The organism is Halorubrum sp. BV1 (assembly GCF_000746205.1).
In the GTDB taxonomy this organism is placed as follows: Archaea; Halobacteriota; Halobacteria; order Halobacteriales; family Haloferacaceae; genus Halorubrum.
Window position 1 is genome coordinate 165,663 of the sequence record NZ_JQKV01000002.1, and the last position, 111,202, is coordinate 276,864.

Genomic DNA, 111,202 nt, shown 5'->3' on the forward strand with positions numbered 1-111,202 from the left:
AACGGCCTGTGCGAACCGCGGATCCTTCTCGTCGCCGGAGATCTCGGCGAGGCGGTCGGCCACCTCGGTCGCCCGCGGGGACGGCGGGAAGTCGTCGAGGTCGAAGACGCGACCCTCGGCCTTGGAGACGACGGTGCTCGCGACGACGACCACGTCGTCTTCTCGGAGTTCGGCGCGCTCGCCGATCATGGCCGCGAGATCGTCTCCCTCCCGGATCTCCGGGAGGTCGGGCACCGCGAACAGCTCCATACACGACACTGCGCCTCGGCGACGAAAAACCCCGCCGGTACCGGGACGGTTTGACGGTAGTCGGGAGCCGTCACAGCGGCGCGGCGGCAGCGGTCGGGCGCGCGGCGCTCACGACCGCGCATCGGCCGCCGGGCGGACCGATGCCAGCGCCGCGTCGAAGTCGGCTCGGGTGATCGCGACGTCGTCGGCGTGGTCGTTCGCGGCCGCGCCGTGTTCGTCGGCGACGCGCTCGATGGCGACGAGCGCCGCCTCGCGGCACAGCGCCGCGATCTCCGCGCCGGAGTACCCCTCGGTCTCGTCGGCGAGCGCGTCGAGGTCGACGTCGTCGACGAGCGGCTTCGCGTCGGTGTGAACTGACAGGATCTTCCGCCTCGCGTCCCGGTCCGGGGCGGGAACCTCGACGTGCGTCTCCAGCCGTCCCGGCCGGAGAAGCGCCGGGTCGAGCGCGTTCCGCCGATTCGTCGCCGCGAGCACGACGAGGTTCGGGTTGTCGCTCGCGCGATCCAGTTCCGTGAGAAGCTGTGAGACCACGCGCTCGCCGACGCCGGAGCCGTCGCCGCCCGCGCCGTCTCGGTCGGCCGCGATCGCGTCGATTTCGTCGAAGAAGACGATCGCCGGAGCCGCCTGTCGCGCGCGGTCGAACAGCTCGCGGACCGCCTTCTCGGACTCGCCGACGTACCGGTCGAGCAGTTCGGGCCCGGCGACCTGAATGAAGTTGACGCCGCTCTCGCCCGCGATAGCACGCGCGAGAAGCGTCTTCCCGGTGCCCGGCGGGCCGTGTAACAGGACGCCCGTCGGGGGGGCGGCGTCGGCCGCCTCGAACAGCGGACCGTACGAGAGCGGCCACGTCACCGCGCGCTCCAGCTTCTCTTTGGCCTCGTCGAGCCCGCCCACGTCGGCGAAGTCGGTGGTCGGCTGTTCGGCGACGTACTCGCGCATCGCGCTCGGCTCGACTGCGGAGTGGGCCGCCTCGAAATCCGCCTTCGTCACGGTCACGTCGTCGAGCGCGGCCGAGTCGGTCGTCCGGGCGCGCCGAAGCGCGGTCATCGCCGCCTCCTGGGCGAGCCCCTCGATGTCGGCGCCCACGAAGCCGTGCGTCCGGCTCGCGATCCGGTCTAAGTCCACGTCGTCCGCGAGCGGCATCCGGCGAGTGTGGACGTCGAGTATCTGTCGGCGTCCGCTCTCGCCGGGGACGCCGACCTCGATCTCGCGGTCGAATCGCCCGCCGCGACGGAGGGCGGGATCGAGCGTGTCGACGCGGTTCGTCGCGCCGATGACGATCACGTCGCCGCGGGCGTCGAGCCCGTCCATGAGCGAGAGCAACTGGCCGACGACCCGATTCTCCACGTCGCCGCCGTCGTCGCGTTTCCCCGCGATCGAATCGATCTCGTCGAAGAACACGATGGCCGGCGCGTCCTCGCTCGCGCGCTCGAACACCTCGCGAAGGCGCTCCTCCGACTCGCCTTTGTACTTCGACATGATCTCCGGGCCGTCGACCGTGATGAACGTCGCGTCGACCTCGTTGGCGACGGCGCGCGCGATAAGCGTCTTTCCAGTGCCCGGCGGGCCGTGTAGCAGGACGCCCTTCGGCGGGTCGACGCCGAGCCGAGTGAACACCTCCGGTTCCGAGAGCGGTAGCTCGATCGTCTCGCGGACCAACTCAAGCTCCTCGTCTAAGCCGCCGATGTCCTCGTAGGTCGCGCCGGCGGCGTGCCTCTCGGGAGGCGCAGTTCCGTCTCCTCTCGGTCGGCCGTCGCTCCCGGGTGGGACGGTCCGATCACGGGATTCGCCGGACCGGTCGGCTCCGGCGGACGCGTCTCTGGTCCGCCGGTCGGCCCCGCCCGCGTCCGACTCGACGTCCGCGGCTCCCTCGTCCCCGCCCTCGTCGTACGACACCGACACGGTGGTCCGCTCCGTGACGCGAACCGTGCCCGCGGGCTCCGTCTCGGCGACGACGAACCGTACCCCGCCGAGCCGCTCGACGTGGACGGCCTCGCCTTCGGTGACGGGTCGGTCGCGGAGGTCGCGGGCCAGCGCGCGCTCGACGACCTCGCGGCGCACGTCGACCTCGGCGAGTTCGGCGGGTGCGGCGAGCACGACGCGGCGGGCGTCCTCGACGTCGACCGCCCCGACCGTGACGGTGTCACCGACCTTCACGCCCGCGTTCGCTCGGGTGTCGGCGTCGATGAGGACGGAGCCGTCGGCGGCGTCCGGGCCGCCGGGCCACACCTTCGCGACGGCGGTGCGGTCGCCGCGTATCTCGACGGTGTCGCCGCTGAGGAGGCCGAGCCGCTGCCGGGCGGACTCGGGGAGCCGAGCGATCCCCCGGCCCGCGTCGCGCTTCTCGGCCGCGCGGACCGTGAGCCGGAGGCCGGCTGTCTCGTTCATACCAGTCGGTGCGGCCGCCGCACCCTTATCTCTGTCCGGTGGGGCCGGTCGCAGACCGCCGATTGCAGACCGCCGATTGCAGACCGCCGACCGACGACTGGAGACCGCCGGCCACAGACCACCGGCTACAGACCACCGGCCGCCGGCCGCAACCTGCCGACCACCGGCCGCCGGCCGCAACCTGCCGACCACCGACCGCCGACCACCGACCGCCGACCGCAACCCCCTTCCCTCAGCCGCGCCCGCTGTCGAGCATGCAACCCACAGGGCATCTCCGCGGCGATTCCGTGCGCGTCGGGGGTGACGCCCGGCAGCGATTCTACGACTCTCGGGGGTACGGCCGCCCGCTCTCGGGCGACGAGATCGCGCTCTCGCGCGTCGAGGCCGCCCACCTGCTCTTTCGCGGCGACTTATCCGGAGTCTCGCTCACCGAAGACGGAGACTCCGTCGGCTTCGAGCGCTTCTTCGTCGAAAGCGCGGCCGCCGCGGACCGGTTCGCGGTGCGGTACCTCGTGTACGCCGACCTCCGCGACCGCGGCTTCTACCTCTCGCCCGCCCGCGAGCCGTGGCCCGGCGGAGACGCCGCCGTCGCCGACGCGGTGGACTTCGTCGCCTACGAGCGCGGCTCGACGCCGGACACCGGGAACGTGAAGTACCCCGTCCAAGTCGTCGGCGAGCGCGAGTCGCTCCCGGCGGCGGGGCTCGCGGGACGCACCCTCGCCGTCGTCGACGAGGAGTCGGACATCACGTACTTCGCGGCGGACGACGGAGCGATCACGGGCGAGACGGCGTACGAGCCGCCGGAGCGGGTGACCGGCGTGCTCCTCGCCGACCGCGTCGTCGTCTGGGACGCGCCCGCGGACCTCTACGAGCGCGGCTTCTACGGCCAGCCGCTCACGGGCCGCGCGGCCGCGGTAGATGACGCGCTGCAGTTGTCGCTCGTCGAGGCCGCGGCGCTCGCGAGCGACGGACGGCTGGTGCTGTCTGCGTCCGTCGACGACGACGGCAGCGACACGCCCGAACCGGTCCCAGCCGACCCGGCGGCCGCGATCGTCGCGCGCGGCCGCGACGTGGAGGGCGCGCGGTTCGACCGCCGGCTCGCGGCCTACCGGTCGCTGCGCGAGGCCGACGCGGTTCCGAAGACCGGCTTCAAGTTCGGCGCGGACTTCCGGACGTACCTCGACGTCGAGACCGTCGAGGACCTCCCGCACTCCGAACACCTCGTGCGCGTCGTCGACCCGGATCATCGGTTCTCGCCCCGGGAACTCTCGCTCGACGTGCGGCTCGCGGGCGGCGTCCGGAAGGAGATGGTGTTCGCGCTGACGGCGGCGGCCGGCGACGAAAACGGAGACATCGGCAGCGGAGAGTCCGGAGGCGACGAGATCAGCGACGCCGATGTGGAGTGGCTCTCGATCAGCCGACTGACGCCGTGACGCGGTCCGGAATCGGCGTCAGTCGGCCGACACGGACCGGAACGCGGCGTCGGCCGCGGAAATAGGCAGAAGCCTTTTTTAATCGCTCGCCGTCGTCGCGCCCATGCCACTGCCCTCCGCGTCCGAAGCAGAACCGACCGAGTACACCATCTCGACGGTCGACCTCACCGACGACCGATACGAGGTAAAACAGTCCGTGATCCGAAACAAGTACGCCGTCCGCGACAGCGCTGGCGACGTCGTCTTGCGCGGGAAACAGAAGCTGTTCAAGCTGAAAGAGGAGTTCCCGTTCGTCACCGGCGACGGCGCGGACGCGTTTACCGTGAAGGCGGGCGGGATCATGGACGTCGCCGGCAGCTACGCGATCAGAGACGCGGGCACCGGCGAAGAGGTCGTTGTCTTGGACGAGGAGTTCTCGCTTTTCGTCGAGAACTGGACGATCCGGGACCCCGAGACGGGAGCGCCGCTAGCGACCATCCGATCGAAGAACAAGCTGCTCTCGGCGCTCCGGCACCTCGTCAGCCTGGCAAACCTCGTCCCGAACAAGTACGAGATATTCGACGCTGACGGCGGGCACGTCGGCGATATCGAGGGGAAGTTCTCGTTTCGAGACGCCTACACGGTCACCATCGACGACGCGAGCGACGTGCCGAAGGAGGCGGTCGTCGCCGCCGCGTGCATCCTCGACGCCCTCGAGAACAAGTAGATCGCCCGCCGCGTCAACCTCGGGACTACGTTGACGTCGGGACTGCGTTGACGTCGGGACTGCGTCGACAGTGGAGTCACGTCGGGCGGCCCGACCGCAGGGAGAGGAAAGAGCTATACAGAGACGGATCAAGCTTCGCGCATGGTGGTGCCCGAGACATTCGACCGGTCGCTGGCGGCCCGCCAGTCGGCCGTGTACCTCGTGGCGTTCTGTGCGGTGTTCGCAACCGTCTCGTACGCCACAGGCGGGAGCATCCTCCTCGGCGTCGGTACCGGCTTCGTCATGGCGTCGGTCGTGATCGCCTTTTATACGTGGAAAGGAGAACTCGGCGTGCCTGCAGACGCGGACTGATCGGCCGTCGCGGCCGAGACGTCGGCGGTCGTCGCGTTCGAATTACGCGCTGTCGCCCAGTTTCGTTTCGCCGACGGAGTCGTGTCCCTCGATGCGTTCTGTCCCACCCATGTACGGCCGCAGCGCTTCGGGTACCGTGACGGTCCCGTCGTCGTTCTGATAGTACTCCATGATCGCGACGACGATCCGCGGGACCGCGAGCCCCGAGCCGTTGAGCGTGTGGAGGAACTCCGCGGACTCGTGGTGCTCCTCGCGGTACCGAATCTGCGCGCGGCGCGCCTGGAAGTCTTCGAAGTTCGAGACGGACGAGACTTCGAGCCAGCGGCCGCCAGCCTCCGGTCCCTCGTCCATGTCGTCGGCCGGAGCCCACACCTCGATGTCGTATTTTTTCGCCTGCGTGAACCCCAGATCGCCGGTGCACATCTCCAGGATGCGATACGGAAGCTCTAAGCGGCGGAGCACCTCCTCGGCCTCGTCGACGAGTCCGTGGAAGCGCTCGTCGCTCTCCTCGGGGCGGACGAAGTTCACCATCTCCACCTTGTTGAACTGGTGGACGCGGACGATCCCGCGGGTCTCCGTGCCGTGTTCGCCGGCCTCCTGTCTGAAGTTCGGCGTGTACGCCTGATACTTGAGCGGGAGATCCTCGCCGAGCAGGATCTCGTCGCGGTGGAGGTTCGTGACGGGGACCTCCGCAGTCGGGAGCAGCCAGAGGTCGTCGTCGTCGTACGCCTCCTCGTTCGTCCCCTCGACGCGGTAGGCGTCCTCGGTGAACTTCGGGAGCTGTCCGGTGCCCCGCATCGACGCGGAGTTAACCGGAATCGGGGGGAACACGTCCTCGTACCCCTGCTCGCGGTGTACGTCGAGCATGAACTGGATAAGCGCGTGTTCGAGGCGCGCACCGTCGCCCTTCGCGACGTAGAAGCCGCCGCCGGCGACCTTCGCGCCCCGCTCGAAGTCGAGGATCTCCAACTCCTCGCCGAGGTCGTAGTGCGGTTCGACCGCGTCCGGGAGGCGCCGCAGATCGTCGAACCCCTCGCGACGCACCTCGACGTTCTCGGACTCGTCGGCACCGACCGGCACGTCCTCTTGTGGAACCTGTGGGAGTTCGAGCAGGGCCTCTTCCAGTTCGTCCTCCAGTTCGTCGGCGCGCTCTTCTATCGCCTGTAGCTCCGCTTTGAGGTCCTGTGAGCGCTCGATCGCCTCTTGGGCCGCCTCCTCGTCGCCGGCCTGTTTCAGTTCGCCGATCGTCGAAGAGACCTCGTTGCGCTCGTGGCGCAGGTCGTCGCCGCGCCCTTTCAGCTCTCGCCACTCCTCGTCGACGTCGAGTATTCGGTCCAACTCCACGTCGACGCCCTTGTTGTCGAGCGCCTCGCGGACGACCTCGGGGTTCTCCCGGACGAACTGTCGAGACAGCATTTACCGTGAGTTCCGTCGGCCGCCCCAAAACCGTATCGGAGCGCCGGCAGCAGTCGCCGTGACACGTCGACCGGTCACCCCGGCGGTCGTGCGAAGGCGAACGGATAGATCGGGATTCGCTTCCCCACCGGGTCAAGAGATGATCGAGACGGTGACGAACACCGTGCTGAGCGCTTTCGCGGCGACGACGGTCCCGGCCGGTTTCGAACCGCCACGGTTTATGTACCCCGACGCGACCGCGTACGCATGCTCATCACGGGCGCGGAGCTGGCGGACGGGCGGGTGCGAGACGTCCGGATACGAGACGGAACGATCGAGTCGGTCGCGACCGGGCTCGACGCCGCGGCCGGCGAGCGGATCGTCGAGGCCCGCGGTCGCCACCTCCTCCCCGGCGCGATCGACGTCCACGTCCACTTCCGCGAACCGGGCGGAAGCCACAAGGAGACCTGGCGGTCGGGCTCGGAGAGTGCGGCCGCGGGCGGGGTCACCTGCGTCGTCGACCAGCCGAACACCTCGCCCCCGACCGTCGACGGCGACGCCTTCGACGAGAAGGCCGACCTCGCCGCGGCGTCGCTCGTCGACTACGGTATCAACGGCGGCGTCACCGGCGACTGGGACCCCGAGAGCCTCTTTCAGTGCCCGCTGTTCGCACTCGGCGAGGTGTTCCTCGCGGACTCGACCGGCGACATGGGTATCGCGCCGGACCTGTTCGAGGACGCGCTCGCGGAGGCCGCCGACCGCGACGTTCCCGTTACGGTCCACGCCGAAGACGAGACGCTGTTCGACGCGGCGGCTCTCGACGGCGACCTCGGCGGCGCGGGGACCGCCGCGACCGTCGACGCGTGGTCGGCCTACCGGACCGCCGACGCGGAGGTCGCGGCCGTCGAGCGCGCGCTCGATGCGGCGGCCGGAACGGGCTCGCAGATTCACGTCGCGCACACGTCGACTCCGGAGGCGATCGACGCGGTCGCAGACGCCCGCGAGTCCGGCGCGTCGGCGACCTGTGAGGTCACCCCGCACCACCTCTTTTTGTCCCGAGAGAACGCCGGCCGCCTCGGCACATTCGGGCGGATGAATCCCCCGCTCCGCTCCGAGCGGCGGCGCACAGCGGCCTTCGAGCGGCTCCGCGACGGCGACGTGGACGTGGTCGCGACCGACCACGCGCCCCACACCGTCGCGGAGAAACGGCAGGGGCTCGCGGACGCGCCGAGCGGCGTTCCCGGCGTCGAGACGCTGTACCCGCTGCTCCTCGAATCGGTCCGCAACGGCGAGCTGTCGATGGAGCGGGTCCGCGACGTCGTCGCCGCCAACCCCGCGTCGATATTCGGTCTGCCCTCGAAGGGGCGGGTCGCCGAGGGGGCCGATGCCGACCTCGTGCTGGTCGACATGACCGACCCGCGGGATATCGAGGCCGGCGCGCTCCACAGCGCCTGCGGTTGGACGCCGTTCGAGGGGCTTCGTGGCGTGTTCCCGGAACTCACCGTCGTCCGGGGATCGGTCGTCTACGAGCGCGATCCCGTCACCGGCGCGGAGTCGTTCGGCGACTCGGTCGGTCGCAACGTCCGAAACGTGTCCGGCAGATGAACTGCGAGCCGGGGGCGCGCTCGCCTCCGACTCGCAGCGATGGGCCGTCCGCCCCCGGCACTCCCGACACTATTTAATACGGGCACCATGTACCTTCGGCCGTAATGTCGGAAGTCTGCTCGACGTGCGGACTGCCCCAGGAACTCTGCGTCTGCGAGGACGTCGCGAAAGAGTCCCAGCAGATCAGCATCCGCATCGACGAGCGCAGGTACGGTAAGGAGGTAACGGTCATCGAAGGATTCGACCCGAAAGACGTCGACCTGAGTTCGCTCTCGTCGGACCTCAAGTCGAAGTTCGCTTGCGGCGGTACCGTCGAGGACGGTGCCATCGAGCTGCAGGGGAACCACTCGGGTCGCGTGGAGGACTTCCTCCGCGATAAGGGCTTCAACGTCGCGTGACCGTCACCTAACCGTCCGCCGTCGAGCGTTTTCTCGTACTCTTCACAGAGCGGCTGCGCTACCAGCGTCGGCGCTGCCAGCCGCCTCAACGCAGACCGACGGCCCGATCAGACGAGAACGACGCCGCGGCCGGCGATGAACGCGACGGTCGCGAGGAGGGTTCCGTACTTGAATCGCCGCTGTGCCGCCGCGGGGTCGGCGAAGCTCTCGTAACAGGCGAACAGCATGACCGCGTCCGCGACGGCGACGCCGACGAGGTAGACGCCGCCGAACGTACCCGTGAGGTACGGAACAGGGCTGACGGCGACCGCGACGACGAGCGCGCCCGTCGCGATCCACAGGGCTCGTCGCTCGCCGACCGCTATCGGGAGCGTCGAGAGCCCCTCTTCGCGGTCGCCCGCCACGTCCTCGACGTCTTTTATCACTTCGCGGGCGAACGTCGAGAGGCCGGCCAAGAGCGCGAGCACGACGACCGACGTCGGCCTGCCGACCGCCGCGCCGCCGAACAGGAACGTCGAGCCGACGAGGTACGAGACCAAGACGTTTCCGAGCCCCGGCGTTCCCTTGAACACGGTCGTGTACGTGACGAGAGCGACGAGGTTGACGGCGGCGATCGCGACGGACAGCGGCGGGAGAAGTGTCGCGAGCGCGACGGCGAGCGCGAACCACCCCGTCGCGACGCCGAGCGCGCCCCGCGGAGACACCGCACCGCGCGGAATCGGACGGTCGGGTCGGTTGATCGCGTCGATCTCGCGGTCGAAGTAGTCGTTTATCGCGTTGCCCGCGGCGACGGCGACCGCGGTGACGACCATCGCGACCGCGGCCAGACCCGCCGCCGCGTCGATCCCGGCGACGAATGCGCCGGTCCCCGTGAGAACCGCGGCCGCGACGCAGTTGCCCGGGCGTGCAAGCTCGACGATCCCGCGCGCTGTGTCGTGCACGTCGTCTCCGACCACCGCCGGCCGGCACATAAACGACGCGGGATCCGGCCGTCTCGAAACCGCGTGGCCCGCGTGTCTCAGTCCGCCGCCGACCCTCCGCCGAGTCTGCTCGCGGCCGCCGCGCCCTCGCGCTCGCGTTCCGTCAGGTAGCACTTCGGGTCCGGCGCGAACGGGTCGTCGTGTGCGGCGAGCGCTCGCAGGCGCGACCCGCCGCGACAGATGGACTGGTACGCGCAGTCGGCACAGCGCCCGGAGAGGTGTTCCTCGCGCTCGCGGAGCGCCGCGAGAAGCGGGTTCGACTCGTCGGACCAGATCGCGCCGAACGAGCGGTCCCTGACGTTCCCGAGCGAGTAGCCCTGCCAGAACTGCGTGAGGTGGACGTTGCCGACGGGGTCGACGTCGGCGACGCGCTCGCCGGTCGGGTCCCCGCCGTTGCGTTGGAGGTAGCGGTAGATCAGGCGAGCGCGGTCGGCCCCCAGCTCGCGGTCGGCGTACTCGACGAGATACCCCGCGTCGGCGTAGTTTCCGACGAGGAGCGTCTCGATCTCCTCGCCCGCGTCGTGGTACTCGCGCGTGAGGTCACACAGGTCGGAGACCGCCCGGCGGGTCGCCTCCGGGGAGAGGTCGACGTCGGAGATGTCCGCGCCCCGCCCGCCGTAATCGAGGTGGTAGAAACAGAACCGGTCGACGCCCACGTCGACGAGGAGGTCGACCACGCCGGCCAGATCCGCGACATTGTGTTCGGTGATCGTGTACCGGAGCCCCGTCTTCAGACCCACGTCGAGACACGCCTCGATCCCGCGGACCGCGGCGTCGAACGCGCCGTCCTCGCCGCGGATACGGTCGTTGCGATCGGGGAGTCCGTCGACGGAGACGCCGGCGTACTGCAGTCCCGCCCGCTTGAGTTCTCGGGCGCGCTCGCGGGTGAGAAGCGTCCCGTTCGTCGAGAGCACCGGGCGAATGCCGCGGTCGGCCGCGTACGCAACGAGTTCCGGGAGGTCCTCGCGGACGAGCGGCTCGCCGCCCGAAAACAGGAGGACGGGAGCGCCGAACTCGGCGAGGTCGTCGATGAGCGCCTTCCCCTCGGCGGTCGACAGTTCGTTCGACGCGCCTTCGCAGTCGGCCGCGGCGTAACAGTGTTCACAGTAGAGGTTACACCGCTTCGTCGTGTTCCACACAACAACCGGCCGGCGCTGTTTGTCCGCCGTGATCTGCGGCTTCGAGGAATCTTCGGCGGCGTCGTACCGTAGCCCGTCGCTCTCGGCGTCGAGCCCGCAGAGCAGTTTACTGACGGAGATCATCGCAGTCCCTCCGCGCCGGCGGCCGCCGTGGCGTCGCCGGTGTCTCCGCGACCGTCGGCGAGTGGCTCTGCGACGTACCGATGCGTCTCGTCTGCGGGACACACCCAGATGTCGCGGGCGGACCGCGCGAACAGCGCGCTCGCCTCCTCGTGGGCGGCGTCCGGCGTCGGTGCCTCGACGGTGCCGACGTGCCGAAGCGGGTCGGCCTCCGCTTCGCGAACGAAGACCTCGAACCGCCGGCCGTCCGTCGAACGCGATCCCTCCTCAAGCGTCCGGTCCGTCTGCGTTCCCATACACCTACCTATAATCGACTACCCGAACGCGTTTCGCAGGTTCCCACAGCTATGCAACGCGGCCGAACAGGTTTGTGGGGATGTCAATCGGTTGATTCTCTGTCTCCGCTGTCCACTCGACGGCGCGGTAGCTCTTTCCATCGCAGGGCGTGGGTCACCGAGCGATGTACCGCTCTGCGTAAACGCCCGATGAATCGTTTCATCGAGGCAGTTCCGAACTTCACATAAAGAGAGCAGTTCGTTTCACGTCTCGAATAGGTTGCTCAGTGTACTACTGCCAACAGTGAGCGGGATGGATCAACTCGTATCGAATTTCCTCACGGCTCAGCAAGAAGTAGTGGTACGATGGACTCCAGTCAGAGGTCGTCCTCGGTGAAAATCAGCCGCACGCTGTTCTCGTTCAGCCACTCGGCGTGTGCGTCATACTCAGGGTCGTACTCCGCGACGAGCGACCAAAACTCATCGTCGTGGTTCTTTTCTCGGAGGTGGGCGAGTTCGTGAACGACGACGTAGTCCACTACCTCTGGTGGAGCCATCATCAACCGCCAGTTGAGACTAATCGTTCCGGTCGTTGAACAGCTCCCCCACTTCGTCCGTTGGTTCCGAATCTCTATCTTCTCGTACGCAACGCCCATCTGCTCGGCGTAGTGGTCAGCTCGTTCAGCGAAGTGGTCGCGAGCCTCTCGTCGGTAGACGTTTTCCAGTACCCGCTTGACCGTGGACTGTTCGACCGTACTCTTTCTGAGACGAATCGATGCGTCGGTAATCGTGTGGCTTCGCGCCGGTTCGATGACCAGCTCCCGGTCGGTTCCGAGAAGTGGGAAGGTTTCGCCCGCCTCGAACGTCCGGTCGGGAATCTCTTTCCGGTACTTCTCGAAGCCGCGCTGTTTCTCGATGACCCACGCGGCGTTCTCTCGGAGAACCTCCGTCGGTCGAACATCGGCGGAGGCCGGCACGGTGACAGTCACACCGTGAATATCCACATCGATGCGTGGTTTCGTCGCGTCCGAACTCTGGCGTACCCCAAACTCGATGCGGTTCCCCAACAGGTCGATTGTCCGACGGTCTGACGATTGGGACTTAGCCATCGTTCTGAATGAGGTAGTTCCTGACGGCGTCCACGAAGTCGTCGTCATCCTGAATCAGGTGGCCGAGGTCGTACTCGACGACGAGAACGTCGAGCAGGATTCGTTCAATCTCCGAGATAGTCTGCTGGTTCGTTTTCCAGCCCGCGTACCCTCGGTCAACCCGCTCTTGGAACTGTGAGACTATCTCCGCTGCGACCTCCTCCGCCTGTTCATCGGATGCTATCGCGTCTGGCGTCTCCTCGGTCAGATGGGTGTAGATCGCGAACTCGGCGGCGTCCATCCCCTCGTCTTCGGCCTCTTTCTCGACCGCAAGCACCTCCGTTTCGACCGATTTCAGCGCCTCGACCGCCTCGGGGTCGCTGATGTTGTCTCCCTGCCAGCGTTCCACGATGTCCGTGACGCGCTCGCTCAGTCGTTTGTATCGGGGGTTCCGGTTCTCCCGCGGGTGAAGGTGTTCCCGTGTCGCGTGGGCAATCTGTGACGCTTTCACGCCGGGGTTGTCGAGTCCCTCCACTTCTTCGAGGTACTCTTCACCAAGCGTGTACGTGGGGAAGTCGCGCTTAATCTCCGTGATTTCCACGTTGTCTCCGATGATGTCGCGCGTCTTCTCGCGCATATCCTCCTCGGGGTCGTCCTCACCCGCCGTCGTGCGCTTGAACGCGACGTGGATACGGCTCAGCCACTTGTAGTCGTCCTCGATACCCTCACTCACGATCCGTCCATCGGGCGCGACGGCCTCGTAGAGGTTCTGAAGGCGACGAAAGCCCTGTTTGAACTGCCGACGTTCGGGATGCGTGGAGACGCGCTCGACCGCCTCGTAGGTGGCCTCTTGGGAGTCAGTCTGCGGGATGCCGTCGAAGATACTCAGGACGGTCTCCAGCTGGTCGGTGAGGTCGTCGAACAGCTCGTCTTTGTCGCGGGCGGCGTACGCCTTCGTCTCGGCGTCGTAGTCGAGCGCCTCGTCGATGTTCTCGAACACGCCCTGGAAGTCCACAATCTCACCGTTTTCTTTCCCCTCCGCGGGACGGTTCGTCCGGGCGATTGCCTGCATGAGGTTGTGGTTCTTCAGGTTCCGGTCGAGGTACATCGTCTTCAGAACCGGAGCGTCGAAGCCCGTCAACAGCATATTGTGAACGACCAGCAGTTTCGGGTTCTCCTCGTCTTTGAACTCCGAGATGATGCTGTCGCGCTCCTCTGAGTCCGTGTGGAACTGCTTGATGAGGTCGGGGTCGTCCTTGTTCGACGTGTAGAGAACCTCGATTTCGTCCTCGCTCCGGCGCTCGACGAGACGCTCGCCGTACATCGCGGCTGACCGGCGACTCGGAGTGACGACCATCCCCTTCCAGCCGTTCGGGGCAACGTGTTCGTCGTAGTGGGCGTCGATTTCGGCGACTGCGCGGTCTACCCGCGGTTCCAGTTCGGCCATAGTCCGACTGGTCACGGTTTCCTGTATGAACTCTCGCTTCTCGTCGGTCGTCATCCCGCGGAACTCGTGTTCGAACTCCTCGTCGAGTCCGGCTTCGTCAATATCCCACTCCATCTCGTGTCGGAGCGTGAAGTAGACGGGGAGAATCAGGCCGTCGTCGATGCCCTGCTTGACCGAGTAGCGGTGGAGGTAGTCCTCGCCTTCGGGAGAGAACTCGCGGAAGGTGTTCTTGTCCGTCTCGCGTTCCCCCTCGCGGACGGGTGTGCCGGTAAACCCGAAGTGGGTACTGTCGGGTACCGCCGCATCGAGTCGGCTTCCTAAGTCGGCTTCCATGAAGCGGTGGGCTTCGTCGGACATGACCACGACTTCGTCGTTGCCCTGTACGTCGGGGTCAACGTCCTCGAACTTCTGGATGGTCGTGAGAACCAGCTGGCTCTGCCCCTCCTCGATGAGTTGTTGCAGGTGGTCGATGCTCTCGGCTTCTTCCCACTGTTCGAGCGAGAGGTTCGCCAGCTGGTCGCGCATCTGGCTGTTGAGCTTGTCCGTATCGACGATGATGAAGACCTGCGGGTTCCGGACGACGTCGCTCCGTGAGAGGAGGTTCTCGGCGGCGTACAGCATCGTGAACGACTTGCCCGACCCTTGGGTGTGCCAGATGAGGCCGCGGTCGTGTTCACCCTCCCGAACGCGGTCGAGGATGCGGTTCACCGCGTAGTACTGCATGTATCGCGGGACGATTTTCGCGTCGCCGCCGGCTCGCTTCTCGTAGAAGACGAAGTGTTTCAGCAAGTCGAGAATCGTCTGCGGGTTGCACAGCGCCCGCACCGCCTGCCGCATCTCGTTGTCGTCCGCGAACACCTCCGGGGCGTCGTTCCACGGCTCGTAGAACTCCCTTGGAGCGCCGACTGAACCGTAGCGCAGTTCCATCGTGTCGGCGGCGACGTTGAACAGACCGGGAACGAACAGCCGGGGGACGTCCTCCTCGTAGTTCTTGAGGTCGCGGACGGCGTCGTGCCAGTCGTTGTCCTGTGCGCGGCTCTTGAGTTCCATCGTCACGAGCGGAATCCCGTTGACGAACAGATTCACGTCCGGTCGGATGGTCGTCTCGCGGGAGACGGAGAACTGGTTCACCGCGTGGAAGCGATTGTTCTCGGGATTCTCGTGGTCGATGAGGTCGACGTAGACCGTCTCGCTCGTCCCGTCGTCGCGCTGGACGGAGAAGCTCTTGCCCTTATCGAGGAGGCGGTAGAACCCGCGATTGCCGTCCATGAGGTTCTCCGAATCGAGGTCGCGACGAAGCGAGGAAACGAACTTATCCACGTTGTCCTCGGTCACGTTCTCGTTCAACGCGACGATCTGCTCGGCAAGGAGGTTCCAGTAGATTACTTCGTGGCTGTCTCGCTCGTAGGCCTGATCGAGAACGTTCGCACCTCGCCCGCCGTCCTGTCCGTGCGTCTCCCATCCGACGCCGTCGAGCCACGAGAGGAGCGAGCGTTCGACGCCGCCCTCGGACGGGATTCTACCCATGTTGTGCGATTTCGTCTGGCACCTCTATGGTAGTGTCGGTCGTGCGGACTGTTCCCGAAAGGAGGTCTTGCATTAGACCGCGTTTGAGGGATTGGTATTGTTTCTTCGTAGTTTTGTTTTCATCAATAGACTCGTCTACAGTATTCATTATACGAACGATCGAGACCTGTTCCTCAATTGGCGGAACGAGCACATCAAATTTCTCGATTATCCCTTTACTGATGTTCTGCTGACCCGAACCGGCACTTAGTGATTCGAGACGAGTTGAGAGGAAGTTTAGTTGGTGGAAAAGGAACTCACCCCTAATCTCGTCTGTGGTAACAACACCACAGCAGGCCTGATTCGTGGTAGCCTCAATATCGAGCAAGGACACTTCTCCCGTCGTCGCTCCATACATAGCGATTAGAATAGTTCCGGGAGAGAACAGCCGTGCTGTCGATTCTTCGAATCCCTTCTCAGTGATTGTTTGTTCTGTTTCTGTCACCCGATACTGAGACAGTTCTCCTGTCTTCACCCAAGGAATATCACCGCCATAGTACTCCGGAACATCTGTATCTGGGGTTCCACCCGCTTGAATTTGGGATGTAACTTCAGAGAGTTTTGAAACCTCCCAACTCTCCGGTATTTCACCATATTTACTCGATTTAAATTGGTCGTGTTGATTGTATCCTTCGAAGAACAGGGTTTGATATAGTCCCTGTTTCAGTCGATTCAATTGGAATATTATCTCCTCCGTCTTCTCAATCGCCCGGTCAACCGTATAGAGTACGGTGGCAATTTTGCGCTGTTCGGGGAGTGGGGGAAGGTCAAAACTGAACTTACTGAACAGGTTCCACGAGGTTCGTGGCATCCGCGTACCTGCTGAGGTACGTCGAGCGTAGTCGTATGCGGGCTTAGAACTCAGGCGGTACAATAGCCACTTGGAGTTCACACCGGACTCCGCGACTATCGGAAAAATGTCTGTTGAGGCTACTCCCTCAAACTCGGGTTGTGCCGACTTTTCCAGATTTGGACGAAGTTTCGCAAAGAGAATATCCCCTGCCTCAAATCGCCGCTTTGTACTTGAGAGGTCGTCAAGAGGCTCCCAATCAGGAACCGGATTGTTAGGGTCAATATGCTCCAATCCAACGTGTTTCTCTAACGCTATCTTCTGTGGGTCAACGTTGTCTGACCGTTTGTACGCTACATCGTGGAGTTGGATTTTCTCCCAATCCTGTCCCTGTTCACCACCCTTCTCTTGTTGAGCGAACTCATCCAGCGTCAACTCCTCACTCATAGTTTAACGCCTCCATATGATCGCTCATCGTCGCCTCGATCTCATCACGCTCGGCCTGCAATTCGCGCAGTTTCGCCAGTTCCTCCCCGACGTCAATATCCTCCTCCGGCTCAGTCGTATCCACGTACAGCGCGATGTTGAGGTTGTAGTCGTTCTCTCGAATCTCATCGAGCGACACCGTGCGGCTCACGCGCTCCTCGGTCGTCCACTCGCGGAAGTTCCCAACGATGTGGTCGAGGCCGTCCTCCGTGAGTTCGTTCTGGTTCGATAGCTCCTCGTAGAAGTCCTCGTCTGCGGCGTGAATGAACTGCACAGCGTCCTCGCGCTCGGCGGGCTTGTCCGTGTTCAACACCAGAACCGCGGAGGGAATCGAGTTGTTCTGGAACAGATTCCCGGGAAGCCCGACGATGGCCTCCACCATATCGTTCTCCAGCATCGGCTTCCGATACCGCGACTCGTGCTTGCGGAACAGCACACCGTGCGGAATAACGATGGCGGCCTTCCCCCCGGCCTCGTCGCGCTCGGGACGCTTGAGTTGGTTCGCCATGTGCATGATGAACGCGTAATCGCCCCGATCGGCACGCGGGAGTTTCTCGTGCCAGTCGAAGCGCCCATACGGGTCGTCTTGGAGGTCGTCTTTCGCCCAATCTGCCGAGAACGGGAAGTTCGCGAGGACGCGGTCGAAACGCGTGAGTTCGTTCTCCTCGTCGTTCATGAAGGCGGGATTTGAGAGCGAGTCCTCACGCTGAATCTCTCCATCGAGGCCGTGGATAGAGAGGTTCATCTTCGCAATCGCGGCAATATCGGGATTCACCTCCTGTCCGGTGAAGGTCAGCTTCGTCGGGTCACCGCCCTGCTCCTCGCGATAGTACCGAGCCGCCTCGATGAGCATCCCCCCCGATCCGACCGTCGGGTCGTGGAACGTCATTCCGTCCTCGAACGCGTCCACGAGCCGGACGCAGAGGTTGACGATGTGCGGGGGCGTGAAGAACTGTCCACCGGACTTGCCCTCCTCCTCCGCGAAGTGACGCACTAAGTCCATGTACGCCTCGCCGAGCATATCCGGTGGGATACTGTCCCGGTCAAGGTCGTACTTCGAGAGGTGTTCGACCAGCCGACCGAGCCGGTCGTCGTCCAAGGCGTCGGCGTCGATGTAGTCGGCGCGAAACACGCCGGTCAGCTCCGGGTTCGCTTCGGTGAGCGCGTCGAATGCCTCGTTCAGCGCTTGGTCGATGTTGTCGTTGACTGCGCGAATGTCCTCCCACAGGTAGCCTTCAGGGACGACAGGAATGTTGTACAGTTTCTCTCGGCGTGCGAAATCCTCGCCGTACTCATCGAGGTTCTCGGCGTACTGCTTCTCGAACTCGTCGGAGATCGACTTGTAGTAGACGAGCGGGAGGATGAACTCCTTGTAGTCGGTGGGGTCGACGGCGTCTCGAATAATGTCGGCACATTTGAAGAGATGGGATTCGAGGTCGTCCAAGGAGAGTGGCATACTACTTTCGTCCGGGGGAAGTGTGATATGTTCTGCGGTAGCGCCGACTATCCCGCCACCAGACTCACCGATCCGCGAGTCTACCGCATCGTAATCGCTGTACGTGACGGATCCGAACGCGCCGACCGAATGTCAGTGAACGTAGATTCACCCCGCAAATCGCATGACTGCCTAGAGATTGTCCGCTTCAGAAGATGTCGGTGAGCGTATGGGTGGGGCGGATTCGAACCTCGGTCGCTCCGCTCGCTGTCGCTCACGTCGCTCCCTGCTTCGAACCCGCAACACCAGTTCGTCCACGCGGACCGCTCGCTGTCGCTCGCGGTTGCGAGGAATCAGAAGTGGGTTGGGGCGGATTCGAACCGCCGACCTGCTCCGTGTGAAGGAGCCGTCATAACCTGGCTAGACCACCAACCCGCTCGTGTCGAGGTATCCGACCTCGCGACTTAAGGGTTACTTTACACCGACAACGTGGCCCGCCAGCGGCCCGCGCGGACGGGAAACAGAAAGCCGCCTTACTCGTCCGTCGCCGCGTCGTGGCCACGGTACTCTTTCACGCGGGTGCGCGCCGACGCGACCGCGTCGCGGGCTTCGCCCTCCGCACGCTCCTCTAACTCCTTGAGATCTGCCTGTATCCGATCGAGTCGCGACGGCTCGGGCTCCGGCTCGTCTTCCTCTCGACCCACCAGCTCTTTCACTCGCGCTTCGACCGGCTCCAGTTCCTCTTTGACCCCCTCTTTCGCGTGCTCGGCAGCGCGGCCGAGGTAGTATCGCGCGTCTTCGAAGTGCTTGCTCATATCTGCCCTTTAGCGAAGGACAAATAAAGCCCTTGTGGCGCGTGGCTCCGGAGATCGCACCGCGGCTCACGGCGATCACGATTGCGGCGACGGCGGGGACGGCGCGGTCGCTCAGTACGAAGGTGACTCCTCGGGTTCCCCGTCGCGCGCGTTGGCGACCCGTCCGAGCGTGAACAAGAGGTCGGAGAGTCGGTTGAGGTAGGTGACGACCGTCTCGTTTATCGGCTCCGAGCGAGCGAGTTCGACCGTCCGGCGCTCGGCGCGGCGGGTCACGGTTCGCGCGTGGTGGAGCCGCGCTCCGACCTCACCTCCGCCGGGGAGGATGAACGACCGCAGCGGCTCCAGTTCCTCGTCGAGCGCGTCGATCCGGTCTTCGAGTATCTCGACGATGTCACTCGTCACTTCCGGGTCGTCGGGGTCCGGGTCGGGATTCGCGAGGTCGGCTTGCACTACGTGGAGGTGGTTCTGGACCGTCTCTAACAGCTCGTCGAGGTCGTCGTGGCCGGTCGGACGCACCGTGCCGATCAGCGCGTTCGCCTCGTCGACGGTCCCGTACGCCTCGATTCGTGGGCTCGCCTTCGAGACGCGGCTCAGGTCTCTGAGGTCGGTTTCGCCCTCGTCGCCGCGGCCGGTGTAGATCGTCATGCGAGGCTCGTTTCGACGTACTCGACGATGTTCGCGCTCTCTGACATGGTCACGCCGCGCTCCTCGTCGACGAGGACAGGAACACCGCGCTGACCGCTGACTCGCTTGACTTCGTTCCGGTCGGAGTGAAGCGCGTCGACCCACTCAGTTTCGTACTCGACGCCCGCGTCGTCGAGCGCGTCGGTCGCCTTCTCACACCACGGACACCCGTCGAGTGCGTACAGTCGGATGGACATACGAGTAGATCGGTGTCGGGAGTCAAGAAGGTGGGTGACACGCGGGTCGGGCGGAACGCCCGTCTGTTCGACGTGTTCGGCACCTGGCGACGGAAACGCGCTCACGCTGTGTGCGAGTTAGAGCCCGTGATACGACCGCAGCTTCGAGCGCATCGGCTCGGGAACTGGCGTCGGCTCCCCGGTCTCCGGATCGAGGCTGACGATCGTCGCCTCCGCTTCGGCGGCGAGGTCGCCGTCGTCGCCCCCGACGCGGATCTCGTAGCGCATCGAGACGCTGGATCGCCCGATATCGTCGACATCGGTCAGCACGGTCACCGTCTCGTCGGTGAGTTCGACCGACCGTCGGAAGTCGAACGACGTCGACGCGAGCACGGTCGACGCCTGCGAGAGGTCTGCGTCGAGCACGTCCCGGAAGTATGCCGTTCGGGCCTGCTCGGTGTACGTCGCGTACACGGCGTTGTTGACGTGGCCGAGCGCGTCGATATCGCGGAACCGAACCTCGATCTCCGTGGAGTGAACGGGCATACCCGATCCTACGCGGGGCGGAATATGTAGCCGTCGAGATTGGGAGGCCGCGGTAGCGGGGGAAGCGAGCCGATGGGAGAGCGGGACGCTCGACTGTATCGTCAGTACAGCAGTTCGTCGTCGTTCTCGATCATGTACAGCGATCGCGCGGCGATGTTGACCGCGTGGTCGCCGACGCGTTCGAGGTCGCGGATCGTCAACAGGAGCCGAGAGACGTTCTGCATCGTGGCTTCGGTGTCGTCCTCACCGTCCCCCTCGCCGGCCGCTCGGAGGTCGTCGCGCTCGATCAGGTCGCGAACGACCAAGTCGCTCGCGGCTTCGCAGGCGGCGTCGAGTTCGTCGTCCGCCTCGGCGACCGCGTAACAGCGATCGGGGTCGGACTCCGCGTACGCGGCCATCGCCTCCTGGAGCATGTCGAGCGTCTCGTCGCCGATCCGCTGAACGTCGACGTCGGGGAACACCTCGCGGTCGGCGGCTTTCGCGTACTCACCGAGGTTCGTCGCCAGATCGGCGATGCGTTCGAGGTCGGTGATGATCTTGAACGAGGCCGCGATGAATCGCAGATCGCCCGCCACCGGCTGTTGGAGCGCGATCAGGTCCGTACACTGCCCCTCTAATTCGAGATAGAGGTCGTTGATCTCGGCGTCGCCGGTGATGACCGTCTCGCCAAGCTCGGCGTCCTGCTGTTCGAGCGCGTCGAGGCCCATCCGGAGCCGCTCGGCGACGACCTCGCTCATGTAGAGCACGTCGTCGCGGAGTTCCTCCAACTTCGTCTGGTACTGTTCGCGTGGCATCGTGTTAGCGTAGTTCGCACGCCCGACGTACAAAAACACGTCGCCGCTGATCGGACCACTCAGCACCGAGAAATCGGGAGACGCGGGCATGAGATCGTATCTCACTGTAACGGTCGGGACGGCCGAAACACGTCGAGCGGACACGCACACGGACAGGGGCCGTCGACTCCGGCGGCCTCCGAGCGGCTCGCGGCTACCGGCGAAGGCGGACAAGCGTCTCCTCGCCCGCTTCTTCGACGTCGAGCAGCCCGTCTTCGGCCAGATCAGAGAGCACCCCTCGAAGCCACTCTCGCCCGTGTTCGCCGTTCGGTGCGTAGTCCACGCGGATGCGGTGGCCGAGCGCGTCCAGTTTCATCTCGTCGTGCTCGCCGAGCAGCCTGACGATCCGCCCGCGGAACTGCCGACGGCTCCCGTCGAAGCTCGGTTGGGTGGGAACGTCCGGCGCGGTGAAATCGCCCGTCTGGTAGGCGTGACACCACTCGCGCCATGGGCAGCCAGCCTCGTCACATCGTGGACGCTTCCCGCAGGCGACGCCGCCGAGTTCCATGATCGCGTTGTTCCACACGCGGGACTCGTCTGTCGGCATCGCGTGCGAGGCGACCCGTTCGAACGCCGAATCGTCGTCCGGAACGTCGAAGGCGCGGTGAAGCACCCGCTTCACGTTGGTGTCGACGACCGCGTCGCCGTTGTTGAACGCGAACGAGGCGACCGCGTTGGCGGTGTACGGGCCGACCCCCATCAGCTCCTGTAGCTCACCCGGTGTCTCGGGGAACGAGCCGTCGTACTCGGCTTCGATCTGTCCGGCAGCCTCGTGGAGGTACGTCGCGCGGTTGTTGTAGCCGAGCGAGTGAGACGACCAGAATGCGACCACGTCGGCGCGGTCGGCGTCGGCGAGGGCGGCCGTGGTCGGCCACCGGTCGAGAAAGTCCTCCCACGCCGGGACGACGCGATCGAGTTGCGTCTGCTGGCTCATCACCTCGCTGACGAGGATCGCGTACGGGTCCTCGGTGCGCCGCCACGGAAAGGCGCGGTGGTCCGTCCGGTACCACTCCACGAGGGTCTCGCGGACCGCGTCGAGGTCTGCGGGCAGGCGGGGAGCGTCGCCCTCGCGGAGCGGCGACGAGGACCCGTCCGTCGCCGACGAGGGGGCGTCCGTATCGCTCATGGCCACGCTCGGGCGGGGAGTCGTTTCACCCTACCGGTTCGAGCGATCGCGGGTCGCGGTCGGGGCCGGGATACTCCCCGCCGACGACCTCGGGATAGAGCCGACCGGGCGAGAAGACGGTCGCGAACGCCCGCGGCTCCCTGACGCTCACCGGTATCCGGTCGCGCAGGCTCGCGGCGGCCCGCGGCCCCGTGAGCGACGGATCGAGGCTCACGACGTGCATCGCACCGCCGCGGTAGGCCGACGCCAGCGCCGGGTGGTCGCCGGCGGGATGTGCGACCGGCTCGCGCCACGACTCGATCGCGTTCCGCCAGTCGCTCGCGAGATCCGCGTTCGCACAATCACCGATCGCCGCCGTCGCGTCGTCGAGAAGCGGGTCGCTCGCGACGAGCGTCGTCCACGAGTGCGCCCGCAGCCCATCGAGTGACTCCCGCGAGTCGCCGCCGGCGAGGAGGTCGGCCGCCAACACGTCGGCGTCGGCGACCACGCGGGCGGGGCTGGGCTCGCGATCGACGTGCTCGTGGTCGACCGCAGTGGTATCGCCGTCTGCGTCGGTGTCGTCGCGCTTCGGGTCCGCGGTCGCGCGGCGCTCGGCGACCGCCACGCGTATCGCGTCCTCCGCCACGTCGTAGTCGGCGGCTCGCTCGAAACAGTCGGCGAAGCTCATATCGGGTCGTGGTCGGCCAGCGGTATCGACGTTGCGGCTCTGGGTCCCGTCTGCGAGGAGGCCTCACCGTCGACGAGCGGAACACAACGCTTAGCGCCTCCCCGCCCGCACCACCGCACATGAGCTTCTTCGAGACGCTCGCGGACCGGATCGTGGCCGTCGACAGCGTCGTCTCGGTCGGGCTAGACCCCGACCCAAACCGGCTCCCCGAGTTCGTCGCCGACGCCGACCTCCCGCGGTGGGCGTTCAACCGCCGGATCATCGACGCGACCCACGAGCACGCCGCCTGTTACAAGCCGAACGCGGCCTTCTACGAGGACCCCGACGGGTGGCGCGCGCTCGAAGAGACCATCGCTTACGCCCACGGAAAAGGCGTTCCCGTACTTTTAGACGCCAAGCGCGCCGACATCGGAAACACGACGCGCCGCTACGCGGCGGCGCTCGACGACGCGGACGCGATCACCGTGAACCCCTATCTCGGCCGCGACTCGCTCCAGCCGTTCCTCGACCGCGCCGACAAGGGCGTGTTCGTTCTCTGTCGCACGTCGAATCCCGGCGGCGAAGACCTCCAAGGCCTCGAACTCGCCTCCGGAGAACCCCTCTACGAGCGCGTCGCGGCGCTCGCCGACGTGTGGAACGGCAACGACAACGTCGGCCTCGTGGTCGGCGCGACCGCGCCCGCAGAGCTGGCCGAGGTCCGCGAGATCGTCCCCGACATCCCGTTTCTCGTTCCCGGCGTGGGCGCGCAGGGCGGCGACGCCGAGGCCGCGGTCGACCACGGGCTCGCCGCCCGCCCGGACGCGTCCGTCGACGTCGGGCTGGTGAACTCCTCGCGCGGGATCATCTTTGCCGGCGAGGAGTCGAGCCGCCCGGACGACGAGGGGACATACGTCGGGGCCGCCGGCGACGCGGCGAAGCGGCTCAAAAAGCGGCTGAACCGGTATCTGTGAGTCGGTTGCGTGCCGCACACGCGGCGACGATCGCTACTGGTGTCGACCGGCCGCACACGCGGTGCAGATCCCACTGTCCGAGACCCAGTGGTCATCACAAACCGCGCGGCCGCAGCGCGGACAGCCGTGTCTCGCGGGCGCGGCCTCGCATATCTGACACACTCCGGTGACGCTCATAGCGGCCGTCGGGTCGCACCGCTTATGAATATCGGTGACGACTCCCGCGTATGCGCCAGTTCGTCGTCGTCGGTCACGAGGTCCCGACTGATCCGGACGCGATCTCGCTGTCTGACATCCCCGGAGCGGGCCGACTCGATCTGCTGTGCCGGTGTGTCTCGACGGGCGTCTTCCTCTCGCACGGGATCCGCGAGAGCGTTCGAGTCCACCTCGTCGTCGCCGACGAGCTGACCGTCACCTTCGACGCCGACACCCTCCGGCACCTCCATCCCGACGAGCGCAACGTCGCCGCCCGGATTCGGGACGCACTCGCCGCCAAACCGGACGCGATCGGGCACATGCCCGCCGACGTCTCACCGGGCGTCGAACTCCGGCGGATGGGACTCGACGCGACCCTCGACAGGATCGCGAGCGGCCGCGAGACGAACTCCGGCGGGGCGGGCGGCGGGACGGTCGTGCAACTTCACGAGGACGGCGATCCGCTCGTCGACGCTGCTCCTCCTGCGGACCCCGTGTTCGTGCTCTCCGACCACCGGGACTTCACCGACCGGGAAGCCGCGTTGATCGCGGACGTCGCGGACCGGCGAGTCCGCGTCGGCCCGGAACTGCTCCACGCAGACGACACGGTCGCCGTCGCGCACAACTGGCTCGATACCGATGGATACGAATCGTACTGAGACCGACGGCCGAGATATCACCGCGGACGACACCGGTGACCGTGACCGGCGGACGACGCGTATCCCTGACACAGACGGGCGGTTCGTCGTCCCGCTCCGGGGCGTGGCTGTCGACTCCGAGACGCGGTGTGCTCACTGGGACTCACCCGTCGACGTCGTCGCGCTCCGGTTCGGCTGTTGTGAGGCGTACTACCCCTGTGACGCCTGCCACGACGCGGTGACGAACCACGAGGCCGAGCCGTGGCCGCGCAACCGGTTCGACGAATCCGCGGCGCTTTGCGGACGCTGTCGTGCGACGCTACCCGCGCGGGTGTTCCTCGACGCGGACGACGCCTGCCCGTGCTGCGGCGTCGCGTTCAACCCCGGCTGTCGGGCGCACGTGGACCGGTACTTCGAGGTCTGAGCGACGAGACGTGAGCGGTCCGGTCCCGCACGGCCTCCGGCGGTTCCCGACTTTCGGAAAGATTAAACCGTCCAACGGCCATCTCACGAGTGCGGGCCGGTGGGGTAGCTTGGTATCCTTCGGCCTTCGGGTGGCCGTAACCACGATTCAAATTCGTGCCGGCCCATTTTCACCCCACTTCGCAACGACGAGCGCTAGCGAGGAGTCCGTAGTGGGCGTGACACTGTAGGCGCGAATTTGAATCAGGGAGCAAATCTTCGATTTGCGACCGTGATTCAATATTCGTGCCGGCCCACTTCTCCCGCATTCGACATACAACGAGGACAGAGACGCGTCAGAATACTCGACTCAGAGGCTGGTTCGAACGACGACTGAGGGCGTCTCGAAGGTATTAGTACACCACCGAACGTTCGGTCGTCAGAGCCAGCCGTCTCGGGGTACCGCGGCGGTACCCGTATCGAGACGACCCGACACATCATGCAACAGTATCTCGACCTCGTCGACGACACGCTCTCGACGGGCACGTACAAGCCGAACCGAACCGGCGTCGACACCATCGCCTCGTTCAGCGGGCAGTACACCGTCGACCTCGCGGAGGGCTTCCCGCTTTTGACGACGAAGAAGATGGACGGCTATCGCTGGAACTCGCTCATCCACGAAGTCCTCTGGTATCTCTCTGGCGAAGAACACGTCCGGAACCTCCGCGAGGAGACGAAGATATGGAACGCGTGGGCGGACGACGAGGGACGCCTCGATACCGCGTACGGTCGCTTCTGGCGTCGGTATCCGATTCCGGACGACGACGCGGCACTACCCGGTGAGACGTGGCCCGAGGACGCCCATCGGTGGGTGACCGTCGAGGAGGCTCCGGACGGGACCGAGCGCCGGACGTTCGACCAGATCCAGTACGTCCTCGACACGCTCGATGAGAACCCTCGCTCTCGCCGGATGGTCGTGAACGCGTGGCACCCGGCCAACGCCGCGACCTCGACGCTGCCGCCGTGTCACTACACGTTCGTCGTGAACGTCCAAGGCGACCGGCTCAACCTCCATCTCACGCAGCGCTCCGGAGACATCGCGCTCGGCGTGCCGTTCAACATCGCGGCGTATGCGCTCCTCGCGAACGCGCTCGCCCAGCGGACCGATTTCGAAGTCGGCGAGTTCGGTCACACCGTTGTCGACGCCCACGTCTACTGCGGCCGCGGGGAGCGCGGCACGTGGTACGCGAACAACCTGAAATACGTTCAAGACCGCCTCGCGGCCGTCGAGAGCAAGGCGGACTACCTCGACGTGAAGAGCTGGGTCGAGCGGACGGCTCCCGACGAGGCCGACGGCGAGGAGGGGTACGACCACGTTCCCGGACTGCTCGAACAGCTCTCGCGGGAACCGCGCTCGCGCCCGCGGATCGAGATCGCGGACAAGCCGCTCGACGAACTGACGCACGACGACGTGCGAGTCGTCGACTACGACTCCGCGGACGGGATCTCGTTCGCGGTCGCAGAGTGATGGAGGACGACGCCACCGACGAGACCGGCGACGACGACGCGGACGCGGCCGCCGACGCCCTCGACATCGTCCTCGTCGCCGCGGTCGCCGACAACGGCGTCATCGGCGACGACGGCGGAATGCCGTGGCACTACCCCGCAGACCTCGCCCACTTCAAGCGACTGACGACGGGCCACCCCGTGATCGTCGGCCGCGCGACCTACGAGAGCATCGTCGACCGGATCGGCGGGCCGCTCCCCGACCGCACCAGCGTCGTGTTGACGAGACGCGGCCTCGACGGCGACCGCCCGAAAAACGTGGTCGTCGCGAACGACGTCGACGAGGCGGTCTCCCGCGCGGCCGCCGACGCCACCGACCGCGGCGTCGACGCGGTGTACGTGATCGGCGGCGCGACCGTCTACGAACAGCTCCTCGACCGCGCCGATCGGATGGTGCTGACGGAGGTCCCGGAGCGCCCAGAGGGCGACACGCGCTTCCCGGACTGGGACGCGGACGAGTGGGTAGCGGTCGAGCGAGAGGTTGCCCCGTCGGACGACACCGATCGCGACGGCGATCTCGCGTTCGTCACCTACGAGCGGATCGCGGACTGAAGACGGCTCGTCTTCAGATCACAGATGCGTGTTTGCTCGTCCTTTCGGCGAGACGGTGAACAGATCGGTGCTATCTCTGATCAATATTGATCGAGACAACACTTTTGTTTCTTGGTGTGATATAACATATCATGGCTTCGGCAGAGACCGATATCGAGCCCAGACGATGTCCGTTCTGCGGCGCGGAGCTCGCGTCTCCCGGCGCGGGGTTCGTCCGTCACGTCGAAGACGCGCCCGACTGCCGCGACGCGTTCGAAACGTGGCGCGACCGCGTGACGGACGACATGCGCGGCGGCTGGGCGGGGTGATCGGGTCGACGGGCAGGGTGATCGGGTCGACGGGCAGGGTGATCGGGTCGACGGGCAGGGTGATCGGGTCGACGGGCGGGGGACTCGAGTTGGCGGCGCTGTCGCGACGCGGGCGAGCATTCGGCGAGTCGGAGCAGCTCAGCTCCGCAGCGCCTCGACGGGGCGCTCGTTCGCGGCCTTCCACGCGGGGTACGCGCCGCTGACGACTCCGACCCCGACGCCGAACCCGAGCGCGAGAAGCAGGTAGTACCCGTTCGTCGGATCGAGCACGAGCGACGCGTCGACCGCGGGGGTCGATACGACGAGTGCGGCGACGAGCACCACGGTGAGCAGCGTTCCGGCGGCCGCGCCCGCCGCGCCGATGAGTCCGGCCTCCGCGAGCAGCACGCGCAACACGTCCCGCCGCGTCACGCCGACCGCGCGCATCACGCCGATCTCCTGACGGCGCTCGACGGTGCTCATCAGCATGACGTTGAGGATCGAGACGCCGGCGACGACGAGCGAGATGCCGCCCAGTCCGAGCAGGAACGTGCTCAACAGATCGAAGAAGCCGTTGATCTCGTCGACGACGGCGGCGAGTTCGAACAGGTCGACGCGCTCCTCGCGGGCGTTGACATCCTCGCGGATCGCGTCGGCGGCGGCCTGCGCCGTCGCGCCCGACTCGGAGACGACGAGCGCCTGCGCGTACCCGTCCGCGGCGAACGCCGACTCCGGGAGGAAGACGGCGTCGTCGGGCGCGACCGGACTGAACGTCTGACTCTCCGCGAGCACTGCGACGACCCGGACCTGCGATCCGGCTATCTCGACGGTGTCGCCCGGCTCGACCGATACCTCCTCGGCGACGCCCGCGCCGACTATCGCGCCCTGTCTGTGGCGCTCCGGCAGCGCTCCCTCGGCGGCCTCGAACGCGAGCCCAGGCTCGGAGACGCCGTAGACCGTCGCGAACGTCTGTTCGCTCTGTCCCGCGACGACGGCGTTGTCGGAGTAGAGCGGGACGACCGCGGGGTCGCCGACGGACGGGTCGTCGACGGCTCGGCGGATCGCGGTCACGTCGGCCTCAGAGAGCGATTCGACGCCCGCGTCGGCGTTCGGCGAGACGACGACCTGCGTGCCGATGTCGCCGATCGCGTCGTCCGCGCCAAGCGCGAGCACGTTGCCGAATATCCCGAGCGCCGCCACCGCGAGGACGCCGATGCACACTCCGAGCACGGCGAGGGCGGTCCGCATCCGGTTTCGACGGAGGTTCCGCGCGGCCATCGAGACGGCAGGCCGCCAGCCGCGGATCCATCCCGACCGATCCGTGTCGCTCATCGGTCACCCGAGGTCGTCGAACGGCGGATCCGTCTCTCGTCGTCGATACCGTCGTCAACGGACACCCCGATGTCGGCGTCCGTCCCGTCGGGGACGCCGTCGACCACGACTCCGTCCGTGAGTTCGACGACCCTGTCGGCGTACTCCTCTACGAGCGGGTCGTGCGTGACCGCCACGACCGCGACACCCTCCGACTTCACGCGCTCGAACTCGGCGAGGATCGCGGATCCGGTCTCGGTGTCGAGATTCCCGGTCGGCTCGTCCGCGAGCAGCACGGCGGGGTCGTTGATGAGCGACCGAGCGATCGCGACGCGCTGTTTCTGTCCGCCGGAGAGTTCGGACGGCTCGTGGTCGAGCCGATCGCCGAGGCCGAACCGGTCGAGAAGCGACGCCGCGCGACCGCTCGCGTCGCCGGGATCGAACGCGGTCGGTAACGCGACGTTCTCGACCGCAGAGAGCGTCGGCAGGAGGTGGAAGTCCTGGAAGACAAAGCCGATCGACTCCTTTCGGGCCGCAGTCCGCTCGGCGACGGAGAGGGCCGTCACGTCGGTCCCGTTCAACAGTCGCCGCCCGTCGGTGGGGTCGTCGAGCAAGCCGAGCACGTTGAGAAGCGTCGACTTCCCGGAGCCACTCGGGCCGACGACCGCGACGAACTCGCCGGGCGAGACCGCGAAGTCGACGTGATCGAGCGCGACGACCGCCTCGCCGCCGCTCGAATATCGCTTGAGCACGTCGCTGAGTTCGAGGCTATACATCGCGCCGGCGTGCCACGCCCCCGACGACGGCCAGCCCGGCGATCCCGGCGACGCCTATCGCGCCGATTCCGATGTCTCCGGGGCCGATCCCGCCGACGCCGATCGACCCGAGCGTCCCGACAGCGCCGCCGTCACCGCCGCTGTCGGTTCCGCTTCCCGCCGATTCCGGAAGCGCCACGGTCGCGGTTTTGGTGTAGCGCACGCCGCGCTCCGTGTACGCGATCCGGATCGGAATCGCGTCGGCGACCGACGCGTTCGCCGTCGTCTCCAGATCGAAGGCGACGAAGTCGCTCGCACCGACCGTTCCCACGAAGTACGACTCGCCTGCGGGCGTCGGCGAAACGCCGTCTGCACCGGCGATCGAGACGACGACGCCTTCGATCTCTTCTGTCCCGGCGTTCGCGAGGTTGGCGTCGACGGCGACGGTTCCGTCTGGGGCCGCCTGGACGGTCGCGTCGGTCACCGTCGGACTTCCGTCCCGGGTCGGATAGCGGACCGTCGACTCGGCGGTCCGCTCCGCGCCGACGCCCTCGCGCGCGTCGGTCCCCGACCGGAACGCGGCCGTGACCGTCACGTCGGACCGCCGATCGAGCGGCCCGAGATCGACGACGACGCGGCGTTCTTCGCCGGGCGCGACGGCCTCGACCGCGTACGGTCCGGCTTCCACGGTGGTGTCTGCGGCGTCGTTCGACGCGTCCTCATCGCCCCCGGACGCGTCCACCGCCGTGCCGACCGCCGTCAGGCTCACGCGGTCGGCGGTCGACGTCCCGGTGTTGACGACCGTGACCTCGATCGGCGACTCGGCCGACGCGAGCCGCTCCGACTCCTCGCTTCCGCCCGCGTCGAGGCCGCCATCGCCGCCGAAGACGCCCTCGATGCCGCCGACGCTCACGCCGCCGCTCCCGGCCTGATCGCTCTCGTCGGACCGGAGGTCGTCGGGATCGAGCGCGCGAGCGCGAACGCCGAGGTCGACCGCGGCCGGCTGTACGTCGACGACGACGTCGCGGGAGACGGTGACGCTCCCCGCCGACTCCGCCCCGTCGACTGCCTCCTGATCGGCGACGGCCTCGACCGTAAGCCGGTGTTCGCCGGGCTCCTCGAACGTGGTCCGAAGCTCCACGTCCGTCGCGTCGCCGGCCGAGAGCGCGCCGACACCGGTCGCTTCGTCACGGAGGCCGGCGGAGCCGTCCGCGTCGCGGAGCCGAACGCTCGTCACGTCCGCCGCCGCCGGGCTTCCCCCGGAGTTCGAAAGCGACACGTTCAGCGTCGTCCGCTCGCCGACCGCGGGTTCGTTCGAACTCGCGTCGACCGCGTCGATCGTGATCCGAGCGTCGGGCACCGCCGCGGCTCCGCCGACGGCGCCGACCACGGCGAGGAGGGCCACGAGCGCGGCTGTCGTTCGTGTGAGAGTCAATGTCGTCCCTGGTAGGGGACCGATCGGGATATATCCGTCGTAGCCGGGTATCGGACGCCGCGCGCCGGCTGACGCCGCTGTCGTTCGTTTCCCCCTCGGACATTCCCGCTCACCCCCGCGTCAGACGCACCTGCTCGGCCCCGCGTCGCATGTACCGGTTACGGATGCTTTTTCAGTCGTCCGACGTAACGGGAGGTAATGAGCCAGCGTGACACCGCGAGAGCGAGTGATCGACGATGATGGGTGGTAACGATCAGCAGGCGTACGACCGCGGCACGTCCCTGTTCTCGCCCGATGGCCGTATCTACCAGGTCGAGTACGCCCGCGAGGCCGTCTCTCGCGGCGCGCCGAGCGTCGGCGTCCGGACGACGGAGGGCGTGATCTTCGTCGCGATGTCGCGGGCGTCGTCGACGCTGATGGAGGCGGAGAGCATCGAGAAGCTCCATAAGCTCGACGACCACCTCGGCACCGCGAGCGCGGGCCACGTCGCCGACGCCCGCCAGCTGATCGACCTCGCGCGCCGCCAGTCGCAGGGCAACCGCCTGCGGTACGGCGAGCCCGTCGGCGTCGAGACGCTGACGAAGTTCGTCACCGACCACATCCAAGAGAACACCCAGCGCGGCGGCACGCGCCCGTACGGCGCAGCGCTGCTCATCGGCGGAATCGACAACGGCGAGCCGCGTCTGTTCGCGGCCGACCCCTCCGGGACGCCGAACGAGTGGAAGGCGACCGTCATCGGCGGCGGCCGCCAGACGATCCAAGAGCACCTCGAAGACGAGTGGAGCGACGACCTCTCGCTTCAGGCGGGCGTCGAACTCGCGATCGCCGCACTCGCGGCCCACGAAGACGATTTGGACCCCGCCGACCTCGCGGTCGCGACGATCACCGTAGCGGACGGGTACCGGACCGTCCCCGGCGACGAAGTCACCGAAGCGTTCGAGGCCGCCGGGCTGGCCGACGATGAGGGGGCAGACGAGGCGGCAGACGACGAGGCGGCAGACGACGAGGCGGCAGACGACGAGGCGGCAGACGACGAGGAGTAGCCCGCCGAAGATCACCGACCGGCGGCGAGCCCGAACGGACCGACCCTTTTTGCGCCGCTGGCGTGAAGCCGGCGCATGGTGCGTATCGGCGAACTCGTCGCGTATCCGCTGAAGTCCGCAGACGGCGTCTCGATCGACCGGGCCGAACTCGGCCCGAAGGGAGCGCTTCGCGGCGACCGGTCGTACGCGCTCGTCAGCGCCGGCGTCGACCCCCACGCGGCTTCGGTCGGCGGCGACGGCGGCTACGTCAACGGGAAGCGCGACCCCGCCGTTCACGGGCTCCGGGCGAGCTACGAGCTGGCCGACGGCCCGGACGCGACGCCGACGGCGGTCACGCTCGACCGCCCCGCGCGACCGGAGACGGGCGTCGACGCCGACGACCGGCGGTTCCGCCTACCCGACGATCGCGAGGCGCTCGAGGCGTGGGTCGGCGAATACCTCGGGTACCCCGTCGACCTCGTTCGCGAACCGGACGGCGGCTTCCCCGACGACCGCGCCGCCCCCGGGCCGACAGTCGTCTCGCGAGCGACCCTGAAGACGGTCGGCGGATGGTTCGACGCGGTCGCCGACGCCACCGAGATGCGCCGGCGGCTCCGCCCGAACGTGGTGCTCTCCGGCTGTCCCGCCTTCTTCGAGGACCGGCTCTTCGCGGACCGCGGCGAGGGCGTCCGGTTCACCGCCGGTGAAACCGAACTCCTCGGCGTCAACCCCTGTCAGCGCTGCGTCGTGCCGTCACGGGACCCGGACACGGGCGCCGAGATCGACGGCTTCCGCGAGCGGTTCGTCCGCAAGCGCCGCGAGACGCGCCCGGCGTGGCTCGACAGCGATCGGTTCGACCACGCGTTCCGGCTGATGGTCAACACCGTCGTCCCCGAGGCGTCGTGGGGCGACACCGTCGCTGTCGGAGATTCGATAGCGGTCGGAGACGTGATGGACGTCGACGCCGCGTGAGGCGTTACCGGCCGCCGTCGGTCACGGCGATCGGCTCATCGTCGGCCTCGCTCGCGGCCTCGGAAAACGGTTCGTCTGCGGTCGTGGAGGCGGTGACGGGGTCGTCGACGCCGAAGTGCGTCCAGAGGGTGACGGCGACGACCGCGTAGGCGACGAGGTCGTAGTGAACGGTTCCCTCGAAACCGGTGAAGGCGGCGAGGGTACTGTAGCCGAACAGCGCGGTCACACCGGCGACGAACGCGGCGTCGTTCGTGACGCGGCCGTCCGCGACCGCGCCGATCGCTCGGCGGATACGGGGGCCGCAGGCGACGAGGAACGCGATTCCGGAGAGTGCGCCGAGGTTGACGAAGAAGTGCGTCGCCATCTGCGAGTCGAGGATCGACTGCAGGTATTGGACCGTCACCGGGTCGTAAAACAGCCACTCGGCGCGGGTCGGGTACAACACCGCGATGTACGGCGTCGCGACCATCAGTCCGAAAAGCACTGCGACCGCGACTCTGGCGGACGCGAACTGCGAGGCCCGGCGCGTCTCGAACGCCGCGTCGCCCGCGTCGACGACGAATCCGAGCGATTCGAGCGTCCCTCTGAGATCGTCCCGCGAGAGCGACGGAGCGTGATGGATCCCGACGGTACCGTTGCGGGCCGTAGCGGAGACGGCGCTCACTCGCTCGCGGTCCGCGAGGACGACTTCGAGGAGCCGCTCTCGCCGGTCAGTATCGATCCCGTCGACGGAGAAGGTGTCGTGGACGTGCGTTTCCGGCACGCGCGCGACTCGCGGTCCCGGCGATCGTCCGGACGCGTCTGCGCGGGCGTCGATCCCGGAGAATTCTATCTCCCGGTCTCGGGCCGCGGCGTCGAGTTTCGTTCGGTGCCTGCGGCGGTCGGCTGGCATGTGGATCCCCTTCGTCCCCAGTAGCATGAACGTTATCCCTATGCGGCGTTCGTGTCCGATCGTCGATCAGGAGTTGACCGACTCGAGATACGACGTGACGATCATCTTTCCCTTGCGGGTGAGCGCGGCGCCGGACTCTCCGTCGACGACGAGAGACTCCTCGCGGAGCGTCTCCAAGATCATCGACGTTTGGGCCACGTCGCCAGTCACCACGTCAGCGACGTTCGCTTCGCCGCCGGCCGAGTAGATCGAGACGAGTATCTCCAGTTGCTCTTCCGTCGGATCGAACGACTCGACGTCCTCTTTCACCTCCTCGTACTCCAGTTTGATGTACCGGCCCAGGATGTTCAGCGTCCGCCCGTTCGGGACCGTCGCGATCGACGTGACCGTCTGCGTGTCCGGGACGTGTCGGAACACGAGCGCCGGTCGCCGCGTCCCCCCGAGCGTCCGGTCCGTGCGCTCGTAGTCGATGACCGTCGAGAGGTCCACCTGAAACGGTTCCGGACAGTTCGTGAATCCGATCGCGCCCGACGACAGCGACACGGACGCCGTGTGGTCTTCGGCGTCGGTGACGCGCCCGCCGATCTGCGCCGGGTGGCGAACCGTGACGGTCACGTTCCGCAGCAGGGCGGTGAAAAGCAGCCGCGTGAACCGCTCCATGTCCTCCGGTTCCCCCTCGACGAGGGCGCTTTTTCGAGCGCCGTTCTGCTCGTACGCGACGGTGACGCTGTCTTTAAAAAATGACCGCAGATCGCCCGGCACCGTGCCGACCACGATGTCGAACACGGACGACAGCGGGATCGTCGCCTTCCCGCCGTCCGTCGCGAGTACGAGTCGGCGCTGGCTCAGCAGGACGCGGCCGCTCACCGGATCGCCGCTCCCGAAGTCGGTGGCGTGCACGCGGCCGACGAAGTCGGCGACGACGGACTCCTCCATCGGGTGTTCCTATCAGCCGTTCGCTATTCACTGTTACCCTCGGCGGGCGGGACGCGAACGGGACGACGCTCACCCCCGGCGACCCCGACTACCGGTCGAGGAAGGGCGGGACGACTATCTCGGCGCGCTTCTCGTCGCCGCGGACGACGACGCTCACCTCCGCTCCCGCCTCGATGAAGCTCTCGTGGAGGTAGCCCAGACCGATCGGCTCGTCGAGCGTCGGGCTCATCGTGCCGGAGGTCAGCTGTCCGATTCGGGTGAGGTCGCCGTCGGTAACCGCGTAGCCGCCGCGCGGAACGCCGCGGTCGAGGAGACGCACCCCGACGAACCGCTCGTCGACGCCCGCTTCGCGCTGTGCCGCGAGCGCGTCGCGGCCGACGAACTCCGTGTCGAGGTCGACGACGAAGCCGATGTCGGCCTCGTAGGGCGTCCGCGGCTCGCGTTCGGGGTCGAAGTCCTGCCCGGAGAGCAGGTACCCCATCTCCATCCGGAGAGTATCGCGCGCGCCGAGCCCGCACGGCTGTGCGGGTCCGTCGGCGGCGTCCTCACCGACGAACGCCTCCCAGACCGCCGCGGCGTCGGCGGCCGGACACATTATCTCGAAGCCGTCCTCGCCGGTGTAGCCGGTTCGGGCGACCCAACTCGGCGCGCCGGCGACCGCCGCCGCCGTCGCCTCGAACTTCGAGAGGCCCGTGGCCGCGCCGCCGTCGGTCGCGTCGTCGAGCGCGGCCGCCGCGTCCGGCCCCTGCACCGCGAGCATGGCCCAGTCGTCGGTCGCGTTCGCGACGGTCGCGTCAAGCCCCCACTCGTCGCGGTGGGCGACCCAGCGGTCGTACATCCGGTCGTCGTGGCCCGCGTTCGGCACGAAGAGGTACGCGGGATCGCCGGAGGTGCCGTCGAGGGCGATGTCCGCGTCGGGGTCGGCGTCGGGATCCGCACCGAGGTCGACGAGCGCCGAGGCGGCGGTCCCCGCCTCGATACCGTCGGGGAGCCGGTAGACGACCGTGTCGTCGAGCATGACTCCCTCTTCGTTCGTGATCGCGGCGTACTGCGAGTCGCCGGGGTCGAGCGCGGTCACGTCGTTCGTCGTCAGGCGGTCGAGCAGGGCGGCCGCGTCCGGTCCCGACACCTCGATCTCGCCCATGTGCGAGACATCGAAGACGCCGACCGACTCCCGCACCGCGGCGTGTTCCTCGCGGATCGAGTCGAACTCGACGGGCATCTCCCACCCGCCGAAATCAGTGAACTTCGCGCCGCGCGCGTCGTGCGTCTCGTGGAGGGGCGGCTGTCGGTCCGTCATGCGAACACACTCGCCGGCACGTCTCTTTAACCCAGTGGCATCGAACCGGGACGCGCCCGCGAGTCGTGAGCAGGCGCGATACCGCAGATAGGACCCCGTGGCGGTGACGCGTCCGCCGCGCACCGCCGACAGTCTCAAAGCTGACCGGTCCCTCCGGTATCGACGTGAACGGAGAGCGATCGGGACCGTTCGGTCCCGCCGTCGCGGTCCTCGTCGTCGCGCTCGTCGCGGCCGCGGTCGTCGGCGCGTGGCCCCCGCTCGTCGCCGTCGAGAGCGGCAGCATGGCCCCACAAGTCGAGCGCGGTGACCTCGTCGTGGTCACGGCGACCGACCGCTTCCCGTGGGACGGCGTCACGGGACACGCCGCTCCCGACGCGCCGACGCGGCTCGGCGGCACGGGCGACGTGGTCGCCTTCGACCCGCCCGGCGACGGCCTCGGGCCGATCCTCCACCGCGTCGCGTTCCCGGTTTCGGCCGGCGACGACTGGACGGACCGCGCCGATCCGGCGCTCCTGGAGGGCGACTGCGCCGACCTCGACGCCTGTCCCGCCCCGCACGACGGCTACATCACCTACGGCGACGCCAACGGCGAGTACGACCAGAGCGCGGGGATAGCGCCGGTCGTCCGCGAGGAGTGGATACGCGCCAAGGCGGTGATCGCCGTGCCCGAACTCGGGTGGGTCCGCCTCGCCGTCGACGCCGCCATCGCTCGCGTCGGCCTCGTTCCGACCGCAGTCGGATTCGGGGGTATCGCCGCCGCCACCGGAGGGATCGGCGCGGTGCTGCTCGGCCGGATCAGCGCGAGCCGCCGATCCTGACCGCGCCGCTACCGGGTTCGGTCCTCATGGATCGTTCCCTCCACGCCCGGCCTCTCGGACGCGTTATTCCCGTCGCCGTCGCGCTCCTCGGTCGCGCCGGTGCTCTCGTCGATACCGCGTTCCTCGGTCGCGTCCGACTCACCCTCACCGTCGCGCTCCGCGTCCCCACCGACGCCGCCGTTCACGTCCCCGTCGAGCGTCACGGACCCGTTCGCGGCGTTGCGGAGGGCGTCCGACCGGCCGAACTTCCCGGGCGCGATCGCGAGCGTTCGGATGCCGTACCCGTTCGCCGTCTCGACGACCGGTTTGAAGTCCGTGTCGCGCGAGGCGATAGCGAGCGTCGTCATCCGACCCTCGGCGGCGAACCGGGCCGCGTCGACCGCGAGCTTCACGTCCACGTCCCCGCTCGTGACCACGACCTCGAAGCCGCGCGCCTCCGCGGCCTGAATCAGTCCCGGCGTCGCGTGCTCGTCGAGGTACAACCGGGTCACGACGAGCGGCCCCTCGGCTTCCGCCGCGCGGCGCACGTCGTCTAAGTCCACGTCGAACTCCTCGCGCAGTACGTTCGGTCCGTCGACGAACAGCGCCACGCCGCCGGCGTCCGCGTCCGTCTCGCCGCCTTGCTCCATGACCGGGCTTCGAGACCCGCAGAGATATGCGTGATGATGTGCCCGGCGCGCGCGGAGGCGGGGAACCGGCCGTTCGTCGGCCGCCGCCGAACTCCTCATCGGAACTCCACGCCGCATCGGAAATACCGACCTTATATCGGTATTATGTCCTGATCGATACACGTAGTGAATATACGAAGTTTTGAAATAGTATATCCAATTATTCCGGAATATGATGTCGAGTTCAAACTCGTACACCGTTATTTCCGAACAGAACGATCACGAATGCACCACCGTCCGTGCACATCCACGCAACGAGACGTACCACATCGTCGACTACGCCGACGAGGACGCCCGCGAGCGCGTCGCGGACCTGCCGGTCGGCTCGGTGGTGAAGATGGAACTGTCGCGCGCCGGCCGTCGGAGCAACGTCTGGCGCGCCGAGTCGGTCCGGACCGCACAGACCGACGGCGGCATCGCGGAGTGAGAGCGAGCGCGAGCGACGCGCCGCGCCGCGTTAGCGACGAACCGCTTCGGTGGATGCGTGTATCGGCGCTACAGGTCCCGCGTGAGCCGCGGGTTCGTCACCGCGCCCTCGGACGCGGAGGCGAAGTCGCGACCGTACTTCGCGAGGATCCCGCCCTCGTACTGCGGCTCGGGGGCCTCGAACGCCTCGCGGCGCTCGGCCAGCTCCTCCTCTGAGAGGTCGACAGAGAGGTCTCGATCCGGGATGTCGACGGTGATCACGTCGCCGTCCTCGATGAGACCGATCGGGCCCCCAACGGCGGCCTCGGGAGCCACGTGTCCGATCATCGGGCCGCGGGTCGCGCCGGAGAACCGCCCGTCGGTCAGCAGGGCCACGTCGTCCTCGTGGCCCGCGCCGACGACGGCGGCGGTGACGCCGAGCATCTCGCGCATCCCGGGGCCGCCGGTCGGACCCTCGTTGTGGATCACGATCACGTCGCCGGACTCGATCTCGCCGGACTGGACGTATTCCATCGCGTCCTCCTCGTTCGTGAACACGCGCGCCGGTCCCTCGTGGTGGAACGCGTCGTCGCCGGTCACCTTGAGCACCGACCCCTCGGGCGCGAGGTTGCCCGTGAGGATCTTGATCGCGCCCTCCGCCTCCTTCGGCTCGTCGACCGTGTAGAGGAAGTCCGCGTCGATTTCGTCGTCGTCCGGGAGGTCACCGCGCGCTTCGAGCACCGCGATTTCCTCGGCGAGCGTCCGGCCCGTGACGGTCTTCGCGTCGCCGTGGAGCAGGTCCGCCTCGAGCAGGCGACGGAGCACCACGGGGACGCCGCCGACCTCGTGGAGGTCGTTCATCACGCTGTTGCCGCCGGGCTGGAGGTCGGCGATCTTCGGCGTGCGCCGCGAGATCTCGTCGAAGTCCTCGATCGAGAGGTCCACGTCGGCCTCGCCCGCGAGCGCGAGCAGGTGGAGGACGCCGTTCGTCGAGCCGCCGATCGCGGTCTGTAAGGCGATCGCGTTCTCGAAGGACTTCCGCGAGAGGATGTCGGAGGGGCGGCGGTCCTCTTCGATGCATTCGACGACGAGCTCGCCCGCGCGCTCGGCCACTTCGTAGCGTTCCTGATCTTCGGCGGGCGCGGAGGCGGAGCCGAGCGGGGCCATCCCGAGCGCCTCGGAGATGGACGCCATCGTGTTCGCCGTGAACATCCCGCCACAGGAGCCCGCGCCGGGACACGCGTGGCGTTCGAGTTCGTCGAGTTCCTCGCCGCTCATGTCGCCTTCGGCGTACGCGCCGACGCCCTCGAACACCTGCACGATCGTCACGTCGCGGCCGTCGTGCTGACCGGGCATGATAGAGCCGCCGTAGAGGAACACGGAGGGAAGGTCGGTGCGGATCGACGCCATCAGCATTCCGGGGAGGTTCTTGTCACAGCCCGCCACCGTCACTAACGCGTCCATGCGCTCGCCGAAGGAGACGAGTTCGACGCTGTCGGCTATCACTTCCCGCGAGATGAGCGAGGCCTTCATCCCCTCCGTCCCCATCGAGATGGCGTCGGAGATGGTGATCGTGCCGAACTCGATCGGCATACCGCCGGCGGCGTCGATACCGTCGAGCGCCGACTCCGCGACATCGTCGAGGTGGACGTTACACGGCGTGATGTCGGCCGCGGGGTTCGGGACGCCGACGATGGGCGAAGAGAGGTCCTCGTCGTCGAACCCCATCGCCCGGAACATCGAGCGGTGCGGGGCTCGCTCCGCGCCCTCGGTGACGTCTTTGCTCCGGAGGTCGTCGTCTTTCTTGCCCGCGAATCGGTCCGCGTCGCCGCGTCCCCGCGAGGCCGCGTCCTCGTCGGATCGGGATTGCTGCTCGCTCATACTCGCCCCTATCGCTCGGGGGTCTTAAACTGACGCACCGGAACAAGTTGCTCCGGATCGACGCCGGCGTCGGTCACCACCGAAGACGGCGTGCTACTGTGCGAAGAACTGGCGCACCACGAGGAACGAGACGCCCGTGAGCCCAGCCCAGAGCACCGCCGCCACGACGCCGAGCGTCACGAGCGGCGGCGAGCCCAACACGCCGGCGACGAGCCAGACCACCACTCCGGCGAGCGCGAGCGCTTGAACCGTCCTGCCGTCGAGCAGGGGCCGCCGTCTCTCGAACGTACGCACCAGTCCGTGCCCGCCGAACAACAGCGCCAGGACGTAGGTGATGGCACCGAGCACTCCCAGCGGCGACCCGAGCGCCGAGAGGAGCGACTCGGGCGACGACGTCGAGGACTCGTCGGGGGGAGCCGTCCCGGTCGTCGCCACCGCGACCTCGGCCGTCGCCGTCGACGCGCTGTCGATGCCCAGTTCGCTCTCGACCCCGAGACCCACCGTGAGCCGGTCGTCGGGCATCACGAGGCGGCGCGTCGGCGCAGTCTGGGGATCCGTGGCCGTCCCGTCGGTGAAGAAGTGGTACCGGCCGATGCGCCCCGTACCGATCGTCGAACCCGCGCCCGACACCTCGAAACGCGTCGAGGGAGCCGCGCGCTCGGGCGCGTCGAGCCGCGGCGTCGGGCGGACGTAGCGCCGACCGCTCGGCGTCTCGCTGAACGGGACGACGTCGACCCAGCCCGCCGCGGTCACGACCGTGTCGCCGTCTCCCTCCGGGAGGATCGAGGCGTGGTAGGGGCCGGTGTTGTCGCCCCAGTAGTTCGACTCCGCGTCGACGGTGCGGACCGCGTCGGTGACGAACCGAGCGGTGGCGTTCGCCGCGATGAGCGGCTCGACGTCGACCGTCAGACCGCGCCGCTGGCCGTAGATGTCGTTGTCGACGACCGCGACACCCGCGCTCGCGGACGCGCCGTCGGTGAGCCCGATAGCGGTCGGAAGCGCGTCGATGACGCGCCGGACGTCGAGCGCACCCGTCTCTGCGGCGCGAGTGTGACTGACACCGTCGGTCCGGAGCACGACGACGGTGTCCTCGCTCCAGAACCGCACGAACGTGATCTGGCGACGGACTCGCTGGTTTGCGACGCGGTCTTCGAATTCTCCCGCAAATCCGTTGGTGTCGAGGATCGCGCCACGGTCGCCCTCGGCCACGTAGACGCCCGTGCCGGGGTCCGCGCCGTCGATCGCGACCGGCTCGGCGTGAGCGTTGGTGTTGAACACGATGTCGTTGCGAGCGATCGTGGCGTCGACCACGCCGCGTGTCGCGACCCCGTAGGCGTTCGCGGCGACGACGTTCTCGGTCACGTCGAGCGTCCCGTTGTGGGTGATCGGACTCGACACGAAGAGGCCGGCACCGGCGTTGTTCGCGAGGCGGTTGCCCGCCACGTCGACCGCGTCGATCAGCAGATCGGTCGTCACGGCGACGCCGTGGCCCCCGCCGTCGGCGACGGTGTTGTCGGTGATGGTGAGGTCGTGTGCCCCGCCGCGCGTCCGGACGGCGATGCCCGCTCCGTCGCTCCCGACGACGTCGTTGTCCGACACCGCGAGGTCGGTCACGACGCTGCTCTCGACCGCGATCCCGTCGTCGCCGTTGCCCCGCACGTCGTTGCCCGCGATCTCGCCCGTACGGACGGCCCACGTGCCGATGTGGAGCCCGTCGCGTCCGTTCCCGCGGGCGGTGTTGTTCACGACGTGGAGGTCGCCCTGACTCGTCGTCGAACGTATGTCGACGCCGCTGCGAGCATTCTCTGAGAGGACGTTCGACCGGAGTGTCACCTGCGTCGACACGCGCTCGCGGCGCTCGGACTGTCGTATCCGAATCCCGCTCGTCGACTGGGTCACCCGGTTGCCGACCGCGTGGACCGACGTCTGCGTGCGGGCGTCGACCTGAACGCCCGCGTCGGTGACGCGAAGATCCGTGTTGCGGACGCGAAGCTCGCTCTGTGCGCCCCGAACGGCGACGCCGTCGCCGCCGACGCCGGTCATCCGCGTCTCGGTGACCCGTATTCCCGTGACCGTGTCGGCGGCGGCGAAGATCCCCGCACCCTCGACGTCTCGGAGCGCGGACTCGGCGACGGTGAGACTACTGACGCGCGTCTGCGCGCTCGGTTCGGACGCGTAGGGTTCCACGTCCTCGCCGACCACGTACGCCGCCCGTGCGCCGTCGGAGAGCTGCGGGACGCCGCCGTCGAGCGGACGCACGTCGACGGGATACACGCCTCGCGTGCTCGGGTTGACGACGCCGTCGTACTCGACGAGGAGCCGGTCGCGGCTGGAGACGCGGACCGTCCGCGAGAGCGCGATCTCAACCTGTCGGTCGTCGACCGAAACGCCCGCGACCGCCCCGCCGAGCGACCGGTCGATCTCGCCGTCGCGGTCCGTATCGAGACCGATACGCCCGACCGTATCGGCACCGACACCCTGCACTGCGGCGTCGGCGGGATACCGCAGTCGGAGCGCGTCCATCGAGACTCCGACACCCGGATCGAGCGAGAGCGTGTTCCGCGTCGTCTCCGCCCGTCTCGGGTTGGCTGCGGTGAGTTCGACGCGCTCCGTCGCCCCGTCTGACGGAGTCACGGCGAGCGCGTGTCCGGCGACGTCGCGGACCGTCGACCGAACGACGGCGATCCGCGGAGCGGTACGCGTCGCGTCCGTGACGCCGACGCCCGCCGTCGTGAAGTCCCGAAGCGTGGAGTCGACGAGACGGATCTCGCCCGCGTCGCTCGCGGCGGCGATTCCGGTGGTGCCGCCCCGAAGCGTGGTGTTGTGAAGTGCGAGCCGTGAGTCGTCCGTCCCGTTGTAGCGGAGGCTGCCCCACCGGCGGTCCGGAGCCGCCCCCGCAGTCCGCCCGATGGTCACCGGACGGGCGGCCGTGCCGTCGGCCCGCAGCGACCCGCTGACGGTGAGCGTGACGCCTTCCGCGAACTGCACCTCGGTCCCCGGTTCGACCGTGAGCGTCGCGCCCGGTTCGATTTCCACGGAGCGAGCGATCCGGTACGGCCCGTCCGCGGGCGTCCAGGCCGTGTCGGTTTCGATCGCCGACTCGACGAAGGTAACGTCCGGGGGCGCGGCGCTGGCCGGCGCGGCCGTGACGCCTCCGAGGAGGGCGACGCCCACGAGTATCGCCGCCGTCCATCGGAGTCGAGTATCGCGCACAGATATCACTTTACGAATACGATTCGCGTTAGCGAGTAGACGACTTAGTCGTTGGGTTGCGAGTCAGCGATCCGCGCCTGAGGCCGTGGGCTTGCCCCGTGTACCTGTGAGACACACCGCTCCGAATGACCTCCCGAGGGTCCAGGGCGGAGTTCGATCACCTGAGAACCCGCGGCGCGTATTTGAACGTGGGGAACGAACCCTCGCGTATGACTGGTGGGACTGTCGATGACGTCGAACGCACTGAAGAACAGCCCACCAACACAGCGGGACTCGGCGCGACGGCCGGCCTCGCCGGAATGAGCGGTATGGGCGCTATGGGTGGAACGGGCGCTATGGGTGGAACGGGCGCTATGGGTGGAATGGGGGGAATGTGGTTGACGACGCTCCCGGTGGTGTTGCTGACGGTCGCGGCGCTCCTCGTGATCGCGTACGTCGCCGTTCGACGACTTTCGGCCGGCGACGACGGAGAGGGTGCGACGGCGACACCGAAGGAGGACCCGATCGAGCGCCTCAAGCGGCGGTACGCCGAGGGAGAACTCTCCGAGGCGGAGTTCGAGCGCGCGCTGGATCGGGAACTGGACGGCGAGACGACGACGAGCAGTGCCGGCGGCAGCGATATCGACATCGGAGACGGCGGCGAGACGATACCCGCGCGGTCGGAGCAGCGCGCGGATCGCTGATCGACACGGGAGAACGTAGATCAGACGACTCAGGCGAACGCTTTCAGAATTCCCGCACCGTCCGTGCTCCGGCCGAGGTCGGGGAGCGTGGCGCGTTCGGGGTGCGGCATGAGGACCGCGACGTGCTCTCTGTCCCCGAGGACGCCGGCGATGTTGTCCGTCGACCCGTTGGGGTTGGCGGCGTCCGTTGTCTCGCCGTCGGCGTCGCAGTAGCGGAAGAGGACGCGGTCGTCGGCGACGAGGTCGTCGTGGGCGGCCTCGCCTATTTCGAAGCGACCCTCGCCGTGCGCGATGGGCACCTCGATCACGTCCCCCTCGTCGTAGGCGGCGGTCCACGGCGTGTCGGCGCGCTCGACTCTGAGGTACACGGGCTCACACTGGAAGCGCGCGGAGGCGTTCGTGGTGAATGCGCCGGGCGTGAGTCCGGACTCCGAGCCGATCTGCGCGCCGTTGCAGATCCCGATCACGGGGACGCCGTCGGCGGCGGCCTCGCGGACAGCCTCCATGATCGGGTCGCGGGCGGCCATCGCACCGGCGCGGAGATAGTCGCCGTAGGAGAACCCGCCCGGGAGGACGATTCCGTCCGTGTCCGCGGGCAGACCGTCCGCGTGCCAGACGCGCTCGGCGTCGATCCCAAGATGCGCGAGCGCGCGGACCGCGTCGCGGTCGCAGTTCGAGCCGCCGAACTGGACGACGGCGACCGTCACGCCGACCACCTCGGGTGGGCGGCCGCGACCGCGTCCGCGTCGGTGACGAGCGGCGTCGTCTCGCTGACGACGACCGTCATCGCTCCGCGACCGCGACGTCGTAGTCGTGGATCGTCGGGTTCGCGAGCAGCCGCTCGGCCATCTCGCCGGCGCGCTCGGCCGCCTCGTCGGCGTCGGCGGCGTCTAAATCGACCTCGAAGCGGTCGGCCGACCGGAGGTCCGACAGCTCGAAACCGAGGCGTTCGAGGGCCTTTTGGGTCGTCTCCGCCTCCGGGTCGAGGACGCCCCGCTTCAGCCGCACCGTCACCGTCGCGGTGTATGCCGTCATTATCGATAGTGCGGAGTCGTGTGTAAAAACCGTTTTGGAACACCCTGTATATCCATGTTCGTGGATCTGTTTAAGATGATCGTGAGCGTCGACGGCGGCTTCGGAGCGAAAGGGACAACCCTCTCCGGCCGCTGGTGCGGGTGTATGCAGCCGTTCGAACCCGCGGAGGTGATCGTCGCATGACCCGCGAACTGACCGAAATCACGGTCGTCGGAGGAGACAAGACCGGACTCATCGCGCGGGTCACCTCCCTGCTGTTCGAGCGGGGAATCAACATCGAGGACTTAGACCAGGCGGTCCGGGAGGGGGTCTTCCGGATGACGACCCGCGTCGACGCCTCGGAGCTGGAGACGTCGCGCGGCGAACTCCGCCGCGCGCTCGCCGAACTCGGCCGCGAACTCGATGTCGACATCCAGGTGCGGTTCCCGAGCGACCGCGACGCTCGCCGGATCGCGCTTTTGGTCACCAAGGAGACGCACGCGCCAGAGGCCCTCTTGGAGGCCGAGGCCAACGGCGAACTGGCCGACGATGGCGAGGCTGAGATCCCGGTCGTCATCGGCAACCGCGGGGACCTCCGGACGCTCGCGGAGCGGTACGACAAGCCCTTCTACGACGTCGGCGACGGCAACGGCAACACCGACGAGGAGCGCCTGCTCGATCTGTTGGCCGAGTACGACGTCGACCTCATCGCGCTGGCTCGGTACATGCGCATCTTATCGCCCGAGGTCGTCTTCCGGTATGAGGGCCGGATCATCAATGTCCACCCCTCGCTGTTGCCGGCGTTTCCCGGCGCGGAGGCGTACCGACAGGCGAAGGACGCGGGTGTCCGGATCGCGGGCGTCACCGCGCACTACGTGACGACCGATCTCGATCAGGGGCCGGTCATCGCACAGCGCGTCTTCGACGTCCCCGCCGGCGCGAGCGTCGAGGATATCAAGCGTCGCGGGCAGCCGCTCGAAGCCGACGTGCTTCTCGACGCCGTCCGGCTCCACCTCGCCGACGCAATCGCGATCCACCGCGGAACGGTCCACGTCCGCGAAGACGTCGACGTCGACGCCCAACTCGGGCTCTCTCCCGCGGCCATCGACGCGAACCCCGAAGAGCCGGTCGACGGCGAACCGCTCTCGCGGCCCGAACCCGCAAAGACGGGCGACGACTGACGACACAGACCGCGGTGGGTGGCCCGCTGACCGGTACGTGACGCGGTGCGCCCACGGCATCGCCCGCCCACCATTTGCGGGATGGTAGCTCTCGGCACGTCCGGCTGCGTGAACCGCCCGGTTTATCCGCCCACCCGTCGTCACGGCGCGTGTATGAGTGGAACCCCGGAAGTGGACCGCGAGATCGATGGAAACCTGTTCGTCACCGTCTCGGGGCCGCCGGGATGTGGGGCGACGACCCTCGTCGAGGGGCTCGCGGCGGCGCTCGACTGCGGGTACGTCTCCGGCGGCGAACTGTTCCGCGAGATCGCGGCCGAACGGGATATGAGCCTCTCACAGCTGATCGCGAAGACCGGCGAGTCCGAGGACATCGACCGGGCGCTCGACCGGCGGCTCCGGACGATAGCCGAGAAGTGGGGTGCCTCGAACAAGCCGTTCGTGCTCGAATCGCGACTCGCCGGCTGGATTGCCGGCAACCGCGCCGACGTTCGGATCTGGCTCGACGCCCCCGACGAGGTGCGGGCCGATCGAACCACGAGCCGGGAGGAGATGACCTCCGAGATGCAGGTCCGCGAGGTGATAGAGGAGACGCGGTACAAGTCGTATTACGGGATCGATCTGTCGGACCGGTCCATCTACGACCTCGCGATCAACACGGGCCGGTGGGACGCCGAAACGACGCTCGACATCGCGCTCGCCGCGATCGACGGGTACGACATCGAGACGGACGAAGGGGCGTTCGACACGCCCGACTTCGAGATCTGAGGTCGACGCCGCAGGCCGGTCCGACGGTCGCCACCCTCACAGCGTGCGGACCTGATCGACTCCGACCGTTCCAAGGGCCGCGTACGGGTCCGGGAAGCAGCCGACCGTCGCATCCTCCGCCGTGTTCGTCGGCTCGTAGTGGTCGCGCCCGTGTTCGTCCGTGTGGTCGAAAAAAGAACATCCCGACGACGTCGACACCGTGAGCGCCCGTCTCCAGTTACGGCAGGATCATGTCCCCGAGCACGTAGTCGACGGTCTGTCCGTCATCGCGAAGGCGTGCGCCACCTTCATAGCCGACTCACGCCGAGCGCGGTGTTCGGTCTCCGGACACCGGCAGCGTTCCCCGGCGTCTGTGACGATCTCTGGGCGGCGCTGTCCGGTTTGCTCTTAAGGCGTTAGATCACGACCGAGCCGAACGGGTGCGCCGACGATTCGGCGGTCCAGACGGGACTCGTCTCGACGTCGACGAGCGAAATCAGGTCGTCGTCGTAGTGGGAGACGAGCAGGCGGTCGCCGACGCGGGTCGCGACGAGTCCCGGTGCCGGGTCGCGACCGGTTCACACCTCACTTCTGCCAGTCGGCGTTCGCCCGCGGCGGCGCGAAGATGTCGTAGCCGACGACGGTCTCGTCGCCGCGGTTGAGCGCGGCGTGGGGCTCGCCGCCCGGGATGACGTACGTGTCGCCGGGCTCGACGACGAGGTCCTCCCCGTCGACCACGAACGTCGCCGTCCCCTCGACGATCACGCCGATCTGCTCGTGGTGGTGGTCGTGTTCGGGAACTTTCTCGTCCGGCTCGATCACGAACCGCTGGATACTCGTCTCCTCGCCGACGGCACCCTGCGTGAGGAAGACACCCTCCACGGCCTCGGTCGCCTCGACGTCCTCGTCTGGTATGACGTCCATAGTTGCCGGGCGACCGCGAGCGGCTTAAACCGGGGGGATGGGGCAAGCTGTGGGGACGAGGAACGCCGCCCGCCGATCGCCGCCCGCCTCACGGAAACGGATGGTACTCGTTGTCGAGATCCGGCTCGAACCCCATCGACCGCGGGACGTCGCTGGCGCGGTCGCCGAAGAACGGCTCTCCCGTAAAGAGCGGCTGTGCCCCGGGGACGAGCACGCGGACCGCCTCGAATCCGAGCGCGGCGAGGTCGCGCGTCGTGACTCGCGCGACGTACGGGTCGAGGTCGACCGCCTCGACGCGCTCGACGACGGCCGACAGCTCCGCCGCTCCCGACGCCGTCTCTTCTCCGAGCGACGCGGCCGCGACGGTCGCGTCCGGATCGAAGAACGCCCGGGTCTCGTCCGGGAAGTCCGCGTGGCGACCGATCGCCGCCCCCTGCTCGGCCGCCGCCTCCTCGCCCATCGACCGGAGCTCGGTCCAGTTCTGGAGCGCCTCCGCGAGCGCGCTCCGCGCTGCGGCGACCGGGTCGAGGTCGGCTCCGGAGCCGGCGGCGAATCGGGGCCAGTCGCCCTCGCGGTGGACCCCCACGGCGACGACGGGAACGTCGACGTCGGCGGTCACGAGGAGCGGCGTCACGGCGAGCGACTCGGCGCGGGCGCGCTTCTCGAGTTCCGCGAACTCGGCGTCGTCGACCGCCAGCCCCAGCGGATCCGCCGTCGAGTACCAACTCGTCATCGTCGCGTCGCGCTCTATCACCTCGTAGAGGCCCGACAGCGCCGCCTCGGGGCCGGTGTTCCCGAGTCCGAGCCCGGTCGTGATCGCGGGGCGGTATCGGTTCTCCGGCGGAGGAAAGTGGACGAACTCCGCCGGGAGGCTCGCCGTTTCGCCCGTCGCGAGGTTCGCTCCGGTCGCCCACGGGAGCCGGTCGCCGCGGGCGTATTCGGCCGCGTCATCGGGGCGGACGAACGCGTCCGGAGGGACGGGGTTCGGGACGTTCCCGGCGGTGGCGTGCGTGAACGCCGCCTCGCGGTAGACGCCCGCGGCGTAGCGCTCCAGCCCCTCGCCGAGCGCCTTCATGAACGCGGCGTCCCAGCCCGCGGCGACGCCCCCGCCGAACTCGGCCGCGCGCTCGTCGGAGAATCCGGTCGTGTCGGCGACGCGGGCGACGTAGTACGGCACCGGGAACGACGCCTGCTCGCCCACGTCCGCGATCGGCCCGACCCTGGAATCGACCGCGCGCTCGGCGGCGTCGAGCGCGGCCGAGAGCGACCGCCCCTCGCCCTCCCGCGGGAGCGCGTCGCCCGGCTCGTCGCCACAGTCGCATCCGGGGACGGGCAGGAGCGTCCGCTCGCCGCCGAACGCCTCCCCGCCCGACACTTCGACGACCGTGTCCGCGACCGGGTCCCCGGAGAGCCGGCGGACGACACGGCGGCCGGCCAGCGCCCCGGCGTACCGGACGGCCGACCGCGTTCCGCGCGTCTCTGTCGCCGGTTCGGCGTCGCCGCTCGCCACGCGGGCGCGGAGACAGTCGTAGCAGGTCGTCTCGAAGACGGTGACCGCGGCGTCGACCGCGTCGAGCGGAACGCCGCCGACGCCGCCGACCTCCACCGCGACCCACCGATCGAGACGGTCGTTCGCGGCCGCGAACGTCTCAGACCCCGCGGTGTCGACGACGACGGCGAGGTCGAACCCGTCCAAAAGGCCCGCCTCGACGGGCATCACGTTCACGTCGACGTCGCCGAGCGCAGCTTCGACCGCGTCGACCGCCGGCCCCTCGCCGACCAGTCCGATGTCCATACCCCTCCCGACGCGACAGGGAGGAAAAAAGCCGCGGGTGGTTCCGGAAGTGGTGCTGGGAACCGGACGAGCGGGCACGGGACGAGACGATTCCGCGTGGTCACGCCGCCTCGCTCGCCGCGGACGGCCGCCGATCGCAGAGCAGCGCGACCGCCATCCGGCGGGCCGCGTACGCGATGGCGTTTGCGACGTGGAGCGCGACGAGCACGCCGACCACTCCGAGCGGGACCGCGATCAGGGCCTCGGGAAGCGTGTCGATCGACCACGTGACCGGCTCGCCGTTCACCTCGCCGAACTCGGCGGCGTACGGATACCGGAGCGGTGCGGTCACGAGCGGGAAGGCGTTCGCGAGGAGGAACACCGGCGCAAACGCGAGCAGGGCGACCCAGAACTTCAGCGAGAGGAAGCCGAGGCTCCGCCACGTCGACGGTGCGTCGACGTACCGCCTGAGTCCCGCGAGCGTCCCACCCCCGCCGTCAGAGAGGTCGTCGGGGCGCGGCAGGTCGGTCCCCAAGAGCGCGTTCGCGAGAGACCGCTCGACGCCGGCGAGCAGCCGGGCTCCGATGAGCGTCGCGAACAGGAGCGCGAATCCGACTAAGACGACCGAAAGCACGAGCCCGAACCCGACGCCGACGGTCACGAGCACCGAGTAGACGAACCCGAGCGGGACCGCGATCAGGAGGTACAGGAGGTGCCGATACGTCCTGCTGTCGGCGGCGACGCCGATCACCGGGAGCGTAGAGAGGGGCCGGAGGGAGGCCATATGCGGCCGGAACCGCACCCGGGAGCGACATAAATCGGTCGGCCGAAGCGACGGCGCGGCGACACGCGGCGACCGCGTCCACCGCGTCGAGAGGGCGTCTCAGCCGATGAAAAAGTCGACGGCGTTCCCCGTCGACTGTCCCTTGTACAGCTCCGAGTAGCCGCAGTTCGCACACGATACCACCTGGAACGTACGGTTCTGCACGTCGAACATCTTGGTGAGGCCGGTGCCGCTCGTCGCGATCTCGTCGACCTCGATCTCCGTGCCGCCGCACTTCGGACAGCCGCTCGCGTCGTCGCCGAGTCCCGTGGCCTCCGGGTCGGCTCGGTCGTCGGACTGCTCGATCGCGTTCTCCGCGTCGTTTCCGAAGACGGAGTACTCCGTCTCGTCGTCGTCGTTCTGGGAGGGCATCGTCGGAAACCTCTCTGGCCACCGATAAACCCCTTGTGGCCGCTCGTGTGACGGACGCGGAACTGCTGGTCGACCGTCGCCGCGTCGAGCCCGGCAACACTTATTACGTATCATGACAGACGTTACCACGCACAGAATGTTCGAGCGATTTTCGAGCGGCTACTATCTGGGGGAACTGTACGTGGAGCCCCACGACGGCGAGCGGGCCGTCATCCAGCGGGTCGACCACGAGCGCGTCAACGAGCAGCTGTACGCCGACGGCGACGGAGTAGAGCGACTCGACGCTCCGCTCGTGATGAAACTCGACGGCGGCCACATACCGGTGACCGGCGACGACGACGTGCCGAGCGGAACGCTCGCGCTCCCGCGAGAACTCGCCGACGAGGCCCTCCCGGACCGTCGGAACGTGCTCTTGGCCGACGCCGACCGCGCAGAGACGCTCCTCCGATGGGAGGGTTGGGAGCCGTTCGCGAACGCGTGAGGTCGGAACCCCGTCGCACGGCTCCCCCGCTCGCTACCGGTCCCCGCCGGTGATCGCCGACGCCGACCGCCTGCCGCGGATCTCGATCCGCCCCTCGATAGCCGGGTCGATTCCCTCCGAGCGGGCGTACGCGGCGAGCGCCTCGTACTGGATCGGGCCCTCGTCGACTCGGTGGCGCTGTGCGAGCGTCGGAAACTCGTGTTCGGAGTGCAACAGGTACTCGGAGACGGCGACCGTGTACCGCCGCTCGGGGTCGATCGGCTCGCCGCCGACGGTCGCCTCCGCGATCAGGTCGGCGTCGGCGTCCCAGACCACGCGCGCGTTCGAGACGTGGCCGTGCCACCAGTCGTCCTCGCCGAAGTCGACGTCCGGCGCGGCCATCTCGCGGAACACGTCGTGAAGCTCCGCGCCGGTCACGGACGCGAGCACGACCGGCTCCTCGAACGGGATCAGGCTGATCAGATCGGCCTTCGTCACCGCGCCCGCGAGCGGATCGCCTTGCCGGAGTCCGCCGGCGTTCGACAGTCCAACGTCGGCGTCGAGCGCCCACCGGAACGCGTCGGCGACGACGTTTCCGGCGCGGCACTCCCCGCCGTGGACGACCGGACCCGTTCGCTCTATCGGCTCGTCGACACGGTCGACCACCTCGCCGAGGTCGGCCGCGGCCATCCGCTCGTCGAGGGCGGCCGCGAGGCCCTCGACCGGGTCCGCGCCGTCCGGATCGTGGAGCGTCGCGGTCGGAACGCCGGTCGGGATGCCGGCGCTGCCGAACTCGATTTCCGCGACTGTCTCGCCGTTGACGCCGGGGCGGACCAGCCGCGTGCCCCCGACGACCTCGTTGCGCCGGCTGTGGACGTGTCCACCGAGGACCGCGTCGACGTCGAGTTCGCGCGCGAGGTCGTCGTCACCCGCCCCGAGGTGCGAGAGGACGACCGTGTGATCGAGCGAGGATGCAGCCGCGCCGTCCGCTCCGCCGGCGACCGTTCCGTCCGCTCCGCCGGCGATCGCCGCTCGCATCTCGGCGATCGCGTCGCGGGCGGCGGTCACGGGATCGTCGAAGGACAAGTCGGCGGCCATCGGGTTCAGCGAACTCGTCGCGGGGTCGGTGACGCCGACGAACCCGATCGTCGCGTCTCCGACCGCGAGCGTCGTCCACGGGACGACGCCCTCCGAGCGGCCGAACGGCTCCCCGTCCTCGTCGCGGACGTTCGCGGAGACGAAGGTGGCCGGGGCATCGGCGACGAGCCCGCGGAGCGCGTCGGGTCCATAATCAAACTCGTGATTGCCGAACGTGTCGAGCGCCGTGTCGGTCGCGGCGTAGAAGTCGACGATCTGCCGGCCGGTCGCGACCAGCGAGAGAACGCCGGGCGCGGTCGTGTCGCCGGTCGCGACGACCGCGGCGTCAGGGCCCGAGAGCGCGCGGATCCGTCCGGCGAGGCGGGCCGCTCGCTCGGGGACGTCGAAGACGTTCTCGATGTCGGAGTAGTGGACGAGACGAGCCATTCGCTGATCGAGCGAACGGGAGAGCGGCGCTTAAAAAGCGCGGAGCCGGCGAACGGGGGGTGATCCACGGTCGCACACCCGCCGGATATTGAAAGCGCTTTTATGGATGTCCGGATTACGTCGGGTCACAGCCTCTGTGGGGTTGATGATGTGCCGTTCCGTTAGGGACCGACCACGGGACGGGCACGCGAGCCCACACGGAGGAGAGGAGACCAACATATGCCCGTTTACGTAGACTACGAAACCCCAGCCGACCTCGCCGAGCGATCCCTTGAGGCGCTCGAGGTCGCCCGAGACACCGGTACCGTGAAGAAAGGAACCAACGAGACCACGAAAGCCGTCGAGCGCGGCAACGCCGACCTCGTCGTCGTCGCCGAGGACGTCTCTCCCGAGGAGATCGTGATGCACCTCCCCGAACTCGCAGACGAGAAGGGTATTCCGGTCGTCTTCGTCGACACCCAAGACGAGGTCGGACAGGCCGCGGGACTCGAGGTCGGCTCGGCCGCCGCCGCCGTCGTCGACGCCGGTGACGCCGACGACGACGTCGAGGACATCGGCGAGAAGGTCGCGGAGCTTCGATAGTCACCCATGAGCGCAGAAGAGGGCACCGGCGACTCCACCACCGCCGAGGTGATCGAGGTCGTCGGCAAGACCGGGATGCACGGCGAGGCCATGCAGGTCAAGTGCCGCATCCAAGAGGGATCGAACCAGGGCCGGATCATCACCCGGAACGTCCTGGGCCCCGTCCGCATGGGCGACGTGCTCCAGCTCCGGGAGACCCAGCGCGACGCAGACTCCATCGGAGGCCGATAACCAATGGTCGAGACACGCACCTGCGACTACACCGGCGAAGAGATCGAGCCCGGCACGGGCACGATGTACGTCAAGAAGGACGGCCAGATCCTCCACTTCGTCGACTCGAAGGCGGAGAAGAACTACCTCCTCGGCCGTGAGGCCCGCGACCTTGAGTGGACCGAGGAAGGACACAATCAGGGTGGCGAGTAGATGAGCCACCACGACGAGCGCACCTTCGTGATGGTGAAGCCGGACGGCGTGCAGCGCGGTCTCATCGGCGAGGTCGTCTCGCGGTTCGAGGACCGCGGGCTGAAGCTCGTCGGCGGGAAGTTCATGCAGATCGACGAGGACCTCGCGCACGACCACTACGGCGAGCACGAGGACAAGCCGTTCTTCGACGGCCTCGTCGAATTTATCACCTCCGGACCGGTCTTCGCGATGGTCTGGGAGGGCGCAGACGCGACTCGACAGGTCCGTGCGATGGTCGGAGAGACCGACCCCGCCGAGTCCGCCCCGGGAACGATCCGCGGCGACTTCGGACTCGACCTCGGCCACAACGTGATCCACGCGTCGGACCACGAAGACGAGGGCGCGAACGAACGCGAGATCGACCTGTTCTTCGACGAGGACGAACTCGTCGACTACGGCCTCGACACCGCCGCGTGGGTATACGAGGACGAGTAACGCGGCGACAGTTCGGCCAATTCGTTTTTCGCGACGTCTCGACCGTGTTACCGAGAGGTATCGCAGCGATAACACACCGGATTTCCGGTGAACTATCATCGTCGATCCTGCGCCGTCAGGGGATCTGCCATTCGCAACCAGTTAAAAAGACCACACGTCAGTCTCCCGTCCGCTTCAGCCAAACCTCACTAGCATTCTTTCGGCCGCACCTCACTAGCATCCCTTCGGCCGCACCTCACTAGCATCCCTTCGACCGCACCTCACTAGCACCCCTTCGACCGCGCACTCGCAGTTCCTCATCCATGCCGCGCTCACAAAACCGGTCTGTGTTCCGTGCGTCGGCCAGTCAGTCGCTTACGTCGACCGCGACCGCCGTCCCGTCCTCCGTCACGACGATGAGTTCGTCGGTTCCGTCGCCGGTCACATCGGCGAACTGCGGGCTCGCGTACACCACCGCGCCGACGCTCCCCCGGGCGGTGACGCCGCCGTTCCGATTCAATACGAGCAGGTCTCCCTCGCGGTTTATCGCCACCGGGTCGGCCTCGTCGCCGCCGCCGAGCACACCCAGAGACGGCGCGTTCACCCGTGTGTCGCCTCCGAACTGCTGTTTCCACGACACCTCGCCGTCGAGGAGACTGACCGCCCAGACGCTGCCCGAGCCGCCGACGTAGACGCGCCCCGGCCCCGCGTCTCCGACTGCGACCGGAAGGTCCTGAAGCCCGATCTCGTATCGGGTCGAGCCGTCGGCGACCTCGAGCGTCTCGAGATTGCCGTTCGTTCCGCCGAGCGCGAGGATCGGTCCGTTTTGGCTGTCCGCCTGCCGCCAGCTCAGCGGCGTGACGCTCGGTGTGGCCGTCCATCGCACGTCACCGTCGCCGTCGAGCAGCCTGACCGCGTGCTCGTCGCCGTCGGCGGTGACGACGGCGACGCCGTTCGTCACATCGTCGCCGCTCGCTTTGTTACCGCTGAAATCGATGGCCAGCGGTCGGCGCTCGATCGGCGCGCCGACGTCACTCTGGAAGACCGGATCGCCGCCGGCATCGACGGCGAGGACGCCGCCGCTCGTCGAGACCGCGACGACCTCGGCGTCGCCGTCGCCGTCGACATCGCCGATCGCGGGGCGGACCGCGCTTCGACCGCCGGTGTCCACGACGAACCGCTCGGAGCCGTCATCGGCGTCAAAAACGACGAGCGACCCCGAACGCGTGGTGAGCGCGACGACTTGTTCGCCGCCGAGCGTGCCCGTAACGAGCCCGCTCGTCTCGGCCGCCTCGACGGCCTCGCCGCCGTCACCGTCCGCGGGTGCCGCGCCGCCTCCGGCTCCGGTCCCGACCGGAGACGTCCACTCCACGCCGCCACCGACGGCGGTGGCCCGCACCGACCGCGTGCCGTTCGCGGCGACCGACTGCAACACGAGCGGGTCACCGTCCATGGTGGCGACGACTGCGCCGCTGCCGTCGTCACCGGTGACAGGGTCCGATTCCCAGACGATCTCCGCCTCCGTCGCGCCGTCGTCGACGCCGACGAACGCGAAGAGCGCGACGCCGACGCCGGCTGCACCGCCGGCGAACAAGATGAGACTCGCGAAGAGCACGCGCCGGTCCATTGCAGTTGGGTTCGGGCGGCGGCGGCATACCGCTGTCGGATGCGGGGCTCCGTCGGGTCGCCGGTAGGGGGACCCATCAACTGTATGAAACTACGAGGCGGGAGCGGGAGCAGGGACGCTCACAACAGGGTGGAGACGCGGTCCGCGTGCGAGTCGTCCACGAGACCGCGAAGCCGATCGACCTCACGAGTGCCGTTGGCGTTCACGAGGTAGGCCGCCCCGTCTCGGTCACCGTATGCACCGTGGAAGTCGTAGACGAACCCGTACACGTCGGCGTCGCCGGCCGCGTTGCTTTCGCGAACGAGCGCGACCTGCTCGTGGACGTTGTACTCGACCAATTGGTTTCTGACGCTGGCAGCGGCGGTCTCGGATACCGCCGCGTCGAGCCCCCGCTCGACGATCGGGAGGAGGTCCTCGACGTCGGATCGGATGCCGGGATCGGTCGGAATCGGTCCGTCTCTCGCCGCGTCGAGCGCCGCCCCGACGGCCCCGCAGCCGGTGTGGCCGACCACGACGACGACGTCCGTGTCGGTGTGACAGAGGGGATACGCGACGCTGCCGGAGAGCACTCGTTCTCCGTCGACGTCCGTGCTCACGCGGTTCCCGATATTGCCGACGGTGAAGAGATAGCCGGGATCTGCCGCCCACATCCGCTCCTGTGAGACCCGGGAATCGGAACAGCAAACGGAGACGACCGGCGGTCGCTGCCCGTCACGATGTGCCGAGAGCGCGCCGGCACCGAGTGACGCGACGTGGGCGTCGTTGCGGTCGAGCAGATCGGCGAGAAGCCGACGACTCATGCAGGCGGACTCGCGGCCGTGAGTGAAAAGCGGTCGGGCCGGGGCGGGACGCGACGACGACGCCTCACACCACGAGACCGACGGCTTGGATAACGAAGCCGACGACGAAGACGGCGAGCAGGGCTACCGTCGCGATCACGACTGCGGGAGCGAGAGCCTCGTCGTTGTCGTCGAGAGCGATGGACTCCATCTTTGTCATGCGAAGGGGATCGGTGCCGCGCGGTTTGAACGCTTCGCTCGTCTCTCCCCCGCTGTCCAAACGGCGCGGTCGAGCGGCCGTGTTGAGTGCGGTCCGTCGGCACCGACGCTCTCGCGTTCTGGGGCCGGAGCCGACGCTCGGCCCGCGAACGACTGCGCGCCTGTGTACCACACGAGGAACGCGCACACGCGTCTCCCATGACTTATACGGTCGACCGTCTTACTTACTGTATGAGCGAAGAATCCGGGCGTCGGAACCTCCGAATGCCCAACGACGACGAAGTGTTTGCCGTGGTGACAGAGCACCTCGGCGGGAACCACGTCCGACTGCGCTGTGTCGACGGCGAGACCCGTATGGGCCGGATACCCGGCCGTATGAAGTACCGTACGTGGATCAGCGAGGGTGACGTCGTGCTCGCGGAACCGTGGGACTGGCAAGACGAGAAGGCGAACGTCGAGTGGCGCTACACGGAGGAGGACGCCGACCAACTCCGGCGGGAAGGCCACATCCAGTAAAAGCGCGAGACCGGGGCGTCTCCACCGCCTCGCGGTGAATCAAACATAAACAATTATTACATAGCAGTTCATCGGGTGAAGTGTGCCACCCGTAGTACACGATTAACGCAGGCTCGGAGTCGAGTCCGACCGGCGGGCCCGAGTTGCCGAGTACGCGCGCGACGACCGACGAAGCGGCCGAGACGACGAACACGGAGACGGCGGCGGCGATGTTCGATCCGTCGAACACGGTCCGGCTCCCGAACGGGACCGATCGCTGGAACGCCTACGCCGGCTCCTGTCACGGGGGCGACTGACCCGGAGCCGAACACCCTTTTATCCGGAGAGCGGCTACATGTGACCGGCCGATGACGATGCACCGCCCCGAGCTGCCTCGGCACCAGCGATGACGAGCCCTATGAGTGCAGAGGCCGACCTATTACCGACCCGTTATTTGTGCGGTGTTGAATAGCGGCCCCTGAGCCATCGTGAATCGATACTAGTCTTGAGACCAGTAGCGGTAACCACTCGCAAGCCGACGCAACTTGCGACCCTCTTGATCAACACCGCTATTCAACACAGCAGTCGGAACCAGGTCTAAACGTGTCTTCTGTTGCGAATTTCAACGGAGGCGTGAATACGTATAAACCGCTACGTCGCGCAGAGACAGCTAATGGCGTTTGAGATCACGGAGACGTTTGTCCGATTTGTCGGGACGTCTCCGGTAATACAGGCACTCGTAGGAGGCGTCATTATCGCTCTAATGAATCTCTTCGGTGCATCGCTCGTGCTCGTCTGGCGAAATCCATCCGAACGAGCCCTCAACGGTATGCTCGGATTCGCGGCAGGCGTAATGCTCGCAGCAGCCTTTACCAGCCTCATAATTCCCGGTATCGAGGAGTATTCCGGAGGAAATCCGCTTCCGACACTCGTCGGCGTTGGGATCGGCGCACTGTTTCTTGACCGAGCGGACGCACTGGTTCCCCACGCGCACTACCTTCTGACTGGCAGCAGTCGAGCGGACGCATCGAGACCGAGCGAGACGCTCCCAGTCACCGAGGAGAAATTGGCCGGAGTAATACTGTTCATTTTAGCTATCACGCTACATAACATGCCCGAAGGGTTAGCCGTTGGAGTCGCGTTCGGCGCAGCCGGGAGAGATCCAGCTCAACTCGGAAGCGCGCTGTCGCTGATGCTTGCAATCGGTCTCCAAAACATCCCCGAGGGGTTGGCCGTGTCTGTGGCGGCGATAAACGCCGGTCTCAACCGTCGGTTGTATGCTGCGATCGCCGGAATCCGAGCAGGAGCCGTCGAGATCCCATTAGCGGTGGTGGGAGCTGTTGCTGTGGCGACAATCGAACCGCTGTTACCGTACGCAATGGGATTTGCGGCAGGAGCGATGTTGTTTGTGATTTCTGACGAAATCATACCCGAGACACACAGAAGCGGTCACGAACGCGTGGCAACGCTTGGACTCATGGTCGGCGTCATCGTAATGCTGTATTTAGACATCTCGTTAGCCGGGTAGTCTCTCGGCGGGTGATAAATAGTTGCACCAGCTGTATCACGATCCCGTACAGTCATCGGATTCAACAGAGCAATCGACGGAAACCGTTTCGCAGTTCACCGTTGACATCCTCTCCACGCTGAAGCGCGAGGCTTACTCCCCGATTCGCCGTGAAAAACGCCAGTGTCGCCGCGGTCGCGTCTCGGTTGCTGCCTCCGAGACGCCGGCGGCCGCCGGACTATCGTGTCGTCGGCGACGAGGTCAACACTCAGACCAACCGCACGACTCGCACGTCTTGCAGCCCTCGGAGTAGTAGAGGTTCATGCCGCCACAGTCGGGACATTCGGGTGATTCGCCCGCGGCGATTAGCTCCTGCATCGCGTCGGTGGACTCGTCGGGTCTGTCGGAACTCTGTCCGTCTGGGGTCTCGGTCCCCGTCGGTCCGACATCGTCGACCGTCGGGCCGGCGTCGACTGCGCCGCCGTCCGTCTGGCTCGGCGGCTCGGTCACGGTGTCGGTCCCGACGTCGTCGAGGCTCTGCTGTTGGGGAATTCCCTTGTCGACGTCGTCGTCGAGATACCGCCGGAGTGCGGTGCCGATCGCGTCGGGGATCGACTGGATCTGCTCGCCTTTGTCCCACGCGACCTTGGGGCTCCGGGTGCCCTGTAGTTCGTCGACGATCTCCTCGGGGTCGACGCCCGAGCGGAGCGCCGTCGAGATGACCTTCGCAAGCGCCTCCGTGAAGGAGTTGGTGTAGCCGCCGGAGTGGCCGATGTTCGCGAACAGTTCAAACGGTCGACCGTTCTCGTCCTCGTTGATGGTGACGTACAGTTTGCCGTAGCCCGTCTCGACGCGCTGGGTCACGCCCGACAGCGAGTCGGGACGCGGGCTGCGCTCGCTGTAGTCGATCTGCGGCTGCTCGCTGGCTTCGAGCAGGTCCGCGATCTCCGTGTCGATCGCCGCCTGCACGTCCTCGTTGTCGAGGAACGCCTCGATACCGCCGAACACCTCGCCGATCTGCTCGACGATCGTCTCTGCCGCCTCGCTCTCGTCTGCGAATTCCGTGTTCTTCGCGCGCGTCGTGAGCACCTGCTTCGAGCGGGTACCGTCTCGGTAGACGGTAACGCCCTTGCCGCCGTGATCGTAAATGTAGCGGTACACCTCTTCCATCTCCTCTGCTGTGGCGTCGTTCGGGAAGTTACACGTCTTCGAGATGGCGGAGTCGACGCCCTGCTGACAGGCGCACTGAACCGCCGCGTGCTGCTTGCCCGAGAGATCGCCGGTGACGACGAACAGCTCGCCGATGGCGTCCGGAACCGTTTCCAGCCCGTCGACACCGTCGAACTCGTTTTCGGCCATCTGCGCCTGCGCCTCTCGTTTGACCGCGTCGACGTCGACGTCGTTCTCCTCCAGCGTCCGGAGGAAGTAGTCGTCGAACTCGACGAGCATCTCGTCCCCCTGCACGTCGTCGGAGACGTTCTTGTAGTAGGCGACGTTGTAGATAGGCTCGCAGCCGCCGGTGGTGTTGCCGATCATCGACGTCGTGCCCGTGGGCGCGATCGTCGTCGTGTTGTGGTTGCGGATCGGGAAGCCGTCTTCCCACTCGTCGGCGTCGAGCCCGGTGTAGTGTTCGAACCAGTCGCGGTACTCGGTGGGGTTCGCGTATTTCGACTCCTCCCAGTCGTTGAACGTCCCGCGCTCCGTCGCAAGCTCGTGGGAGGTCTGTTTCGACGCGTGGTTGATGTGGGTCATCAGCTGGCGGGCGACCTCGTTGCCCTCCTCGGTGCCGTACCGGATCCCGAGCTGGATGTACAGCTGGGCGAGCCCCATGACCCCCAGTCCGATCTTCCGCATGTCCCGGACCTTCTCTTCGATCTTCTCGACCGGGAAGTCCGACATCGTGACCACGTTCTCCAGGAAGCGGGTGCCGTAGTCGATCCGCTCGTCGAACTCCTCGAAGTCGATCGCTTCTTGTAAGAACGCAGACATGGCCGCCTCCTGCGAGTCGTACTCATCGGCGTGCGCCTCGGACCAGACGCGCCAGTCCGGCGCGTCCTGCGCCGCGAGCGTCGAGAGGTTGATGTGACCGAGGTTACAGGCCTCGTACTCCTCCAACGGTTGCTCACCGCAATTGTGAACCACGAGGCCGTTCGCGACGAACGAACTCGTTTCGGGCTCCGTGAGGTCGTAGACCGCTTCGTGTCCATCGCTCTCGACCGCAGAAACGGTCGCTTTGAATCCCTCGCTGTACGGTCCGCGATCGTAGTTTGCGAGACGCTCGTCAAGCGCATCCTGTTTCGAGTCGAGAAGGAATCCGATCTCCTCCGCGAACCGGACGAGATTGTCCTTCGAGACGACGAGATCGTGATCGACCTGCCGCTCGTATTCCGCGGTTCCGCCCTTTCCGTCGGGCAACTCCTGAAGTCCCGCCTCGTGGCGCTCCTCGTAGATCTTGCTGAAGATTCCGAAGTTGAGCAGGAGTTGCTGGACCTGTTTTAACAAGTCGGTACTGATACTCGTGAGCCGGACGGAGACGCCTTTCTCGACGTTCCCCTGAACGCCGCCGTCAGCGGAGAACAGCGCACGGAGGTATCCGCGCGCCATCTCCTCGCTCCCGCGCATCACTGCCTCGGGCACCTGATGCTTCTGGTCGACCAAGCCGGCTTCCTCGGCGTACTCGTACAGTCGAGTCGACCGGATACGCTGTTCGACGGCCTGCGCGCCACGGTAGTCGTCACCTCTGGCGATCTCGTTGACACCGACCTCGTAGTCCGCGTTACCGACCGGGTCGCGAACGACCTCATTCACGTCGGCCGCGAACGACTCCGAGACCTCGGCGTCCTCGTCGTGGAAGTTGAGGACGGCGCGCTCCTCTCCGGTCTTGAGATGACCGTCGCCGACCATCCAGCCGAGTACACGGCCCTCCGCCGCCGTTCCGTGCTGACCGAACGATCCTTTCCGGTTCTGGATGTGAACCGTGTCGCCCGCGTCGAGGTCACCGGCTTCGACCCACCCATCGTCGGTCATGACGCGGTGGTCGGTGGTCATCCGGAGTTCGTACCCCTCTTCGGTCGTGAGCTTGTAGACGTCCTTCTCGCCAGTTTTGTAGACGCTACTCGCTTCCTTGAGCGTCTCTTCGCTGAGGCGGCCGTCGACGACGATATCGCGAGCGACGCCCTGTTCGTAGAGTTCTTCGGCTTCGACGAGGCCGTTTTCGGTGCTGATCAGCGTGTCGCCGGTGACACAGGGGTTTGTTGCAAGAATTCTGTGGTTTGGATTTTCTTCGACATCGAACGAGTGCTCCTTGTTCACCCGTTCGAGGTAGATGACGCCGGGCTCGCCGTTCTCGTGTGCGCCCTCGATCATGTCGTCCCACAGCTCCTGTGCGGGGATCGACAGCTCCTCGCCGACCTCGACGTACTCGCCGAGGCCGAACATGTCGTAAATCTCCTTCGTCTCGGGGGTCGCAATGTGCGGCTCCTCCGTGCGGGGATTGGTGAAGGTGAACTCCTCGTCGTTGTACAGCGCCTCCATGAAGTCGTCGGTGACGCCGACGCTGATGTTGAAGTTCGAGAGGTGGCCCTCCACGGCGTTCCGGAGGTGTTCGGGGACGCGGCCGTCCTCGTCGATGAGTTCGCGGGCCTCCTCTAAGGCGTCCGCGAAGGAGTTGTGCGTGAAGTCGTCGGGGTCGTTGAGCCGCAGGGAGTGCGCGAGCGAGACGTCCTTGTTCTTCGAGTGGATGAACTGGATGACGTCGGGATGGGAGACGCGCATGACGCCCATCTGCGCGCCGCGGCGCGCGCCGCCCTGTGCGATCGTCTCGCACATCTGGTCGAACGTCCGCATGAACGTGATCGGGCCGGAGGCGATACCGCCCGTCGAACCGACGGAGTCGCCGTACGGACGCAGCTTCCAGAACGCGTACCCCATGCCGCCGCCGGACTGGAACACCTCAGCCGCCTCCTTTGCGGTCTGATGGATGTCCGTGATGTCGTCTGCGGGCGAGTCGACGAAACACGCGGAGAGCTGCTGTAGCTCGTCGCCCGCGTTCATCAGCGTCGGCGAGTTCGGCATGAAAGAGAGCGATTCCATCCCGTCGCGGAACCGGTCTGCGGTCGCTTCGACGTGGTCGCGCACGCTCTCGGGAAGCTCGGGGACGATCGTGTCGTACGCGAACTTGTTGACGTTGTGCGCGGTGAGCGTCGTCTCCGCCTCGTCGTCGGCCGTGACGCCCGCGCCGAAGACGTCCTCGGCGAGCTCGTCGCGCCGCGGGTGGTCGGGCTTCAGCTGATCGGGCGTGACGGTGATCTCGACGCCCTGCTTTTCGGCCTCGAAGACCGCCTCCGCGAGCGCGACGTTGCGCGCGACGCGGTCGAACAACTCCTCGGGGTCCTCGATCGCTTCGCCGTCGGCGTTCTTCCGGAGGTAGCGGGCGGGGAGGATGTTGTGGTAGGCGTTGGCCGTGAGCCGTTCTTCCATCGTCTCTCCCGTGGTGCGTTTGATCGGCAGTTCGAGTTCGTCGGCGGCGACGCCGTCGCTGCTCATTCGACGGTCACCCCGATCGGTCGGTGTGGGATATGAATCATCGTAGTGTTGGTGTACTGGCGAGGCGGACTCTTGTACGTTCGGATGTCCGAACCCGACAGGTGGTCTGGTCGGGTACGTGTCTGTTCGGTTATGCAATTCGGTTCCGCGCGTCTGACGCTGGGATCGAGTTCGTCGGTAACGGACGGGTTCTGCACACATAAGCGTGGGCAGACCGTGGTGAAACTGATCCGATACCGAGAAAATCACCGTACTACGCCACCATTTCACTGGAACAGAAGGGGGGTTGATTGACGCCGGTGGCCCACGCGATCGGAGAGTGACGCTCCGTGTCGGCCGCGTAAATCGACGATCGTTCGTGAAGTCGGTCCCCTCGCCTTTCGCACACGTATCAGATTCTAATGATAAGATACGGGCGGTGTTCAGATAAGACCGAAACGTGAGGCGGTGGGACCGCTGAAACCCCGTCTCGACGTCAGCCGGCGCAGCGACGCGCGGAACAGATTCGGCAGCTGCTCACCGACGCAGTCACAACACGGGCGCACCGACGCAGTCACAACACGGGGCGCTAGCGGCACCCCGTCAGGCGGTGCGAGATGTCAGTCGGCGCGCTCGAACCGGTGGCGCACCACGTCGGCGTCATCGTCCCACTCGAAGTGCCCGCCGTGCGCGCTGACCATCCGCTCCTTATAGGCGTCGAGCGACGGCGACCCCTCCCGTTTCGCGTCTTCGTCCGTCATGTCGCCGAGCGTGCGCTCCGTCACCTCGGTCAGCTCGAAGGTCACGCCGTCAACCTCGAATGTGTCGCCCGCCTCGCCGTACCGGTTCCCGCGGTGGAGCTGGGTCACGTCGCCGTCGACGGCGGCCTGTTTCACGCGGTCGTTCGGCAGCAGGTCGGCCGGGTCGTTCTCGGACATATGATGGCGTTGGGGACGGACGGGCTTAGGTGTCCGGCCGGATTCGCCGGGCGGTTTCACTCCGTATTTACCGCGCACCTTTCGAATCTCGAAGTCTCACAGCCGCCCGATCTGCACGGACGTGGACAGCCGCGTCGCGGTCCGAGCCGAGAGATTCAAGAGCGTGCCTATCCCCTTCTTCGACGATGCGTCAGGACCACCTCATCACCGCGAAACAGCTCTCGCGGGATGACATCGAGGCGGTGCTCGACCGGGCCCGGGCGGTCGCCGACGACCCCACCGCCTACGCGGACCGGCACGCCGGACGCGTGCTCGCGCTCTGCTTTTTCGAGCCGAGCACGCGCACCCGAATGAGCTTCGACAGCGCGGCGAAGCGCCTCGGAATGAACACGATCGACATGGGTGACGTCGACTCTTCGTCCGTCTCGAAGGGCGAGTCGCTGGCGGACACCGTCCGCGTCATCGAGGGCTACGCGGACGCGCTGGTGCTCCGACACCCGAGCGAAGGCGCGGCCACGCTGGCAGCCGAACACGTCGAGACGCCCGTTGTCAACGCGGGCGACGGCGCGGGACAACATCCCTCACAGACCTTACTCGACCTCCACACGATCCGCGAGAACCACGGGCTCGACGACCTCACCGTCGGTATCATGGGCGACCTGAAGTACGGCCGCACGGTCCACTCGCTCGCGGCCGCGCTCACGGAGTTCGACGCGAATCAGCACTTCATCAGCCCCGAATCGCTCCGGCTCCCGCGCTCGGTCCGGTTCGACCTCCACGAGACCGGCGCGCAGATACGCGAGCACACGGACCTCGACGGGGTACTAGAGGAACTCGACGTGCTGTACGTCACCCGAATCCAGAAGGAGCGATTCCCCGACGAGAACGAGTACCACCGGGTCGCAGGCGAGTACCGGATCGACGCCCAGACGCTCGACGACGCCGCGGAGGACCTCTCCGTGATGCACCCGCTCCCGCGGGTCGACGAGATCGCGCCCGAGATCGACGGGACCGACCACGCCCGATACTTCGAGCAGGCGCACAACGGAATCCCGGTGCGGATGGCGCTTTTAGACACCCTGATCGAGAACGCGGAGGCCCCCGAGAGTCCGGAGGTGGACCGATGAGCGACCACGAGCTTCGCGTCTCGAAGATCCGCAACGGCACCGTCATCGACCACGTCGAGGGCGGGCAGGCGCTCAACGTGCTCGCCATCCTCGGTATCGACGGCTCCGAGGGGCTCGGCGTCTCGGTCGTGATGAACGTCCCCTCCGACCGGCTCGGGCGCAAGGATGTGGTGAAAGTCGAGGACCGGGAACTCTCCCAGTCGGAAGTCGACGTGCTCTCTCTCATCGCGCCCGAGGCGACGATCAACATCATCCGCGAGTTCGAGGTGGCAGAGAAAAACCGCGTCACCCGGCCCGACAGCGTGACCGGCGTGCTCTCGTGTCCGAACCGCAACTGCATCACCAACGCCGGCGAGCCCGTCGAGACCCGATTCGACGTCGTCGCCGACGGCGTCCGGTGTGACTACTGCTCGACTATCCTGCGGGCGGACATCGCCGAACACATCGACGTCTAGGTCGTCCCGGCCGCGCCGTGCCGGTCGACCGATTTGTCCGCCGGGCCGCCACCGACGTCGGTAGATTTTAGCGACCCCCGTTCGATGATCGGTGTATGAGCAAGAAACTGAAGCTCGTCCTCGTGCTGTCGCTCGTCGCGCTCGCGTACTTCCTCTTCGCCGGCGACAAGGAACCGGTCGAGGTCTGACGCTCCCGCTCGCACGATCGTCTCAGACTCGTTGCATCGAATCGAGGCTCGGCTCCCTCCGACAGGCAGATACCCGTCGTTTTTACCCGACAACCGCGTAGCCGCATGTATGTACGGGGTCGTCACGCGCAATGCCGACGAGGTCGAGATGGAGCCGTTCGACCTCGGCTTCTACGAGGTGAAAGACGTCACGGGCCGGGCCGCCGCGCCGCTCTCTACCGCCGTGAACATGGTGTCGTGTTTCGGCGACAACGCCGCGGCGAGCGAGAACCCAGACCTCGTCCCCGTCGACGAGCGCGGTGAGCCGGCGACCCGCGACCGCGATTACTTCGACTGGGCGTATATCTGCCCAACGCACCCGGAGTACCGCGAGGGGCTGCTGGAGATAATCGAAGACTGTGCCGCCGAGAACGACGACGTGCGCCTCGACGACGTGGGGTTCCCGCGCGAGGGATTCTGTCACTGCGACCGCTGCGAGCGGCTGTTCGGCGAGAGCGACCGCGAGGCGTGGACGGACTGGCGCGCCGACGTCATCACCGAGTTCGTCGCCGACGCGGCCGAGTTAGTCCCCGGTCGACTGCTCCTCACGCTGTATCCCGACCCGTACCCCGGGCATCTTCGGGCGCGTGCTGGGCTCGACGTCGACCGGCTCGCGGAGTACGTCGACGAGTTCGTCGTTCCGCTGTACGACACCGAGTACGCGACGACCTACTGGCTGGAGACGATCGCTCGCGGCTTCCGGTCGCGGCTCGGGGGCGACTACGACGTCCACGGCGCGCCGCCGGAGACGCCGTTCTCGCTCGAACTGTACGCGGTCGAGGTCGACGTCGACGACCTGATCCACGCCGCCGAGGTCGCGGAGACGTACGCGAAAGACGTGTTCTTCGGCTACGACGCCAACAACGCCGCCGCCGCGCTCCGCCGAAAGGACGCCGACTCGCGCGACGGCGAGGTTCACCGCCCCGACTGACTGCGGACCGTTCGGGTACCGCCTCTCCGCTACCCGCTGGCCGGCGTCCTCTCGGTCGCGTGAGCGAGGGCTTATATACCGGCACGGCCGAGACTCATGTGACCGGCCGCCGGCGCGCGACACGCCGGTCGTCTCGCGTTCGCGCGAGGCGGTCGCCTTTCAACGTCCGCGCCGTAGCGGCGGTCGCTCTACAACGTCTAGCCGCGGCCTCGGCATATCCGGACCGACAGGGGGCCACTCAGTACTCGGCAAGGGCCGCCCGCTACTCGTCTATGACCGCCGGCTACTCGGCAAGGAGCGCCCGCTACTCGTCTATGACCGCCGGCTACTCGGCAAGGAGCGCCCGCTACTCGTCCGTCGCCGCGTACGTCTCCAGCGCCGCGATCCGGCCGTTCGCGATCTCGAAGACGTCGACGAAGGAGAACAAGGTGTCGCCGTCGGCGTCGAGCAGCCGGCCGCGGACGGCGACGCCGGGGCCTGCTGGGTACACCCGGTCGACGGCGTGGGTCGTGTCCGTCATCGGTCGCTCGTCGCGCATGAACGCCACGAAGCGCTCGCGTCCCTCGAAGGTGCGGTCGGGACGCCGCTGGATGAACCCCGGCGCGAGCAGCTCTGCGAGCCGGTCGTACTCGCCGGCGTCGAGCGCGTCGTAGTACGCGCGGGCGAGTCGCGTGCCCGCCGCGGGTTCCGGGTCGCTCACGCCGCGAGCGCCTCGAACTCCGCCGCCGAGGTCCGCGTCCCCTTCGAGAGCACCACGTCGCCGGCGCGCAGCGTCGTGTCGATGTCGTGGCCGACCAGCCACCCCTCCTCGGGCCGCCGGAGCGCGATGACGCTCGTCGAGATGTCGGTCGCCGGTATCCCCTCCTCGATCTGCGTTCCTTCGAGGGCGCTGCCGGCCTCGACTACGGTGCGGGTGATGATTTCGTCGGACTCTTGCACCGCCATCTCGACGACCGGGTGGACGCCGATATCGCGGGCGACGCCCTCCGTGATCTCCAAGGCGGCGTCCGATATCTCCTCGGTCGCGACGCCGAGGTGGATCAGCCCGCGGAGCGAGACGGGGTCTTCGGCCTCGCGGGCGGCCCGCAGCGTCCACGCCTCGAACCGCGACTGGAGGGCGTCGACTTCGATCTCCAAGTTGTTCACCTCGTCTGCGAGCGCCGCGTTGTCGAACAGCACGGAGCCGTACGCGAGGTCGACCGCCAGCTCGGAGAGGTTCTTCATCAACACGATCGAGTCGACCGCGCGCTCTAAGTCGTCGATCGCCGGTTCGACCGGTTCGTCCGGCTCGAACGCTTCCTGTGCCAGTTCGGGGTACGCCTCGGCGACACCCGTCTCCGGCCCCCGGAGGAGCGTCACGTCGCCGGGTTCGAGGCGAGTCTCCGGGCCGGGGTTGAGAATCCAGTCGTCCGCGCGGCGGATCGCGATGACGCGAACCCCGGTCACGGACTCCAGATCGATGTCTTTCAGCGTCCGTCCCGCGTAGCCGGAGTCGTCCGCGACGGTCCCGCGGACGAGGGTCTCGACGCCCTCAGTGAGCGCGCCGCGCATCGCGTCCGGGAGTCCGATCTCCTCCGTGACGATCTTCGCGATGTCGCCCGCGGCGTCGGAGATCTTGTCGGCCGCGCCGACCACGCCGAGCACCGGCGCGAGCGTCTCGGCCTCGTCCGGGCTCCGGGCGGCGAGCATGAGGCTCATCCGCGCGCGCATCTGGAGCACGTCCATCCGGTGCTCGAGTTCGACGACCTCGTGGGCGACCGTCGGGCTCCCGTGGAGGACCGCGGAGTACGACAGATCGATCAGCAGCTCGGCCGTGTCTTTCATCTCCACGAGCAGGTCTTTCACACTCGCCGGCTCGTAGCGGACCGTGAGCGGCGACTCCCGCTCGTCGAATCGTCCCATGCGACATCCTCTCCGGCTCCGAGTAAAAGGCTTGTCACGGGCTGTCCCTCTCCGGTCTCGACCCGACGTGTCAGAGCGCGTCGCCGGCGACGTAGGCGGTCGCGTCACCTGCGCCGTCCGGTCCCTCGCCGACCGCGACCGGCTCGGCCAGATCGACGAGCGCGAGCCAGCCCAAGAGCCGGTCGGCGCGCTCGCGCCACGTCGCCTCCCATTCCGGGTCACGGGCGCGGTCGTGACGCGGGACCGACTCCCGGGTCGCCGCGAACAGGGAATCGGGCGTGAGCGGGTCCGCAGGCGAGGCCGCCCGCAGGGCAGACAGCGTCTCCGGAACGAGGAGGACCCCCTCGCGGAGCCCCTCGCGGACGCGCTCCGGCGCCGGGTCGGCGTCGGTGCGAACGAACCCCTGCGGCGTCTCGTCGACCAGCCCCAGCGCGCGCAGGAACGCCAGCCAGTCGCTCGCGGTCCGTCGGTCGGGGAGGCCGCGGCGGTCGCGGAGGCGGACACAGCAGTCGTCCGTGCTGCCGGGGACGAGCGGCACCGCGCGCTGGTACTCGCGGAAGACGTCGAGCGAGTCGGGCGGTTCGGGGACCGGCTTGAGACGCATCGCCGGGGTCAGCGGTAGCCGAACGACGCGGCCAACAGCTCTTCGTCCGTCTCGCCGACCGTGTACACCGGCCCGTCGAGGACGTCGACCGTGACCTTCGCGGGGGCGAAGACGCGCTCGTCCACCTCGTAGAAGTCCCAGTCGGCCTCCTCGAACACCTCGACGAAGGGCGTGCCGTACTCGTCGCGGGCGGTCGAGACGATCTGTTCGAAGCGGTCGTCGTCGCGGGCGACCTGCAGGTGCACCTCGCCGCCGTACGCCAGCGCGTCGTTCGTCCGTCCCATCGCGAGATCCTCGTCGCGGGTGGCCGGGGCCATCGGCGCGGACCCGGAGGCGTGGAGCACGTCGGTCGGTTCGTAGCCCACTTCGAGCAGCCGGAAGACGGCGAGCTCGGCCGCGCGCGCGGCGGTCGCGACCGACCCCGCGGTCGAGCCGGTGGCGTACGCAGGGAGGAAGACACCCTCCGGATCGACCTCGGCGAGGTCGGCGACGTGTTCTGCGACCGACTCCGTCGGGAGCGCCGTCGACTCGACCGCGAGCGTCGCGAACTCGGAGGAGTCGTAGTACCCCACGCGCTCGAACTCCGTCTCGCGGCCGACGAGCGCCCGGGCGGGACCGGAGCCGAGCCCCTCGAAGCCGTCGTCGGTGACGAGTTCCCAGCCGGCCTTCTGCGAGCAGAGCAGCGCGATCGCTGGGTGGTCCGTCGAGAGTTCGACGTACTGGCGCGGCGCGCCGGCGACCTCGCCCATGCGCGTCCGCAGGTTCGCGAGCCCGGCGGTCTGGATCTCGGCGAGAAGGAGTCCCGCCTCGACCCCGCCGGCGGCGTCGACGCCGAAGTCGACGACGGTCGCGCCGTTGTCGAGTTCGTAGCCGACGACGTCGAGCTCGCCGGCGAAGTCGAGCGCCTCGTCGACGAGCTCGATCGCGGTCCGGTTGATGCTTTCCATACCGCCCCTTCTCGCTCGCCCATTAAGGGGTTTGTCTGTCGTCGCCGCCCGCGTATGCGGGGCGACGGCCTCGACGACGGGTTCGTGTCCGTCGACGGGCACCCGATCAGGTGACGTCTTCCCGATCAGGTGACGTCCTCGACATCGACGCCCGGGATGGGTTCGATTTGGAACAGGTACTCGTCGTAGGCGCGGTCCAAGTTTGCGGGCCCCTCAGCGACCGTGTGGTCGACGCAGAGGAGCGCGGTCGATTCGACGGCACCCTTCCCCGTGTCCTCCAGATACCGCTCCGTGACGGAGAAGGCGGCCGGTTCGTCACAGCCCCGGCGGTAACACGTCGTCGGCGCGTCGTCCGGGGGTTCCGTCTCGTCGGCACGCTCGCGCGCCTCCGCGATGTCCTGTCGTGCTCGTCGTCGTTCGGCCTTTCGCGCCTGCTTTTCGCGACCCGACTTGGTGTCCGGCATGCGTACACAAACGCGGGTCATCGGGATAACGCTACGGGCGATTCCGGCTGGCGGAGCCAGTGGTTCCGTGCGGCGCACCACGCGGAAGCCGCCGCCGCCCGGGATCCGATTCGATCACCAGAAGCCGCCGTCGGACACCGTGTCCCACCCGGTCACCAGAAGCCGCCGTCGGAGTCACCCGCTCGCCCGGGACCGCCGGGGCCGCGCGGCCCGCTCGGCCGCGGATCGGGGTCGATCTCCACCAGCTCCGTCTCGGCGCGCGGGTCGACCTCGCGGCCCGCCTCGTAGCGGACGAAAGAGAGGTAGAACGGCTCGCCGCAGCCAACCGCATCCTCGCGCGGCTCGCGGTCCGGCTCGTCGACGCCGGCGTCGGTTCCCCGAACGCCGTCGTGCGGATCCCAGACGACGCCGTCGCTCTCGCCGCAGACGAACCTGACGCCGTCGGCCTCGGCCGCGTCCTCGAACGGCTCCGTCGGGGCGACGTACGCCCACCCCTCAAGGGGATACGGCGTCACCGATTTGTCCGCGAGGTAGCCGTCGCGGTCGAGCTCGACGAGGGTCCCACAGCGCGGACAGTAGTAGGTGACCGGGTAGCTCATCTCCTCGTTCAGGTACGGCCGCCGATCGTATAAGCGGCCGGTAGCCGGTCCCGAAGACGACGCGATCGATCGCGGCGTAGTGGACCGCGGTCGAACACATCGGGCACGGTTCTCTCCCGGACGCGGCGGCGCTCTCCGCCAGTTCTCTCGCGTTTTTATATACCTCCGCCCGTTACGGGCCAACGTGTCTGGCGTCACCGTCTCGATCGACCCGCACGTCCACTCCGATGACAGTTACGACGGCCACGAGCCGATCGAGCTGATCTTGGAACACGCGTCGGAGATCGGGTTGGACGCGGTCGTGATAACTGACCACGACGTGATCGGCGAGTCGAAGCGCGCGGCCGAGATCGCCGACGAGTACGGGCTGATCGGGATCCCCGGCGTCGAGGTGTCGACGGCGCACGGCCACCTGCTGGCGGTCGGGGTAGATCGGATGCCGCCGCGGCGGAAGCCGTACGCGGAGACGGTCGCGTGGATCCACGACCACGGCGGTGTCGCGATCGTGCCGCACCCCTTCCAGCGGTCGCGCCACGGCGTGCGACAGCGCAACATTCCGGTTCCCGCAGAAGCCGAAACCGCGGCGGGGGACCGAGCCGATGGCGGCGTCGCGGTCGGCGACGCGGCCGACGCCGTCGGCGAGGTCGACGAGGTCGACGCCGTCGAGGTGTTCAACGCGTGGCTGTTCACGGGGTATCGCAACCGTCGCGCGCGGCGGTTCGCCGCCGACCACGACTACCCCGGCGTGGCCGCGAGCGACGCCCACCACTTGGAGTACGTCGGGCGGGCGTACACCGACGTCGAGATAGCCGACCGCGACTCGATCACCGCGGTCACGGCCGACGACGTGCTCGACGCGATCCGCAACGGAACGACGAGCGTCGACGGCAGACGCGCGCCGATCCGGATGGCCGCGAAACACTACGTCGGTGCCGCCGGTCGCAAGACCGGGTACTACGCCGCGACCGGTGCGAGCAGAGGCGCGGCCGCCGCGACGCGGGGAGCTGCCGACCTCGTCTCGACGGTCCGCGTCGCGATCGCTCAGGGTGCCCACCGCGCCGCGCGGGTGCTCTCGTGGATGACTTGAAGAATCGCCGAAACCGACGCGGCGCGCGTCGACGCGGCCGCCGCGACACCCGGCCGACCTCACGGCGCGGGAGCGGAACCCGCCGGGAGAGCGGGGTTTTTGCACGCGGACGCGAAACGACACGACATGAGCCACGACAGACGCGAGTCCGGGTTCAAGCGGCGGACCCGGGTCTCGGACGCGCGATCGACGCTGCTCGACGCCGTCTCGCCGCACGACCGGACCGAGTCGGTCTCCCTCCCTTCGGCCGACGGTCGAGTGGTCGCCGAACCGATCGACGCCCCGGCCCCGGTCCCGAGCTACGAACGGGCGGCGATGGACGGGTACGCAGTCCGCGCCGAGGACACGTTCGGCGCGTCGTCCCGATCGCCAGTAGTTCTGCAAACGGCGGGCGAGGACGAGACCGTGGAGCCGGGCGACGTCGCCGCTATCGGACCGGGCGAGGCCGCGCGAGTCCACACCGGCAGCGCCGTCCCCGAGGGGGCCGACGCGGTCCTGATGGTCGAGCAAGCCGAAACGGTCGGCGACGAGATCGAGGCGTTCGACGCCGTCGCGGTCGGAGAGAACGTCGGCGACATCGGCGAGGACGTCGCCGCCGGCCAGCGGCTGTTCGACTCCGGCCACACGCTCCGTCCCTCCGATCTGGGGCTGTTGAAGTCGGTGGGAATCGATTCGCTCCCCGTCTACGAGCGGCCGACCGTCGCCGTGATCCCGACCGGCGAGGAGTTGGTGCAGTCGGATCCGGGGCCGGGAGAAGTGATCGAGACGAACGGGCTCACCGTCTCGCGACTCGTCGAGCGCTGGGGCGGCGAGGCGCGCTACCGCGACGTCGTGACCGACGACGAGGACGCGCTCGCGGCCGCCATCGAACGCGACCTCGACGCCGACATCGTCGTCACGACGGGCGGGTCGTCGGTCGGCGAGCGCGACCTGCTTCCCGAGGTCGTCGCCGAGATCGGCGAGGTGCTCGTCCACGGCGTCGCGCTCAAGCCCGGCCACCCCGTCTGTCTCGGGCGAGCGGGAGACACGCCGGTGGTGTCGCTCCCGGGGTATCCGGTTGCCTGTATCGTCAACGCCGCGCAGTTTCTCCGACCGGCACAAAAACGGGTCGGCGGGACGACGGCGGTCCCGTTCCCGACGCGGCGCGCGCGGCTAGCGCGGAAGGTTCCGAGCGAGCCCGGTACGCGGACGTTCGCGCGCGTGTCGATCGAGGACGCCGATGACGGTCTCTCGACCGGAGAGAGCGACACTGACGCCACGGACGGCGGGGACGCGGACGTCGACCTCCCCGTCGCCACGCCGACCCGCGCCAGCGGCTCCGGGATCCTCTCCAGCGTCGCGCTCGCGGACGGCTGGGTCGTCGTTCCCGAACCGCGCGAGGGGCTCGAAGCAGGAGCGGCAGTCGACGTGCAGCTCTGGGAGGTGACGCCGTGAGCGACCGTCGCGAGTTCCGCGACCTCGCCACGCCCGACGCCGCCCGGGAGGCGATCGAATCGCTCGATCTCGCGCGCGAGTCGGAGACGGTCCCGCTGTCGGACGCCCGCGGGCGGATCCTCGCAGAGCGGATCGACGCCGCGATCGACGTGCCGGGATTCGACCGGGCATCGATGGACGGGTACGCGGTCCGCGCCCGAGATACGTTCGGCGCGGATGAGGTCGATCCCGCCGATTTAGTCCTCGCTGGTGCAGTTCACGCCGGATCGGCTCCCGACGTCACCGTCGAGCCCGGGACGTGTGTGGAGATATCCACGGGCGCGGTGATGCCCGACGGAGCCGACGCCGTGGTGATGGTCGAGCGCACCGACGAGGTGCGGAAGGGAGACGGCGACGCAGGTAGCGACGACGGCGTCACCTCGCCCGACCGAATCGCGGTCCGAACCGCCGTCGCCCCGGGCGACAACGTGATGAGCGCCGGCGCGGACATCGCGGCCGGCGCGCGCGCGCTCGGCCCGGGAACGCGCCTGACACCGCGCGAGATCGGGTTGCTGTCTGCGCTCGGCGTCGACGAGGTCCCGGTCGAGGGGAAACCGCGGGTGGGGATCGTCTCGACGGGCGACGAACTGGTGCGCCCCGGCGACGAGATCGATCCCGACCGCGGCGAGATATACGACGTGAACTCCACGACGATCGCGGCGGGCGTCGCGGAGGCCGGCGGCGACCCCATCCTCTACCCGCACGCCGGCGACGACTACGACGAGATGGAACGCCTCCTCAGACGGGCGGCCGACGAGTGCGATCTCGTGCTCTCCTCGGGGTCCACCTCGGCCAGCGCCGTCGACGTGATCTACCGCGTGATCGAGGCGCGCGGCGAGCTGCTCCTCCACGGCGTCGCGGTCAAGCCCGGTAAGCCGATGCTGATCGGCCGACTCGATCGCGGCGGACCGGAGGGTGACGCACCCGATACCGACGCACCCGATACCGACGCACCTGATACCGACGCACCTGATACCGACGAACCCGACGCCGACGGTGCCGGCTCGAACGACGGGCGCGATCCCGGCGAGTCCGCGTACGTCGGACTTCCGGGGTATCCCGTCTCCGCGCTCACGATCTTTCGGACGTTCGTCGCGCCCGCGATCCGCGAGGCCGCCGGCCAGCCCGAGCCCGCCACGGCGACGATCGAGGGACGGATGGGCGTCGCGGAGCGCTACGGCGAGGGCCGCCTCCGGCTGATGCCCGTCGGACTGCTCGACCTCGATTCGGGAGACCCCCCGCTCGTTTATCCGGTCGACAAGGGATCGGGCGCGACGACGAGCCTCGTCGAGGCCGACGGCGTCGTCGCGGTCGACCCCGACACCGAGGTTCTCGACGCGGGCGAGACCGTCGAGGTCCAACTGTTCTCACCGGACGTCCGCCCGCCGTCGGTGCTCGGTGCGGGCGAGGACGACCCCGCGCTCAACCGGCTGCTCGATCGCCTCGACGCGCCGCGGTACCTCCCCGTCGGCTCCAGAGAGGGACTGCGCCGACTGCGCGACGGCGTCCCGGACGTGGCCGTGGTCGCCGGCCCGACAGACCGCGAGGTCGATTCGGTCGAACTCGGCGGCTGGTCCCGCGAGTGGGGACTCGTCGTCCCCGAGGGGAACCCCGCTAACGTAGACGGGCTCACATCGCTCGTCGAGGCGGACCTCCGGTTCGTGAACCGCTCGACCGACTCCGGGCTCCGACGGAGCCTCGATGACGCGCTCGGCGAACTCGCGGCGGAGCGGTCGGAATCGCGAGCGGATCTCACGGCGCGGATAGACGGGTACGAGCGCGCGGTCCGCGCCTTCGAGAGCCCGGCCAGACGGGTGATCGCGGGCGACGCCGACGCGGGGATCGGCCTCCGAGAGACGGCGGAACGGCTGGGTTGTGAGTTCGTCAGTCTCGGCGCGCAGTCGGTGACCGTCCGCGCCGCACCCGACCGCGCCGATCGCGATGCGGTGCGGGCGCTCGCGGCGGTCCTCGACGACGCCGGCGCGGACGATCCCGTGGCCGCGCTCGACGGCTACTCGTGGGACCGCTCGCCCGACGCCTGACGGGCGCGACGAGAGCGATGTTCTATATCCCATGCCGCGGCCACGCCCCCCGTGACCTGACGCCCCGCTCGCGGCGGCCGAGGCGGTCGCCCGGCGCACCGCCGCGAGACAGCGGCCGCGCCGGCTGTTCGCCATCACCGACCCCCGAGGCGAACCGGATCGTCGTCCGAGACGATCTCGATCCGCACGTCGTCTCCCACGCCGACCGGTGGGTCTCGCCAGACGACCTTCGCGCCGACGCCGTCGCGCGCGGCGAAAAGCGACAGTCCCGTCGCGCGCTCGCCGTTCGCGACGACCGCCACGTCGTCCCACGCAATTCCCCGTCCGCGAGCGACGCCGACGCGACTGCCGCGGAGCGACAGCGCTGTGCCGTCGCGGAGCGACTGCTCGCCGAACGCGCCCCCGCCCGCGTAGTGCGTCAGCCCGCCGTCGAGCGGGACTCCCTCGTCGCTCGCGATCGCCGCGAACCGCTCCCCGGGTGCGGGGTGTGAGGGCTCGTCGAGGACCACATGTGTCGGCCCGCGCTCTGCGACGACGCCGGTGCCGTCCCACGCGACCGGTTCCACGTCGACGGCGGCCGTCACCGGGAGCGACCCGCTCGCCCTGATCGGATTCGCTTCCGGCGATCGGAAGCCGAGGTGTACGTGGTTGTCCACCCACCGCCCGAAGAATCCCGACCGCGTTAGCTCTCCGAGCGGATCGCCGACGGTGACTCGCTCTCCGGCCTCGACCGCCGGGACCACGTGGAGGATCCGAGCGACGGTTCCGGGCGGCGCATCCGCTTGACGACACCACGCCGCGTCGAGATCGACCACGATCAGGTGGTCCTCGTCGGCCGCGTACGACCGGTCCGGACAGCCGACGGTCCGCGTCTCGCGCACGACGCCGGAGACGGGGGACGGCGCGGTGGCTCCGACGGGATAGAGGTCGATCGCGCTCCCGTCGTCGTGAGCGCGGTACGGGGAGTTGAACCGGGAGTACCGACGATATCGGTCGAGGATAGCCGGTGTGATCGATATCGCCATCGTCGTTCTGTTGGGTCCGAGCGGCAAGTACGCGTCGGAATCGACGGCCGGACACTGAGCGTCAGCCGCTCCGATATGGCTCCGCGCGATCACTCACCGCCGTCCGGCTCGACTCCCGATATCACGAACCGAGCGCCGCCGGCGTCGGACGCCTCGACGGCGAGGTCCCACCCGTGTGCATCGGCGATGTCGGCGACGATCGCCAGTCCGAGTCCCGTGCCACCGTCGAGCGAGACGCCGCGGTCGAGCACGCGTTTACGACGCTCCGGCGGGACGCCCGGGCCGTCGTCGCCGACGGCAAGCGCCACGCCGTCGGCCCCCCGCTCGATGGTGACGCGCACGGCGACGTCGTCGCCGGCGTGGTCGATCGCGTTCCGGAACAGGTTAGCGAGGAGCTGTTCGAGGCGGTCGCGGTCGGCGAGCACTGTCGGGTCCGCACCCTCGACCGAAAGCGTCGCCTCCGCGGTTTCGAGCCGGGACCAGACCCGCCGGACCGCGGCGTCGAGTGACACCTGATCGAGTGTGTCGACGGCTTCTCCCGCCGTCGCGAGCGACAGCAGTCCCTCGATCAGGTCGTCCATCCGCTCGTGGGCGTCCGCCGCCCGGTCGAGCGCCTCGTCGGTGTCGCCGCCGCCGTGTCTGGCGAGTTCCACGGCCGCGGTCGCCGCTGCGAGCGGGTTCCGCAGGTCGTGTGAGACGACGCCGGCGAAGTCTTCGAGCCGCTCGTTCTGTCGCTGCAGTTCCGCCTCGCGCTGTTCGAGTTCCGCCTGGCGTCGTTCGCGTTCGGTCACGTCGCGGAAAAGGAAGACGTGTCCGCGGTCGGTCCCGCGGGGGTCCGTGATTGGATTCTCCTGAATGTCGAACTGTCGGCCGTCGATCGTGATCGGGTGTTCGACGCCGACCTCCAAGTCGGGGAACACTGCCGACAGCGATCCACCGACTGCGTCGGGAGGAAGGATCGCTTCCGCCGCGGGGTTGCGGTCGCGGATTCGCCCGTCAGATCCGGTGACGACGACGGGGTCTTGCATGACTTCCACGGCGGTGTCGCGGGCGACGACTGCGGCGTCGAGGGTACCGAGCCAGAAGACGGTGCCGTACAGAAAGACGCCGTGGACGACGAGCGCGGACGGGAACCAGGCCAGATTCGCGTAGCTTCCGACGTCGACAACCGTGACGGCTCCCGCGAGAAACGGGAACACGGTACCGAGCAGGATGACGAACGTCTGGAGTCGGTACCGGTTCCCGGTCCGGTGATACAGGTCGACCACGACCAGCGCGCCGGCGAGACACAACCCGTAGGCGTACAGCACGAACGCCCAGTCTGCGGGGCCGAGCCCGAAGGCCAAGAGCGTGAAGGGGCCTTCGACCACGGATCTGAGGGATCGTCGAGAAAGCCCGTGAGTCGCGCTCGACCACGCAGTAAGCACCCAAACGAACGCCGGTGCCGCGACCGCGACGATCCGATCGTCCGTTCGCCAGCGGTCCCGGCCGGAGAACGCGAGGACGAACCCCATCCAGATGCCGGGGATCGCCGCGACGAGCGGCGTGGAGAGGTTGAGCGCGACCACCATCACCAGCTCGCTCCCGCTCGCAACCAGCAGGGCGTATAGCAGTGAGATTCCACCGCCACACCACAGGTAGAGTGCGACCTCGGTTCCGCCCGGTTCGCTGCGGTCGCGCCACGCCACGCGCCCGAGATAGAGGCCGATACTTCCGGCGAGCAGGCAGGCGACGAGGTACGCCTGTACCGGTAGCGCGCCGAGATCGCTCATCCGTTGATGACTCGGACGACCCCAGCAAAACCCTTGCGTCATACGGCGTCCCCCGCAACGCGTTTCAGGTACCGGTGGATATCAGAGGGCATGGACGTGTTTCGGAGCCGCGCCGATCGTCCGGTTTCGGATCGGTCGCGGACCGACGGCCTGCTCGCGAGCGCGGCGGGCGGCACCCCGGCGCTTTCCGTGTGGCGTCCCCCCGGCGTGATGGCCTTCGGACGCCGCGATGTCCGAGACGACGGGTTCGACCGCGCGGCGCAGATCGCCGAGTCACGAGGGTTCCAGCCGATCGAACGGGACGTCGGCGGTCGGGCCGTCGCGTACCCGGGCGAGACGCTGGCGTTCGCGCACGCGGTTCCGATAGCCGGTGCGTCGGCGTCGATAACCGATCGCTACGAGCGGGCGACGGAAACGCTGATCGGCGCGCTTCGAGAGCTCGGGGCGGACGTCGTCACGGGGGAACCGGAGGCGTCGTTCTGTCCCGGTGAACACTCGATCCGAGCCGCCGACGGCGGGAAACTCGCCGGGCTCGCCCAACGGGTTCGCGCCGACGCCGCGCTCGTCTCCGGATGCGTCGTCGTTACTTCGACCGACGCCGATGCGATCGCCGCCGTCACGGAACCGGTCTACGACGCTCTCTCGGTTCGGTTCGATCCAGCGAGCATCGGCAGCGTCGCGGCCGCGGGCGGTCCAGCGACTCCCGACGTGGTCGCCCGTGCCGTCGAAGACGCGTTCGCCGACGGGCCGTGGGGGAGCGGCCGATGTCGGACCGGTCGGGTCGAAGACGGTCGGTGACGATCGGTGACAGTCGGGTCGGCGGGGGACGGTCGGACTCGGGTCGCACGGTCTCACGTACCGAGTGACGGGACCGCACCGTTCTGCCTTCGATCACGGTTTCGACGTGCTTTTTATTCGTGGGGGTCTCGGTTCGCGCATGGCCGAATTCAAAGTTGTCATCGCCGACCCCGCGACCGGCGAGACGTTCCAGCGTGAAGTCGACGGACAGGACGCGAACCGATTCCTCGGACGCGAGATCGGCGACGAGATCGGCGGCGACGCCGTCGGACTCTCGGAACACACCGTTGAGATCACGGGTGGCTCCGACGAAACCGGGCGGCCGATGCGCGAGGACGTCTCCGGCACTCGCCTGAAGGAACTGCTCTTGGAGGACGGCGTGGGATTCAAGCCGTCCCGAGAGGGCGAGCGCAAGCGTATCACGGTCCGAGGCCGCGAGATCGACGACGACGTCGCACAGATCAACGTCTCGGTCGTTGACGGCGACGACGTCGCCGCGGCGCTCGGCGAGGGCGACGAGGCCGACGACGACGCCGACGCCGACGCGGACGACGAGTAAATCCGGTCGATGCCCCGCGTTCCCTCCGACGACGAGGGCGTCGCTTCGATACGCGTCTCGCTCGCGCGCAGCGGCGGCACTCGCCGTCCCTGCGTCCGTCTCCCGGACGACGACGCGCTCGCCGGACGCGTCGAATCCGGCGCCTGCGAGTCGCTCGATCTCTCCGACGGCGACGTCGTTCGGCTCGTCTTCGACCGAGAGGAGCGGCACGCTCTCGTGCGAGCGGACGGGCGCGGAAGGCTGATCCGCGGCGCGTACGACAACCGACGGCTCGCGCGCGAACCGGGCGAGGGGGACAACCGTCTCGTCGCGTGGCTCGACGCCAACGGCCGCGAATCGGGCGAGAGCGTCGTCCTTGACGTCGTGGTCCCCGGCGAGCTGTACGGGCTTCGTATTCCGGGGGAACGCGCCATCTACGACGCGAACCGCGGACCGCGGTCCTCGCTGTCGGACATCGCGCGGAATCTCGACGGGTGACCCTCTGACTCGGCGGTCGGATCGCTTATTCTCGCTCGGCTCCGATCCGGAGTCATGAGAGAGGTCGACGCGGACCTGACGACGCTCGACCGCGGGATCATCAACGCCTTTCAAGGCGGATTTCCGGTGACAAGACGGCCGTTCGAGCCGGCTGCGGCGGCGCTCCGAGAGCGCGGCGTCGACGTGACGGGGCCGGAGCTGTGCGAGCGCGTCCGCGACCTCGACGCGGAGGGGATCTTGTCGCGGTTCGGCGCGCTCGTCAACGCCGAGGCGATCGGCGGCGCGGCGTCCCTCGTCGCGATGCACGCGCCCGAAGAGCGCTACGAAGCGGTCGCGGAGACGGTAAACGAGTTCACCGCAGTCGCGCACAACTACGAGCGCGAGCACCCGCACCTCAACATGTGGTTCGTCGTGAGCGTCGCCGACCACCCGGACCCGGACAAAGACGGGTCCGACCGGGTCGAGGAGGTGCTCGCGGAGATCGAGGCGGCGACCGGTCAGGAGACGTACAACCTCCCCAAGCTCCGGGAGTTCCACGTCGGCGCGAAGTTCCTCGTCGACGGGCCGGTCTCCGACGGCGACGTCGACCTGTCAGGGGTCGGTCCCGACGTGTCCCCGACCGCCCGGACGACGCTGACTCCCGCTGAACGCGATCTCGTCGTCGAGATTCAGGGCGGGCTCCCGATCACGGAAACGCCGTACGCCGACGTGGCGGCCGCTATCGACGCCGACGTCGACTGGGTGATAGAGACGATACGACGGTTCGAACAGGAGGGGAAGATTCGTCGAGTCGGCGTCATTCCGAACCACTACGCGCTCGGGTACACGGAGAACGGCATGACCGTCTGGGACGTGCCCGAAGACGCGCTCGACGAGGTCGGCCCGGCGGTCGCGGACCTGCCCTTCGTCACCCACTGCTACGAGCGTCCGCGCCACGCCGGCGTCTGGGAGTACAACTTCTTCGCGATGACGCACGGACGGACGGAAGCGGAGAGCGAACGCCGGATAGCGGAGGTCAGAGACCTGATGGCGGAGTACTGGGACGTGAGCGAGGACGACTGGGACACGCTGTTTTCGACTCGCATCCTGAAGAAGACGGGAATTCGCATCGCCGACCGCGCAGACAGCAACACGGCGTGATCGCACCGTGATTCCACTGTATCACGATCTCACCGGCGAAACGGTGCTTGTGGTCGGCGGCGGTTCCGTCGGCGCGCGGAAGGCGGCGCGGTTCGCCGACGAGGCCCGCGTCGTCGTGGTGAGTCCGACGTTCGACGACAGGCTGACCGATCTCGCGGGAGGCGACGCCGGTCGGGGCGGTGTCGAACTCGTTCGCGCCGCGCCCGACGCCGACGCGGTCGGCGACTGGATCGATCGGTTCGAGCCGATACTCGCCGTCGCCGCAACCGACGACGAGGCCGTCAACGCGGCCGTCGAGACGGCTGCCGACGAGCGCGACATCATGATCAACCGCACGGACGTCTCGACCGATCCCGACGCCACCCGCGACGCGAACAGCGTGGTCGTCCCGGCGACGGTCGACGACGGTCCCGTTCGGATCGCCCTCTCGACCGGCGGCGCGAGCCCGGCGCTCGCGAAGGCGCTCCGAGAGCGGATCGAGACGGAAATAGAGGGGGCGGGAGCCATGGCGTCGCTGTCCGGCGAGCTTCGGACGGAACTCAAAGAGCGGGGTATCGCTCCCGAAACGCGACGGAATGCGATCCGCCGAGTCGTGCGATCCGACGGGGTTTGGAAGGCTTTACAAAAGGGGAGATCCTACGGTCGGAGAGAGGCAGATTCCGTGATCGAGGAGGTACTCACCCGATGAACGAGACGGGAGCCATCACCGGCGTCAGCGTCGCCCACTCCCGCGCGACGGTCGACGAGATCGAGGCCGCGGGCGGCGACGGCGTCCGCGCCACCGTCTCTGACCTGCTCGCGCGCGACGGGGTCGAAGAGGCGTTCGCGCTCCAGACGTGTAATCGATCAGAGGCGTTCGTCGTCACCGACCGGACGATCGACGGAGCGGTCGCGCTGGAGTCGTTCGCGCCGGAGGTACGCGGCGGCGCGGTCCGCCGCCTCGACCACGAAGAGAGCTTAGAGCACCTGATGCGGGTCGCGTCTGGTCTCGAATCGCTCGTGCTCGGCGAAGACCAGATAATCGGACAGCTCCGCGAGGCGTACGAGGAGTCGAAGTCCGCCGGCGGTATCGGTCCCGTGCTGAAAGACGCGGTGACGAAGGCGCTCCACGTCGGCGAGCGTGCCCGTAACGAGACGTCGATCAACGAGGGCGTCGTCTCGCTCGGATCGGCGGCGGTCCGGCTCGCCGCAACCGAGATCGACTTGACGGACGGGTCAGCCGTCGTGATCGGTGCCGGCGAGATGGGAATGCTCGCCGCCCGGACGCTCGACGACACGCCGGTCTCCGACATCGTGGTGGCGAACCGCACGGTGCCGAACGCGGAGTTCCTCGCGGAGGAGGTCGACACGCCGGCAGAGGCGGTCTCGCTGGCCGATCTCCCGGCCGTGATACCCGACGCCGACCTCGTTATCTCTGCGACGGGGAGCACGGAGCCGGTTGTCGACCCGGACCACGTCGCGGACGCGGGCCAGATAGTCTGCATCGACATCGCCCAGCCGCGCGACATCGACCCCGCGGCGGGCGACCGTTCCGGCGTGACGCTCTACGACATCGACGCGCTCGAAGACGTCACCCGACGGACGCGCGAGAGCCGCGAGGAGGAGGCCCAGACTGTCGAGGAGATCATCGACGAGGAACTCGACCGCATCCTTCAGGCGTACAAGCGCAAGCGCGCCGACGACGCGATCTCGGCGATGTACGCGGGCGCGGACCGCGTGAAGGCCCGCGAGGTCGACCGCGCCGTCTCGAAGCTGGAGTCGCAAGGCGACCTCACGGACGCCCAGCGCGAGACCGTCGAGGACATGGCCGACGCGCTGGTCGGACAGCTGCTCGCGGCCCCCACGCGATCGCTTCGCGACGCCGCTGGCGAGGACGACTGGGAGACTATCCGCACCGCCCTCCGTCTGTTCGACCCCGAGTTCGACACGCTTCCCGACCGTCCCGGCGCGTTCGCGCCGAACCACGACGCCGCCGCCGAGTTCGACGCACCGCCCGGTTCGGCCACGGAAGAACTCGACGACTGAGCGGGGAGGGAAAACGCCAACACCCCGCGGGGCGATCAGCCTTTTATGAGCGAGACGACCGGACGAGGCCGAGCGGCGCTCATCGAGGACGGGGTCGAGTTCGACGGCGGCGACGCCGCGCTGCTCGGTGCGATCCACGAGACCGGATCCGTCGCGGCGGCCGCATCGGATCTGGGTCGCTCGCGAGCCCGGGCGCTCTCGCGGATCGAAACGCTGGAGGACGCGTTCGGGACGCTCGTGGACCGAACGCGCGGCGGGTCAGGCGGCGGCGGGAGTCAGCTCACGGCCGCCGGGAGACGACTTCTCGACCGGTACGACCGGCTGCAGGCCGTGCTCGCGGCGACCGCGACCGTTCCCGAGACGGTACTTGACGGAACCGTGCGGAGCGTCGACGGCGAGTTGGCCACCGTCGCCACCGCCGTCGGTGCGGTTCGCGGCCTCCACGACGGGGCAGAGCCCGGCGACTCGGTCCAAGTCCGCGTCGGCGCGGACGCGGTGACCGTGTACGCGGGCGGCGACCGAGTCGATCCGGATGAGACGAGCGCTCGGAACCGGTTGCGCGCGGAAGTGCTCGGAACCGAGACCGGGGAGACAGTGAGGACGGTGCGAGTCGATGTCGACGGCGTGGTCTTTCGCGTGTTGATGACCGAGGAGAGCGCGGAGCGGCTGGATCTGTCCCCCGGCGACGACGTGGCCATCCGGTGGAAAGCGACCGCGACGCGGGTGGTGAGTCAGACGAGGGACTCCGATACGCCCTGACGAACGCGGTCGTCGCCGCGCCGCCGACGAGATCGAGGGGATCCCTTTTTGATGGGTCGGTGGGTACTCCGCGGCATGACCGAGTACACCGTCGAGTTCGTCGGCACCGGTGAGACGATCGAGGTGGCCGACACGGAGACGATCCTCCAGTCGTGTATCGAAGCGGGGATCGCACAGGAGTACTCCTGTCGCGTCGGGATGTGTCTGGCCTGTTCCGCGGAGATACTCGAAGGCGAGGTGACGCAACCGGCCGCGCGCGGGCTCACCGATGAAGAAGCAGACGAGTACGCGCTCACCTGTATGGCGCGGCCGCAGTCCGACCTCAAACTCAACCGCGGGCAGTATCCGCCGAGCATCGAGGACGATTCCGCGTCTGGGACCGACGGCGACGGGTCAGGAGACGGCGCGGCGACGGGCGGCGTCGACGGCGCGGCCGCGGACGACGACTGATCGGAACGGTCTCGCACCGACAGTGCGTCTCTCGCCGACGATCACTCTCTCAGAATTCCAAGCCAACGGCGTCGGATCGCGGCGCGAGCGGGCTCGTCGGGTACGGCGGCGACGACGCCGGGTCGTTGAACGCCCCGGGCGCGACGTCGTTCGGGGCGTCCGGGTAAAACAGCGCGGCAAGCGTCTGGATCGCGGTCCGGCCGCTCGCCAGTTCGAACTGCCCGCCGCCGTACAGTCGAATGTCGTTCTCTAGACAGTAGTCGATCGTCTCGAACAGCGATTCGAGCGTGCCGAACCGCGAGGGCTTAACGTTACACCATCCCGGCTCGACGGGCAGCCCGCGCAGGCTCTCGACGCCGTCGACGGGGTAATCGAAGGAGAGCCGGTCTGCTTGTGGCTCCACGAGCGCTCGCGTCTCCGGCGTCACGGCGGGATCTTCGACGACGGCGGTCGGGAACGCGGCGAACACGTCGCGGTACAGCTCGGGGTCGGCGTCGACGTCGACGTCCGTTCCTTCGTACCACCCCTTCAGGTCGAGGATTCGCACGGCGTTCGTCTCGCGAAGAGCGACGAACACCCCGTCTGACCACTTCGGCGTCGGGTCGAGTTTGAACTCCAAGTCGGCGTCAAGCGCCAGCAGCTCCTCGACGCGGTCGGTCGTCGGCGGGTCACCGAGACGGGTCGAAACCACGAAGCGGACGGGATCCGGCTCGATCCCGAGGAACTCGCCGAGCGACTCGCCGCGCTGACGCAGCGCCAGATCGAGTGCGGCGCTCTCGACCGCCCAGCGGCGGTAGTGCCGGAATATCTCTCGGGTCGGCGGTCGCGCAGCGAAGAGGTCCACGTCGTCGAGGTGCGCCGACAGCTCGGCTATCGTCCACTCACCTTCGAGGTCGATCGGGTCCGATCCGGCGAGCGCGTCGTGGTCGTCGGTTTCGTAGGTCACGTCTTCGCCGCGGCCGACGACGCCGTCGCCCGTGAGTCGGAACTCCGTGGTCGTCCGTTCGAAGCCGCTCGTCGTGTCGCTGACGTATTGACGGCGACCGACCGACTCGATCGTCACCGTCAGCCCGGCGATCCGCTCGTAGACGTGCATGTCGCCCACGAGGGCTCGAACGAACTTAAGCGGGGACCGACGCGGTCCACGACGAGCCGTGTTCGGTTCGCGGACGGACTCATCGTCGGAGCGTCGCGACTCGCGTCGCAAGCGCCCAGTACAGCGGCACGACGGTCAACACGACCGCGCCGGCGGCCGCGACCTGGAGGACGGTCGTCGTGAACCACGGCGTCGCATCGGCGTACGGCAGCGACGTGTGCGTCACGTCGCCGGTCACGGGAACAAAGTAGTCCATGAGGAGATCTATCGTGTACCACGCGGTCGCGACGCCGACCGCCTTCAGCGGGAAGTCGGTGATCCGATGGAGGACGAACGCCTGCACGACCATGCCGAGGTGGCTCACGAAGAGGAACGCGTACATGGCGGGTCCCGAGTTCGCGAGGAACTGCGGGTAGAAGGCAGCGAGCACGTACGGCGTCCACAGCCCGAGCTTGATGTTCCCGAAGAAGGCGAGCGCGGAGAGGGTGTCACTCGACCGACCGACGGCCCACGCCGCGAGCGCGGCGGCGATGAGCAGTGTGGCACCGGGGCTATCGGGGATGAACAGCCACATTTCGGTCGGCAGCGTCCGGAATTGGAACCGGTAGTACCAGAACCCGAACGCGGTTCCGGCGAGGTTGATCGCGACGATGACCCAGACGAACCGGAAGGCGACGTCTTCGAGCGCCGTCGGAAGCGGTGCGAGCCACTCGGGAAGCGACTCACTATCCGGGGGGTCGCGACCGAGCGCGCCGACGAGATTCATACGTTCGGGTCGGACCGGGCGGTCAAAGCCGTGGCGGTCGCGGAGTGAGGACGAAAAGGGCTATGAGTCCCCGGCGGGAACCCCGTGGTATGCGCCCGCGAACGCTGCTCGCGCTACTACTCGTCGTCCCACTCGTGGACGCCCTCTTTTTGATCCTCGTGGCGGAGCAGTTCGGCTGGCCGACCACCGTCGCGCTCGTCGTGTTGACGGCCGTGCTCGGGATGCTGCTCTTACGCGCTGAAGGGCGCGCGACGCTCGCACGAGTCCAACGGAAGCTCGCTCGCGGCGAGCCGCCGACGGACGAACTGCTCGACGGCGGACTGCTCATCGCCGCCGGCGCGTTCCTGCTCACGCCGGGGCTCGTCACCGACGCGGTCGGCTTCCTGCTCGCGTTCCCGCTCTCTCGGGTCCCGCTCCGCGTGGCACTGAAAAAATACGTCGTGGTCCCGTACCTCGACAGCGAGACCGGCGGATTCACCAGTGGGAACGTCTACGTGGGTGGGTTCCCCGGCGACGGCGACGGCGGCGGATTCACGATGGGTGGGAGCTTCGGCGGCGGGTTCGACGGCGACGAAGTCGGCGGATCGACCGATCCGACCGGCCGCGACGTGACCGGTGGCGGATCGACCGGCCCCGATAGAGGACACGGAACGAGCGGAGACGACGCCGACGACGTCGTCGACGTGGACTACACCGTCGAGGACGACGAGTCGAAGCGGACTGACTGACCGCTCCCCCGGTCGACGAACGGCGCGGCAGCGACCGGTCGAAACCGCGAGACGGCGGGACGACGATCGAAAGGAAACCCTTAAAATCCTACCCGCGCAACGACTGAATGCGCTCACCTGGGCCAATAGCTCAGTCAGGTTGAGCGCTCGGCTGATAACCGGGAGGTCCACGGTTCAAATCCGTGTTGGCCCACCTACTGTACGCACGGTCTTTGGCCGTGTGAGATTGGTGGGCTGGGACTCCCCAGCCACCCAATTTCGTCGTTCTACACCCCCTAGAGACACCGCTAGCGTGTCTTGTCCGGGCAAGGATTAAGCCGGTAGTCACCACCGTCTCCCGATCTGCGTTAGCCGAGGTGGTGACAGGATGATGTGAGGGCGGTCTCGCGCTGACCGGAGCAACGCCTCACATCAATCCATTACGGGAGCACTTGCGGTACCCAATACAACCCACGACGGATCGCTCCGGAACCGTAGGGGAGTTTCGTCACGTCGTGGACTCTCCTGTGGTCGGCGAGCGTGATCGTTCTCGCGACGGCCAACGACGCCCACTGTCACGCGACGGCGCGTGCCACAAATTTGAATTGAGGATAATGATAATTACCACATGCCGTCTGTACGAGAGGAACGGAGGCGATCGAACGTGGAGAAAACAACAGCACTGAAGCGGTTCCCGGAGGAGAGATCGAAGTTTAAATATCAGTCAGGAATCAAAAGTATCGCGAGCGGGCACGGTATCTACGACACGGAGGATCGAGAGCTAGTCAGCAGCGAGGGCGGTGGTAAGGACCTGATCACGGGTAGTAGCTTCGGCGACGGGATGGTGTTCAGCGACGCCGACGGACGGGAGGTGTGCAGACTGCAGAGCGGATCGATCCGCGAACGGCTGAGCGGAAACGTGTACTCGCTCGTCGACGCCGCCAGCGACGAACCAGTGGCCGAGATATCGTTCCCCCGCAGTCTCACGTCCCACCGCGCGAAAGTGTTCGATCCGGACACCGGCGACCTCGTCGCGAAGGTCGAAAGCGACGGCCGGCTCTCGGCGCTCCTCCGAGAGTCGCCGGCCCGGCTGCTGCTCCCGCCCTCGTATACCGTGCTGACGCCCCGTGAACGATCCGTCGGCACGATCGAGTTTGAGCGCCCGACGGGGTCGTATCAGCTCTCGATGTCGCTCGATGCGGACGCGACGCCGAAGGACGTGCTCGCGTTCGTACCGCTGATGATCCAGTACGACATCGCGTGATAGTGAGGCCTATCGCATGGACAGAACCGGTCACCGACGAGTGCGAATCGCCGATCCATCGAACCCGTTTCGTTCGCTACGCGACACGCAGCTATGACACGCCACGACACCACTATCGGAGGCAGCGACGCAGAGGCATTGGCGACGGAACTGTCTCACATCCCGGAAACGTGCACGTACGTTCCTAATCCGCTCTCGACGACCGCCTCGGTCGAGCGCCCCGACGGCCAGACGATTCTGGAGTTCAACACCGTCGACGACGCGGAGATGGACACCGACACGAACATCGCGTATCCGGTCTCGACTCCAGACGGAACCATCGTTCACCGGATCGAGAAAGACGGCCTGCTCGGTGGGAACTACACGCTCTACGACGCGGGTACCGACCAGCCGATCGCGCTCTATGAGTACAGTTCGTTCAGCATCTCGAACCAGTCTTGGCAGATCAAAGACCCGGAGACGGAGGAAGTCACACACGAGTTCGACGTGAACAGCCGGGTCCGGTCGTATCTCAACCAGCGTCTCACGCGCTTTCGGCTGTCACAGACGAACGCGATCACGACGGCTGACGGCGAGGAAGTCGGGACTGTCGACACGCCGTTTTATTTCAATTTCCTCGTGTTCTTTGCACTGGGATCAGATCGCATCTCGGTCGAGTTCACGGACGACGCCCCGGCGAGAGACGTCTTTCTCACGCTGCTGTACCTGATGCGTGTGAAGAAGTAGCGGCCTTCGAACAGCGTTTCGCGTCGGACCGCAGTGTGCGATATCTTTTTTTTTAAAACAGGTCCGTGGTGGCAACGACTCCGGTGGGAGCCGAGAACGTCTGGGAGCCCGCCAAGTGGCCGCGGCGAGGCGAGTCGGCCCGCGCGAGTGGTCGCCGTCGCGACGAACCCGCCGCCGACCGGAATTACTTCTCGAAGTGACCGTGTGTAGTTCGTGGGCGTTTGTTGTTATCTTATCTAGGTGAACAAATAACGCCGTTCCCGCGTTACATCCCCTGCACTCAGCAACGGCGTCCGACGGCGTTTTACATCGGTACCCACGTTGCTACGTGTGGATCTCCATTCCGTCCGAAACACGTGGACAGACCGGGCGGGCGAATACTCACCGGCCTACTACGCGCATTACGGCCCAAACGAGACGAGCACGGTGATTCGCGATACTCTCTCCGAACACCTCTCTCGCGACGCAGCCGTCCTCGAACTCGGGTGTGGGTCTGGCCGTCATCTGAAGCATCTCGCCGACGACGGCTTCGAGAACCTCACAGGTGTCGATATCGACGCCGGGGCGTTCGACACCATGCGGGAGACCTATCCCGCGCTCGCCGCGGACGGAACGTTTCACTGCGGCCCGATAGAGGAGGTCATCGAGGACTTCGACGACGGACAGTTCGACGCGGTGTATTCTGTCGAAACGCTACAACACCTCCATCCGGATGTCGAATGGGTCTTCGAAGAGGTGGCTCGAATCACCGACGCCGTCCTCGTCACGGCGGAGATCGAGGACCCGGTGGGCGATGCGTCGTCTGACTCGGACGTGAACTACGTCGACGAGGACACCCCGCTGTACTACCGCGACTGGAACCGAATCTTCACCTCGCTGGGTCTCGTGGAAGTCGACGTCGTCCACGGCGACAGAGACACCACGCGAACCTTTCGGACGTCCGAGTAGGAATCGCGGTGCTTCGGGGAGAAACCCACGCTTAAGTCCCAGTCGCCCGCCACGTGAGGTATGGATGTCGACCTCGGCAACACGGTAGAGACGACACCGGGCGTCACGAATGAGACGCTCGACCGACTCGACGACCGCGTCGCAGACGCACACGACCGGATCACGGCCGGCATGGACTCAGACGAGTTCGGATACGCCGCACTGACGCTCCCGGAGACGACGGATCCGGCGGAGATCCGTGCGGTGGCAGAGCAGTTTGACCGCCCCGCGGCCGTACTCACGGTCGGCATCGGCGGGAGCGCGCTCGGCGCGGCGGCGATCGCGGACGCGCTGGAGAGCGACGTCGACGCGTACTTCCTCGACAACGTCGATCCGGACGCGGTCGAGACGCTGCTCGCGGACCTGCCGCTCTCTGAGACGGTCGTCAACGTCGTGTCCAAGTCGGGAACGACCGCCGAGACGCTCGCGAACTTCCTCGTCGTTCGCGACGCCATGACCGAAGCGGACGTCGACTGGACCGAACGGACCATCGTCACGACCGGAGAGGAGGGGAACCTCCGATCGCTGGCCGACGAGCACGGCCTGCCGGCGCTCGACGTTCCCGACGGGGTTCCGGGGCGGTTCACCGCGCTTTCGACGGTCGGGCTCACCGTGCCGGCGCTGCAGGGCCACGACATCGAGGCAGTGCTCGCCGGCGGTCGAGACGGGATGGACGCGCTCGCAGGCTCGCTGTACGAGTCGCCCGCGTACGCGTACGGTGCGGTCGCGTACGCGCTGGCCGAGCGCGGTGCGCTCACGAACGCCGTGATGCCGTACGCCGAGTCGCTGGAGACGTTCGCCGAGTGGTTCGCCCAGTTGTGGGCGGAGAGTCTGGGCAAAGACGGTCTCGGACAGACGCCGGCCCGCGCGCTGGGCGCGACCGACCAGCACTCCCAGCTACAGTTGTACCGCGCCGGTCCCCCGGACAAGCTCGTCTCCCTTATCCGACCCACGGAACGGGCGGAGACGGCGATCCCGGAGACCGACCTCGACGGGCTCGCGTACCTCGGCGGCTCGTCGCTCGGCGATCTGCTCGACGCGGAGTTCGAGGCGACGGAGGCGAGCCTCGCGGCCGCAGACGTGCCGAACATCCGCGTCGAGATCGACCGGGTCGACGAACGGAGTCTCGGCGAACTGCTGTACGGCATGGAGGCCGCCTGCGTGCTCTACGGCGAGCTGGCGAGCGTCTCGACGTTCACGCAGCCGGCGGTCGAGTGGGGGAAGAAGGCGGCCCGGGGGGTACTCGGCGGCGGCGACTTTCCGGAGGCCGACGCCGTGGCCGACAAGCGCGAACTGCGGATCGAGCGGTCCTGAATCGGGCTCCGCGAGTACCGAGAGGCGGACCGGGCGAGCGGTTCCGGAGCGCCTAACACGTCGTGTGCCCAACGGGCACCAATGACGGACGACCTCCCGGTTTCGGTCGACCGACTGGTCCACGTTGCGAGCGCGGTGTTCGCGCTCGTGTTCGCGCTCGTCCTTACCAGCCTGATCACGCAGTTGGTCACGTCGCTGGCGCTGCGAGTCGGCGTCGTCGCCGCGGACACGAACGCGTTCTCTCTCCTCCAGACCGCCGTGAGCTTCGCCGGGTTCCTCCCCGGCGTACTCGGGTATCTGGTGATAACGGACCAGCGCGCGCTCGTCTCGGCCTCGTGGCCGTCGGCCCGCGAGATCGGGATCGTTGCCGGTGGCGCCGTCCTCCTCTACGGGCTTCAAGTCGGGCTGTTGTTCGGGCTCCGATCGGTCGGGCTCGGGACGGGGCGGAACCCGGCGACGGTGGCCGCCGGCGACCCGGTCGCGTACTACGCCGCGATGGTCGTCGTCTCGATCCTGCTCGTCGGGCCGGCGGAAGAGCTGCTGCTTCGCGGTGTCGTCCAAGGCGGGCTGCGGCGCTCGTTCGACGCCGCGCCGGCGATCGTGATCGCGGCCGTGATGTTCGGCGCGCTCCACGGGAGCGTCGAGGGGACCGTCCCCGAGCAGGTCGCGTACATGGGGGTGACGATCGTTCTCGGCACGGTCCTCGGTGTGCTCTACGAGCGGACGGAGAACGTGCTGGTTCCCGGACTCGCCCACGGGCTGTACAACGCGATCATCTTCGCGGGCCTGCTCTGGGGCGCGCTGTGACGTGAGACGCGCCGCGGTGATGCGAGTGCGTCGTAGGCGTGCGGGCGCGTTGTGAACAGCTCACAAGGGCATCACAACGGAGTTTTCCCCCACCGGTGGTCGTCGTAGGTCGACTGCTGCTCGCTGTCGAATCGGTCCTCGAACGCCCGCCTGAGCGCAGACTTCTCCGTGGCCGCGATCCGGGCCAACTCGTCGGCCTTCGCTACGGCTGCCGGCGGCCCGCGAGACGCCGCCACGTCGGCGAGCACCTGCCGGGTGAGCCGCTCGCGGACGTCTCCGTCGCGGATGAACGCGTACGGGGCTTCCAGCTTGTACGTCACGTCGGTTCGCGGGTCGTAAAGGATCATAAACGTCGGCTCGTACAGTTCGGGGTCGAACTCGCGGTCGATGCCGAGCGCGTCGCGGTCGGCGGCCATCGTCTCGTCGGCCCCGCCGCGGCTGTGAAACCAAGTGGTGAAGGTGAGTTCGTCGTCGACGCGATCACCGCTCGCGTCAAGGTCGGCGCCGGACCCGCCGGCTCCGCTGGCGTCCGCGGGTCCGTCGGCGGCTCGTCGCTCCAGCAACCGGGTGAAAAGCGCGGTGTCGTCGGGCCACGGCGGCTCGACGCCGTTGCCGGCGAGCGCGCGCACGATCGTTCCGCTTGACGGGTTCTTTACGAAGCCGACGAGCGGCACGTCCCGCTCGACGAACCGTTCGACGAGCCGGACGTAGTTCTCGACGACCGCGCGCGGCTTCGCCTCGCGGGCGAGCGCGCCGAGTTCGGGATTGCGGTCGTCCCACGTGAACAGCTCTTTGGGGTAGATGGGACCGTCGAGAACGAGGAGTTCGTCGACGCGGTCGGCGTGTTCGAGCGCGTGGGTTCCCTCGGCGAGGTATAAGGCGAGCGCGTGGACGACGCCTTCGGCGTACCGGTTCACCCGCGGCGCGTGGAGCACGCGCTGGCGGGTGTGGCCCTCGTCGCGCTCAGTCCAGTCCCCGTCGAAGTCGGCGGTCGAGTCGCCCGCGTGGACGGTCGCGACGATGGTGCGGTCGCGGTGGAGGTCGAGGTCCGTCGGCTCGCTCGCCATCGCGGCGTGAGCCACGTCAACGACGAGCCCGTTCTTGAACGTCGTGGGGTTGATCGTCCCGGAGTCGAGCCCGTGGACCGTCTCGAACGGACGCTCGGCGAGCGCGGCGTCGTCGATCGGCGCGCGCCGTCGCTCGTGGTCGTCGACAGGCTCGATCACGGTGCGGCCGTCGCGGCGGAGGTCGGGTAGCCACTCGTCCCACACCGTTCCCGCGAGGTCGTCGTGGTCGGTCGTGTCCACGTCGCTCGCGATGCCGTACGCGAGCCGCGCGATGTTCTCGACGTGGATCGGATCGAGCGTCACGGGTGTACTCCGGCCCGACCGGTCTTAAAATCGTTCGCTGAGGGAGGCGGGAAATCGGCGGAAGACGACACGGAACATCCCGGACGGGAGCCGATCGGCGTCGGTCCGGCCGCCTGTCGGCGAGAGAGCGGCTCTAGCAGTATCAGCGGAGATATTCGGGGGAGAACCTTCTTTGCCGGAATCGGTGGAGGTCACTCTATGGCAGAGTCAGGAGTCGCGTCGGAAACGACGACCAACCAACCACAGGGGGCAGCCGAGAAGTTACGCGAGATTGTCAGGTACATTCCGGACGGAAGCTCGATGCCCGAGGAGATGTGGCGGCCGCGCCACCGGAACATCATGATTCTGATCGCGGTGCAGGTGCCGCTCCTCATCGCCCTGGGGCTGTACAGCGGAACCGAATCGATCACCGGGGCGCAGATCCCCGCGACGCCGCTGTGGATGCTCGGCGGCTTCGCCGCAGTCATCCTCGGCACCGCGGGGCTGGCAAACGTCTCCCGGTTCAGCCGACGCCAGCGGACGGTGCTCACGACGTTGAGCCTCATGTCCGTCTCGATGGTGTTGGTGAAGCTATCGGGCGGTTACATCGAGGCGCACTTCAGCTTCTTCGTGTTCGTCGCGGTGATCGCGCTGTACGAGGACTGGGTCCCGTTCGCCGTCGGCGTCGGATACGTGGCGATCGGTCACGGCGCGTTCAGCCTGATCGATTCGAGCCTCGTCTACAACCACACCGCGGCGATCGAGAACCCGATCATCTGGGGCGGCATTCACGCGTTCTTTGTCCTCGGGCTCGTGGGTGCGCTGATCGTCAACTGGTACTCCATCGAGAAGTCGCGCGAGGAGGCGCAGCGCCAACTCGACCTCGTCGCAGAGCAGAAATCGGAGATACAGGACGTAGAAGAGGCGAAAGCGGAGGTGGAAAAGCGCCGCGAGGAGGTCGAGTGGCTCAATCAGCACCTCGAAGCCAAGGCCGACGACTACAGCGCGGTGATGGACCTCGCGGCCGACGGCGACCTCACGGTCCGGTTGGACGCCGAAAGCGAGAGCGAGGCCATGGAGCAGATCGGTTCCGCGTTCAACGAGATGATGGACGAGATCGAGACGACGATGCAGGACGTCCAGTCGTTCGCCGGCGAGGTGTCCGCGGCCAGCGAAAAGACGGTCGATGGCGTGAACACGGCCGAGGCGCGCAGCGAAGACGTGAGCCGGTCCGTCACGGAGATCGCCGAGGGAGCCGACGAGCAGCGCGAGATGCTCGAACAGGTCTCTGGCGAGATGAACAACCTCTCTGCGACCATCGAAGAGGTCGCGTCCTCGACGGAGACCGTCGCGGACGCGGCCCAGCAGACGGCGTCGATCGCCGACAAGGGACAGGACACCGCGAGCGAGGCGATCGACAGCGTCCGAGGGTCACAGGACGCGATAGACGAGACGGCAGAAAAGGTCAGAGTCCTCGACGAGCGGATGGAGGACATCGGTGAGATCGTCGACCTGATAAGCGACATCGCGGAGCAGACGAACCTGCTCGCGTTGAACGCGAACATCGAGGCCGCGCGGGCCGGCGGCACCGGCGGCGGAAGCGACGGATTCGCCGTCGTCGCCGACGAGGTGAAACAGCTCGCCGAAGAGACCCAAGAGGCGGCCCAAGAGATAGAAGAGCTCATCGCCGGCACGCAGGCGCAGACGCAGGCGACGGTCGATGAGGTCCGGACCGCCGAGGAGCACATGGAAGAGGGTGCCGAGGCCGTCAGGGACGCCGCAGACGCCTTCGCCGAGGTGGCGGACAACGCGGGCGAGACCGACGACGGGATCCGCGAGATCAGCAAGGCGACGGACGATCAGGCCGCGAGCACCGAGGAGACGGTGTCGATGGTCGAGGAGGTGGCGGGGATCAGCCGCTCGACCGCCGACGAGGCTGACGACGTCAGCGAGGCGGCAGACGAACAGCTCGCCGCCATGTCGCAGGCGACCGCGGAGGCCGGGTCGCTCGCCGAACAGGCCGATCGGCTCCGGGCGCTCCTCCGGAAGTTCGACGTCGGATCGGAGTCGCCCGACGACCCGACAGCGACCGGGACGCGCACCGTCGCGATGGGTGACGGCGGGCAGTCCGACTAAGAGAGCAGATCGCGGCCGACTCCGGCTCGAATCGACGCTCGTTTTTTACTCCACTCCCGCATTCACTCCGCGCTCGTTTTTCGCTCCGCGTCGACGACGGCCGAAAACACCGGCAGCACGCGCTTGACCTGCGCGCCGTCCGCCACGAACACCAGCGTTCGCGGCGGTCGAACCGCCTTCGGTCTGACGCGGAGATCCGCGTCCGCCGCCGCGTCGGCCGCGTTCTCGACGGCCGCCCGAAACTCTATCCGAACGCGGTCGGGCTGGACGTACACGTCTGCGACGGGCGTTGGATCGCGTCCGTCCCCGGCGTCCAGACCGATCCGATAGGCGAGCGCGCCGTCGGCCGTCGGCTCCACGTCGGGGTCGGCGTCCGCGAGCGCGAGGTCGCGAAGCCGCCCCCCGTCGCCCGAGACCTCGGAGGCGAGGAGCTGTGCGATCCGGACGCCGTCGGTCAGGCGGTCCGAGACCATCACGCGCCCCCCGTCGGTTCGTCCGCTCCGTCCTCGGTACCGCCGTTCGCTTTCTCCTCGGTACCGCCGTTCGCTTTCTCCTCGGTACCGCCGTTCGCTTTCTCCTCCTCGCCGCCTCCACCGTTGCCTTCTGCGAGGTTGTCTCGGACGTCGGCCGCGAGACGCTCGACCGGAGCACCGTGCTCTTTCGCGTACAGCACCGCGGCGGCCTCGATGGTGACCGCGAGCGTCCGCTGGCGCTCGTTGATGCCGGCGACCGCGCGCTGTTTTTCGACGCCCGCGGAGACGATCGCGTCGAGCGCAGTCTCGAAGGTGGACTGCTCGCGGAGGATGGACTCGTCGGGCGTGAATCCCTCCGGAATCACCACGTCGTCGGGGTCGAACTGCGTCACGAGGTCGCCGTCGACCGCGTCGAGGAGCCCGCGGCCGACGGCGACGTCGACGAGCCGCTTCGCCTGGTCCGGCGAGAACCAGTCGCGATCGAGCGACAGCGCGACGACGAACTCGCCTTCGCCCAGCCGCTCTTTCGCTCGCTGTTTGAACGGGGCGGCGACGGCGACCTCTAGGCTCATGTTCGAACTGGGGTGTAGCGACGGCGGTAAACCTACCGAACCGCGGGTGTGGCGACCGGCCCCCCGGCTCGACCGGTCCGGGCCGTCAGTCGTCGTCCGTCGCGGCTCCGGCGGCTCCCGTTTCCCCCGAGCGGGGCGGGTCCTCGACCGACGTCTCGACTGCGTCCGCGGTCGGCGTCGACTCGATCGTGTGGCCGGTCGCCGCCATCGCGAACAGCGCGAGCGGCGACAAGAACGCGAACAAAAAATACGGTGCGTACTCAAGCGTCGGGACGCCGGTGACGCCGGTCATGTACACCGCGCCGGCGTGCCACGGGAACAGCGCGCCGGTCGGCGTTCCGGCCGCCTCAACTGCGCGGGAGAGCTGGTCGCTGTCGAGCGCGAACTCGTCGTAGGTGTTTCGGAGCGTGACGCTCGGGAGGACGATGCTCATGTACTGTTGAGCGGTGAGCGCGTTGATGACGATCGCCGAGACCCCCGTTCCGGCCACGAGGACGCCCGCGCTCCGGACGGCCGACGTGAACGCGTGGGCGATCACCGCGAGAACTCCCGTGCGCTCCAGTATGCCGCCGAGCGACAGCGCGGCGACGACGACCGTGATCGTCCACGCCGAGCCGGTGAGTCCGCCCGTCGCGAGCAGGTCGTTCACCAGGTCGGAGCCCGATTCGGGGGCGGTCCCGTACATGAACGTGTCCCACGCGGCGACGAAGCCGGCCCCCTGCACGAGGACCGTCGTGAACACGCCGGCGAAGACGCCGGCGACGAGCGTCGGGAGCGCGGCATACCCGCGAAGCGCCAGTCCGAAGGTGACGGCGAGCGGGACGAACGCGACGACCGTGATCGCGTACGTCTCGCCGAGTGCGCCCTGAATTTCTGCGATCCGACCGGCCGGGATCTCGCCGCTCGCGCGGAGGCCGAGCGCGAGGAATCCGAGGACTGCGACCCCGAAGGCGGCGACCGTACCGGTCCGCATCCGCCGGATGTGCGCGTACAGGTCGGTGTTCGTCACGCCCGCGGCGAGGTTCGTCGTGTCAGAGAGCGGCGACTGCTTGTCGCCCGCGTACGCCCCGGAGAGCACCGCTCCGACCGTCATCGGTGCAGGGACGCCGAGCCCCGCGCCGATTCCCACGAACGCGACGCCGAGCGTGCCCACGGTGGTCCACGAGGAGCCGATAGCGAACGCGACGACGGCGGCGACGACCGCGGCCGCGGGGAGGAACGTCGCCGGCGAGAGGACCTCCAGTCCGTAGTACATCAGCCCTGGAATCGTGCCGGCGCTGACCCACGTGGCGATCAGCCCGTAGATCGTGAAGATGATCAACAACGCCTGCAGGCCCATCACGAGCCCGTTCGCGATACCGTCGAACAGCTCGTCCCAGTCGTAGCCGAGCCAGAGACCGAACCCGCCGACCGCGGCGATACTCCAGAGCAGCGGGGCGTGCGGGTCGAGCCCCAGCACGGCCGACCCGACGCCGAGAAACGCCACGACGGCGACGATCGGTAGCAGCGCCGCCGCGAGGCTGGGTCGGCGATCCGGGTCGAGGTCGTCGTACGTGGTTGGGGTAAACGCGTCTGTCATGGCCACAGATATTCTTTTGAAGCATAAATATATCTCGAAATATGCGTGTAAAGTATAACAATCGTTCATGCGCGTCGTCGCGATCGGTTCAGAACTGCGGTCCGGTCGCTGAGGCGTCCCCGCGGTCCGCCGTACGAGCTATCTTACCGCATCTGACCGTGTGCCGCCGTGTCGCGCCGATGGACGAACGGACGGTCTTATACGCGTCGGTGGGCAAGAGTGACCAACATGATATTTGAGGGCCTCCCGACGACGCCCCGCTCGGAGGAACTCGTCGACAAGGCGTTCTCGCGGGCGGCGCGCGCCGGCCGCGCCAAGCGCGGCCACGAGGCGCAAGAATCGATGCTGCGGACCGCCGGCAACGTGCTCTCGGACAACTTGGAGAACGTCGTCGTCTCGTGGCCCGACTTCGGATTCGACGTCGACCCCTTCTACTACGAGCTGGCCGACGCCATCGTCGACGTCGACCGCCTCCGGCAGGCGCTCTCGCAGGTGATGTGGGCGAGCAGACAGATAGAGGATCTGCGCGACGAGTACACCTCCAAGATCCGCAACTCCGACGTCGACACCGCGCGCAAGCACCGCAAACAGGCGTTCGCGCGCATGGCGGACGTGATGGACCAGATCGAAGACGACCTGCGATACATAGGCGACTCGCGCGACCAGCTGAAGGTGCTCCCGGACGTCCGGCCCGACGAGCCCGCCATCGTGATCGCCGGCTACCCGAACGTCGGGAAGTCGTCGTTCGTCAACCGCGTCACCCGCGCGTCCAACGAGATCGCGGAGTATCCGTTCACGACCAAGGGCGTGCAGATCGGGCACTTCGAGCGGAACCACATCCGATACCAGATCGTCGACACCCCCGGGCTGCTCGACCGGCCGGCCGACGAGCGAAACGACATCGAGCGACAGGCGGTGAGCGCCTTAGAGCACCTCGCCGATGTCGTCGTCTTCATGCTCGACCCGTCCGGCGACTGCGGCTATCCGCTCGACGTCCAACTCGAACTCCGCGAGGAGGTCCGCGAGCTGTTCGGCGAGGCCGTCCCGTTCCTCACCGTGGCGAACAAACACGACCGGTACGACGCGGTCAAAGCGGAGTCCGTCGACGCGACGATGAGCGTCACCGAAGACGAGAACGTCGACGACGTCCTCGACATGGCCGTCGAGGCGGCCGCCTTCGAGCCGGACCTGCCGACGCGAGACGGCGAGTAAGTCGTCCCGGTGACGGCCGAGTCGCGAGTCGCTTATCGCGAGACGGGTGCGTCCGCGAGCTGTCGCGCGAGTTCCTCGGCGATCGATCCCTCGGCCTCCTCGACGAACCGAGCGACTTCCTCGCCGTTCGGCGTCTCGACGACGACCGTCGGGATGCGATCGATCTCGTACGCCTCCACCTGCGGCCCCTCTTTCCCGTCCGGTCCCTTCGTGACCGGGAACTCATCGATCCGGTCGTCGGAAACGCTGGCGGCGTCGAGCGCGGCGGCAAACGCCGGCAGCTGCTGTTGACAGTCGCCACACCAGTCGCCGCCCCACACCTTGAACCGGTAGTCGTCGGCCGCGAGCGCGTCGATAACTGCCTGGTCGAGCCCATCGATGTTCGCGTCGCCGGGAGAGAGCGTTTCGAGCGTCATGGGGCCTGCTACGTCGCCAGCGCTTGTAAACGACGCGCCGGTGGCAACGATCCACGGCGACAGCCCGACTGGTCCGCTCGCCGCGACCGGGGTGCTCGTCTCCGTCGCGCGCGTCTCTTGCCGGAGTCCGCCGAACATTTGAGCGTCGGCCGTCTTCGGTCGGGTAATGAACGACGACGTTCTCGACGGGCTGGGGTCGCCGCTCGTGCGCGTGGACTCCCCGTCGGAGACGACGGTGGCCGCGAAGCTCGAATCGCGCAACCCGGGCGGATCGGCGAAGGACCGGCCCGCGCTGTACATGGTGGAGGCGGCCGAGGAGGCCGGCGGCCTGAAGCCCGGCGACGGCATCGTCGAGCCCACCTCCGGTAACACCGGTATCGGGCTGGCGGTGGTCGGCGCGGTGAAGGGATACGACGTGACGCTCGTCATCCCCGAGGGGAAGTCTGTCGAGCGCCGCCGGCTCATGCGCGCGTACGGGGCGACCGTCGAACTCGTCGACGGTGACATCTCCGCGGCGAAAGACCGGGCGGACGAACTGGAGCGCGACGAGGGGATGGTCCAGCTCCGGCAGTTCGAGAACCCCGCCAATCCCCGCGCCCACTACGAGACGACCGGCCCGGAAGTCCTCGATCAGGTCGGCGACCGCACCGTCGACGCGCTCGTCGCCGGCGTCGGCACCGGCGGCACGATCACGGGGACCGGACGCCGGCTCCGCGAGGCGTTCCCCGACGTGCGGATCGACGCGGTCGAGCCCAGCGACAACGCCGTCCTCTCCGGCGGCGAGCCGGGCGTCGACGACTTCCAAGGAATGGGTCCCGGGTTCGTCTCGCCGAACCTCGACACCGACCTCCTCGATACGATCCACACGGTCGACATCGAGGACGCGGAAGCCGAGTGCCGCCGGCTCGCGCGCGAGGAGGGAATACTCGTCGGACAGTCTTCCGGGGCCTCGAACCTCGCGGCCAAGGACGTCGCGACCGAACTCCGCGACTCCGGCGCGTACGCCGGCGAGGAGCCGCTCGTCGTCACCGTCTTCTGGGACAGCGGCGAGCGGTACCTCACGGCCGGCACCTTCGACGAGCCGTCGGCGGAGTGACCGGCGGTCCGGTCGCCGCGACCGTCTCGGTACTCGTCTCTCGCCCATCCGGGCGTTGATTACCGTTCGGCCCCTCACAGAGGGCGTGCACACGCGCGCCGAATCGACGCCTGATGATCCCGATGGCGGTCCGGGCGACGACGCCGCGGATCGGCGGTTCGACGGTCCGTGGCTTCGGTTCCTCGCGGTCGCTCTCGTGGGATGGTCGGTCGCGTACGGGCTCGACCGAGTGCTGTTGGCCGCCGGCAGCCCTGCCGGGGCCGCGGCCGCCTTCACCCACGGGTACCTCCTCGCCCCGCTCGTGACCGCGGCGATCCTCCTCGACGCCCTCTCGCTCGCCGAGCGGAACGTTGCGGATCTCGGTCTCTTCAAGTGGCCGTACGCGCTCGTCGCGCTTTCGGCTCCGCCGGTGGCGGTCGTCTACTACGCGCACCGCGAGTGGCTGAAGCCCGACGACGCGGCGCTCCTCTCCGGCCCCTCGTAGCTGCGCCGCTCTCGTGCGTCCGAATCGCCTCATCGCGGTCGGTGTATATAACCGCCGCCCGGTCCCCTTTCGACACATGACCGACGACCTCGATGTTCCCGTGCTCGATAATCACCTCCACCTCGACCCGCGCCACGGTCGCGGGATCGAGGCCGTCGAAGAGTTCGCCCGGCTCGGCGGCACCCACCTGCTCGTGGTGAACAAGCCCTCGTGGCTCCTCGGGGTCGAGCCCGACGAGCCCGACGATTTCACCCCCGTCTTCGAGGAGACGATAGACGTGGTCGAGCGCGCGACGGAGGTACTTCCCGGTCGGGCGTGGCCCGTCCTCGGCGTCCACCCCGGACTGATCGACCGACTCGTCGACGATCGGGGATTCACGCCCGGCGAGGCGCGGGACCTCATGCAGGGCGGACTGGAGGTCGCGAGCGAGTTCGTCGCCGACGGCGCTGCGCTCGCGCTCAAGTCCGGACGCCCGCACTACGACGTGAGCGACGCGGTGTGGACGGCCTCGAACGGCGTGACGAGACGCGCGTTCGAACTAGGAGCCGAGTGCGACTGCGCCGTACAGCTTCACACCGAAGCCACCGAAGACCTGACCGATCTGGCCGCCGTCGCGGCAGAGTCCGGGATGGACCCCGAACGCGTCGTGAAACACTACGCGGCCGGCGAACTGTCGGGGGCGACGCCGAGCGTGATGAGTGACAAGGATCGGCTCGAACGGGCTGCGGAGTCGGGCGAGCCCTTCCTGATGGAGACGGACTTCGTCGACGACCCCGACCGCCCCGGGATGGTGCTCGGCCCGAAAACCGTCCCGCGGCGAGTCCGCTGGCTCCTCGAACGGGGGTACGACGAGGCGGTCCGGCGTGCGCACGTCGAGACCCCTGCCGCGGTCTACGGGATCGACACCGAGGCCACGCTTCAGTGATCTCCGAAAAATCCCGCCGTCGAGCGGGTGTGAGGCCGTCTCGCGGGACGATCGATAGGAAAGGCATTTGAGTAATCCGAGCGACGTACGCGGTATGACCGACGACGACGCCGTCGAAACGTTCTATACCGACGAACGCTGGCAGAACTGGCTCGACAGGTTAGAGGAAGAAGAGCTCGACCCCGAGAACGAGGACTCGGCACGGCTCCTGTTGAACCTGCAAGACGACGCGGCGATCGCCGTCGTGAAGGTGCTCGCGGCGTACGACGACGACCGCATCGGCGAGGACCGCGCGGTTTCCGAGATCCATGACATCCGCGAGATCGTCCTCGCGGAGGTCTCGTTCGACGACGAGGACAAGGTCATGCTGATCGACGGCGTCCAGACCTCGCTCGTCCCCGTCTTCTACGCGGCCGAGGAGTACGTCGTCGGCGGCGTCGTCGAGGGCGACGTGAGCGAGTTCGTCCGCGCGGCAGCCGACGCCGAGGCCGAAGAGGACATCGACGCCGCGCTCGGCTACGTCGTGCAGGCCGGCACTCGGGTCATCGACGGCGAAGCGCTCGATATCGACCTCGTCGAGGATCTCGAGTACGGGCTCGTCTCCGAGTGGGTCAACGGGCTCGACTCACTGCAGTCGGCCATCGAGGACCCGGAAGTCGTCGAAGAAGACGAGTAACTCTCGATCGGTTCTGTGCTGTTCTCGCCCGCTCTATCACCCGCGAGCGTCGCTGTCGTCGAGATCACGCCGCGACCGCGAACAACAGCAGATTGTGCGCCGCGGGACCGAGCCCCACGGACGCGACGAAGCCCAAGAACAGGAATCCCTCGGTCGGCGTCTCCCGGACGTACGCCGCGAACAGCCACGTCACGACGCTCGCGACGACGAGCTTGACGAGCAGGAACAGCCATCCCTCGCCGAGGACGGGTACGGCGGGGAGCCCGCCGAGTTCGAGTAAGAGCCGCGAGACGGGCGTCCGCTCGCCGAAGCCGAGCTGCGTCGTGCCGATCGCGGTCGAAACGCCGTCGAGCGCGTGAGCGAACACCGCGAGCGCGCCGACGCCGCCGGTGACGGCCGCCTCGGGTCGGAGCCGAATGAGGCCGACCCACGCGACGCCCGCTATCGGCAGCGTCAGCGCCAGCGACACGCCGGACCAGAACGCGCCGTCGGGCGACAGGCCAGTCGCGAGCGCGACGAAGACGACCGGGGCGAGGAGACATGCGCCGCTCGCGGCGAGGGCGGTCGGCACGCGCTGCGGCCGGATCGCGACGCTCGCAAGCCACGCCGCGCCGGCGAGCGAGCCGACGGTGAGGTAGACGGTCGGCGACCCGGCGAACGGGGCGAGGACCGCTGGGAGCGCGTCGACGACGTACAATACGTGCGTGGCGGAGCCGAGCGCCATCCACGGAGCGAGCGCGAGGACGTGTCGGTCCGTGACGGTCGGACGGCGACGGCCGAGGCCAGCGCCGACCGCGCCGACCACGATCGAGACGGCGATCAGATATGGCAGCGGCGGGAGCGTCGTCCCCGCGGGCACGAGCGGAAGCCCGCCCATCAGACGGAGAGGACGGGCTGGCTCGCGTACAGGAGGACGTACTCGGCCGCCTTCCCGAGCACCTCACCGGGGTCGCCGGAGACGGGCTCGCGCGGGACGACGATGAAGTCGGAGTCGAGCTCCTCTGCGGTGTCGAGGACGACGCTGCCGGGATGGACGGTCTTCACGCTCATCGAGAACCCGTACGCGATGGAGTTGCTGTGGGGGACGCCCGCGGCCTCGGCGCGGCGAGCCACGGAGTCGGTGAACGCTTCGGTGTCGTCGGCCACGTCGGCCTCGTCGACGACGCCGTGGTCGATGGCGCGGACCACGTCCTCGTCGAGCACGTACAGGGCGTGGACGCTCGCGTCGTACTCGGCGGCGACCGCGATCGCGTAGTCGACCGCCTCGTGTGACTCCTCGCTGCCGTCGACCGGGACGAGGACGAGGTCGATGTCGAGATCGGTCATACCCGAGTCGTCGTCACGGGTGGTGAAAAAGCCCGCCCCATGCGGTCGACGGCTCCGCGGATCAGAACTCCGGAAGCTCTCGCTGACCGTCCGTCCGTCGTTCGCTCGGAGACACGTTCGTCGCGACGATCTCGTCGACCGCGTCGCGGTTCGCTCCGTCGCTGTTGATGGCGCGCGTGGCGCCTTCGACGTCGACGCTGAACCCCGCCTCCGCGTACGGTTCGTACATGACTCCGCTGTTGCTCACCACGACCGACACCCCGGCGTCGTCGAGGTCGCTCGCGACGTCGAGCAGCCGCGTCTGGTCCGCGCGGTCGAACCCCTCGGCGCTGTACTCTGTAAAACTCGCGGTCGCGCTCATCGGCTCGTAGGGCGGGTCGAAGTAGACGAGATCGCCCGGATCGGCGGCGTCGAGGACGTACGCGAAGTCGTCGTTCCGAACCGACGCGTCGGCCAGCACGCGGCTCGCCGCCCGAATCCGGTCGCGCTGTACCCAGTCCGGGTTCGCGTACCGGCCCACTGGCACGTTGAATCCGCCGTCCGCGTTCTCGCGGTAGAGCCCGTTGTAGCAGGTCCGGTTGAGATACACCAGGAGCGCCGCCTCCTCTAGCGGGTCGAACTCTCCCTCGTACGGTCGCCGGTTGAACCGCGCGCGCTGCTGGTAGTAGTAGCTCTCGACGGACCGTCCCCGCGCCGTCTCCTCGGCGTACGGGAGGTCGGGGTCCGGGTCGGCCGCGGGGTCGTCGAACGACCGCAATCGCTCGACGAGCGCCTCCGGCTGGTCGCGGACCTGTTCGTAGAAGTTGACGAGCCGCGGGTTCGCGTCGTTGACGGTCGCGTTCGCGGGTTCGAGATCGAAGAAGACCGCGCCGCCGCCGAGGAACGGCTCGTGGTAGCGGTCGTAGTCGGCCGGGAACCGGGCGTACAGCTCGTCGAGCAGCTGTCGCTTACCGCCCGCCCACTTCAGGATCGGCTCGGCCATGCGATGTCGACTGTCGTCCGCGGGCGCGGATAAACGTCTCGGGCGAGCCGACACGGCTCGTGGTGAGCGACGCCGCGAATCGGGTCACAAACTGTCGGCGACGCGCTCTCCAACGTCGAGCCCGTTGCCGATCGCCGCGTGGAGCCGCGGCTCGCCGGCGACCCAGTCGCCGATGAGGTACAGTCCCGACCCCCGCGCCGCGTCGATCGGGTCGGTGTCGACTCCGGACTCGGGCAGGGCGTAGCGCCACCCCTGCGTGTCCGTCCAGTCCGGGTCGGCGAGTCGGTCGTCTCCGACGATCGCGGCGGCGTGCTCGGCGAGTTCGGCGGCGTTTTCGGCGGGATCACGGTCGTAGTGCGCGCGAGACCAGTCGTCGTTCGCCTGCACAACGAGGAGCGTCTCGCCGTCGGGGACGTGTCCCGCCTTGCACTCTTCGCGGGAGATCCAGCCGACGGCGTGGTCTTTGTCGGCGTTGACAAGCCCGTAGTAGGGCACGTCGAGTTCGAACGGGTAGCGTGCCACCGCGGTCCATACCGTGCGGTACTCAACGTCCGAGACGGTGTCGACGAGCCGGTCGCGGATCGGCGACGTCCACTCCGCGGTTCGGAGGAGGTCCGCGGTCTGCGGTGCCGGCGGGTTCATGAGGAGTCGGTCGAACGGCCCCCACGTCTCTCCGGTCGCGTCGACGAGTTCCCAACGAGCATTCCCGTTCGTAGCACCGGCCTCGCCGCTCTCGGTGTCGCCGGCCCCGCCGGTATCGGCGTCGCCGGTCGCAGTGTCGCTCTCTACCCGACGAACCGTCTCCACGCGGGTGCGGCGGTGGACGGTCGCGTCCGTCCGCGCGAACAGCCGCTTTGCGATCTGGGTGAGGCCTCCCCGGTAGCTCCACTTTCGCTCGTCGGCGTCGCGGCCGGGCGACACCGCGCCGTCGGCGTCGAAGGTGTACACGGGTTCGTCGACGTCGACGAGCCCCTCGTCGTCGAGCGTCTCCGTGACAAGTTCGACGACGCGGTCGTCGTCCGACTTCAGGTAGTTCGCGCCGTAGTCGTACGTCAGGTCTTCGTGTCGGCGGGTGGCCGCGCGGCCACAGAGTCCGCCGGACTTTTCGAGCACTGTCACGTCGGCGTCGGGAGCCGCGTCGGCGAGGGCGAACGCTGCGGCCGCCGCGCCCGCGCCCGCGCCGACGATGCCGATTTCAGTCACGTCCGTGGTACGTGTCACACTCACTTAACCGGTGGTGTCGGTGCAGGACACACACCAGTCTCCGCGTCATCCCGACGCCGGCAGACGGCGGATTTTGGGCCGACTCTGCGCTCGACCCGACCGTCCTCGACCCGATCTGTCCCCGTCCGACTCAGTCGTCGGCGCCGACGACTAACACGGGGGCCGACGCCCCGCGTTGGACCCGTACCGGGAGCGTCTCCGGGCGGACGAGCCGATCGAGGCCGGTCCGACGCGCGGAGCCGACGACGATCAGGTCGGCGTCGTGTGCGGCGGCGAAATCGAGCACCTCCTCGTGGGCGGTCCCGTACCGGAACCACTTGTCCACGTCGACGCCGACCGCCGCGCCGCGCGACTCGGCCGCCTCGACGAGCGTCTCGCCCTCGCGTTCGTGTCGCTCGACCGCCATGTCCCAGTGTTCAGTGGTGTCGACGACGTACAGCGCGTCGACGCTTGCGCCGTGGGCCGCGGCGACCTCGACGCCGGCGTCGACCGCGGCGCGGCCGGCGTCGGTGTCCGCGGTGACGACGAGCACGCGATCAAAGAGCGATCCGGCCGCGCCCGACTCCGAGGGCGCGGCTGCTGGCGAGTGCGTGACGGTCGGTGGGCTGTTCGTCGAGTCGGAGGCGTCTGAGTCGGCTGACATGGTGTCGGTGTCGGTCTCGCCGGTCGGCGAGCACCGGTTTCTCTCGAATTCGAGTAGGAGCGGCCGCCTCTTAACGGTTTTCGACAGGATAAACGATTATCATTATCTATGTCTCTATCAGGGCCGATGCAGAATTTCTCACGGATATTGTTCGACGATTGCGGACTAACCGAGAGAGATCCGACATCATCGCATCCGTTCACGGCCGCGACGGCAAGAACGACTGGAACGGCGCGTTTTAACTAGCGAGTCGGTTTGTACCGGAACGACGCGGCTCGGTACACGGGAGGTCACATGATATCTACACACACCGCCGACGCGACGGAGCGAACCGATGGCTGACGGAGGAACCGACGGGGGCGTCGACTACGCCCGCCGCGCGGCCGACACGCTCGGCTTCTCGCGGTGGTGGCAGATCCTCGCCGCGGCGGGGATGATGGCTGCAGTGAGCCCGTACCAGTACGTGTGGTCGTCGATCGAGCAGCCGCTCGCGGCGAACCTCGACATCGCGCTGCCGGCGCTCGGCGCGGTGTTCTCGTTTTACGTCGTCTTCCAGTCGCTCTCGCAGTTCCCAGCGGGGAAGTGGCGCGACCGCCACGGACCGGGCGCGTTGACGTTCCTCGCCGCTGTTCTCGCCGGCGGCGGCTACGTCGGGCTCGCGTACGCGACTGCGGTCTGGCAGCTGTACCTGTTGTACTCTCTCGGGGCGATCGGCGTCGGGATCGTCTACACGGTCGCCGTCAACACCGCCGTCAAGTGGTTCCCCGACCGCACCGGCCTCACCACCGGCATCGGAACGATGGCGTTCGCGGGCGGGAGCGCGCTCGTCGTCCCGTACGTCCGCGCGAACGCTACTGTAGGTGCCTACGCCGACGTGCTCCGGAACCTCGGCGTCGCGATCCTCCTCGTGACGCTCGTCGGCGCGTACCTCCTCCAAGACCCGCCGGACGACTGGCTCGACGACGGCAGCGACGACAGCGACGGCAGCGACGACGTCGCGGACTGCGAAGACGACGCCGTCTCGGAGTCCACTGGAACGACCGACGACAGCGACGTGGCGGCGTCGCTTCGCGGCCGCGACTACGGGACCCGCGAGATGCTCTCGACGTGGCAGTTCTGGCTCCTGTACGCCATGTTCATCGCGACCGCCGGAGCCGACCTCATCGTCACCGCCAACGTCGTGCGGTTCGCCGACCACTTCGGGCTTGCCGCGGTCGTGGCGACCGCCGCCGCGACGCTTCTCCCCGTCGCAGCCGGCGTCTCGCGCATGATCCTCGGCGAGGCGTCGGACCGGTTCGACCGCATGTGGGTGATGGCCGTCTCGTTCGTCCTCGCAGGCGTATTCAGACTCGGACTCATCGGTGCAGGCCGCGCCGAGGCGGGGATTCCGTTCGTCGCGCTCGTGATGGCGGCGATGTTCTTCTCGTCGCCGCTGTACGTGTTCTTCCCCTCGATCGTCGCGGACTACTACGGCGCGTGGAACTCCTCGGGCAACTACGCGGCCCTCTACACGGCGAAGGTCGGCGGCGGCGTCTTCGCCGGGACCGTAGCCGGCTATCTCGTCGCCGAGTTCGGCTGGGAGCCGACGTTCGCGCTCGGCGGTGCGCTTGCCATCGGCGCGGGACTCGCCACGTTCCTGTTGCGCCCCCCCGGCGACGCGGGACTCGGGGGCGACGAGAGCACAGCCGCGGACTGATCGCTCCTCGACTGCCGGTCGGCGGGTACACGCCGCCGTGCCGGGCCTCCGCCGTCGGTCACTCTCCGTTCGCCGTCAGTCACCGCCTGCTCGCCGCCCGCTCGATCGAGTGGCGAAGCGCGTCGAGTCTACCACCGACGTCGCCGACCGCCGCGAGGACGGGATACGTCACCGGGAGGTCTTGGTACAGGTAGGCCTGTACGTCGGCGTCGTCGTCGAGCGCGAGCGTCCGCCCGGCGTCGGCGATCACCCGCTGACGCCGGGCGGCGATCCGGTCCACATCCGACACGAGCACGCTCGTCCGAGCGCGACACGCGTCGAGCGTGCCGAAGTCCGCGTCCGCGTGCGCTTCCGCGACCATCGCCTCGCGTTCGTCGTCGATCGCCGCGAGCCGCGAGCCGGCCCGTGCGACGGACTCCGCCTCGGTGTCGATCACGTCGAGGAACCGCTCGCGCTCGTCGATCGCCGCGTCGACGGCGTCGACCAACGACCGCTTGTACTGCGCATGGAACCGCGAGGTCCGCGTGAGCGCGAAGCAGAGCTCCGGACCGAACTCCTCGCGGACGCTCCGCTCGTAGGTGTCGTCGTACTCGACGTCGTAGTGGGGGACCGACATCACCGTCTCGACGTACGCGTCCCTGACCGCGACCAGCCCGGAGCCGGCCGGGGCGCGCGTGTCGACCGACGCTCCGGAGTCGGCGACGCCGGCGTACCCGGAGGCGTTCCGAACCCGTTCGGGGTCGACGCCCCCGGCGACGCCGCGTGCCGACGCGTCCCGGCGGTCGCCCGCGTCGATCGGCTCCGACGCGATCGATCCGACGCGCGTGCGGAACGCCCGGAACGCCTCCCGTTCATCGCCGACGCGACGCCGCTCGACCCGAACCGCCTCTCGGGCGTCGGCGAGCGCCCCGAGGCCCGTCGGGCGTGTGTCGTCGGCCGTGGTCATACCTCAGGCCTCGCGGATCGCCCTCCTAAGCGTGTATATGAGGCGTATCGGGCGCGGGGGAGCGGTATTGAGCCCTCTATAGCGAACGCGTGACGGTCGCGGACGGCGGACGCGAACGGGAAACGCACATCCGTCTCGGCGTCGTACACGGGTTCGATGGAGGTCGCGTTGATCACGGTCGGCGACGAGTTGCTCTCGGGGGACACGGTGAACACGAACGCGAACTGGCTCGCGAGCGAGCTCGGCGACCGAGGGGTCGCCGTTCCCCGGATCCTCTCGGTCCCCGACGACAGGCCGGTCATCGCCGACCGGGCGCGCGAGTACGCCGACGCCTTCGACGCCGTGATCGTCACCGGGGGACTGGGGAGCACGCCCGACGACGTGACGATGGAGGCCGTCGCCGACGCGTTCGGGCGAGAGTTGGCCCCGACGGACCTCACGCGAGAGGCCGTCGAGCGCCGACTCGCGGTCGTCCGCGAGCGTATTCCCGACCGCGACGTCGACGTGGACGTCGACGCGGAGGCCGCGATCCCGACCGAAAGCAGACCGCTCTTAAACGAGGCCGGACTCGCCCCCGGCTGTGTCGTCGAGGGCGTCTACGTGATGCCGGGCATCCCCGACGAGCTGAAAGCGATGTTCGACACTGTCGCCGACGAGTTCGCCGGCGACCGCCGGTCGCGGTTCCTCTACACGGTCGAACCAGAATCGAATATCGTCCCGGCGCTGGAGACGGCCATGGATCGATTCGACGTCGCCGTCGGCTGTTATCCCGACCGCGAGGCGGACCACAACCGCCTGAAGGTGACCGGGACCGACGAAGCGACGATCGACGCCGCGGTCGAGTGGCTGCTTTCGAACGTCAACGCGAGCGAGGAACCGGTGCGTCGCGGCTGGGACGACTGACGGAGGCCTCCGCCGCGCCGGTCGACCTGCGAATCGAACGGCCTGCCGTGCTCGCCGGTCGGCCGCGACGCGGACCACGACGCCGACCGTCT

At 67.8% G+C, this 111,202-nt stretch carries 113 protein-coding genes, 3 tRNA genes and 2 pseudogenes (1 of these 118 running past the window's edge); 57 read left to right on the forward strand and 61 right to left on the reverse strand.

Annotated features, from left to right (window positions below; genetic code table 11):
• Positions 1–249: the 5' end (the start) of a coenzyme F420-0:L-glutamate ligase gene (locus EP28_RS05330; protein WP_049982982.1), read on the reverse strand. The gene continues 507 nt to the left of window position 1, outside the view; only the first 249 of its 756 coding nucleotides appear in the window; it begins with the start codon at positions 247–249; its stop codon lies off the left edge, out of view.
• Between the two features lie 108 nt (positions 250–357).
• Positions 358–2,637, reverse strand: coding sequence for an AAA family ATPase (locus tag EP28_RS05335; RefSeq protein ID WP_049982983.1), 2,280 nt, complete (start codon positions 2,635–2,637; stop codon positions 358–360).
• Positions 2,638–2,891: 254 nt separating this feature from the next.
• Here EP28_RS05335 and endA point away from each other — a divergent pair, with 254 nt between their 5' ends.
• The 3 genes from endA (at position 2,892) to EP28_RS05350 (ending at position 5,127) form a co-directional block, all read left to right on the forward strand.
• The gene (gene endA / locus EP28_RS05340) at positions 2,892–4,070 is read left to right on the forward strand and encodes a tRNA-intron lyase (protein WP_049982984.1); all 1,179 of its coding nucleotides are present in this window, start codon (positions 2,892–2,894) and stop codon (positions 4,068–4,070) included.
• A gap of 103 nt (positions 4,071–4,173) precedes the next feature.
• On the forward strand, positions 4,174–4,776 hold the full coding sequence (locus EP28_RS05345; protein ID WP_049982985.1) for an LURP-one-related/scramblase family protein: 603 nt from the start codon (positions 4,174–4,176) through the stop codon (positions 4,774–4,776).
• 141 nt (positions 4,777–4,917) lie between these two features.
• The gene (locus tag EP28_RS05350; RefSeq protein WP_049982986.1) at positions 4,918–5,127 is read left to right on the forward strand and encodes a hypothetical protein; all 210 of its coding nucleotides are present in this window, start codon (positions 4,918–4,920) and stop codon (positions 5,125–5,127) included.
• A 42-nt stretch (positions 5,128–5,169) separates the two neighbouring features.
• Here EP28_RS05350 and serS read toward each other — a convergent pair whose 3' ends face one another.
• Positions 5,170–6,543, reverse strand: coding sequence for a serine--tRNA ligase (gene serS, locus EP28_RS05355; RefSeq protein WP_049982987.1), 1,374 nt, complete (start codon positions 6,541–6,543; stop codon positions 5,170–5,172).
• Positions 6,544–6,789: 246 nt separating this feature from the next.
• Between serS and EP28_RS05360 the strand changes: the two genes are divergently transcribed.
• Both EP28_RS05360 and yciH read left to right on the forward strand, forming a co-directional pair.
• Complete coding sequence (locus EP28_RS05360) at positions 6,790–8,127, forward strand: dihydroorotase (protein WP_049982988.1); 1,338 nt, start codon at positions 6,790–6,792, stop codon at positions 8,125–8,127.
• 104 nt (positions 8,128–8,231) lie between these two features.
• The gene (gene yciH / locus EP28_RS05365) at positions 8,232–8,525 is read left to right on the forward strand and encodes a stress response translation initiation inhibitor YciH (RefSeq protein ID WP_004596695.1); all 294 of its coding nucleotides are present in this window, start codon (positions 8,232–8,234) and stop codon (positions 8,523–8,525) included.
• Positions 8,526–8,632: 107 nt separating this feature from the next.
• Here yciH and EP28_RS05370 read toward each other — a convergent pair whose 3' ends face one another.
• From EP28_RS05370 to EP28_RS05440, 15 genes and pseudogenes are all read right to left on the reverse strand, one after another.
• Complete coding sequence (locus tag EP28_RS05370; RefSeq protein WP_049983602.1) at positions 8,633–9,466, reverse strand: geranylgeranylglycerol-phosphate geranylgeranyltransferase; 834 nt, start codon at positions 9,464–9,466, stop codon at positions 8,633–8,635.
• Between the two features lie 77 nt (positions 9,467–9,543).
• Positions 9,544–10,767, reverse strand: coding sequence for a TIGR04347 family pseudo-SAM/SPASM protein (locus EP28_RS05375; RefSeq protein WP_049982989.1), 1,224 nt, complete (start codon positions 10,765–10,767; stop codon positions 9,544–9,546).
• Positions 10,768–10,793: 26 nt separating this feature from the next.
• A pseudogene (locus tag EP28_RS05380) lies at positions 10,794–11,060 on the reverse strand (Htur_1727 family rSAM-partnered candidate RiPP); the annotation flags it as partial.
• A 356-nt stretch (positions 11,061–11,416) separates the two neighbouring features.
• The gene (locus EP28_RS05385) at positions 11,417–12,148 is read right to left on the reverse strand and encodes a M48 family metallopeptidase (RefSeq protein WP_049982990.1); all 732 of its coding nucleotides are present in this window, start codon (positions 12,146–12,148) and stop codon (positions 11,417–11,419) included.
• Positions 12,141–15,101: a type I restriction endonuclease subunit R gene (locus EP28_RS05390; RefSeq protein WP_049982991.1), complete on the reverse strand. Its 2,961-nt coding sequence runs from the start codon at positions 15,099–15,101 to the stop codon at positions 12,141–12,143. Before EP28_RS05390 ends, EP28_RS05385 begins: the two co-directional genes overlap by 8 nt.
• A complete protein-coding gene (locus EP28_RS13685; RefSeq protein ID WP_080506068.1) occupies positions 15,094–16,377 on the reverse strand; it encodes a restriction endonuclease subunit S in 1,284 nt (427 codons plus the stop codon). Before EP28_RS13685 ends, EP28_RS05390 begins: the two co-directional genes overlap by 8 nt.
• Positions 16,370–17,872, reverse strand: a complete 1,503-nt coding sequence (locus EP28_RS05400; RefSeq protein ID WP_049982993.1) for a type I restriction-modification system subunit M — start codon at positions 17,870–17,872, stop codon at positions 16,370–16,372. The genes EP28_RS13685 and EP28_RS05400 overlap by 8 nt, the downstream gene beginning before the upstream one ends.
• Positions 17,873–18,211: 339 nt before the next feature.
• Positions 18,212–18,286, reverse strand: a tRNA-Val gene (locus tag EP28_RS05405).
• Between the two features lie 98 nt (positions 18,287–18,384).
• Positions 18,385–18,666: a DUF7553 family protein gene (locus EP28_RS05410; RefSeq protein ID WP_049982994.1), complete on the reverse strand. Its 282-nt coding sequence runs from the start codon at positions 18,664–18,666 to the stop codon at positions 18,385–18,387.
• A gap of 111 nt (positions 18,667–18,777) precedes the next feature.
• Complete coding sequence (locus EP28_RS05415; RefSeq protein WP_049982995.1) at positions 18,778–19,311, reverse strand: cob(I)yrinic acid a,c-diamide adenosyltransferase; 534 nt, start codon at positions 19,309–19,311, stop codon at positions 18,778–18,780.
• The gene (locus EP28_RS05420) at positions 19,308–19,547 is read right to left on the reverse strand and encodes a glutaredoxin family protein (protein ID WP_049982996.1); all 240 of its coding nucleotides are present in this window, start codon (positions 19,545–19,547) and stop codon (positions 19,308–19,310) included. Before EP28_RS05420 ends, EP28_RS05415 begins: the two co-directional genes overlap by 4 nt.
• Before the next feature lie 117 nt (positions 19,548–19,664).
• On the reverse strand, positions 19,665–20,072 hold the full coding sequence (locus EP28_RS05425) for an acyl-CoA thioesterase (RefSeq protein ID WP_049982997.1): 408 nt from the start codon (positions 20,070–20,072) through the stop codon (positions 19,665–19,667).
• Positions 20,073–20,173: 101 nt separating this feature from the next.
• Entirely contained in the window at positions 20,174–20,866 is a 693-nt protein-coding gene (phoU, locus tag EP28_RS05430) for a phosphate signaling complex protein PhoU (protein ID WP_049983603.1), read from the reverse strand.
• Positions 20,867–21,059: 193 nt separating this feature from the next.
• A complete protein-coding gene (locus EP28_RS05435) occupies positions 21,060–22,031 on the reverse strand; it encodes an HhH-GPD family protein (RefSeq protein WP_049982998.1) in 972 nt (323 codons plus the stop codon).
• A 25-nt stretch (positions 22,032–22,056) separates the two neighbouring features.
• Entirely contained in the window at positions 22,057–22,698 is a 642-nt protein-coding gene (locus EP28_RS05440) for a DUF7384 family protein (RefSeq protein ID WP_049982999.1), read from the reverse strand.
• Between the two features lie 119 nt (positions 22,699–22,817).
• On the opposite strand from EP28_RS05440, the gene pyrF reads away from it, so the two are divergent.
• The 7 genes from pyrF (at position 22,818) to EP28_RS14375 (ending at position 27,309) form a co-directional block, all read left to right on the forward strand.
• Entirely contained in the window at positions 22,818–23,648 is an 831-nt protein-coding gene (gene pyrF / locus EP28_RS05445) for an orotidine-5'-phosphate decarboxylase (protein WP_049983000.1), read from the forward strand.
• Between the two features lie 227 nt (positions 23,649–23,875).
• Positions 23,876–24,502 carry a tRNA (pseudouridine(54)-N(1))-methyltransferase TrmY gene (gene trmY / locus EP28_RS05450; RefSeq protein WP_049983001.1) on the forward strand — a complete coding sequence of 209 codons (627 nt, stop codon included), beginning with the start codon at positions 23,876–23,878 and terminating at the stop codon, positions 24,500–24,502.
• On the forward strand, positions 24,483–24,905 hold the full coding sequence (locus EP28_RS05455) for a CHY zinc finger protein (protein ID WP_080506069.1): 423 nt from the start codon (positions 24,483–24,485) through the stop codon (positions 24,903–24,905). The genes trmY and EP28_RS05455 overlap by 20 nt, the downstream gene beginning before the upstream one ends.
• Before the next feature lie 93 nt (positions 24,906–24,998).
• A tRNA-Pro gene (locus EP28_RS05460) sits at positions 24,999–25,071 on the forward strand.
• Positions 25,072–25,382: 311 nt separating this feature from the next.
• Entirely contained in the window at positions 25,383–26,411 is a 1,029-nt protein-coding gene (thyA, locus tag EP28_RS05465; protein WP_049983002.1) for a thymidylate synthase, read from the forward strand.
• Positions 26,411–27,001: a dihydrofolate reductase gene (locus EP28_RS05470; protein WP_049983003.1), complete on the forward strand. Its 591-nt coding sequence runs from the start codon at positions 26,411–26,413 to the stop codon at positions 26,999–27,001. Before thyA ends, EP28_RS05470 begins: the two co-directional genes overlap by 1 nt.
• 131 nt (positions 27,002–27,132) lie before the next feature.
• Positions 27,133–27,309 (forward strand): DUF7501 family protein, encoded by a 177-nt coding sequence (locus EP28_RS14375; RefSeq protein ID WP_196219613.1) that lies wholly within the window; start codon positions 27,133–27,135, stop codon positions 27,307–27,309.
• Between the two features lie 138 nt (positions 27,310–27,447).
• Here EP28_RS14375 and EP28_RS05475 read toward each other — a convergent pair whose 3' ends face one another.
• The 3 genes from EP28_RS05475 to EP28_RS05485 are packed head-to-tail and all read right to left on the reverse strand — an operon-like array spanning position 27,448 to position 30,789.
• On the reverse strand, positions 27,448–28,620 hold the full coding sequence (locus tag EP28_RS05475) for an ABC transporter permease (RefSeq protein WP_049983004.1): 1,173 nt from the start codon (positions 28,618–28,620) through the stop codon (positions 27,448–27,450).
• Complete coding sequence (locus EP28_RS05480; RefSeq protein ID WP_049983005.1) at positions 28,617–29,375, reverse strand: ABC transporter ATP-binding protein; 759 nt, start codon at positions 29,373–29,375, stop codon at positions 28,617–28,619. Before EP28_RS05480 ends, EP28_RS05475 begins: the two co-directional genes overlap by 4 nt.
• The gene (locus EP28_RS05485; protein ID WP_080506070.1) at positions 29,368–30,789 is read right to left on the reverse strand and encodes a CARDB domain-containing protein; all 1,422 of its coding nucleotides are present in this window, start codon (positions 30,787–30,789) and stop codon (positions 29,368–29,370) included. Before EP28_RS05485 ends, EP28_RS05480 begins: the two co-directional genes overlap by 8 nt.
• Positions 30,790–31,028: 239 nt before the next feature.
• Here EP28_RS05485 and psmA point away from each other — a divergent pair, with 239 nt between their 5' ends.
• Both psmA and EP28_RS05495 read left to right on the forward strand, forming a co-directional pair.
• A complete protein-coding gene (psmA, locus tag EP28_RS05490) occupies positions 31,029–31,832 on the forward strand; it encodes an archaeal proteasome endopeptidase complex subunit alpha (RefSeq protein WP_049983007.1) in 804 nt (267 codons plus the stop codon).
• Between the two features lie 75 nt (positions 31,833–31,907).
• On the forward strand, positions 31,908–32,783 hold the full coding sequence (locus tag EP28_RS05495; RefSeq protein ID WP_049983008.1) for an MOSC domain-containing protein: 876 nt from the start codon (positions 31,908–31,910) through the stop codon (positions 32,781–32,783).
• A gap of 4 nt (positions 32,784–32,787) precedes the next feature.
• Here the strand turns inward: EP28_RS05495 and EP28_RS05500 are convergent, their stop codons facing one another.
• From EP28_RS05500 to EP28_RS05510, 3 genes are all read right to left on the reverse strand, one after another.
• Entirely contained in the window at positions 32,788–33,675 is an 888-nt protein-coding gene (locus EP28_RS05500) for a hypothetical protein (RefSeq protein WP_049983009.1), read from the reverse strand.
• A gap of 66 nt (positions 33,676–33,741) precedes the next feature.
• Entirely contained in the window at positions 33,742–34,611 is an 870-nt protein-coding gene (locus tag EP28_RS05505; RefSeq protein WP_049983010.1) for a CheF family chemotaxis protein, read from the reverse strand.
• A gap of 88 nt (positions 34,612–34,699) precedes the next feature.
• On the reverse strand, positions 34,700–35,911 hold the full coding sequence (locus EP28_RS05510; protein ID WP_049983011.1) for a glycine cleavage system aminomethyltransferase GcvT: 1,212 nt from the start codon (positions 35,909–35,911) through the stop codon (positions 34,700–34,702).
• Positions 35,912–36,075: 164 nt separating this feature from the next.
• Here EP28_RS05510 and EP28_RS05515 point away from each other — a divergent pair, with 164 nt between their 5' ends.
• On the forward strand, positions 36,076–36,729 hold the full coding sequence (locus tag EP28_RS05515; RefSeq protein ID WP_049983012.1) for a S26 family signal peptidase: 654 nt from the start codon (positions 36,076–36,078) through the stop codon (positions 36,727–36,729).
• A 122-nt stretch (positions 36,730–36,851) separates the two neighbouring features.
• On the opposite strand, the pseudogene EP28_RS05520 reads toward EP28_RS05515, so the two are convergent.
• Positions 36,852–37,358 (reverse strand): annotated as a pseudogene (locus tag EP28_RS05520) (NYN domain-containing protein); the annotation flags it as partial.
• Between the two features lie 214 nt (positions 37,359–37,572).
• On the opposite strand from EP28_RS05520, the gene EP28_RS05525 reads away from it, so the two are divergent.
• Positions 37,573–37,824 carry a DUF7999 family protein gene (locus EP28_RS05525; RefSeq protein WP_049983605.1) on the forward strand — a complete coding sequence of 84 codons (252 nt, stop codon included), beginning with the start codon at positions 37,573–37,575 and terminating at the stop codon, positions 37,822–37,824.
• Between the two features lie 68 nt (positions 37,825–37,892).
• Here the strand turns inward: EP28_RS05525 and ilvD are convergent, their stop codons facing one another.
• Together ilvD and EP28_RS05535 are read right to left on the reverse strand one after the other, a co-directional pair.
• Positions 37,893–39,683, reverse strand: coding sequence for a dihydroxy-acid dehydratase (ilvD, locus tag EP28_RS05530; protein WP_049983013.1), 1,791 nt, complete (start codon positions 39,681–39,683; stop codon positions 37,893–37,895).
• Positions 39,684–39,776: 93 nt separating this feature from the next.
• A complete protein-coding gene (locus tag EP28_RS05535; protein WP_230455264.1) occupies positions 39,777–42,896 on the reverse strand; it encodes a right-handed parallel beta-helix repeat-containing protein in 3,120 nt (1,039 codons plus the stop codon).
• Positions 42,897–43,105: 209 nt separating this feature from the next.
• Here EP28_RS05535 and EP28_RS05540 point away from each other — a divergent pair, with 209 nt between their 5' ends.
• The gene (locus tag EP28_RS05540; protein WP_080506071.1) at positions 43,106–43,579 is read left to right on the forward strand and encodes an SHOCT domain-containing protein; all 474 of its coding nucleotides are present in this window, start codon (positions 43,106–43,108) and stop codon (positions 43,577–43,579) included.
• Between the two features lie 29 nt (positions 43,580–43,608).
• Here EP28_RS05540 and purQ read toward each other — a convergent pair whose 3' ends face one another.
• Positions 43,609–44,286, reverse strand: coding sequence for a phosphoribosylformylglycinamidine synthase I (gene purQ / locus EP28_RS05545; RefSeq protein WP_049983607.1), 678 nt, complete (start codon positions 44,284–44,286; stop codon positions 43,609–43,611).
• A 76-nt stretch (positions 44,287–44,362) separates the two neighbouring features.
• The gene (purS, locus tag EP28_RS05550; protein WP_049983015.1) at positions 44,363–44,614 is read right to left on the reverse strand and encodes a phosphoribosylformylglycinamidine synthase subunit PurS; all 252 of its coding nucleotides are present in this window, start codon (positions 44,612–44,614) and stop codon (positions 44,363–44,365) included.
• A gap of 60 nt (positions 44,615–44,674) precedes the next feature.
• On the opposite strand from purS, the gene EP28_RS14645 reads away from it, so the two are divergent.
• The 3 genes from EP28_RS14645 (at position 44,675) to cmk (ending at position 46,539) form a co-directional block, all read left to right on the forward strand.
• A complete protein-coding gene (locus tag EP28_RS14645; protein WP_255358267.1) occupies positions 44,675–44,797 on the forward strand; it encodes a hypothetical protein in 123 nt (40 codons plus the stop codon).
• On the forward strand, positions 44,794–45,774 hold the full coding sequence (locus tag EP28_RS05555; RefSeq protein ID WP_049983016.1) for a formyltetrahydrofolate deformylase: 981 nt from the start codon (positions 44,794–44,796) through the stop codon (positions 45,772–45,774). Before EP28_RS14645 ends, EP28_RS05555 begins: the two co-directional genes overlap by 4 nt.
• A gap of 153 nt (positions 45,775–45,927) precedes the next feature.
• Positions 45,928–46,539, forward strand: a complete 612-nt coding sequence (gene cmk / locus EP28_RS05560; protein ID WP_049983017.1) for a (d)CMP kinase — start codon at positions 45,928–45,930, stop codon at positions 46,537–46,539.
• A 36-nt stretch (positions 46,540–46,575) separates the two neighbouring features.
• Here cmk and EP28_RS14535 read toward each other — a convergent pair whose 3' ends face one another.
• The 5 genes from EP28_RS14535 to EP28_RS05580 form a co-directional block, all read right to left on the reverse strand.
• Positions 46,576–46,737, reverse strand: coding sequence for a hypothetical protein (locus EP28_RS14535; RefSeq protein ID WP_230455265.1), 162 nt, complete (start codon positions 46,735–46,737; stop codon positions 46,576–46,578).
• Positions 46,738–47,103: 366 nt separating this feature from the next.
• The gene (locus tag EP28_RS05565) at positions 47,104–47,442 is read right to left on the reverse strand and encodes a cupin domain-containing protein (protein ID WP_049983018.1); all 339 of its coding nucleotides are present in this window, start codon (positions 47,440–47,442) and stop codon (positions 47,104–47,106) included.
• A gap of 88 nt (positions 47,443–47,530) precedes the next feature.
• Complete coding sequence (locus EP28_RS05570; protein ID WP_049983019.1) at positions 47,531–49,237, reverse strand: YcaO-like family protein; 1,707 nt, start codon at positions 49,235–49,237, stop codon at positions 47,531–47,533.
• A gap of 100 nt (positions 49,238–49,337) precedes the next feature.
• Entirely contained in the window at positions 49,338–50,000 is a 663-nt protein-coding gene (locus EP28_RS05575) for a sensor domain-containing protein (protein ID WP_080506072.1), read from the reverse strand.
• 99 nt (positions 50,001–50,099) lie between these two features.
• The gene (locus tag EP28_RS05580) at positions 50,100–50,411 is read right to left on the reverse strand and encodes a zinc ribbon domain-containing protein (RefSeq protein WP_049983020.1); all 312 of its coding nucleotides are present in this window, start codon (positions 50,409–50,411) and stop codon (positions 50,100–50,102) included.
• 136 nt (positions 50,412–50,547) lie between these two features.
• Between EP28_RS05580 and EP28_RS05585 the strand changes: the two genes are divergently transcribed.
• Complete coding sequence (locus EP28_RS05585) at positions 50,548–50,892, forward strand: DUF5802 family protein (protein ID WP_049983021.1); 345 nt, start codon at positions 50,548–50,550, stop codon at positions 50,890–50,892.
• A gap of 33 nt (positions 50,893–50,925) precedes the next feature.
• On the opposite strand, the gene EP28_RS05590 is transcribed toward EP28_RS05585, so the two are convergent.
• Positions 50,926–52,395, reverse strand: a complete 1,470-nt coding sequence (locus EP28_RS05590; protein WP_049983022.1) for a bifunctional metallophosphatase/5'-nucleotidase — start codon at positions 52,393–52,395, stop codon at positions 50,926–50,928.
• Positions 52,396–52,614: 219 nt separating this feature from the next.
• On the opposite strand from EP28_RS05590, the gene rpl7ae reads away from it, so the two are divergent.
• Genes rpl7ae through ndk form a run of 4 tightly spaced genes read left to right on the forward strand, consistent with a single transcriptional unit; the run spans position 52,615 to position 53,874 of the window.
• Positions 52,615–52,977 carry a 50S ribosomal protein L7Ae gene (rpl7ae, locus tag EP28_RS05595; protein WP_049983023.1) on the forward strand — a complete coding sequence of 121 codons (363 nt, stop codon included), beginning with the start codon at positions 52,615–52,617 and terminating at the stop codon, positions 52,975–52,977.
• Between the two features lie 6 nt (positions 52,978–52,983).
• Positions 52,984–53,208, forward strand: coding sequence for a 30S ribosomal protein S28e (locus EP28_RS05600; RefSeq protein ID WP_004046478.1), 225 nt, complete (start codon positions 52,984–52,986; stop codon positions 53,206–53,208).
• Between the two features lie 3 nt (positions 53,209–53,211).
• On the forward strand, positions 53,212–53,400 hold the full coding sequence (locus EP28_RS05605) for a 50S ribosomal protein L24e (protein ID WP_049983024.1): 189 nt from the start codon (positions 53,212–53,214) through the stop codon (positions 53,398–53,400).
• On the forward strand, positions 53,401–53,874 hold the full coding sequence (gene ndk, locus EP28_RS05610; RefSeq protein ID WP_049983025.1) for a nucleoside-diphosphate kinase: 474 nt from the start codon (positions 53,401–53,403) through the stop codon (positions 53,872–53,874).
• A 346-nt stretch (positions 53,875–54,220) separates the two neighbouring features.
• On the opposite strand, the gene EP28_RS05615 is transcribed toward ndk, so the two are convergent.
• From EP28_RS05615 to EP28_RS14650, 3 genes are all read right to left on the reverse strand, one after another.
• Positions 54,221–55,480, reverse strand: coding sequence for a PQQ-binding-like beta-propeller repeat protein (locus EP28_RS05615; protein WP_049983026.1), 1,260 nt, complete (start codon positions 55,478–55,480; stop codon positions 54,221–54,223).
• 119 nt (positions 55,481–55,599) lie between these two features.
• On the reverse strand, positions 55,600–56,280 hold the full coding sequence (locus tag EP28_RS05620; RefSeq protein WP_049983027.1) for a carbonic anhydrase: 681 nt from the start codon (positions 56,278–56,280) through the stop codon (positions 55,600–55,602).
• A gap of 64 nt (positions 56,281–56,344) precedes the next feature.
• The gene (locus EP28_RS14650) at positions 56,345–56,479 is read right to left on the reverse strand and encodes a hypothetical protein (protein ID WP_255358268.1); all 135 of its coding nucleotides are present in this window, start codon (positions 56,477–56,479) and stop codon (positions 56,345–56,347) included.
• A gap of 230 nt (positions 56,480–56,709) precedes the next feature.
• Between EP28_RS14650 and eif1A the strand changes: the two genes are divergently transcribed.
• From eif1A to EP28_RS05630, 3 genes are all read left to right on the forward strand, one after another.
• On the forward strand, positions 56,710–56,994 hold the full coding sequence (gene eif1A, locus EP28_RS05625) for a translation initiation factor eIF-1A (protein ID WP_049983028.1): 285 nt from the start codon (positions 56,710–56,712) through the stop codon (positions 56,992–56,994).
• Positions 56,995–57,137: 143 nt separating this feature from the next.
• Positions 57,138–57,290 (forward strand): hypothetical protein, encoded by a 153-nt coding sequence (locus EP28_RS14090; protein ID WP_155118436.1) that lies wholly within the window; start codon positions 57,138–57,140, stop codon positions 57,288–57,290.
• A 356-nt stretch (positions 57,291–57,646) separates the two neighbouring features.
• Positions 57,647–58,501 (forward strand): ZIP family metal transporter, encoded by an 855-nt coding sequence (locus EP28_RS05630; protein WP_049983029.1) that lies wholly within the window; start codon positions 57,647–57,649, stop codon positions 58,499–58,501.
• Positions 58,502–58,741: 240 nt separating this feature from the next.
• Here EP28_RS05630 and EP28_RS05635 read toward each other — a convergent pair whose 3' ends face one another.
• Both EP28_RS05635 and EP28_RS05640 read right to left on the reverse strand, forming a co-directional pair.
• Positions 58,742–63,025, reverse strand: a complete 4,284-nt coding sequence (locus EP28_RS05635; RefSeq protein WP_049983030.1) for an intein-containing adenosylcobalamin-dependent ribonucleoside-diphosphate reductase — start codon at positions 63,023–63,025, stop codon at positions 58,742–58,744.
• A gap of 599 nt (positions 63,026–63,624) precedes the next feature.
• Positions 63,625–63,942, reverse strand: a complete 318-nt coding sequence (locus EP28_RS05640; protein ID WP_049983031.1) for an ASCH domain-containing protein — start codon at positions 63,940–63,942, stop codon at positions 63,625–63,627.
• Positions 63,943–64,127: 185 nt separating this feature from the next.
• Here EP28_RS05640 and pyrB point away from each other — a divergent pair, with 185 nt between their 5' ends.
• The 3 genes from pyrB to EP28_RS05655 all read left to right on the forward strand — a co-directional run bounded on the left by pyrB (position 64,128) and on the right by EP28_RS05655 (position 66,682).
• Positions 64,128–65,069 carry an aspartate carbamoyltransferase gene (pyrB, locus tag EP28_RS05645; RefSeq protein WP_049983032.1) on the forward strand — a complete coding sequence of 314 codons (942 nt, stop codon included), beginning with the start codon at positions 64,128–64,130 and terminating at the stop codon, positions 65,067–65,069.
• Positions 65,066–65,524 carry an aspartate carbamoyltransferase regulatory subunit gene (gene pyrI, locus EP28_RS05650; RefSeq protein ID WP_049983033.1) on the forward strand — a complete coding sequence of 153 codons (459 nt, stop codon included), beginning with the start codon at positions 65,066–65,068 and terminating at the stop codon, positions 65,522–65,524. Before pyrB ends, pyrI begins: the two co-directional genes overlap by 4 nt.
• A 297-nt stretch (positions 65,525–65,821) precedes the next feature.
• Complete coding sequence (locus tag EP28_RS05655) at positions 65,822–66,682, forward strand: glycoside hydrolase family protein (protein WP_049983034.1); 861 nt, start codon at positions 65,822–65,824, stop codon at positions 66,680–66,682.
• A gap of 346 nt (positions 66,683–67,028) precedes the next feature.
• Here EP28_RS05655 and EP28_RS05660 read toward each other — a convergent pair whose 3' ends face one another.
• The 6 genes from EP28_RS05660 to EP28_RS05685 all read right to left on the reverse strand — a co-directional run bounded on the left by EP28_RS05660 (position 67,029) and on the right by EP28_RS05685 (position 71,198).
• Positions 67,029–67,382, reverse strand: coding sequence for a nuclear transport factor 2 family protein (locus EP28_RS05660; RefSeq protein ID WP_049983035.1), 354 nt, complete (start codon positions 67,380–67,382; stop codon positions 67,029–67,031).
• Positions 67,379–68,584 (reverse strand): potassium channel family protein, encoded by a 1,206-nt coding sequence (locus EP28_RS05665; protein WP_049983036.1) that lies wholly within the window; start codon positions 68,582–68,584, stop codon positions 67,379–67,381. The genes EP28_RS05660 and EP28_RS05665 overlap by 4 nt, the downstream gene beginning before the upstream one ends.
• Positions 68,585–68,654: 70 nt before the next feature.
• A complete protein-coding gene (locus tag EP28_RS05670; protein WP_049983037.1) occupies positions 68,655–69,188 on the reverse strand; it encodes a double winged helix-containing putative transcriptional regulator in 534 nt (177 codons plus the stop codon).
• 8 nt (positions 69,189–69,196) lie between these two features.
• Positions 69,197–70,135: a methenyltetrahydromethanopterin cyclohydrolase gene (mch, locus tag EP28_RS05675; RefSeq protein WP_049983038.1), complete on the reverse strand. Its 939-nt coding sequence runs from the start codon at positions 70,133–70,135 to the stop codon at positions 69,197–69,199.
• 125 nt (positions 70,136–70,260) lie between these two features.
• Complete coding sequence (locus tag EP28_RS05680) at positions 70,261–70,599, reverse strand: hypothetical protein (protein ID WP_049983039.1); 339 nt, start codon at positions 70,597–70,599, stop codon at positions 70,261–70,263.
• A gap of 152 nt (positions 70,600–70,751) precedes the next feature.
• Complete coding sequence (locus EP28_RS05685; protein WP_049983040.1) at positions 70,752–71,198, reverse strand: DUF7969 family protein; 447 nt, start codon at positions 71,196–71,198, stop codon at positions 70,752–70,754.
• A 184-nt stretch (positions 71,199–71,382) separates the two neighbouring features.
• Between EP28_RS05685 and EP28_RS05690 the strand changes: the two genes are divergently transcribed.
• From EP28_RS05690 to EP28_RS05700, 3 genes are all read left to right on the forward strand, one after another.
• On the forward strand, positions 71,383–72,285 hold the full coding sequence (locus EP28_RS05690) for a CehA/McbA family metallohydrolase (protein ID WP_049983041.1): 903 nt from the start codon (positions 71,383–71,385) through the stop codon (positions 72,283–72,285).
• A gap of 126 nt (positions 72,286–72,411) precedes the next feature.
• Positions 72,412–73,719: a molybdopterin molybdotransferase MoeA gene (glp, locus tag EP28_RS05695; protein WP_049983042.1), complete on the forward strand. Its 1,308-nt coding sequence runs from the start codon at positions 72,412–72,414 to the stop codon at positions 73,717–73,719.
• Positions 73,716–75,800: a molybdopterin biosynthesis protein gene (locus EP28_RS05700; protein ID WP_049983043.1), complete on the forward strand. Its 2,085-nt coding sequence runs from the start codon at positions 73,716–73,718 to the stop codon at positions 75,798–75,800. The genes glp and EP28_RS05700 overlap by 4 nt, the downstream gene beginning before the upstream one ends.
• 134 nt (positions 75,801–75,934) lie before the next feature.
• Here EP28_RS05700 and EP28_RS05705 read toward each other — a convergent pair whose 3' ends face one another.
• Positions 75,935–76,825 (reverse strand): DUF8155 domain-containing protein, encoded by an 891-nt coding sequence (locus tag EP28_RS05705; RefSeq protein ID WP_049983608.1) that lies wholly within the window; start codon positions 76,823–76,825, stop codon positions 75,935–75,937.
• A gap of 89 nt (positions 76,826–76,914) precedes the next feature.
• Positions 76,915–78,597, reverse strand: a complete 1,683-nt coding sequence (locus tag EP28_RS05710; protein WP_049983044.1) for a sensor histidine kinase — start codon at positions 78,595–78,597, stop codon at positions 76,915–76,917.
• A gap of 90 nt (positions 78,598–78,687) precedes the next feature.
• Here EP28_RS05710 and EP28_RS05715 point away from each other — a divergent pair, with 90 nt between their 5' ends.
• From EP28_RS05715 to EP28_RS05750, 8 genes are all read left to right on the forward strand, one after another.
• Positions 78,688–79,395 (forward strand): lipoate--protein ligase family protein, encoded by a 708-nt coding sequence (locus EP28_RS05715; protein ID WP_049983045.1) that lies wholly within the window; start codon positions 78,688–78,690, stop codon positions 79,393–79,395.
• Positions 79,396–79,534: 139 nt separating this feature from the next.
• Positions 79,535–79,954, forward strand: a complete 420-nt coding sequence (locus tag EP28_RS05720; protein WP_049983046.1) for a 30S ribosomal protein S6e — start codon at positions 79,535–79,537, stop codon at positions 79,952–79,954.
• 9 nt (positions 79,955–79,963) lie between these two features.
• Complete coding sequence (locus EP28_RS05725; protein WP_049983047.1) at positions 79,964–80,431, forward strand: DUF7112 family protein; 468 nt, start codon at positions 79,964–79,966, stop codon at positions 80,429–80,431.
• A 54-nt stretch (positions 80,432–80,485) separates the two neighbouring features.
• Entirely contained in the window at positions 80,486–81,571 is a 1,086-nt protein-coding gene (locus EP28_RS05730) for a siroheme decarboxylase subunit beta (protein ID WP_049983048.1), read from the forward strand.
• Between the two features lie 7 nt (positions 81,572–81,578).
• Complete coding sequence (locus tag EP28_RS05735; protein WP_049983049.1) at positions 81,579–82,259, forward strand: precorrin-2 dehydrogenase/sirohydrochlorin ferrochelatase family protein; 681 nt, start codon at positions 81,579–81,581, stop codon at positions 82,257–82,259.
• A complete protein-coding gene (gene hemA / locus EP28_RS05740; RefSeq protein ID WP_049983050.1) occupies positions 82,256–83,596 on the forward strand; it encodes a glutamyl-tRNA reductase in 1,341 nt (446 codons plus the stop codon). The genes EP28_RS05735 and hemA overlap by 4 nt, the downstream gene beginning before the upstream one ends.
• 45 nt (positions 83,597–83,641) lie before the next feature.
• On the forward strand, positions 83,642–84,355 hold the full coding sequence (locus EP28_RS05745; RefSeq protein ID WP_049983051.1) for a TOBE domain-containing protein: 714 nt from the start codon (positions 83,642–83,644) through the stop codon (positions 84,353–84,355).
• A 75-nt stretch (positions 84,356–84,430) separates the two neighbouring features.
• Positions 84,431–84,805: a 2Fe-2S iron-sulfur cluster-binding protein gene (locus EP28_RS05750; RefSeq protein WP_049983052.1), complete on the forward strand. Its 375-nt coding sequence runs from the start codon at positions 84,431–84,433 to the stop codon at positions 84,803–84,805.
• 49 nt (positions 84,806–84,854) lie between these two features.
• Here EP28_RS05750 and EP28_RS05755 read toward each other — a convergent pair whose 3' ends face one another.
• A complete protein-coding gene (locus EP28_RS05755; protein WP_049983053.1) occupies positions 84,855–85,901 on the reverse strand; it encodes an enolase-like domain-containing protein in 1,047 nt (348 codons plus the stop codon).
• A gap of 79 nt (positions 85,902–85,980) precedes the next feature.
• Positions 85,981–86,667, reverse strand: coding sequence for a DUF1405 domain-containing protein (locus EP28_RS05760; RefSeq protein WP_049983054.1), 687 nt, complete (start codon positions 86,665–86,667; stop codon positions 85,981–85,983).
• An 89-nt stretch (positions 86,668–86,756) separates the two neighbouring features.
• Between EP28_RS05760 and EP28_RS05765 the strand changes: the two genes are divergently transcribed.
• The 7 genes from EP28_RS05765 to EP28_RS05795 all read left to right on the forward strand — a co-directional run bounded on the left by EP28_RS05765 (position 86,757) and on the right by EP28_RS05795 (position 92,472).
• Complete coding sequence (locus EP28_RS05765) at positions 86,757–87,395, forward strand: FxsA family protein (RefSeq protein ID WP_049983055.1); 639 nt, start codon at positions 86,757–86,759, stop codon at positions 87,393–87,395.
• A 119-nt stretch (positions 87,396–87,514) separates the two neighbouring features.
• A tRNA-Ile gene (locus EP28_RS05770) sits at positions 87,515–87,588 on the forward strand.
• Between the two features lie 450 nt (positions 87,589–88,038).
• Positions 88,039–88,638 (forward strand): hypothetical protein, encoded by a 600-nt coding sequence (locus EP28_RS05775; RefSeq protein WP_155118437.1) that lies wholly within the window; start codon positions 88,039–88,041, stop codon positions 88,636–88,638.
• A gap of 93 nt (positions 88,639–88,731) precedes the next feature.
• Positions 88,732–89,364 (forward strand): hypothetical protein, encoded by a 633-nt coding sequence (locus tag EP28_RS05780; RefSeq protein ID WP_049983057.1) that lies wholly within the window; start codon positions 88,732–88,734, stop codon positions 89,362–89,364.
• Positions 89,365–89,694: 330 nt separating this feature from the next.
• Positions 89,695–90,312: a class I SAM-dependent methyltransferase gene (locus EP28_RS05785; protein WP_049983058.1), complete on the forward strand. Its 618-nt coding sequence runs from the start codon at positions 89,695–89,697 to the stop codon at positions 90,310–90,312.
• A 60-nt stretch (positions 90,313–90,372) separates the two neighbouring features.
• Positions 90,373–91,665, forward strand: a complete 1,293-nt coding sequence (locus EP28_RS05790; RefSeq protein ID WP_049983059.1) for a hypothetical protein — start codon at positions 90,373–90,375, stop codon at positions 91,663–91,665.
• Between the two features lie 81 nt (positions 91,666–91,746).
• Positions 91,747–92,472: a CPBP family intramembrane glutamic endopeptidase gene (locus EP28_RS05795; protein WP_049983060.1), complete on the forward strand. Its 726-nt coding sequence runs from the start codon at positions 91,747–91,749 to the stop codon at positions 92,470–92,472.
• Between the two features lie 71 nt (positions 92,473–92,543).
• Here the strand turns inward: EP28_RS05795 and EP28_RS05800 are convergent, their stop codons facing one another.
• Positions 92,544–93,842 (reverse strand): DNA double-strand break repair nuclease NurA, encoded by a 1,299-nt coding sequence (locus tag EP28_RS05800; protein WP_049983061.1) that lies wholly within the window; start codon positions 93,840–93,842, stop codon positions 92,544–92,546.
• Positions 93,843–94,040: 198 nt separating this feature from the next.
• On the opposite strand from EP28_RS05800, the gene EP28_RS05805 reads away from it, so the two are divergent.
• Positions 94,041–95,957, forward strand: coding sequence for a methyl-accepting chemotaxis protein (locus EP28_RS05805; RefSeq protein WP_049983062.1), 1,917 nt, complete (start codon positions 94,041–94,043; stop codon positions 95,955–95,957).
• A 62-nt stretch (positions 95,958–96,019) separates the two neighbouring features.
• On the opposite strand, the gene EP28_RS05810 is transcribed toward EP28_RS05805, so the two are convergent.
• From EP28_RS05810 to EP28_RS05820, 3 genes are all read right to left on the reverse strand, one after another.
• Positions 96,020–96,430, reverse strand: coding sequence for a DUF7993 family protein (locus tag EP28_RS05810; RefSeq protein WP_049983063.1), 411 nt, complete (start codon positions 96,428–96,430; stop codon positions 96,020–96,022).
• The gene (locus tag EP28_RS05815) at positions 96,430–97,002 is read right to left on the reverse strand and encodes a DUF2240 family protein (RefSeq protein WP_080506073.1); all 573 of its coding nucleotides are present in this window, start codon (positions 97,000–97,002) and stop codon (positions 96,430–96,432) included. Before EP28_RS05815 ends, EP28_RS05810 begins: the two co-directional genes overlap by 1 nt.
• 85 nt (positions 97,003–97,087) lie before the next feature.
• The gene (locus EP28_RS05820; RefSeq protein ID WP_049983064.1) at positions 97,088–98,581 is read right to left on the reverse strand and encodes an arginine/ornithine antiporter ArcD; all 1,494 of its coding nucleotides are present in this window, start codon (positions 98,579–98,581) and stop codon (positions 97,088–97,090) included.
• 228 nt (positions 98,582–98,809) lie between these two features.
• Here EP28_RS05820 and EP28_RS05825 point away from each other — a divergent pair, with 228 nt between their 5' ends.
• Positions 98,810–99,793: an NOG1 family protein gene (locus tag EP28_RS05825; protein ID WP_049983065.1), complete on the forward strand. Its 984-nt coding sequence runs from the start codon at positions 98,810–98,812 to the stop codon at positions 99,791–99,793.
• A 32-nt stretch (positions 99,794–99,825) separates the two neighbouring features.
• On the opposite strand, the gene EP28_RS05830 is transcribed toward EP28_RS05825, so the two are convergent.
• Entirely contained in the window at positions 99,826–100,209 is a 384-nt protein-coding gene (locus tag EP28_RS05830) for a TlpA family protein disulfide reductase (protein ID WP_049983609.1), read from the reverse strand.
• A gap of 166 nt (positions 100,210–100,375) precedes the next feature.
• Here EP28_RS05830 and EP28_RS05835 point away from each other — a divergent pair, with 166 nt between their 5' ends.
• From EP28_RS05835 to EP28_RS05850, 4 genes are all read left to right on the forward strand, one after another.
• Positions 100,376–101,305: a PLP-dependent cysteine synthase family protein gene (locus EP28_RS05835; RefSeq protein WP_049983066.1), complete on the forward strand. Its 930-nt coding sequence runs from the start codon at positions 100,376–100,378 to the stop codon at positions 101,303–101,305.
• Positions 101,306–101,390: 85 nt separating this feature from the next.
• Positions 101,391–101,789 (forward strand): hypothetical protein, encoded by a 399-nt coding sequence (locus EP28_RS05840; protein ID WP_049983067.1) that lies wholly within the window; start codon positions 101,391–101,393, stop codon positions 101,787–101,789.
• 76 nt (positions 101,790–101,865) lie between these two features.
• Complete coding sequence (locus EP28_RS05845) at positions 101,866–102,714, forward strand: TatD family hydrolase (protein ID WP_049983068.1); 849 nt, start codon at positions 101,866–101,868, stop codon at positions 102,712–102,714.
• 94 nt (positions 102,715–102,808) lie between these two features.
• Entirely contained in the window at positions 102,809–103,390 is a 582-nt protein-coding gene (locus EP28_RS05850) for a DUF2150 family protein (protein ID WP_049983069.1), read from the forward strand.
• A gap of 64 nt (positions 103,391–103,454) precedes the next feature.
• Here the strand turns inward: EP28_RS05850 and EP28_RS05855 are convergent, their stop codons facing one another.
• From EP28_RS05855 to EP28_RS05875, 5 genes are all read right to left on the reverse strand, one after another.
• The gene (locus tag EP28_RS05855; protein WP_049983070.1) at positions 103,455–104,270 is read right to left on the reverse strand and encodes a DUF63 family protein; all 816 of its coding nucleotides are present in this window, start codon (positions 104,268–104,270) and stop codon (positions 103,455–103,457) included.
• A complete protein-coding gene (locus EP28_RS05860; RefSeq protein WP_049983071.1) occupies positions 104,267–104,716 on the reverse strand; it encodes a universal stress protein in 450 nt (149 codons plus the stop codon). The genes EP28_RS05855 and EP28_RS05860 overlap by 4 nt, the downstream gene beginning before the upstream one ends.
• Positions 104,717–104,777: 61 nt before the next feature.
• Positions 104,778–105,698, reverse strand: coding sequence for a DNA adenine methylase (locus tag EP28_RS05865; protein ID WP_049983072.1), 921 nt, complete (start codon positions 105,696–105,698; stop codon positions 104,778–104,780).
• Between the two features lie 84 nt (positions 105,699–105,782).
• Complete coding sequence (locus EP28_RS05870; RefSeq protein ID WP_049983073.1) at positions 105,783–106,901, reverse strand: NAD(P)/FAD-dependent oxidoreductase; 1,119 nt, start codon at positions 106,899–106,901, stop codon at positions 105,783–105,785.
• 151 nt (positions 106,902–107,052) lie between these two features.
• A complete protein-coding gene (locus EP28_RS05875) occupies positions 107,053–107,565 on the reverse strand; it encodes a universal stress protein (RefSeq protein WP_049983074.1) in 513 nt (170 codons plus the stop codon).
• A 334-nt stretch (positions 107,566–107,899) separates the two neighbouring features.
• Here EP28_RS05875 and EP28_RS05880 point away from each other — a divergent pair, with 334 nt between their 5' ends.
• Entirely contained in the window at positions 107,900–109,261 is a 1,362-nt protein-coding gene (locus EP28_RS05880; protein ID WP_049983075.1) for an MFS transporter, read from the forward strand.
• A 79-nt stretch (positions 109,262–109,340) separates the two neighbouring features.
• Here the strand turns inward: EP28_RS05880 and EP28_RS05885 are convergent, their stop codons facing one another.
• Positions 109,341–110,207: a DUF7260 family protein gene (locus EP28_RS05885; RefSeq protein ID WP_049983076.1), complete on the reverse strand. Its 867-nt coding sequence runs from the start codon at positions 110,205–110,207 to the stop codon at positions 109,341–109,343.
• A gap of 156 nt (positions 110,208–110,363) precedes the next feature.
• On the opposite strand from EP28_RS05885, the gene EP28_RS05890 reads away from it, so the two are divergent.
• Entirely contained in the window at positions 110,364–111,110 is a 747-nt protein-coding gene (locus EP28_RS05890; RefSeq protein ID WP_049983077.1) for a competence/damage-inducible protein A, read from the forward strand.
• The last annotated feature ends 92 nt before the right edge of the window (positions 111,111–111,202 follow it).

Bases quoted from the DNA above. Each gene is read 5' to 3' on its own strand.
- EP28_RS05335 (WP_049982983.1), bottom strand. From the start codon at position 2,637: ATGAACGAGACAGCCGGCCTCCGGCTCACGGTCCGCGCGGCCGAGAAG.
- endA (WP_049982984.1), top strand. From the start codon at position 2,892: ATGCAACCCACAGGGCATCTCCGCGGCGATTCCGTGCGCGTCGGGGGT.
- EP28_RS05345 (WP_049982985.1), top strand. From the start codon at position 4,174: ATGCCACTGCCCTCCGCGTCCGAAGCAGAACCGACCGAGTACACCATC.
- EP28_RS05350 (WP_049982986.1), top strand. From the start codon at position 4,918: ATGGTGGTGCCCGAGACATTCGACCGGTCGCTGGCGGCCCGCCAGTCG.
- serS (WP_049982987.1), bottom strand. From the start codon at position 6,543: ATGCTGTCTCGACAGTTCGTCCGGGAGAACCCCGAGGTCGTCCGCGAG.
- EP28_RS05360 (WP_049982988.1), top strand. From the start codon at position 6,790: ATGCTCATCACGGGCGCGGAGCTGGCGGACGGGCGGGTGCGAGACGTC.
- yciH (WP_004596695.1), top strand. From the start codon at position 8,232: ATGTCGGAAGTCTGCTCGACGTGCGGACTGCCCCAGGAACTCTGCGTC.
- EP28_RS05375 (WP_049982989.1), bottom strand. From the start codon at position 10,767: ATGATCTCCGTCAGTAAACTGCTCTGCGGGCTCGACGCCGAGAGCGAC.
- EP28_RS05385 (WP_049982990.1), bottom strand. From the start codon at position 12,148: ATGGCTAAGTCCCAATCGTCAGACCGTCGGACAATCGACCTGTTGGGG.
- EP28_RS05390 (WP_049982991.1), bottom strand. From the start codon at position 15,101: ATGGGTAGAATCCCGTCCGAGGGCGGCGTCGAACGCTCGCTCCTCTCG.
- EP28_RS13685 (WP_080506068.1), bottom strand. From the start codon at position 16,377: ATGAGTGAGGAGTTGACGCTGGATGAGTTCGCTCAACAAGAGAAGGGT.
- EP28_RS05400 (WP_049982993.1), bottom strand. From the start codon at position 17,872: ATGCCACTCTCCTTGGACGACCTCGAATCCCATCTCTTCAAATGTGCC.
- EP28_RS05410 (WP_049982994.1), bottom strand. From the start codon at position 18,666: ATGAGCAAGCACTTCGAAGACGCGCGATACTACCTCGGCCGCGCTGCC.
- EP28_RS05415 (WP_049982995.1), bottom strand. From the start codon at position 19,311: ATGACGATCTACACCGGCCGCGGCGACGAGGGCGAAACCGACCTCAGA.
- EP28_RS05420 (WP_049982996.1), bottom strand. From the start codon at position 19,547: ATGTCCATCCGACTGTACGCACTCGACGGGTGTCCGTGGTGTGAGAAG.
- EP28_RS05425 (WP_049982997.1), bottom strand. From the start codon at position 20,072: ATGCCCGTTCACTCCACGGAGATCGAGGTTCGGTTCCGCGATATCGAC.
- phoU (WP_049983603.1), bottom strand. From the start codon at position 20,866: ATGCCACGCGAACAGTACCAGACGAAGTTGGAGGAACTCCGCGACGAC.
- EP28_RS05435 (WP_049982998.1), bottom strand. From the start codon at position 22,031: ATGAGCGATACGGACGCCCCCTCGTCGGCGACGGACGGGTCCTCGTCG.
- EP28_RS05440 (WP_049982999.1), bottom strand. From the start codon at position 22,698: ATGAGCTTCGCCGACTGTTTCGAGCGAGCCGCCGACTACGACGTGGCG.
- pyrF (WP_049983000.1), top strand. From the start codon at position 22,818: ATGAGCTTCTTCGAGACGCTCGCGGACCGGATCGTGGCCGTCGACAGC.
- trmY (WP_049983001.1), top strand. From the start codon at position 23,876: ATGCGCCAGTTCGTCGTCGTCGGTCACGAGGTCCCGACTGATCCGGAC.
- EP28_RS05455 (WP_080506069.1), top strand. From the start codon at position 24,483: ATGGATACGAATCGTACTGAGACCGACGGCCGAGATATCACCGCGGAC.
- thyA (WP_049983002.1), top strand. From the start codon at position 25,383: ATGCAACAGTATCTCGACCTCGTCGACGACACGCTCTCGACGGGCACG.
- EP28_RS05470 (WP_049983003.1), top strand. From the start codon at position 26,411: ATGGAGGACGACGCCACCGACGAGACCGGCGACGACGACGCGGACGCG.
- EP28_RS14375 (WP_196219613.1), top strand. From the start codon at position 27,133: ATGGCTTCGGCAGAGACCGATATCGAGCCCAGACGATGTCCGTTCTGC.
- EP28_RS05475 (WP_049983004.1), bottom strand. From the start codon at position 28,620: ATGAGCGACACGGATCGGTCGGGATGGATCCGCGGCTGGCGGCCTGCC.
- EP28_RS05480 (WP_049983005.1), bottom strand. From the start codon at position 29,375: ATGTATAGCCTCGAACTCAGCGACGTGCTCAAGCGATATTCGAGCGGC.
- psmA (WP_049983007.1), top strand. From the start codon at position 31,029: ATGGGTGGTAACGATCAGCAGGCGTACGACCGCGGCACGTCCCTGTTC.
- EP28_RS05495 (WP_049983008.1), top strand. From the start codon at position 31,908: ATGGTGCGTATCGGCGAACTCGTCGCGTATCCGCTGAAGTCCGCAGAC.
- EP28_RS05500 (WP_049983009.1), bottom strand. From the start codon at position 33,675: ATGCCAGCCGACCGCCGCAGGCACCGAACGAAACTCGACGCCGCGGCC.
- EP28_RS05505 (WP_049983010.1), bottom strand. From the start codon at position 34,611: ATGGAGGAGTCCGTCGTCGCCGACTTCGTCGGCCGCGTGCACGCCACC.
- EP28_RS05510 (WP_049983011.1), bottom strand. From the start codon at position 35,911: ATGACGGACCGACAGCCGCCCCTCCACGAGACGCACGACGCGCGCGGC.
- EP28_RS05525 (WP_049983605.1), top strand. From the start codon at position 37,573: ATGTCGAGTTCAAACTCGTACACCGTTATTTCCGAACAGAACGATCAC.
- ilvD (WP_049983013.1), bottom strand. From the start codon at position 39,683: ATGAGCGAGCAGCAATCCCGATCCGACGAGGACGCGGCCTCGCGGGGA.
- EP28_RS05540 (WP_080506071.1), top strand. From the start codon at position 43,106: ATGACTGGTGGGACTGTCGATGACGTCGAACGCACTGAAGAACAGCCC.
- purS (WP_049983015.1), bottom strand. From the start codon at position 44,614: ATGACGGCATACACCGCGACGGTGACGGTGCGGCTGAAGCGGGGCGTC.
- EP28_RS05555 (WP_049983016.1), top strand. From the start codon at position 44,794: ATGACCCGCGAACTGACCGAAATCACGGTCGTCGGAGGAGACAAGACC.
- cmk (WP_049983017.1), top strand. From the start codon at position 45,928: ATGAGTGGAACCCCGGAAGTGGACCGCGAGATCGATGGAAACCTGTTC.
- EP28_RS05565 (WP_049983018.1), bottom strand. From the start codon at position 47,442: ATGGACGTCATACCAGACGAGGACGTCGAGGCGACCGAGGCCGTGGAG.
- EP28_RS05570 (WP_049983019.1), bottom strand. From the start codon at position 49,237: ATGGACATCGGACTGGTCGGCGAGGGGCCGGCGGTCGACGCGGTCGAA.
- EP28_RS05575 (WP_080506072.1), bottom strand. From the start codon at position 50,000: ATGGCCTCCCTCCGGCCCCTCTCTACGCTCCCGGTGATCGGCGTCGCC.
- EP28_RS05580 (WP_049983020.1), bottom strand. From the start codon at position 50,411: ATGCCCTCCCAGAACGACGACGACGAGACGGAGTACTCCGTCTTCGGA.
- EP28_RS05585 (WP_049983021.1), top strand. From the start codon at position 50,548: ATGTTCGAGCGATTTTCGAGCGGCTACTATCTGGGGGAACTGTACGTG.
- EP28_RS05590 (WP_049983022.1), bottom strand. From the start codon at position 52,395: ATGGCTCGTCTCGTCCACTACTCCGACATCGAGAACGTCTTCGACGTC.
- rpl7ae (WP_049983023.1), top strand. From the start codon at position 52,615: ATGCCCGTTTACGTAGACTACGAAACCCCAGCCGACCTCGCCGAGCGA.
- EP28_RS05600 (WP_004046478.1), top strand. From the start codon at position 52,984: ATGAGCGCAGAAGAGGGCACCGGCGACTCCACCACCGCCGAGGTGATC.
- EP28_RS05605 (WP_049983024.1), top strand. From the start codon at position 53,212: ATGGTCGAGACACGCACCTGCGACTACACCGGCGAAGAGATCGAGCCC.
- ndk (WP_049983025.1), top strand. From the start codon at position 53,401: ATGAGCCACCACGACGAGCGCACCTTCGTGATGGTGAAGCCGGACGGC.
- EP28_RS05615 (WP_049983026.1), bottom strand. From the start codon at position 55,480: ATGGACCGGCGCGTGCTCTTCGCGAGTCTCATCTTGTTCGCCGGCGGT.
- EP28_RS05620 (WP_049983027.1), bottom strand. From the start codon at position 56,280: ATGAGTCGTCGGCTTCTCGCCGATCTGCTCGACCGCAACGACGCCCAC.
- EP28_RS14650 (WP_255358268.1), bottom strand. From the start codon at position 56,479: ATGACAAAGATGGAGTCCATCGCTCTCGACGACAACGACGAGGCTCTC.
- eif1A (WP_049983028.1), top strand. From the start codon at position 56,710: ATGAGCGAAGAATCCGGGCGTCGGAACCTCCGAATGCCCAACGACGAC.
- EP28_RS05630 (WP_049983029.1), top strand. From the start codon at position 57,647: ATGGCGTTTGAGATCACGGAGACGTTTGTCCGATTTGTCGGGACGTCT.
- EP28_RS05635 (WP_049983030.1), bottom strand. From the start codon at position 63,025: ATGAGCAGCGACGGCGTCGCCGCCGACGAACTCGAACTGCCGATCAAA.
- EP28_RS05640 (WP_049983031.1), bottom strand. From the start codon at position 63,942: ATGTCCGAGAACGACCCGGCCGACCTGCTGCCGAACGACCGCGTGAAA.
- pyrB (WP_049983032.1), top strand. From the start codon at position 64,128: ATGCGTCAGGACCACCTCATCACCGCGAAACAGCTCTCGCGGGATGAC.
- pyrI (WP_049983033.1), top strand. From the start codon at position 65,066: ATGAGCGACCACGAGCTTCGCGTCTCGAAGATCCGCAACGGCACCGTC.
- EP28_RS05655 (WP_049983034.1), top strand. From the start codon at position 65,822: ATGTACGGGGTCGTCACGCGCAATGCCGACGAGGTCGAGATGGAGCCG.
- EP28_RS05665 (WP_049983036.1), bottom strand. From the start codon at position 68,584: ATGGGACGATTCGACGAGCGGGAGTCGCCGCTCACGGTCCGCTACGAG.
- EP28_RS05670 (WP_049983037.1), bottom strand. From the start codon at position 69,188: ATGCGTCTCAAGCCGGTCCCCGAACCGCCCGACTCGCTCGACGTCTTC.
- mch (WP_049983038.1), bottom strand. From the start codon at position 70,135: ATGGAAAGCATCAACCGGACCGCGATCGAGCTCGTCGACGAGGCGCTC.
- EP28_RS05680 (WP_049983039.1), bottom strand. From the start codon at position 70,599: ATGCCGGACACCAAGTCGGGTCGCGAAAAGCAGGCGCGAAAGGCCGAA.
- EP28_RS05685 (WP_049983040.1), bottom strand. From the start codon at position 71,198: ATGAGCTACCCGGTCACCTACTACTGTCCGCGCTGTGGGACCCTCGTC.
- glp (WP_049983042.1), top strand. From the start codon at position 72,412: ATGAGCCACGACAGACGCGAGTCCGGGTTCAAGCGGCGGACCCGGGTC.
- EP28_RS05705 (WP_049983608.1), bottom strand. From the start codon at position 76,825: ATGGCGATATCGATCACACCGGCTATCCTCGACCGATATCGTCGGTAC.
- EP28_RS05710 (WP_049983044.1), bottom strand. From the start codon at position 78,597: ATGAGCGATCTCGGCGCGCTACCGGTACAGGCGTACCTCGTCGCCTGC.
- EP28_RS05715 (WP_049983045.1), top strand. From the start codon at position 78,688: ATGGACGTGTTTCGGAGCCGCGCCGATCGTCCGGTTTCGGATCGGTCG.
- EP28_RS05720 (WP_049983046.1), top strand. From the start codon at position 79,535: ATGGCCGAATTCAAAGTTGTCATCGCCGACCCCGCGACCGGCGAGACG.
- EP28_RS05725 (WP_049983047.1), top strand. From the start codon at position 79,964: ATGCCCCGCGTTCCCTCCGACGACGAGGGCGTCGCTTCGATACGCGTC.
- EP28_RS05730 (WP_049983048.1), top strand. From the start codon at position 80,486: ATGAGAGAGGTCGACGCGGACCTGACGACGCTCGACCGCGGGATCATC.
- hemA (WP_049983050.1), top strand. From the start codon at position 82,256: ATGAACGAGACGGGAGCCATCACCGGCGTCAGCGTCGCCCACTCCCGC.
- EP28_RS05745 (WP_049983051.1), top strand. From the start codon at position 83,642: ATGAGCGAGACGACCGGACGAGGCCGAGCGGCGCTCATCGAGGACGGG.
- EP28_RS05750 (WP_049983052.1), top strand. From the start codon at position 84,431: ATGACCGAGTACACCGTCGAGTTCGTCGGCACCGGTGAGACGATCGAG.
- EP28_RS05755 (WP_049983053.1), bottom strand. From the start codon at position 85,901: ATGCACGTCTACGAGCGGATCGCCGGGCTGACGGTGACGATCGAGTCG.
- EP28_RS05760 (WP_049983054.1), bottom strand. From the start codon at position 86,667: ATGAATCTCGTCGGCGCGCTCGGTCGCGACCCCCCGGATAGTGAGTCG.
- EP28_RS05765 (WP_049983055.1), top strand. From the start codon at position 86,757: ATGCGCCCGCGAACGCTGCTCGCGCTACTACTCGTCGTCCCACTCGTG.
- EP28_RS05780 (WP_049983057.1), top strand. From the start codon at position 88,732: ATGACACGCCACGACACCACTATCGGAGGCAGCGACGCAGAGGCATTG.
- EP28_RS05790 (WP_049983059.1), top strand. From the start codon at position 90,373: ATGGATGTCGACCTCGGCAACACGGTAGAGACGACACCGGGCGTCACG.
- EP28_RS05795 (WP_049983060.1), top strand. From the start codon at position 91,747: ATGACGGACGACCTCCCGGTTTCGGTCGACCGACTGGTCCACGTTGCG.
- EP28_RS05805 (WP_049983062.1), top strand. From the start codon at position 94,041: ATGGCAGAGTCAGGAGTCGCGTCGGAAACGACGACCAACCAACCACAG.
- EP28_RS05810 (WP_049983063.1), bottom strand. From the start codon at position 96,430: ATGGTCTCGGACCGCCTGACCGACGGCGTCCGGATCGCACAGCTCCTC.
- EP28_RS05815 (WP_080506073.1), bottom strand. From the start codon at position 97,002: ATGAGCCTAGAGGTCGCCGTCGCCGCCCCGTTCAAACAGCGAGCGAAA.
- EP28_RS05820 (WP_049983064.1), bottom strand. From the start codon at position 98,581: ATGACAGACGCGTTTACCCCAACCACGTACGACGACCTCGACCCGGAT.
- EP28_RS05825 (WP_049983065.1), top strand. From the start codon at position 98,810: ATGATATTTGAGGGCCTCCCGACGACGCCCCGCTCGGAGGAACTCGTC.
- EP28_RS05830 (WP_049983609.1), bottom strand. From the start codon at position 100,209: ATGACGCTCGAAACGCTCTCTCCCGGCGACGCGAACATCGATGGGCTC.
- EP28_RS05835 (WP_049983066.1), top strand. From the start codon at position 100,376: ATGAACGACGACGTTCTCGACGGGCTGGGGTCGCCGCTCGTGCGCGTG.
- EP28_RS05845 (WP_049983068.1), top strand. From the start codon at position 101,866: ATGACCGACGACCTCGATGTTCCCGTGCTCGATAATCACCTCCACCTC.
- EP28_RS05850 (WP_049983069.1), top strand. From the start codon at position 102,809: ATGACCGACGACGACGCCGTCGAAACGTTCTATACCGACGAACGCTGG.
- EP28_RS05860 (WP_049983071.1), bottom strand. From the start codon at position 104,716: ATGACCGATCTCGACATCGACCTCGTCCTCGTCCCGGTCGACGGCAGC.
- EP28_RS05865 (WP_049983072.1), bottom strand. From the start codon at position 105,698: ATGGCCGAGCCGATCCTGAAGTGGGCGGGCGGTAAGCGACAGCTGCTC.
- EP28_RS05875 (WP_049983074.1), bottom strand. From the start codon at position 107,565: ATGTCAGCCGACTCAGACGCCTCCGACTCGACGAACAGCCCACCGACC.
- EP28_RS05880 (WP_049983075.1), top strand. From the start codon at position 107,900: ATGGCTGACGGAGGAACCGACGGGGGCGTCGACTACGCCCGCCGCGCG.
- EP28_RS05885 (WP_049983076.1), bottom strand. From the start codon at position 110,207: ATGACCACGGCCGACGACACACGCCCGACGGGCCTCGGGGCGCTCGCC.
- EP28_RS05890 (WP_049983077.1), top strand. From the start codon at position 110,364: ATGGAGGTCGCGTTGATCACGGTCGGCGACGAGTTGCTCTCGGGGGAC.